Source organism: Erythrobacter fulvus, from assembly GCF_028595285.1.
Classification (GTDB): domain Bacteria; phylum Pseudomonadota; class Alphaproteobacteria; order Sphingomonadales; family Sphingomonadaceae; genus Erythrobacter; species Erythrobacter fulvus.
Genome location: NZ_JAQQXQ010000002.1, coordinates 1 through 112,353, shown reverse-complemented (window position 1 = coordinate 112,353; position 112,353 = coordinate 1). Strand labels below are relative to the sequence as shown.

At 62.6% G+C, this 112,353-nt stretch carries 110 protein-coding genes and 5 pseudogenes (1 of these 115 only partly in view); 57 read left to right on the top strand and 58 right to left on the bottom strand.

Features of this window, described 5'->3' with window-relative positions; all coding sequences use genetic code 11:
• Positions 1-368, bottom strand: partial view of a CBS domain-containing protein gene (locus OIK40_RS03450; RefSeq protein WP_273676249.1) — the 5' portion only. The gene continues 64 nt to the left of window position 1, outside the view; only the first 368 of its 432 coding nucleotides appear in the window; its start codon is at positions 366-368; its stop codon lies off the left edge, out of view.
• Positions 369-517: 149 nt separating this feature from the next.
• On the opposite strand from OIK40_RS03450, the gene OIK40_RS03445 reads away from it, so the two are divergent.
• On the top strand, positions 518-829 hold the full coding sequence (locus OIK40_RS03445) for a hypothetical protein (RefSeq protein ID WP_273676247.1): 312 nt from the start codon (positions 518-520) through the stop codon (positions 827-829).
• Here the strand turns inward: OIK40_RS03445 and OIK40_RS03440 are convergent.
• From OIK40_RS03440 to OIK40_RS03420, 5 genes are read right to left on the bottom strand one after another with little or no spacing between them, the layout of a single operon-like run.
• A complete protein-coding gene (locus OIK40_RS03440; protein WP_273676245.1) occupies positions 826-1,239 on the bottom strand; it encodes a (2Fe-2S) ferredoxin domain-containing protein in 414 nt (137 codons plus the stop codon). The two genes, OIK40_RS03445 and OIK40_RS03440, sit on opposite strands and share 4 nt — an antisense overlap.
• Positions 1,236-3,422 carry a dipeptidyl-peptidase 5 gene (locus OIK40_RS03435; protein WP_273676243.1) on the bottom strand — a complete coding sequence of 729 codons (2,187 nt, stop codon included), beginning with the start codon at positions 3,420-3,422 and terminating at the stop codon, positions 1,236-1,238. Before OIK40_RS03435 ends, OIK40_RS03440 begins: the two co-directional genes overlap by 4 nt.
• Before the next feature lie 52 nt (positions 3,423-3,474).
• Complete coding sequence (locus tag OIK40_RS03430; RefSeq protein WP_273676242.1) at positions 3,475-3,978, bottom strand: DUF2497 domain-containing protein; 504 nt, start codon at positions 3,976-3,978, stop codon at positions 3,475-3,477.
• Positions 3,979-4,020: 42 nt separating this feature from the next.
• Positions 4,021-5,496 (bottom strand): TolC family outer membrane protein, encoded by a 1,476-nt coding sequence (locus OIK40_RS03425; RefSeq protein WP_273676614.1) that lies wholly within the window; start codon positions 5,494-5,496, stop codon positions 4,021-4,023.
• Positions 5,496-6,107 carry a protein-L-isoaspartate O-methyltransferase family protein gene (locus OIK40_RS03420; protein ID WP_273676241.1) on the bottom strand — a complete coding sequence of 204 codons (612 nt, stop codon included), beginning with the start codon at positions 6,105-6,107 and terminating at the stop codon, positions 5,496-5,498. Before OIK40_RS03420 ends, OIK40_RS03425 begins: the two co-directional genes overlap by 1 nt.
• Before the next feature lie 215 nt (positions 6,108-6,322).
• Here OIK40_RS03420 and fumC point away from each other — a divergent pair, with 215 nt between their 5' ends.
• From fumC to OIK40_RS03405, 3 genes are all read left to right on the top strand, one after another.
• On the top strand, positions 6,323-7,729 hold the full coding sequence (gene fumC, locus OIK40_RS03415) for a class II fumarate hydratase (protein WP_273676613.1): 1,407 nt from the start codon (positions 6,323-6,325) through the stop codon (positions 7,727-7,729).
• Positions 7,730-7,875: 146 nt separating this feature from the next.
• Positions 7,876-9,096 carry a histidine kinase gene (locus OIK40_RS03410; RefSeq protein WP_374211776.1) on the top strand — a complete coding sequence of 407 codons (1,221 nt, stop codon included), beginning with the start codon at positions 7,876-7,878 and terminating at the stop codon, positions 9,094-9,096.
• The gene (locus tag OIK40_RS03405) at positions 9,089-9,844 is read left to right on the top strand and encodes a LytR/AlgR family response regulator transcription factor (RefSeq protein ID WP_273676239.1); all 756 of its coding nucleotides are present in this window, start codon (positions 9,089-9,091) and stop codon (positions 9,842-9,844) included. Before OIK40_RS03410 ends, OIK40_RS03405 begins: the two co-directional genes overlap by 8 nt.
• Before the next feature lie 132 nt (positions 9,845-9,976).
• On the opposite strand, the gene OIK40_RS03400 is transcribed toward OIK40_RS03405, so the two are convergent.
• Positions 9,977-10,285 (bottom strand): UrcA family protein, encoded by a 309-nt coding sequence (locus OIK40_RS03400; RefSeq protein WP_273676237.1) that lies wholly within the window; start codon positions 10,283-10,285, stop codon positions 9,977-9,979.
• A gap of 174 nt (positions 10,286-10,459) precedes the next feature.
• Here OIK40_RS03400 and OIK40_RS03395 point away from each other — a divergent pair, with 174 nt between their 5' ends.
• From OIK40_RS03395 to OIK40_RS03385, 3 genes are all read left to right on the top strand, one after another.
• Positions 10,460-10,786, top strand: a complete 327-nt coding sequence (locus OIK40_RS03395; protein ID WP_273676235.1) for a hypothetical protein — start codon at positions 10,460-10,462, stop codon at positions 10,784-10,786.
• A 7-nt stretch (positions 10,787-10,793) separates the two neighbouring features.
• Positions 10,794-11,549 (top strand): metallophosphoesterase family protein, encoded by a 756-nt coding sequence (locus OIK40_RS03390; RefSeq protein ID WP_273676233.1) that lies wholly within the window; start codon positions 10,794-10,796, stop codon positions 11,547-11,549.
• Between the two features lie 143 nt (positions 11,550-11,692).
• The gene (locus OIK40_RS03385) at positions 11,693-11,890 is read left to right on the top strand and encodes a hypothetical protein (RefSeq protein WP_273676231.1); all 198 of its coding nucleotides are present in this window, start codon (positions 11,693-11,695) and stop codon (positions 11,888-11,890) included.
• An 81-nt stretch (positions 11,891-11,971) separates the two neighbouring features.
• Here OIK40_RS03385 and rpsI read toward each other — a convergent pair whose 3' ends face one another.
• The 5 genes from rpsI to OIK40_RS03360 all read right to left on the bottom strand — a co-directional run bounded on the left by rpsI (position 11,972) and on the right by OIK40_RS03360 (position 15,380).
• Positions 11,972-12,487, bottom strand: a complete 516-nt coding sequence (rpsI, locus tag OIK40_RS03380) for a 30S ribosomal protein S9 (protein WP_273676229.1) — start codon at positions 12,485-12,487, stop codon at positions 11,972-11,974.
• Positions 12,487-12,966, bottom strand: coding sequence for a 50S ribosomal protein L13 (gene rplM / locus OIK40_RS03375; protein WP_273676227.1), 480 nt, complete (start codon positions 12,964-12,966; stop codon positions 12,487-12,489). Before rplM ends, rpsI begins: the two co-directional genes overlap by 1 nt.
• Before the next feature lie 200 nt (positions 12,967-13,166).
• Entirely contained in the window at positions 13,167-13,901 is a 735-nt protein-coding gene (locus OIK40_RS03370) for a hypothetical protein (protein WP_273676225.1), read from the bottom strand.
• 70 nt (positions 13,902-13,971) lie between these two features.
• Entirely contained in the window at positions 13,972-14,301 is a 330-nt protein-coding gene (gene cutA / locus OIK40_RS03365; RefSeq protein WP_273676224.1) for a divalent-cation tolerance protein CutA, read from the bottom strand.
• Positions 14,298-15,380, bottom strand: coding sequence for a COX15/CtaA family protein (locus tag OIK40_RS03360; RefSeq protein WP_273676222.1), 1,083 nt, complete (start codon positions 15,378-15,380; stop codon positions 14,298-14,300). Before OIK40_RS03360 ends, cutA begins: the two co-directional genes overlap by 4 nt.
• Before the next feature lie 133 nt (positions 15,381-15,513).
• On the opposite strand from OIK40_RS03360, the gene OIK40_RS03355 reads away from it, so the two are divergent.
• The 4 genes from OIK40_RS03355 (at position 15,514) to OIK40_RS03340 (ending at position 17,837) form a co-directional block, all read left to right on the top strand.
• Positions 15,514-15,903: a MerC domain-containing protein gene (locus tag OIK40_RS03355; RefSeq protein WP_273676220.1), complete on the top strand. Its 390-nt coding sequence runs from the start codon at positions 15,514-15,516 to the stop codon at positions 15,901-15,903.
• Positions 15,904-15,964: 61 nt separating this feature from the next.
• Entirely contained in the window at positions 15,965-16,951 is a 987-nt protein-coding gene (thiS, locus tag OIK40_RS03350; protein WP_273676218.1) for a sulfur carrier protein ThiS, read from the top strand.
• A gap of 2 nt (positions 16,952-16,953) precedes the next feature.
• Positions 16,954-17,253 (top strand): GNAT family N-acetyltransferase, encoded by a 300-nt coding sequence (locus tag OIK40_RS03345; protein WP_273676217.1) that lies wholly within the window; start codon positions 16,954-16,956, stop codon positions 17,251-17,253.
• A 71-nt stretch (positions 17,254-17,324) separates the two neighbouring features.
• Positions 17,325-17,837: a hypothetical protein gene (locus OIK40_RS03340; protein ID WP_273676215.1), complete on the top strand. Its 513-nt coding sequence runs from the start codon at positions 17,325-17,327 to the stop codon at positions 17,835-17,837.
• Here OIK40_RS03340 and OIK40_RS03335 read toward each other — a convergent pair.
• From OIK40_RS03335 to OIK40_RS03320, 4 genes are all read right to left on the bottom strand, one after another.
• Positions 17,834-18,220, bottom strand: a complete 387-nt coding sequence (locus OIK40_RS03335; protein WP_273676213.1) for a cupin domain-containing protein — start codon at positions 18,218-18,220, stop codon at positions 17,834-17,836. The two genes, OIK40_RS03340 and OIK40_RS03335, sit on opposite strands and share 4 nt — an antisense overlap.
• On the bottom strand, positions 18,217-20,061 hold the full coding sequence (locus OIK40_RS03330; protein WP_374211781.1) for an AMP-dependent synthetase/ligase: 1,845 nt from the start codon (positions 20,059-20,061) through the stop codon (positions 18,217-18,219). Before OIK40_RS03330 ends, OIK40_RS03335 begins: the two co-directional genes overlap by 4 nt.
• 180 nt (positions 20,062-20,241) lie before the next feature.
• Positions 20,242-21,963 carry a gamma-glutamyltransferase gene (gene ggt, locus OIK40_RS03325; protein ID WP_273676211.1) on the bottom strand — a complete coding sequence of 574 codons (1,722 nt, stop codon included), beginning with the start codon at positions 21,961-21,963 and terminating at the stop codon, positions 20,242-20,244.
• 11 nt (positions 21,964-21,974) lie between these two features.
• Positions 21,975-23,018, bottom strand: coding sequence for a quinone-dependent dihydroorotate dehydrogenase (locus tag OIK40_RS03320; RefSeq protein WP_273676209.1), 1,044 nt, complete (start codon positions 23,016-23,018; stop codon positions 21,975-21,977).
• Between the two features lie 318 nt (positions 23,019-23,336).
• Here OIK40_RS03320 and OIK40_RS03315 point away from each other — a divergent pair, with 318 nt between their 5' ends.
• The 14 genes from OIK40_RS03315 to OIK40_RS03250 all read left to right on the top strand — a co-directional run bounded on the left by OIK40_RS03315 (position 23,337) and on the right by OIK40_RS03250 (position 34,608).
• Positions 23,337-24,263, top strand: coding sequence for a helix-turn-helix domain-containing protein (locus OIK40_RS03315; protein ID WP_273676207.1), 927 nt, complete (start codon positions 23,337-23,339; stop codon positions 24,261-24,263).
• Positions 24,264-24,366: 103 nt separating this feature from the next.
• Positions 24,367-26,187: a DUF885 domain-containing protein gene (locus tag OIK40_RS03310; RefSeq protein WP_273676204.1), complete on the top strand. Its 1,821-nt coding sequence runs from the start codon at positions 24,367-24,369 to the stop codon at positions 26,185-26,187.
• Positions 26,188-26,234: 47 nt separating this feature from the next.
• Positions 26,235-27,098, top strand: a complete 864-nt coding sequence (locus tag OIK40_RS03305) for an AraC family transcriptional regulator (RefSeq protein WP_273676203.1) — start codon at positions 26,235-26,237, stop codon at positions 27,096-27,098.
• A gap of 96 nt (positions 27,099-27,194) precedes the next feature.
• On the top strand, positions 27,195-27,629 hold the full coding sequence (locus OIK40_RS03300) for an SUF system Fe-S cluster assembly regulator (RefSeq protein WP_273676201.1): 435 nt from the start codon (positions 27,195-27,197) through the stop codon (positions 27,627-27,629).
• On the top strand, positions 27,626-29,107 hold the full coding sequence (gene sufB, locus OIK40_RS03295) for a Fe-S cluster assembly protein SufB (protein WP_273676199.1): 1,482 nt from the start codon (positions 27,626-27,628) through the stop codon (positions 29,105-29,107). Before OIK40_RS03300 ends, sufB begins: the two co-directional genes overlap by 4 nt.
• The gene (locus tag OIK40_RS03290; RefSeq protein ID WP_273676197.1) at positions 29,104-29,658 is read left to right on the top strand and encodes a DUF559 domain-containing protein; all 555 of its coding nucleotides are present in this window, start codon (positions 29,104-29,106) and stop codon (positions 29,656-29,658) included. Before sufB ends, OIK40_RS03290 begins: the two co-directional genes overlap by 4 nt.
• Positions 29,655-30,179 carry a hypothetical protein gene (locus OIK40_RS03285; protein ID WP_273676195.1) on the top strand — a complete coding sequence of 175 codons (525 nt, stop codon included), beginning with the start codon at positions 29,655-29,657 and terminating at the stop codon, positions 30,177-30,179. The genes OIK40_RS03290 and OIK40_RS03285 overlap by 4 nt, the downstream gene beginning before the upstream one ends.
• The gene (gene sufC, locus OIK40_RS03280) at positions 30,179-30,922 is read left to right on the top strand and encodes a Fe-S cluster assembly ATPase SufC (RefSeq protein ID WP_273676192.1); all 744 of its coding nucleotides are present in this window, start codon (positions 30,179-30,181) and stop codon (positions 30,920-30,922) included. The genes OIK40_RS03285 and sufC overlap by 1 nt, the downstream gene beginning before the upstream one ends.
• Positions 30,919-31,674 carry a SufD family Fe-S cluster assembly protein gene (locus OIK40_RS03275; protein ID WP_273676190.1) on the top strand — a complete coding sequence of 252 codons (756 nt, stop codon included), beginning with the start codon at positions 30,919-30,921 and terminating at the stop codon, positions 31,672-31,674. Before sufC ends, OIK40_RS03275 begins: the two co-directional genes overlap by 4 nt.
• Positions 31,675-31,721: 47 nt before the next feature.
• The gene (locus tag OIK40_RS03270) at positions 31,722-32,897 is read left to right on the top strand and encodes a cysteine desulfurase (protein WP_374211780.1); all 1,176 of its coding nucleotides are present in this window, start codon (positions 31,722-31,724) and stop codon (positions 32,895-32,897) included.
• Positions 32,898-32,902: 5 nt separating this feature from the next.
• Positions 32,903-33,367, top strand: coding sequence for an SUF system Fe-S cluster assembly protein (locus OIK40_RS03265; RefSeq protein WP_273676188.1), 465 nt, complete (start codon positions 32,903-32,905; stop codon positions 33,365-33,367).
• A gap of 5 nt (positions 33,368-33,372) precedes the next feature.
• A complete protein-coding gene (locus OIK40_RS03260) occupies positions 33,373-33,870 on the top strand; it encodes a GNAT family N-acetyltransferase (RefSeq protein ID WP_273676186.1) in 498 nt (165 codons plus the stop codon).
• The gene (locus OIK40_RS03255) at positions 33,867-34,232 is read left to right on the top strand and encodes a HesB/IscA family protein (RefSeq protein WP_273676184.1); all 366 of its coding nucleotides are present in this window, start codon (positions 33,867-33,869) and stop codon (positions 34,230-34,232) included. The genes OIK40_RS03260 and OIK40_RS03255 overlap by 4 nt, the downstream gene beginning before the upstream one ends.
• Before the next feature lie 43 nt (positions 34,233-34,275).
• Positions 34,276-34,608 (top strand): hypothetical protein, encoded by a 333-nt coding sequence (locus OIK40_RS03250; protein WP_273676183.1) that lies wholly within the window; start codon positions 34,276-34,278, stop codon positions 34,606-34,608.
• 4 nt (positions 34,609-34,612) lie between these two features.
• On the opposite strand, the gene OIK40_RS03245 is transcribed toward OIK40_RS03250, so the two are convergent.
• The 3 genes from OIK40_RS03245 to OIK40_RS03235 all read right to left on the bottom strand — a co-directional run bounded on the left by OIK40_RS03245 (position 34,613) and on the right by OIK40_RS03235 (position 36,744).
• Complete coding sequence (locus tag OIK40_RS03245; RefSeq protein WP_273676182.1) at positions 34,613-35,554, bottom strand: hypothetical protein; 942 nt, start codon at positions 35,552-35,554, stop codon at positions 34,613-34,615.
• A 117-nt stretch (positions 35,555-35,671) separates the two neighbouring features.
• Positions 35,672-36,058, bottom strand: a complete 387-nt coding sequence (locus OIK40_RS03240) for a hypothetical protein (RefSeq protein ID WP_273676180.1) — start codon at positions 36,056-36,058, stop codon at positions 35,672-35,674.
• Entirely contained in the window at positions 36,055-36,744 is a 690-nt protein-coding gene (locus OIK40_RS03235) for an EI24 domain-containing protein (RefSeq protein WP_273676178.1), read from the bottom strand. The genes OIK40_RS03240 and OIK40_RS03235 overlap by 4 nt, the downstream gene beginning before the upstream one ends.
• Before the next feature lie 127 nt (positions 36,745-36,871).
• Here OIK40_RS03235 and OIK40_RS03230 point away from each other — a divergent pair, with 127 nt between their 5' ends.
• Positions 36,872-37,873 carry an adenosine kinase gene (locus tag OIK40_RS03230; protein ID WP_273676176.1) on the top strand — a complete coding sequence of 334 codons (1,002 nt, stop codon included), beginning with the start codon at positions 36,872-36,874 and terminating at the stop codon, positions 37,871-37,873.
• Positions 37,874-37,889: 16 nt separating this feature from the next.
• On the opposite strand, the gene OIK40_RS03225 is transcribed toward OIK40_RS03230, so the two are convergent.
• The 3 genes from OIK40_RS03225 to purD all read right to left on the bottom strand — a co-directional run bounded on the left by OIK40_RS03225 (position 37,890) and on the right by purD (position 40,498).
• A complete protein-coding gene (locus OIK40_RS03225) occupies positions 37,890-38,708 on the bottom strand; it encodes a hypothetical protein (protein ID WP_273676174.1) in 819 nt (272 codons plus the stop codon).
• A gap of 81 nt (positions 38,709-38,789) precedes the next feature.
• The gene (locus OIK40_RS03220; RefSeq protein WP_273676172.1) at positions 38,790-39,173 is read right to left on the bottom strand and encodes a cytochrome c family protein; all 384 of its coding nucleotides are present in this window, start codon (positions 39,171-39,173) and stop codon (positions 38,790-38,792) included.
• Positions 39,174-39,217: 44 nt separating this feature from the next.
• Positions 39,218-40,498, bottom strand: a complete 1,281-nt coding sequence (gene purD / locus OIK40_RS03215) for a phosphoribosylamine--glycine ligase (RefSeq protein WP_273676170.1) — start codon at positions 40,496-40,498, stop codon at positions 39,218-39,220.
• Here purD and xseA point away from each other — a divergent pair.
• From xseA to OIK40_RS03200, 3 genes are read left to right on the top strand one after another with little or no spacing between them, the layout of a single operon-like run.
• A complete protein-coding gene (xseA, locus tag OIK40_RS03210) occupies positions 40,497-41,984 on the top strand; it encodes an exodeoxyribonuclease VII large subunit (RefSeq protein WP_273676168.1) in 1,488 nt (495 codons plus the stop codon). The two genes, purD and xseA, sit on opposite strands and share 2 nt — an antisense overlap.
• 24 nt (positions 41,985-42,008) lie before the next feature.
• On the top strand, positions 42,009-42,218 hold the full coding sequence (locus tag OIK40_RS03205; RefSeq protein WP_273676166.1) for a DUF2093 domain-containing protein: 210 nt from the start codon (positions 42,009-42,011) through the stop codon (positions 42,216-42,218).
• A 22-nt stretch (positions 42,219-42,240) separates the two neighbouring features.
• Positions 42,241-43,278 (top strand): esterase-like activity of phytase family protein, encoded by a 1,038-nt coding sequence (locus OIK40_RS03200; RefSeq protein ID WP_273676164.1) that lies wholly within the window; start codon positions 42,241-42,243, stop codon positions 43,276-43,278.
• Between the two features lie 36 nt (positions 43,279-43,314).
• Here the strand turns inward: OIK40_RS03200 and rpmB are convergent, their stop codons facing one another.
• Positions 43,315-43,602 (bottom strand): 50S ribosomal protein L28, encoded by a 288-nt coding sequence (gene rpmB / locus OIK40_RS03195; RefSeq protein ID WP_273676162.1) that lies wholly within the window; start codon positions 43,600-43,602, stop codon positions 43,315-43,317.
• 117 nt (positions 43,603-43,719) lie between these two features.
• On the opposite strand from rpmB, the gene tadA reads away from it, so the two are divergent.
• The gene (gene tadA / locus OIK40_RS03190; protein ID WP_273676161.1) at positions 43,720-44,178 is read left to right on the top strand and encodes a tRNA adenosine(34) deaminase TadA; all 459 of its coding nucleotides are present in this window, start codon (positions 43,720-43,722) and stop codon (positions 44,176-44,178) included.
• A gap of 3 nt (positions 44,179-44,181) precedes the next feature.
• Here the strand turns inward: tadA and OIK40_RS03185 are convergent, their stop codons facing one another.
• The 3 genes from OIK40_RS03185 to ung form a co-directional block, all read right to left on the bottom strand.
• Positions 44,182-44,928, bottom strand: coding sequence for a SpoIIAA family protein (locus OIK40_RS03185; protein ID WP_273676160.1), 747 nt, complete (start codon positions 44,926-44,928; stop codon positions 44,182-44,184).
• Positions 44,929-44,993: 65 nt separating this feature from the next.
• On the bottom strand, positions 44,994-45,779 hold the full coding sequence (locus tag OIK40_RS03180; RefSeq protein WP_273676159.1) for an enoyl-CoA hydratase: 786 nt from the start codon (positions 45,777-45,779) through the stop codon (positions 44,994-44,996).
• Positions 45,779-46,462 (bottom strand): uracil-DNA glycosylase, encoded by a 684-nt coding sequence (gene ung, locus OIK40_RS03175; RefSeq protein ID WP_273676158.1) that lies wholly within the window; start codon positions 46,460-46,462, stop codon positions 45,779-45,781. The genes OIK40_RS03180 and ung overlap by 1 nt, the downstream gene beginning before the upstream one ends.
• A gap of 145 nt (positions 46,463-46,607) precedes the next feature.
• On the opposite strand from ung, the gene OIK40_RS03170 reads away from it, so the two are divergent.
• Genes OIK40_RS03170 through OIK40_RS03160 form a run of 3 tightly spaced genes read left to right on the top strand, consistent with a single transcriptional unit; the run spans position 46,608 to position 48,481 of the window.
• On the top strand, positions 46,608-47,228 hold the full coding sequence (locus tag OIK40_RS03170) for a ribonuclease D (RefSeq protein ID WP_273676156.1): 621 nt from the start codon (positions 46,608-46,610) through the stop codon (positions 47,226-47,228).
• A gap of 15 nt (positions 47,229-47,243) precedes the next feature.
• Entirely contained in the window at positions 47,244-47,912 is a 669-nt protein-coding gene (lptC, locus tag OIK40_RS03165; RefSeq protein ID WP_273676154.1) for an LPS export ABC transporter periplasmic protein LptC, read from the top strand.
• Complete coding sequence (locus OIK40_RS03160; RefSeq protein WP_273676152.1) at positions 47,912-48,481, top strand: LptA/OstA family protein; 570 nt, start codon at positions 47,912-47,914, stop codon at positions 48,479-48,481. Before lptC ends, OIK40_RS03160 begins: the two co-directional genes overlap by 1 nt.
• Before the next feature lie 10 nt (positions 48,482-48,491).
• On the opposite strand, the gene OIK40_RS03155 is transcribed toward OIK40_RS03160, so the two are convergent.
• The 5 genes from OIK40_RS03155 to OIK40_RS03135 all read right to left on the bottom strand — a co-directional run bounded on the left by OIK40_RS03155 (position 48,492) and on the right by OIK40_RS03135 (position 54,551).
• Entirely contained in the window at positions 48,492-49,895 is a 1,404-nt protein-coding gene (locus OIK40_RS03155; RefSeq protein ID WP_273676150.1) for a sugar transferase, read from the bottom strand.
• A 124-nt stretch (positions 49,896-50,019) separates the two neighbouring features.
• Positions 50,020-51,084, bottom strand: a complete 1,065-nt coding sequence (gene holA, locus OIK40_RS03150; protein WP_273676148.1) for a DNA polymerase III subunit delta — start codon at positions 51,082-51,084, stop codon at positions 50,020-50,022.
• Positions 51,081-51,581, bottom strand: a complete 501-nt coding sequence (lptE, locus tag OIK40_RS03145; protein ID WP_273676146.1) for an LPS assembly lipoprotein LptE — start codon at positions 51,579-51,581, stop codon at positions 51,081-51,083. Before lptE ends, holA begins: the two co-directional genes overlap by 4 nt.
• Positions 51,581-54,103 carry a leucine--tRNA ligase gene (gene leuS, locus OIK40_RS03140; protein ID WP_273676144.1) on the bottom strand — a complete coding sequence of 841 codons (2,523 nt, stop codon included), beginning with the start codon at positions 54,101-54,103 and terminating at the stop codon, positions 51,581-51,583. The genes lptE and leuS overlap by 1 nt, the downstream gene beginning before the upstream one ends.
• 25 nt (positions 54,104-54,128) lie before the next feature.
• The gene (locus OIK40_RS03135; RefSeq protein ID WP_273676609.1) at positions 54,129-54,551 is read right to left on the bottom strand and encodes a DUF3576 domain-containing protein; all 423 of its coding nucleotides are present in this window, start codon (positions 54,549-54,551) and stop codon (positions 54,129-54,131) included.
• A gap of 405 nt (positions 54,552-54,956) precedes the next feature.
• Between OIK40_RS03135 and OIK40_RS03130 the strand changes: the two genes are divergently transcribed.
• Both OIK40_RS03130 and phbB read left to right on the top strand, forming a co-directional pair.
• On the top strand, positions 54,957-55,712 hold the full coding sequence (locus tag OIK40_RS03130) for a hypothetical protein (protein ID WP_273676142.1): 756 nt from the start codon (positions 54,957-54,959) through the stop codon (positions 55,710-55,712).
• A gap of 109 nt (positions 55,713-55,821) precedes the next feature.
• Positions 55,822-56,544, top strand: coding sequence for an acetoacetyl-CoA reductase (phbB, locus tag OIK40_RS03125; RefSeq protein ID WP_273676140.1), 723 nt, complete (start codon positions 55,822-55,824; stop codon positions 56,542-56,544).
• Between the two features lie 131 nt (positions 56,545-56,675).
• Here the strand turns inward: phbB and OIK40_RS03120 are convergent, their stop codons facing one another.
• The 4 genes from OIK40_RS03120 to OIK40_RS03105 form a co-directional block, all read right to left on the bottom strand.
• Entirely contained in the window at positions 56,676-57,857 is a 1,182-nt protein-coding gene (locus OIK40_RS03120) for an acetyl-CoA C-acyltransferase (RefSeq protein WP_273676138.1), read from the bottom strand.
• A 90-nt stretch (positions 57,858-57,947) separates the two neighbouring features.
• Entirely contained in the window at positions 57,948-58,397 is a 450-nt protein-coding gene (locus OIK40_RS03115) for a MaoC family dehydratase (protein ID WP_273676136.1), read from the bottom strand.
• Positions 58,398-58,498: 101 nt separating this feature from the next.
• On the bottom strand, positions 58,499-59,881 hold the full coding sequence (locus tag OIK40_RS03110) for a DUF5935 domain-containing protein (RefSeq protein WP_273676134.1): 1,383 nt from the start codon (positions 59,879-59,881) through the stop codon (positions 58,499-58,501).
• A 3-nt stretch (positions 59,882-59,884) separates the two neighbouring features.
• Positions 59,885-60,100, bottom strand: a complete 216-nt coding sequence (locus tag OIK40_RS03105; protein ID WP_273676133.1) for a hypothetical protein — start codon at positions 60,098-60,100, stop codon at positions 59,885-59,887.
• Between the two features lie 89 nt (positions 60,101-60,189).
• On the opposite strand from OIK40_RS03105, the gene OIK40_RS03100 reads away from it, so the two are divergent.
• The 5 genes from OIK40_RS03100 to OIK40_RS03080 all read left to right on the top strand — a co-directional run bounded on the left by OIK40_RS03100 (position 60,190) and on the right by OIK40_RS03080 (position 69,443).
• A complete protein-coding gene (locus OIK40_RS03100; protein WP_273676131.1) occupies positions 60,190-61,425 on the top strand; it encodes a TIGR04063 family PEP-CTERM/XrtA system glycosyltransferase in 1,236 nt (411 codons plus the stop codon).
• A 6-nt stretch (positions 61,426-61,431) separates the two neighbouring features.
• Entirely contained in the window at positions 61,432-62,325 is an 894-nt protein-coding gene (locus OIK40_RS03095) for a hypothetical protein (protein WP_273676130.1), read from the top strand.
• Positions 62,326-62,613: 288 nt separating this feature from the next.
• Entirely contained in the window at positions 62,614-67,254 is a 4,641-nt protein-coding gene (gene gltB, locus OIK40_RS03090; RefSeq protein ID WP_273676129.1) for a glutamate synthase large subunit, read from the top strand.
• A 23-nt stretch (positions 67,255-67,277) separates the two neighbouring features.
• The gene (locus OIK40_RS03085) at positions 67,278-68,714 is read left to right on the top strand and encodes a glutamate synthase subunit beta (protein ID WP_273676128.1); all 1,437 of its coding nucleotides are present in this window, start codon (positions 67,278-67,280) and stop codon (positions 68,712-68,714) included.
• Between the two features lie 3 nt (positions 68,715-68,717).
• Positions 68,718-69,443, top strand: coding sequence for a haloacid dehalogenase type II (locus OIK40_RS03080; RefSeq protein WP_273676126.1), 726 nt, complete (start codon positions 68,718-68,720; stop codon positions 69,441-69,443).
• A 14-nt stretch (positions 69,444-69,457) separates the two neighbouring features.
• Here OIK40_RS03080 and murA read toward each other — a convergent pair whose 3' ends face one another.
• Complete coding sequence (murA, locus tag OIK40_RS03075) at positions 69,458-70,738, bottom strand: UDP-N-acetylglucosamine 1-carboxyvinyltransferase (protein WP_273676124.1); 1,281 nt, start codon at positions 70,736-70,738, stop codon at positions 69,458-69,460.
• Between the two features lie 139 nt (positions 70,739-70,877).
• Between murA and OIK40_RS03070 the strand changes: the two genes are divergently transcribed.
• From OIK40_RS03070 to OIK40_RS15025, 4 genes are all read left to right on the top strand, one after another.
• Positions 70,878-71,756, top strand: coding sequence for a UTP--glucose-1-phosphate uridylyltransferase (locus tag OIK40_RS03070; RefSeq protein WP_273676122.1), 879 nt, complete (start codon positions 70,878-70,880; stop codon positions 71,754-71,756).
• 1,374 nt (positions 71,757-73,130) lie between these two features.
• A complete protein-coding gene (locus OIK40_RS15085; RefSeq protein ID WP_374211775.1) occupies positions 73,131-73,292 on the top strand; it encodes a PEP-CTERM sorting domain-containing protein in 162 nt (53 codons plus the stop codon).
• A 182-nt stretch (positions 73,293-73,474) separates the two neighbouring features.
• A complete protein-coding gene (locus tag OIK40_RS03065; protein WP_273676120.1) occupies positions 73,475-74,119 on the top strand; it encodes a PEPxxWA-CTERM sorting domain-containing protein in 645 nt (214 codons plus the stop codon).
• A 146-nt stretch (positions 74,120-74,265) separates the two neighbouring features.
• Positions 74,266-75,219, top strand: coding sequence for a cell wall hydrolase (locus OIK40_RS15025; RefSeq protein WP_309557479.1), 954 nt, complete (start codon positions 74,266-74,268; stop codon positions 75,217-75,219).
• A 278-nt stretch (positions 75,220-75,497) separates the two neighbouring features.
• On the opposite strand, the gene OIK40_RS03055 is transcribed toward OIK40_RS15025, so the two are convergent.
• The 6 genes and pseudogenes from OIK40_RS03055 to OIK40_RS03030 all read right to left on the bottom strand — a co-directional run bounded on the left by OIK40_RS03055 (position 75,498) and on the right by OIK40_RS03030 (position 83,173).
• Positions 75,498-76,196 carry a PEPxxWA-CTERM sorting domain-containing protein gene (locus tag OIK40_RS03055; RefSeq protein WP_273676118.1) on the bottom strand — a complete coding sequence of 233 codons (699 nt, stop codon included), beginning with the start codon at positions 76,194-76,196 and terminating at the stop codon, positions 75,498-75,500.
• A 124-nt stretch (positions 76,197-76,320) separates the two neighbouring features.
• A pseudogene (locus OIK40_RS03050) lies at positions 76,321-77,137 on the bottom strand (IS5 family transposase).
• Between the two features lie 422 nt (positions 77,138-77,559).
• Complete coding sequence (locus OIK40_RS03045) at positions 77,560-78,261, bottom strand: CpsD/CapB family tyrosine-protein kinase (RefSeq protein ID WP_273676115.1); 702 nt, start codon at positions 78,259-78,261, stop codon at positions 77,560-77,562.
• A 96-nt stretch (positions 78,262-78,357) separates the two neighbouring features.
• A complete protein-coding gene (locus OIK40_RS03040) occupies positions 78,358-79,815 on the bottom strand; it encodes a GumC family protein (RefSeq protein ID WP_273676113.1) in 1,458 nt (485 codons plus the stop codon).
• Positions 79,812-82,166: a hypothetical protein gene (locus OIK40_RS03035; RefSeq protein ID WP_273676112.1), complete on the bottom strand. Its 2,355-nt coding sequence runs from the start codon at positions 82,164-82,166 to the stop codon at positions 79,812-79,814. Before OIK40_RS03035 ends, OIK40_RS03040 begins: the two co-directional genes overlap by 4 nt.
• 428 nt (positions 82,167-82,594) lie before the next feature.
• Positions 82,595-83,173: a polysaccharide biosynthesis/export family protein gene (locus OIK40_RS03030; RefSeq protein ID WP_273676111.1), complete on the bottom strand. Its 579-nt coding sequence runs from the start codon at positions 83,171-83,173 to the stop codon at positions 82,595-82,597.
• Positions 83,174-83,426: 253 nt separating this feature from the next.
• Between OIK40_RS03030 and OIK40_RS03025 the strand changes: the two genes are divergently transcribed.
• The 3 genes from OIK40_RS03025 to OIK40_RS03015 are packed head-to-tail and all read left to right on the top strand — an operon-like array spanning position 83,427 to position 87,194.
• Entirely contained in the window at positions 83,427-85,010 is a 1,584-nt protein-coding gene (locus OIK40_RS03025) for a tetratricopeptide repeat protein (RefSeq protein ID WP_273676109.1), read from the top strand.
• Positions 84,995-86,446, top strand: coding sequence for an undecaprenyl-phosphate glucose phosphotransferase (locus OIK40_RS03020; protein ID WP_273676107.1), 1,452 nt, complete (start codon positions 84,995-84,997; stop codon positions 86,444-86,446). Before OIK40_RS03025 ends, OIK40_RS03020 begins: the two co-directional genes overlap by 16 nt.
• Positions 86,436-87,194, top strand: a complete 759-nt coding sequence (locus OIK40_RS03015; RefSeq protein ID WP_273676106.1) for a WecB/TagA/CpsF family glycosyltransferase — start codon at positions 86,436-86,438, stop codon at positions 87,192-87,194. The genes OIK40_RS03020 and OIK40_RS03015 overlap by 11 nt, the downstream gene beginning before the upstream one ends.
• Before the next feature lie 306 nt (positions 87,195-87,500).
• On the opposite strand, the gene OIK40_RS03010 is transcribed toward OIK40_RS03015, so the two are convergent.
• The 8 genes and pseudogenes from OIK40_RS03010 to OIK40_RS02975 form a co-directional block, all read right to left on the bottom strand.
• A complete protein-coding gene (locus tag OIK40_RS03010) occupies positions 87,501-88,763 on the bottom strand; it encodes an IS5 family transposase (protein WP_374211774.1) in 1,263 nt (420 codons plus the stop codon).
• Between the two features lie 194 nt (positions 88,764-88,957).
• Positions 88,958-89,095 (bottom strand): annotated as a pseudogene (locus tag OIK40_RS03005) (IS5/IS1182 family transposase); the annotation flags it as partial.
• Between the two features lie 94 nt (positions 89,096-89,189).
• Positions 89,190-90,212 (bottom strand): glycosyltransferase, encoded by a 1,023-nt coding sequence (locus OIK40_RS03000; RefSeq protein ID WP_273676104.1) that lies wholly within the window; start codon positions 90,210-90,212, stop codon positions 89,190-89,192.
• Positions 90,213-90,426: 214 nt separating this feature from the next.
• Complete coding sequence (locus OIK40_RS02995) at positions 90,427-90,597, bottom strand: transposase (RefSeq protein WP_273676103.1); 171 nt, start codon at positions 90,595-90,597, stop codon at positions 90,427-90,429.
• Positions 90,598-90,692: 95 nt separating this feature from the next.
• Positions 90,693-91,014: pseudogene (locus OIK40_RS02990) on the bottom strand (transposase); the annotation flags it as partial.
• 74 nt (positions 91,015-91,088) lie between these two features.
• Positions 91,089-92,117: a glycosyltransferase family 2 protein gene (locus OIK40_RS02985; protein WP_273676101.1), complete on the bottom strand. Its 1,029-nt coding sequence runs from the start codon at positions 92,115-92,117 to the stop codon at positions 91,089-91,091.
• A 79-nt stretch (positions 92,118-92,196) separates the two neighbouring features.
• A complete protein-coding gene (locus OIK40_RS02980) occupies positions 92,197-93,372 on the bottom strand; it encodes a glycosyltransferase family 2 protein (RefSeq protein WP_273676099.1) in 1,176 nt (391 codons plus the stop codon).
• Positions 93,365-94,582, bottom strand: coding sequence for a glycosyltransferase family 4 protein (locus tag OIK40_RS02975; protein ID WP_273676097.1), 1,218 nt, complete (start codon positions 94,580-94,582; stop codon positions 93,365-93,367). The genes OIK40_RS02980 and OIK40_RS02975 overlap by 8 nt, the downstream gene beginning before the upstream one ends.
• Before the next feature lie 142 nt (positions 94,583-94,724).
• Here OIK40_RS02975 and OIK40_RS02970 point away from each other — a divergent pair, with 142 nt between their 5' ends.
• Together OIK40_RS02970 and OIK40_RS02965 are read left to right on the top strand one after the other, a co-directional pair.
• Complete coding sequence (locus tag OIK40_RS02970; RefSeq protein ID WP_273676095.1) at positions 94,725-95,426, top strand: exosortase C-terminal domain/associated protein EpsI; 702 nt, start codon at positions 94,725-94,727, stop codon at positions 95,424-95,426.
• Positions 95,427-95,704: 278 nt separating this feature from the next.
• The gene (locus OIK40_RS02965; protein ID WP_273676093.1) at positions 95,705-97,084 is read left to right on the top strand and encodes an O-antigen ligase family protein; all 1,380 of its coding nucleotides are present in this window, start codon (positions 95,705-95,707) and stop codon (positions 97,082-97,084) included.
• Here OIK40_RS02965 and OIK40_RS02960 read toward each other — a convergent pair.
• The 5 genes from OIK40_RS02960 to OIK40_RS02940 form a co-directional block, all read right to left on the bottom strand.
• Entirely contained in the window at positions 97,072-99,945 is a 2,874-nt protein-coding gene (locus OIK40_RS02960) for a carbohydrate binding domain-containing protein (protein WP_273676091.1), read from the bottom strand. The two genes, OIK40_RS02965 and OIK40_RS02960, sit on opposite strands and share 13 nt — an antisense overlap.
• A gap of 262 nt (positions 99,946-100,207) precedes the next feature.
• Positions 100,208-101,128, bottom strand: a complete 921-nt coding sequence (locus OIK40_RS02955) for a glycosyltransferase family 2 protein (protein ID WP_273676088.1) — start codon at positions 101,126-101,128, stop codon at positions 100,208-100,210.
• Positions 101,125-101,895, bottom strand: a complete 771-nt coding sequence (locus OIK40_RS02950; RefSeq protein ID WP_273676086.1) for a methyltransferase domain-containing protein — start codon at positions 101,893-101,895, stop codon at positions 101,125-101,127. Before OIK40_RS02950 ends, OIK40_RS02955 begins: the two co-directional genes overlap by 4 nt.
• 121 nt (positions 101,896-102,016) lie before the next feature.
• The gene (locus OIK40_RS02945) at positions 102,017-103,372 is read right to left on the bottom strand and encodes an oligosaccharide flippase family protein (RefSeq protein WP_273676085.1); all 1,356 of its coding nucleotides are present in this window, start codon (positions 103,370-103,372) and stop codon (positions 102,017-102,019) included.
• A 75-nt stretch (positions 103,373-103,447) separates the two neighbouring features.
• The gene (locus OIK40_RS02940) at positions 103,448-104,113 is read right to left on the bottom strand and encodes a glycosyltransferase family 4 protein (protein ID WP_273676083.1); all 666 of its coding nucleotides are present in this window, start codon (positions 104,111-104,113) and stop codon (positions 103,448-103,450) included.
• A gap of 824 nt (positions 104,114-104,937) precedes the next feature.
• On the opposite strand from OIK40_RS02940, the gene OIK40_RS02935 reads away from it, so the two are divergent.
• The 3 genes from OIK40_RS02935 (at position 104,938) to xrtV (ending at position 108,031) form a co-directional block, all read left to right on the top strand.
• On the top strand, positions 104,938-106,008 hold the full coding sequence (locus OIK40_RS02935) for a glycosyltransferase family 2 protein (protein WP_273676082.1): 1,071 nt from the start codon (positions 104,938-104,940) through the stop codon (positions 106,006-106,008).
• Positions 106,008-106,958, top strand: a complete 951-nt coding sequence (locus tag OIK40_RS02930) for a sulfotransferase family protein (RefSeq protein ID WP_273676080.1) — start codon at positions 106,008-106,010, stop codon at positions 106,956-106,958. The genes OIK40_RS02935 and OIK40_RS02930 overlap by 1 nt, the downstream gene beginning before the upstream one ends.
• 233 nt (positions 106,959-107,191) lie before the next feature.
• Positions 107,192-108,031 carry an exosortase V gene (xrtV, locus tag OIK40_RS02925; protein WP_273676078.1) on the top strand — a complete coding sequence of 280 codons (840 nt, stop codon included), beginning with the start codon at positions 107,192-107,194 and terminating at the stop codon, positions 108,029-108,031.
• Here xrtV and OIK40_RS02920 read toward each other — a convergent pair.
• Entirely contained in the window at positions 108,028-108,282 is a 255-nt protein-coding gene (locus tag OIK40_RS02920) for an XrtV sorting system accessory protein (protein WP_273676077.1), read from the bottom strand. The genes xrtV and OIK40_RS02920 overlap by 4 nt on opposite strands.
• A gap of 95 nt (positions 108,283-108,377) precedes the next feature.
• On the opposite strand from OIK40_RS02920, the gene OIK40_RS02915 reads away from it, so the two are divergent.
• From OIK40_RS02915 to OIK40_RS02900, 5 genes and pseudogenes are all read left to right on the top strand, one after another.
• A complete protein-coding gene (locus OIK40_RS02915; protein ID WP_273676075.1) occupies positions 108,378-109,235 on the top strand; it encodes an EpsD family peptidyl-prolyl cis-trans isomerase in 858 nt (285 codons plus the stop codon).
• A gap of 558 nt (positions 109,236-109,793) precedes the next feature.
• Complete coding sequence (locus OIK40_RS02910; RefSeq protein ID WP_273676073.1) at positions 109,794-109,934, top strand: hypothetical protein; 141 nt, start codon at positions 109,794-109,796, stop codon at positions 109,932-109,934.
• Positions 109,935-109,945: 11 nt separating this feature from the next.
• Positions 109,946-110,059, top strand: a pseudogene (locus tag OIK40_RS15080) (PEPxxWA-CTERM sorting domain-containing protein); the annotation flags it as partial.
• Positions 110,060-110,079: 20 nt separating this feature from the next.
• Positions 110,080-110,961 carry a hypothetical protein gene (locus tag OIK40_RS02905; RefSeq protein ID WP_273676071.1) on the top strand — a complete coding sequence of 294 codons (882 nt, stop codon included), beginning with the start codon at positions 110,080-110,082 and terminating at the stop codon, positions 110,959-110,961.
• A 324-nt stretch (positions 110,962-111,285) separates the two neighbouring features.
• On the top strand, positions 111,286-111,633 hold the full coding sequence (locus OIK40_RS02900) for a retropepsin-like aspartic protease family protein (RefSeq protein ID WP_273676069.1): 348 nt from the start codon (positions 111,286-111,288) through the stop codon (positions 111,631-111,633).
• Positions 111,634-111,737: 104 nt separating this feature from the next.
• On the opposite strand, the pseudogene OIK40_RS02895 reads toward OIK40_RS02900, so the two are convergent.
• Both OIK40_RS02895 and OIK40_RS02890 read right to left on the bottom strand, forming a co-directional pair.
• Positions 111,738-112,066: pseudogene (locus tag OIK40_RS02895) on the bottom strand (integrase core domain-containing protein); the annotation flags it as partial.
• A 39-nt stretch (positions 112,067-112,105) separates the two neighbouring features.
• Positions 112,106-112,353 (bottom strand): integrase core domain-containing protein (locus tag OIK40_RS02890; RefSeq protein ID WP_273676067.1); only part of this gene is annotated, 248 nt, incomplete at its 5' end.

The following is a 112,353-nucleotide window of genomic DNA, read 5'->3' as shown; positions in this document are numbered from 1 at the left end:
TTCACCAGATCGCCGATCGAGATGAAGGCCACCAGCGTGCCGTCCGCGACCACCGGGAAGTGGCGGAAGCGGCGGCGGGTCATCATGGCCAGCGCCTCGTCGACGGTGGTGGAAGGTTCTACCGTGACGGCGGGCGACGTCATGATCTGTTCGACCGGCAAGTCGAGGCAGGCCCCGCCGCGATCGGCCAGCCGGTAGACGATGTCGCGTTCCGAAACGATGCCGACCACCCGCCCGTCGCGCAGCACCGGCAGGGCGCCGATACGCTTTCCGGCGAGGATCTGCACTGCCTCGGCCACCGGAGTCGTCACGTCGCAGCCGATGATGTCGGACGGATCGCGCTTGGCGATGATGCTGGCAATGTTCATGGCCGTCTTCCTCTCTCTCGTCAGGGAAGGAAAATGCCATGCCTGCGGTGAAAAAGCGAATCCGCTCGTAGCGATCTATGCATGGCGCGAACCAAAGGTTGCGTGCTTTGCGCGTTGCAAAGCGCCCGCGCGGGGGCCATGTCGCGCCAATGGCTCGCAAATCCCCGCTCGACGATCCTGTGAATGCCGCCCACGCCTGGGCGCGTTATCGCCGGATCATGAAATTACTGCTGGCGGTCACCGCGTTGGTGGTGGCGCTGGCCATGGGGCTGCTGTTTGCCTCCAACGGTATGATTTCGGTGCATTTCTACATCGCTGTGGCACTGGGCATCAGCCTCACCATGCTGCTCGGCGGCGGGTTAATGGGGCTGGCTTTTCTGTCCAACGGGACGGGGCACGACGAATCGGTCGATAATCGCATGCCCGGCCGCGACGAGCTGTGGAGCCCGCCCGAGGATTAGGCCGGAGGCGTGAGTCGGTAATCTGTGACCGGTACGCCGCCCACCAGATGTTCCTGAATGATCCGCTCAAGCACCTTGGGCGAGCACGAATGATACCAGACCCCGTCCGGCCACACGACCGCGACGGGCCCTGCCGCGCAGATCTGCAGGCAATCGGCCTTGCTGCGTTGCACGCCGCCACCCGGCCCGCGCTTGCTGTCCTCGCCGCGTCGCGGGCCGACCAGCCCTAGTTCCTTCAGCCGCGATTTGAGGAAGGCCCAGCTTTCCTCCCCCGCCTCGCGCGAACAGCATTTCTGCTTGTCCGAAACCGCGCACAGCATGATGTGCCGCGCGATCGCGGTGCCCTTCGCCGGATCGCCGTAATGCTTGGCGAGCGAGGTTTGCGCGGACAGAAGCTCCTGCCGGCTCATTCCGGCTGCTCGGCCTTCAGCCAGCGATCGAGCCACGCGAACACGGTATTATGCCATTGCAGCGAGTTCTTCGCGCCCAGCACCCAGTGGTTTTCATCCGGAAACACCAGCAATTGCGACGGGATGCCCCGTTCCTGCAGCGCGGTGAAGCTTTGCAGGCCCTGCGTGTAGGGCACGCGGAAATCGAGCTCGCCCGTCACCACCAGCATCGGCGTCTGCCACTTGTCGACGTGGTTCGCCGGGTTCCATTTTTCGTAAGTCTCGCGCGCCTCGCTGTAGGAGCCGCCGAAATCCCAGCGCGGGAACCACAATTCCTCGGTCGAATAATACATGCTGCGCATGTCGAAAATGCCGTCGTGCTGCACGATGCAATCGAACCGCTCCGGCCATTGTCCGGCGATCCAGTTGACCATGTAGCCGCCATAACTCGCACCCATGGCGCAGGCGCGCTCGCCGTCGATCTGGCTGTCGAGCGCAAGCGCGGCGGCAAGGCCTTTCTGCAGGTCTTCCAGCGGTTTACCGCCCCAGTCGCGGTTGATCGCGTCGGTGAAGGCCTGTCCGTATCCGGTGCTGCCGTGGAAATCGACCGAGATCACCGCATAGCCCTGACTGGCGACGACGCGCGGGTTCCAGCGGCTTGACCAGCTGTCGTTGAAGCTCCCTTGCGGCCCGCCGTGGATATAAAGGATCGCAGGGATCGGCCCGGTCTGGTCGGCCAGCCGGGTAATCTGGCCCCACACGGTGTCGCCATTGGCGCCGGCAAAGCTGAAACGGCGGGTGACGATGTTCGCCAGTCCGCCCATGCGGGTGGTGGCGACATCGGTAAGCGGGCGGGCCTGCCGCATGTTGTCCGACAGGTAGAGCTCGGACGGCGCGCCGACCGAATCCCGCGTGAACAGCAGCCGCCCGCCGGGCAGGGCGGCGAGATTGCCGATATGCGCCTCGTTCCCCGCCATCAGATCCAGCCGGGTGACCTTGCCGCTCACCGGATCGATCCGGAAAGCCGGGGTATCGAGCACTTCCTGCGCGGTGGCGATCAGGCTCTTGCCGTTGGCTTCCCAAGTCAGGCTGCCGAAGCTGAGATCGGTGTCCTTCGTCAGGTTGCGGACCTTGCCCGTGGCGAGATCGAGCAGGCGGACCGATAGCCGGTCGGCCTCGTAAGTCGGCCGCTCCATCGCCAACCACGCGAGATAGCGCCCGTCGGGCGAAGGCGTGGGGGCGGTATCGGTGGCGGCGTTGCCGGCGGTGACAAGGATCGGTGCCGCACCCGAAAGATCGGACACGTAGATATCGAGATTGGTCGAGGTCGGCTCGGTCCCGTCGGCTTTGCGCGCTACGAAATAGACCTGCTCTCCATCGGCGGACCAGGCGATATCCTCGCCCCCGCCGAAGGGCATGGTGGGGGTGTCGCCGATCAGGCCGGTTTCGGGGTCGGTCCCGTCAACCGGCACGCCGTCACCGACCGCCTCGCCGTTTTCCATCCCGAACACGAACACGCGGTTGGGGATGCCGGGTGTCGCCCAGCGGTCCCAGTGGCGGTAAAATCCGTCGGCGCCGTCATACAGCCGGCCGTTACCCGGCCCCGGCAAATGCTTGGGCGTGGTGTCCGGGCAGCCGAAGCGCGGGCAATCGCGCGGTATCGCAGCCCAGAGCGCGATCGCCCTGCCCGTGGGTGCGAGCTTGAACCCGGCAATGTCGGTGCCGGCAATGTCCGCCACCGCCTGCGGCGCACTGCTGCGACCATCCTTGCCGAGGGTGACGCGCCACACACGGCTGCGTGCTTCGGCGCCGTCGTCAGGGTGTTCGCTGCTGAGGAAATAGAGCGCGCCGTCGGGTCCGAAGGCGGGTGCCGAGGCTTTCAACCCGAGTTCTAGCTTCACCGGCGTCGCACCCGGCTGCGTCAGATCGAGCAGGTAAAAGGCTGTGCTGCGGGTCAGGGTCGCGGCATCGGTGGTGGTGACGCCATAGACCGCCAGCGTGCCTGCCGCATTGATTGTGGGTGCACCAAGCCGCGGCATGGTGACCAGATCGCGCGCGCTCATCGGCGGGGCGGCGAGACCGGGGATTGCCGTGGTTGCGGAAGAAGTCGTTCCGGCCGCGTCCTGGGCGGCGAGCGGAGCGGCGATCAGGGCGGCGATCAGGGCGGCGGCGATCAGGGCGCCGGAAGCAGTCGGATAACGCATGCGGCAGGATTAGCCTGCCGGAAGGCGCTGCGCCAGTGGCGAGACGCGCGGCTCAGGACTTCTTGCCGACGATCCGCGCGATTTCGGCCTGCACCAGCTTTTCGACCATGCCCGGCAGGTTGGCTTCGAGCCATTGTGCCAGCATCGGGCGCAGCAATTCGCGGGTCAGCCCCTCAAGCGAGGTTTCGCCCGAACGCACGATCTGCGGCTTGGCGCCCGGTTCGGCCAGCATCGCCAGGGCGGCGAGATTTTCCTGCATCGCATTGCGCACCGTGTCGGCGATCAGCGGGGTTTCATCCGCCATCCCCTGCACATTGTTCAGCGGCAGCGCTGCAGCTTCACTTTCGGTTTCGGGCGGACATTCCATGTCGGCCAGATCGAGCACTTCGTCCTCGTCGCGGACCTTGTGCTGCGCCGGGGCCGGAACATCGGCTTCATCGGCGGCCACTTCGCGCCGGCGGCGCGCTTCAAGCGCAACGGCGCGATTGTCGCGCGCGATCACTTTCTTGATCGATTCGAGAATTTCCTCGACCGAAGCTTCGCCTTCGTGCCCCATTTCAAACCCCTGAACGTGCCGGACGCTGTCCCGAATCGGGACTCACTTCTCGCCGGGCAGCAATTGCGGGCCGATTGTTGCGTCGGGGGCGGGAATGTCAACGGTGCTGGTCGATTTCGCCTGCGGCCCGGGATCGCGGTCCCAGTCCCAGATCTTGTCGTGGACACGCTCGTAATTGACTGCGGGATCGTAGATCACCACGCCGTCATCAAGGTTGAGATCGCGCGCTTCGGCGCGGCCCATCAGCGCCAGCAGGTTGAACCCGGCAACATAGGCATTGCGCCGTGCGGTCACCAGCTGGGCGCGGGCATTGACCAGTTCCTGTTCGGCATTGAGCACGTCGAGGATGGTGCGGTTGCCGATCGAGTTTTCGGCCCGTACCCCTTCGAGGCTGAGCTCTGCCGCTTCCACGGCGGCCTGCGAGCTTTTGATCACGGCATTGGCCGCCTGCCAGTTGGACCAGGTCGAACGGGTTTCGGCGATGACGCTGCGTTCGGCGGCGATCACGTCTTCCAGCGCGGCGCTTTCGCGCGCACCGGCCTGACGCTGACGCGCGGCGGGAAGCCCCCCTTGAAACAACGGAACCGTGACGCGCACACCGGCATTGGCAGTGGTTTCGCGCTGCACGAATTGCGCTGCGACCGGCCCGCCGAGCGTGCCGAAAAAGTCGCTGTACTGGCCGTTGACGAACAGCCCCACGGTGGGCAGGCGGCCCGCGCCTGCGACCTTGGTGTCATAACCCGCAGCCTCGGCCCGTTCCTTGGCCGCGACGAGGTTCGGATTGTTCTCCAGCGCGCTGACGATGGCTTCGCCCACGGTGTCGGGCAGGCCGGGCAGCGGCGGCGGCGCCTCAAGTTCGCCGGGCGCGCGGCCGACGAGGCGGATATAGGCTTCGCGCGCGGCGATCAGGTTCGCCTCGGCCTGTTGCAGATCGCCCTCCGCCACCGCGAGGCGCGAGCGCGACTGGGCAACGTCGGTGATGGTCAGATCGCCGATCTGGAAACGGTCGCTGGTAGCTTCGAGATTGGTGCGCAGCACTGCGACATTGTTGTTCGCCAGTGCGGCCAGCGCCTCGGTCCGCAGCACGTCCATATAGGCGGCGACGACTTGGCTGAACACGGTGCTTTCGGTGTTGCGCAGATCGGCGGCGCCCGCATCGACGCGGTTCTTGGCCGCCTGCACCCCGTTGCGGATCGCGCCGCCCGAATAAACCGGCACCAGCATCTGCGCCGTCACCCCGAGATTGCGTTCGGGCGCGGTGAAGGAGTTGGCCGATTGCCGGATGAATTCGGTATGCGTGGCGGTGATGTTGGACGAAGGCAGGCCTTGTGCCCGCTGGATCGTCACGCCTTCATCGGTGGCGCGCTGGTTGGCACGCGCCGCTTCGAGCGTGGGATTGGTGTTGTAGGCACTCGCCAGTGCCTCGCGCAGGTTGTCGGCGAGCGCCGGCGATGCGCCGAGCGCGAGCGCCAGAATGCTTGCCGAAGCGACCCGGCGCAGCGAGGCCGACGAGTGCATCACGCGAAGGTCCAGCCCTTCGGCGCGTCGAAGGCGTGCAGCACCGGAATGCCGAGATCCTCGACCGGAGTCAGCGCGACCTTGGCGCCGACCTTGCGGCCCGAGGCGAGGCGGGTGACCTGCCGCAGCAGCAGCCCGGAAACGATCCGGCCGCCTTCGGCCAGCCGCGCGGCGAGCGCTTCGGGCAGGGTTTCGACCGCGCCGTCGATCACGATCAGCGAATATTCGCCCTTGCCCTTGCCTTTTGCGGCATCGGTAGCGTCGAGCGTGGCAAGTTCGGCCACCAGCGGGCGCAGAAGTTCGGCCAGATAGCCCGTGCCACCTTCCACCACCAGCACCCGGTCTTCCGGCATCGGTGCGGCTTCGAGCAGCAGCTTGCCATAGAACAGCGGCGAGCCGAGGTGCCCGCTTGCCCCGAGCGAAACCGAACGGTCGATATAGGCCTGCACCGCCTTGTCCGCGGGCAGGAAGTCCTCGCGCGGGACGGCCAGCATGCGGGCCAGTACATATTCCTCGTTCACGCCGCTGGTGCGCAGCTGGCTGTCGATCATTGCCCTGCGTGCGGTGCGGGTGTCATTCTGGGTTTCACGGGTCATGGTAAGTTCGGTCATGCTTGCTCCGGAAGCTGTATTAGACACATAACACAGCTGGTCAACTCTTCCTTAGACGCGCCCGCGCCTTGTTCCAAGGTCTTTGCGCCTTGCCGACCGCGAGGTTGCGACCGGTTCATTTCGGGCTTTGACCTTGCCGCCCGCCGGTGCTTAGGGGAGCGCGCAATCAAGCGGGATTGTATTCGACTTACGTGAAGGTGGCTTCGATGAGTGACATGACGACTGGTGGCGGGGACGTGCGGATCGAGACCGATTCGCTGGGCGAAGTGGCGGTTCCGGCGCACGTGCACTGGGGCGCGCAGACGCAGCGCAGCATCGTCAATTTCCCGATCGGCGGCGAGAAAATGCCGCCTGCGCTGGTGCGCGCGCTCGGTATCCAGAAGCTGGCGGCGGCCAAGGCCAACATGAAGCTCGGCGTGCTCGATGCCAAGCTGGGCGAGGCGATCGTGCAGGCCGCGCGCGAAGTGATCGACGGCACGCTGGCCGACCAGTTCCCGCTGGTGGTGTGGCAGACCGGATCGGGCACCCAGTCGAACATGAACGCCAACGAGGTGATCGCGAGCCGTGCCAACGAGATCCTGACCGGCAAGAAGGGCGGCAAGGATCCGGTTCACCCCAATGATCACTGCAACATGGGCCAGTCGTCGAACGACACCTTCCCCACCGCGATGCACATCGCTGCGGCGGGCGAGGCGATCGAGCATCTGGTTCCGGCGCTGAAGAAACTCCACGGTGCGCTCGACGCCAAGGCAACCGAGTTTGCCGGAATCGTCAAGATCGGCCGCACCCACCTGCAGGATGCGACTCCGATGACGCTGGGGCAGGAATTCTCCGGCTACGCCAAGCAGATCGAATATGGCATCGCCCGCGTCGAAGCCGCGCTGCCGCGCGTGCTCGAACTGGCGCAGGGCGGCACCGCCGTTGGCACGGGCATCAATTCCAAGATCGGTTTCGCCGAGGAATTCGCGAGCCAGGTCGCGGCCGAGACCGGCCATGCCTTCGTCACCGCGCCCAACAAGTTCGAGGCACTGGCCGCGCATGACGCGATGGTCGAGATATCGGGGGCGCTCAACACGCTCGCTGTCAGCCTGATGAAGATCGCCAACGACATCCGCCTGCTCGGCTCCGGTCCGCGCTCCGGCCTCGGCGAGCTGTCGCTCCCCGCCAATGAGCCGGGCTCCTCGATCATGCCGGGCAAGGTCAACCCGACCCAGTGCGAGGCGATGACGATGGTCTGCGCGCAGGTGATGGGCAACAACGTGGCCGTCACTGTCGCCGGATCGCATGGCCACCTCGAACTCAACGTGTTCAAGCCGGTGATCATCTACAACGTCTTGCAGTCGATGAAGCTGCTGGGCGATGCCAGCCACGCCTTCACCGATAATTGCGTGGTCGGGATTGAGGCCAACCAGACCCGCATCACACAGCTGCTGAATGAAAGCCTGATGCTGGTGACCGCGCTCAACCCGCATATCGGTTACGACAATGCGGCCAAGATCGCCAAGAAGGCCCATGCCGAAGGGACGACGCTCAAGGAGGCCGCGCTGGCGCTGCGCCTGCTGACCGAAGAACAGTTCGCGCAATGGGTGGTGCCGGCTGACATGATCAAGCCGCGGGGATGACCGGATCGTTCTGCGTTTCGACCAAGGCCTGACCCTGCCCGACGACAAGCGCCCGCCCCGGTAGCATTCGTGCTGCCGGGGCGTTATCGCTGTCCGCCATAATGGCGACCATGATTTCCCGCGACCCAGCCCCGCAAGGCTCCGGTGTGACCGTGCCTTTCCGCACTGTGCTGGTATCCATGCTGGTGCTGTGGGCGACCTATTTCGCGCTCACGACCCTGCGCAGCCTGGTGATGGATTTCGGGCTGCAATTCGAAATGGCCTGGCGCCGCCTGCTGGTGACGGCCGTCGGTGTGGGGCTGACCATGGTGCTGTGGCTGTTGCTGCGGCTGTTCGATTCGCGCCCGCTCTGGACCAAGATCGCCGCAGCGATCGCCTTTGCCATGCCGGTTGCGCTGGCGATCGGGCAGGTCAACCAGTGGACCTTCGAGGATATCCAGCAGGCGCAGGAAAAGGCCTATGCCGAGAAGTATAATCTCAACCTGCGGCGCGACGAATCCGGCAATCTTCTGGTCGATGTCCCCGTGCGGCGGTTCAGCCCCTCGGGCGGGAATACCGAAACACTCGATGACGAAGTGGTCGAATCCGAAAGCGTGATCATCGCGCCGGCGGAAACCTATGCCGATTTCTGGCGCAAGCTGCTCGACGTGGCGCTCGGGCGGTACTTCCTGCTGCTGGCATGGGCCTCGACCTATTTCGCGCTGCTGGCAGGCTATCAGGCGCGTGCGGCGGAACGGCGCGAACAGCAGTTCCGCTCTGCCGCCAAGGCCGCCGAGCTGCGCAGCTTGCGTTACCAGGTGAACCCGCATTTCCTGTTCAACACGCTCAATTCGCTGTCCGCGCTGGTGATGACCGGCAAGGCCGACCGGGCCGAGCGGATGATCCAGACGATCAGCCGCTTCTATCGCCACAGCCTCGCCAACGAGCCGACCGCCGACGTCGCGCTGAGGGACGAGTTCGATCTGCAGAAGCTCTATCTCGATATCGAGGCGGTGCGCTTTCCCAAGCGGCTGGTCTGCGTGTTCGATCTACCCGCCGATCTCGAAGAGGCGCGGGTGCCGGGCATGATCCTGCAACCGCTGGTGGAAAATTCGGTCAAATACGCGATCTCTGCGGTGGCGCGCACGGTCACCGTGACGCTCGCCGCGCGCGAGGAGTTCGATCGGCTGGTGATCACCGTAAGCGATAATGGCCCCGGGGTGCCGCAGGGCGCGCATCATGGTTTCGGCATCGGCCTTGCCAATGTGCGTGATCGGCTGGAGGCGCGCTTCGGCCCCGATATCGGCTTCACCTCGGCCCCGGTGCCGGGCGGATACCGCACCGAAATCCGCATTCCCCTTACCCGATCAGCGACCCGCCATGACTGAGACCCAGACCGAATCCACCGCCCTTCGCACCCTGATCGTCGATGACGAACCGCTCGCGGTCGAACGCGTGCAGGTGATCTGCGCCGAGATCCCCAGCGTTCGGGTGGTCGGCACCGCCAGCGACGGCGCCGCCGCCTTGCGGCTCGCGGAAAAGCTCGAACCCGATCTGGTGTTGCTCGACATGACCATGCCCGAGCTCGACGGGCTGGGCGTGGCGCGCAAGCTGGCGGAACAGGAACAGGCGCCGGTGGTGATCTTCGTCACAGCGCATGATCATTTTGCGGTCGAGGCCTTCGATTGCGAGGCGGTCGACTATGTCCTCAAGCCCGTCGCCGCCGACCGGCTGGAACGCGCGATCGAACGCGCGCTGGCACGCCGTGGGCAGCGCCGTCAGACGTCGAGCCGCTATCTCGACGAATTGTGGGTGCCGCACCGGTCCGAACTGCTGCGCATCGCGGTGAGCGAAGTGCACCAGATTGATGCCGAGCGCGATTACGTGCGCCTGCATGTCGGCGGCGAGGATGCCGCGCGATCCTACCTGCTGTTGCAGACCATCGCAGGGCTTGAGGCGCGGCTTGATCCGGAAGAATTCATCCGCATCCACCGTTCCACCATTCTGCGGCGCGACAATATCCGCGGGCTGCGGCACGACGGGCTTGGCGTCTGGTCGGTGGAGCTTCAGAACGGCGAGGCGCTGCGCATCGGCCGCACCTATCTCGCCCGTGTGAAGGCGATGGCCGGACGCTGATCCGAGGGCCCTTGCGCCGCCGCTTATCCTGTACCTTCAAACACAAAAAAACGGCCCGAACCCAAGGGACTGAGAGGGTTCGGGCCGCATCCGCTGCACCGCGGGGACGGGCGCAGGGTAAAGCTGCGTGGTTCAGCCGCCGCGCTGCTTGTCTCCGGTGAGCGCCGCGACTTGCTCGCGCGCATCGGCACGGGCTTTGGCGAGGCAGGCGCGGGCATCCCTGTTTATGATCCGGGTGCCGGTCTTCACGTCGGTCACGCGGCAAACGGTGCGCACCGCACGCTCGATCCGCTGGTCGAGCAGCTTCTGGCCCGATGCGGTGCCAAGGTTGATGTCGCTGAGTTCGACTTCCAGCGACATCTTCTCGCGCTCGCCGGCAAAGGCGGGGGTGGTGGTGCAGGCCAGGCCGAGCACGGCGGCTGCGATTGCAAAAGTCTTCATGGTCATCCTCCATCGGCAGGCTGCCTGTGATCGGGCGGGGGTGCCGATCCGGGGGTTGCCAGGCGTTCTGCCGAATTAAGGAATAGGGGGATTCGCGAGCGGCTTCAGCCGGATGTCGATCAACCCCTGCTGCCCGCTCGACCGGCGCGGCAGCATCCGGACGGATGCATCGCAATGGCCGACAAATGGCGGTTTCCAATCGACCGGCGCATCGCCATAGTGGCGGCAATGGGATGGTCGACAATCGTGATCTTTGTTGCAGGCGTGGTGAATTTCGCGCTCAACCGGGCTGTGTTCGATAGCGGCCACCCCTTGCTGGCGCGGCTTCCGCGGGCGAGCCGCAAGCTTGGGCAGCGGGCTTCGCTGGTGACCGAATTTGCGGTGCTGTTCTTCGCCCTGCTGCTGTCGGTCAACGGCTGGCCGGGGTTTGTGTGGGCCTATCTTGCCTATAGCCTGTTCAACGGGGTAGCGGCTTGGCTCATCCTCGGGGGAAAGATCTGATCCGGCCATGACGACCCGTCTGTTCCATATCAGCGACGTGCATTTCGGTGTGGAGGATCGCACCGCGCTCGACGCCGTGGCCCGCGCCGTGGCCGAAGAGCGTCCCGATGCAGTGATCTGCACCGGCGATCTCACGCAGCGGGCCAAGCATTCCGAATATGCGCGCGCGCGTGAATGGTTCGCCTCGCTCGGCGTGCCGGTGGTGCTGGAACCGGGCAATCACGACATGCCCTATTACAATCCGTGGGAACGCTTCACCGATCCGTTCCGGCGTTACAACCGGCTGAGCGCAGCGGTGGGCAATGGCTTCGAATCGCCCGACGTGGTGTTTGTGCCCCTGCGCACCACGGTGCCGATCCAGCGCCGGATTCCGTGGTCAGACGGCGTGATCCGCCCCCCCGCGCTGGCCGAGACGCTGGCCCGGCTGGAGGCGCTGAAGGGCGATCCGCGGACGATTGTGGTGCTTGCCCACCACCCGCTGTTGGGGCCCCGCGATGATGGCGAGAACCCGACCATCGGCGGGGACGCAGCCTTTGAAGCGATTGCTGCTGCCGGTGCGCACGCGGTGCTTTCCGGCCATGTCCATGTGCCCTTCGACGAGGTGCGATCCCGCGGCGGACATGCGATGCGGATGATTGGCGCGGGGACATTGTCCACCCGCCTGCGCCACGGCGCGCCGGCATCGTGGCGGACCATCACCTGCGCGCCGGGCGGTGTGATCGAAAGCACGCTGCGACTGGTTGGCGCGGGCGTGGCAGCGTAACTTTACCCGCCCCGGCCTTAACCTTTTCCAGAATATCGATCTTAAGACTTTATTGGTGGAATTGCGGCGCAAGGACGGCGGTTCCGGCCTTGCCTGTTTCGCCACCCCTTTTCGCTACACTCTCTTGGTCCGGAGGTACGAGGATGGATTTGTTGAAGGCAATCACGCTCGGCGCGATACTGTCGGCGACGATCGGCATTGTGATCGGATCGCAGGGTACCAGCGCCGGTCCGCTCGCCATTCAGCTGCTCGCGATTGCCGATGCCAAGATCTACTGGTCTTGGCCGGTATTCCTTTCGGGCACCGGTCTTGCCTGGGGGCTGATGCTGCTCAATCGCTGACGATTGCCGGCGCTGCCGACAAACAAAAAAGGGCGGCTCCCTTCCGGGGGCCGCCCTTGATGTATTGGGTGGCGAAACGTCTTAGCGCTTCGAGAACTGGAAGCTGCGGCGGGCCTTGGCCTTGCCGTACTTCTTACGCTCGACCACGCGGCTGTCGCGGGTGAGGAAGCCGGCCGCCTTGACGGTGCTGCGCAGCTCGGGCTCGTACTTGGTCAGCGCCTGCGCGATGCCGTGCTTAACCGCACCGGCCTGACCCGACAGACCGCCGCCGCGCACAGTTGCGACCACGTCGTACTGGCCCGAACGATCGGTGATGCCGAACGGCTGGTTGATGATCAGACGCAGGGTCGGACGCGCGAAATAGGTTTCCTGATCGCGACCATTGATCGTGATCTTGCCGGTGCCGGGCTTGACCCATACGCGGGCAACGGCGTCCTTGCGGCGGCCGGTGGCGTAGGCGCGGCCCTGCTTGTCCAGCTCCTGCTGGCGCAGCGGCGCGGAAACGCGGGCGATTTCGGCAGCGTCACCCTGCGGGGCGTCGCCGGCGATGTCCTTGAGATCGGCGAGATCGGACACGGTGGTGGTTTCGTCAGCCATTATGCGGTGACCTTGTTCTTGCGATTCATGGAAGCGACGTCGAGCACCTGCGGCTGCTGGCCGTCATGCGGGTGCTCGGTGCCGGCATAGAGGTGCAGCGCCTTCATCTGCTGACGGCCGAGGGGGCCGCGCGGAATCATGCGTTCAACGGCCTTTTCCATCACACGCTCGGGGAAACGGCCGCCCAGCACCTTCGCCGGGGTGGTTTCCTTGATGCCGCCGGGGTGGCCGGTGTGCTTGTAATAGACCTTGTCGCCCATCTTCTTGCCGGTGAACTGCACCTTGTCGACGTTGATGACGATCACGTGATCGCCGCAATCAACGTGCGGGGTGTAGCTCGGCTTGTGCTTGCCGCGCAGGATGTTGGCGACGATCGCGGCGAGACGGCCGACGACGAGGCCATCGGCATCGATGATGTGCCACTTCTTTTCGACCTCGGCCGGCTTGATCGACCGGGTCTGCTTGCTGAGCGCCTTCATGGCTGTGGTGTCCTTGGTTCGAAACGGGTGTCCGGCCCACCGCATCGTTGTGAATGCAACGCTGCCGCTGCCGGAGAATCGCCTGCCGATCAGCCGACCGGACGGGCAAGTGGGCGCGCAAATGTCGTTTCACCCCGCGAAAGTCAAGCAAAAGCGCCGTTTCCGCATACGGTAAAATAATACCGTATGGCCTGTGGCGTTCATGCGGAGCGCAGGCGCCACACTTCTTGCGAGCGGCGTTCGAGCCCTTCGATGCGCGTGGTGATCGCGCGTTCGCCTTCGGCCAGCCAGCCTGCATCCGGCACCGCCCGCGCGCGCCAGCTGAGGGCGAATTCGCCGGTGAGGCCATCGGGCAGCGCGACGCTTTCGACCTCCTCCACCGCCTCGCCGGAAGGATAGAACAGATCGGCGGGCAGGGTTTCGAACAGGCCCGAACCGGTGCGGTGCAGTTCGGCAAGATAGCGGCGAATGTCGTTGCGACGGGCTTCGGACTGGGGTCTCGCGGCGATCATGCGTTCTGCCGCACGCATGGCTGCGGCGAGATCGTCAGCCGGAGCCTCGCCTTTGCCGCCAGCCAGAATCCGGCCGCTGTCGGACAGCATGATCGGGAACATCGCCGCGGTGTCACGCTGCTCCTCGATCCGGGCGAGCGCGGCGAGGTTCTCCGGTGCATCGACGGCGACCGCAACCTGGGCTCCCGACACCACGATCCCGCGCGCCTGCTGTGCGAAGCCGATGTCCCAGCTGCGCCGCACGGTCACTGCCTGCCCGCCGCCAAGCGAGCGCACCAGTTCGCGCTCGAGCCGCATCGCGCCTTTGGGCAGACGCAGCGCGGGCAAGGCTGCCAGCAGGGCTGCCGGACGCGCGATCAACCCGCTTGCGAAGCCCGCTCCGATCAGACCGGCCAAAAGGGTCCGGCGGGTGCTCCCGACCATGCAATCTCCCCCCAATATGCGGCCCTGCGGCCCGCCTTGCCTGTCCCGCCTCACCCGTATTGCGGGACCGTCAAAGCGTCGCCATCAGCCATGCGATGGTTGATGGATGGCCCGCATCGCAGCGCCATCCGATAATTGCCGGTGTATCATAGGGGTGAAGTTCCCCCAACCGCGCGATGGTGCGATCGAGCAGCGCGGCGCGAGTCTTGAACAGCACACCGGTTTCGGTTTCGCTGTTCCGCGCGCCCTCCCAGAAAAACACGGATTCCATGTCGCCGAGAATATTGGCGCAGGCGATGAGGCCTTCGCCGAGCAACTCTCCGGCGACTGCGCGCGCGATGTCACGATCGGGAAAGGGGCACCACACCAGTGCCGCGCTGTCCGCTTCGCCGCCGGTCATCCGTCCGCTTTCGCCGCGCGCCGCGCCAGCCCGTCGCTGTGCATTGCCCACGCCGTCGCAGCGACTGTCAGCGCGCCAACCAGCTGGTGCGCGGCGGCGATCCACAGCGAGACCTCGCTCATGACGGTCGCGATGCCGAGCAGCACCATCGTGCCGAAGGCGGTGTGCACTGCGACCGAGGCGAAGCGGTCGGTCTTGCGCACCCGCCGCGCCAGCCAGACGAGCGCTGCGACCGCGACCCACGCCCACCAGCGGTGGAGGAATTGCAGCAGGAACGGATCATGCGTCAGCGTCCAGACAATCCCGCCCGACCAGTCGATCTCCGGCACCAGCCGCCCGTTCATCAGCGGCCAGTCATAGGCGGCGTGGCCGGCATTGAGCCCCGCGACCCACGCGCCGAGCAGCAATTGCACGAACAGCACGCCCGCCACCAGCGCGCTGCCTGCGGTCAACGGCGCCGGCCGTGCCGACGGTTCGCGTGCCACCAACCGCATGTCGCGGGCTGTCCATACCAGACCGGCAAGCAGCGTCAGCGCGGTCAGCAGGTGGAGCGAAAGGCGGAAATGGCTCACATCGGTCATGTCGCCGACCAGCCCCGACTGCACCATCAGCCAGCCGAACAGCCCTTGCAGCCCGCCGAGCGCGAGTAGCGCCAGCAACCGCCCCTTGAACCCCTGCGGGATTGCGCCGCGCCACCAGAACCAGGCCAGCGGCAGGGCGTAGACCAGCCCGATCACCCGCGCGATCAGCCGGTGGACCCATTCCCAGAAGAAGATGAACTTGAAATCCGACAGGGTCATGCCCGTCAGCGCCGCTTCCAGCCGGTATTCGGGCGTCGCCTGATACTTGGCAAACTCGGCCTGCCACGCGGCCTCGGACAGCGGTGGAAGGATGCCGGAAACCACATTCCATTCGGTAATCGATAGCCCGCTTTCAGTGAGGCGGGTGATGCCGCCGACCACCACGATCATCACCACCATCGCGGCCACGATCTCGAGCCAGCGGGCAATCGCGAGCGGTCGCGCCTTGCCGCGCGGGGCGGCAGCGAACAGGTTCGATACGGAGGCGGAAGTGGCCATGGCGTCGCGCTCTTTGTGCCTGCGCGCGCCGATGCGCAAGACTGTTCGGCGCAAGTCCCGGTGCGGCAAGCGCAAATCGCGGGGCGCTTCGGGGTTGCAGAATGTAACAACATCACATATCTGAGGCGACAGCATGTCGACGATCCTTCCATCTGCCGCGAGTCGGCCCAGTCTGCGCCGCCGGCTCGATCAGGTCGGGATCGGCCTTGCCGGGCTGTGCGCCCTGCACTGCATTGCCACGCTGGTGGTGGTTTCGGCGCTGGGGCTGGGCGGACACTTCCTGCTTGACGAGAATATCCACCGCGTCGGCCTGTTGCTGGCGCTGCTGGTGGCGGCCATCGCGATCGGCTGGGGTGCGCTGCGCCATCGCCGGGTCGTGCCTTTCGGTGTCGCAGCGGCGGGACTGGGCTTCATGACCCTGGCGCTGGTGGTGCCGCATGGCATGAACGAATTCAGCCTGACGCTGGTCGGTGTGGGGCTGGTCTCGGTTGCCCACTTGCTCAACCTGCGCGCCGCGCACTGAGCGCGCGTTCCCCCTCAAACTCGTGGTTGCACCCTGTGGGCGAGCGCCTATGTCTCGCGCCATGACCAAGAGCATCACTCTCAACGGCGATCCCCGCCGCACCACTGCCGCCACGATTGCCGATCTCGTGCGCGAGCTTGACCTCGTGCCCGAAAAGGTCGCGGTGGAGCGCAATGGCGAAATCGTTCCGCGCTCGACGCTGGGTGATGCACCCTTGGCCGAGGGCGACAAGCTGGAGATCGTCCATTTCGTCGGCGGCGGCGATCATCAGGGCGCGGCGGCGGACACGTGGACAGTCGCGGGCCGCACTTTCACCTCGCGGCTGATCGTTGGCACCGGCAAGTACAAGAACTTCGAACAGAACGCCGCTGCGGTCGAGGCTTCGGGTGCGGAGATCGTCACCGTCGCGGTGCGCCGCGTGAACGTCAGCGATCCCAAGGCACCGATGCTGACCGACTATATCGATCCCAAGAAGATCACCTACCTGCCCAACACCGCCGGGTGCTTCACCGCCGAGGATGCGATCCGCACCCTGCGGCTGGCGCGCGAGGCGGGGGGTTGGGATCTCGTGAAGCTGGAAGTGCTGGGCGAGGCGCGCACGCTTTATCCCAACATGGTCGAAACCATCCGCGCGACCGAGGTGCTGGCCAAGGAGGGCTTTCATCCGATGGTCTATTGCGCCGACGATCCGATCGCGGCGAAGCAGCTGGAAGATGCGGGCGCGGTGGCGATCATGCCGCTGGGCGCGCCGATCGGCTCGGGGCTGGGCATCCAGAACCGCGTGACGATCCGCCTCATCGTGGAGGGTGCCAAGGTGCCCGTGCTGGTCGATGCGGGCGTGGGCACGGCGTCGGATGCCGCGGTCGGCATGGAACTGGGCTGCGACGGCATCCTGATGAACACCGCCATCGCCGAGGCGAAAGACCCGATCCGCATGGCCCGCGCGATGAAGCTCGCGGTCGAGGCCGGACGCGAAGCTTACCTCGCGGGCCGCATGGCGCGGCGGATGTATGCCGATCCCAGCAGCCCGCTCGCGGGATTGATCTGACCGTGGCCGATACACCGATGATCGAACTCGAGGAAACCGGCAGCAAAGGCCGCTATGTGCTGCGCCCCGAGGGCGAGAGCGAGATAGCAGAACTGACCTTTTCGCGTGCCTCGGACACCCTTGTAATCGTCGATCACACCGGCGTGCCCGATGTGTTTCGCGGGCGCGGCTACGGCCGGATGCTGGCTGAACGCGTGGTCGCCGATGCGCGCGAGAAGGGCTTTCGGATCGTGCCGCTGTGCCCCTTCTTCAAGGCGCAGGCGCAGCGCCACCCGGACTGGGCCGACGTGATCGCTGGCTGAAGCCCCTTTTCACCTAACCCTAAATTAACCATGGCGTGCGACGTTCTCCTTGTCCGAAGGAGACGCATGCCATGATGATGCCGATTGCCGAGATGCGCGAATTTGCGGGGTTTGCCCCGTGCGAGCAGCGATACATCAAGCGCAGTCTCGACATCGGCCTTGCCCGCACCGACGCCTTTCGCCGCTGGGGACGCAGCGAGGCGGAGAACACCGCGATCCGCCGCCAATATGTCGCCTATCAGGATCTGAAGGCTCTGCGCGCGCTGATCCCGGTGGAGGGCACCCCGAACGAGATCGAACGCTTCCTCGGCAAGCTGGTGCGCATCGCCGCCTTCGATCTGGAGCAGGAACGGCTGGCGAGCTTTTCCGCCTTCCGCTTCCTCTACGAACGCCTGCTGGGCGCCAAGGTGCGGCCCTACCTTCCGGCCGCCTTTTGCGCCGCCAGCGCGCTGCCGGCGATCCGCCCGGAACGCCGCAAGATGCTACTGCAATCCCTGAGCGAAGCCGCCGCCACCGCCCCCGGCTGGTCGGAGCGCGAACCGGGCTTCTACCCCGAATATGTCGACGATTTCGAGGCGGCCTAAAGCTCTTCGATCATCAGATAAGCGACAGTCGTTTCGCCTATATTGACCGCTTCGTGCCAGTCCACGCCGGTGCTCGAAAAACTCGAGCCGGCCTCGACCTCTGCCTCTCGGATGCCGGCTTCGCTGGTCAACCGCATTGTGCCCCCGCTCAGGGCATAACCGAAATGGGCAGGATGATAGTGCCGCTCATGCCCGACGCCCGGGGGAAACGTACACAGCAGGACGCGGTGTGTAGCGGCCTGATGCTGCAATTCGCACACCGGCTCACCTTGCCACCCTGCCGCCAAGGCATCAGGCAGCCCGGCGCTTTGCGATTGGCCCGCAGTGGTGGCAAATATCGCAACGACGACTGCGAGGCCGGTGGCAACGGCAAGCTTCTTCACGAGCGATAAAGCCCGTCGATGCGCTCCTGATACCGCTCGCGGATCTTGTGGCGGCGGATCTTCATGCTCGGGGTCATTTCCTCGTTCTCGATGGTGAATGCCTCGTCCGCGAAGGCGAACTGGCGGACCTTCTCGATCACCGAGAGATCGGCATTGGTGCGATCGACCGCCGCGCGCACCGCGTTCTTGAACGCAGGAAGCTGCTGGAGCGCGGCCAGATCGAACTTCTCGCCATTGGCCCGCGCCCATTCCAATGCCCATTCGGCGTCGGGCACGATCAGGCCCACGACATAGGGCCGCTTGTCCCCGCTCACCATCGCCTGCGCGATTTCGGGCTGGAGCGTCAGCATGCCTTCAACCTTCTGGGGCGCGATGTTGTCGCCCTTGTCGTTGACGATCATGTCCTTCTTGCGGTCGGTGATGACGATCCGGCCCTTGTGATCAAGGTGCCCGATATCGCCGGTGTGGAGCCACGGCGCGCCAGTCGGATCGGCTGGATCATGCTGCAGCGTGCGCGCAGTCTCGGCCTCGTTGCGCCAGTAGCCGTGCATCACCAGCTCGCCCCGCACGAGGATTTCGCCGTCCTCGGCGATTTTCACTTCGACGCCGCGCATCGGCGGGCCGACGGTGTCCATCTTCAGGCCGACCTTGGGGCGGTTGCAGCTGATCACCGGCCCGGCCTCGGTCTGGCCATAGCCTTGCAGCATCGTGAGGCCCATCGCGTCGAAGAAATTGCCGACTTCGGGGTTGAGCGGCGCGCCGCCCGACACCATTGCCTTGATCCGCCCGCCGAACTTGGCGCGGATCTTGGGGCGCAGGGTCTTTTCGACGAGCAGGTCCAGCGGCCTGTCGCGCAGGCGCTTCCTGCCTTCTTTGGTATGCTCGGCGATCTTGAGCGCGCTATCCATCATGAAATTGGCGACTTTGCCCTGCTTTTCCACCTGCTTCATAATGCGGGTGCGCAGCACTTCGAACAGGCGCGGGACGACGACCATGATGGTCGGGCGCGTTTCCTCGATATTGCTCGCGAGCTTCTCCAGCCCTTCGGAATAGAAAATCTCCGCGCCGACCCCGATGGGGAGATATTGCCCGCCGCTGTGTTCATAGGCGTGGGAAAGCGGCAGGAACGAGAGGAAGCGTTCGTCCTGGATGCCGAAATCCTCGATCAACACTTCGGCCGCGCCCGCAACATTGCACAGGATCGCGCCGTGGTGCTGCATCACGCCGCGCGGTGCGCCGCCAGTGCCGCTGGTATAGATCAGGCACGCGGTTACCGAACGCTCGATACGGGAAATGCGCTCGTCCACTGCAGCCCGCGCGGCGGCGGCATCGCCGGTCACCAGCGCGGCCCAGTCGTGATATTCGAAGCTGCCCGACTGCTGGCGCTTCAAGTTGTCGATCCCGATTACATGTTCGACCATGCCGGTCTGCCCGATCGCGCCGACCACGGGGGCCAGCAGCTTCTCGGTCGAGACAAACACCGCGCGTGCGCCCGAATTGTCGAGGATATGTGCGTGATCGCGGCGGGTGTTGGTGGTGTAGGTCGGCACGGTGATGCAGCCCGCCGCCATGATCGCAAGGTCGGCGATGCACCATTCGGGGCGGTTTTCGCTGACCAGAGCGACGCGGTCGCCATCTTCCAGTCCCATGCCCCGCAGCGCCTCTGCGAGCAGGCACACCTGCTCCGCCGCCGAGCGCCACGACTGCGTCACCCATTGCCCGCCTGTCTTGTGGCCGAGAAAAGGTGCATCGCCCTTGGCATCGGCGCGCTTCAAAAACAGTTCGACGAGGTTCTGCGCGCCGTCGATATCCTGCAGCAGCGGATCATCCGCCGGGTTGATCGTGACGCGGGCGGCCCTTCCCGATTCTTGGGCAGGCAAGGTGGGGGAATGCACTGGCAAAGGCTCCTGATCCCTTCGAGCATGTTGCCGGGGCTCTGGATCGGCCCCGTAAGCAGCCAGATTAGAACCTGAACGCCGTAGCGGCAAGCGCCCGCATGGCGCTGGCCCCTGCCGGATGTGTCAGGGCGTAACCACGCCTGCGAAGCGCGGTTCGGTCGCCACTTCCCAGCTGCCGTCGGCCCGCAGGCCCAGCGCATTGGCCTTGATCGGCGCGGGCGAGATGCGGAAGCCCTTGTGGCCGAGCGCGGCGAGATCATCCTGCATCGCCACCAGTGCGCTGCCTTCCTCGATCAGCAGGGTGTCTCCGAAAGCCATGGCGAAGGGCAGGGCGAGTGCGTCCTGCGCGCCCAGCCCGAAGTCCAGCACGCCGATGATTGCGCGGGTTACGGTGACCGGGATGGTCGGGCCTCCGGCAGCGCCGATCACCAGCACGATCCTGCCGGTATCGTCATAGACGATGGTGGGCGACATCGAGGAACGCGGGCGCTTGCCCCCTTCCACCCGGTTGGCGACCGGCTTGCCGCCCGCTTCGGGGGTGAGGGTGAAATCGGTCAGCTCGTTATTGAGGTAGAACCCCTGGTGGAACAGCCCCGATCCGAAGGCGCCTTCGATGGTGGAGGTGTAGCTGACCGCATTGCCGCCTGCGTCCACGACCGAGAAATGGGTGGTGCCGTGCTCCGGTTCTTCCGGCCCGTCGCCGCGGGCAAGCGGCGCACCGGGCGGCACGCCGGCTTCGGCCTTGGCAATCGTGCTGTCGGCTGAAATCAGCGCCGCGCGGCTGCGCATATAGCCTGCATCCACCAGCCCTTCGACCGGCACTTCGATGAAGTCGCTATCGGCCACGTAAAGCTCGCGGTCGGCATAGGCGAGGCGCTGGCTTTCGATGAACAGGTGCCAGAACGTCGGGCTGTCCGGGCCCATCGCGGCGAGATCGAAACCTTCGAGCTGGCCGAGCATCTGCGCCACGGCCACCCCGCCCGATGACGGCGGGCCCATGCCGCACACCCTATAGACGCGGTAGCGGATGCACACCGGCGGCCGCTCCTTGGCGGTATAGGCGGCGATATCCTGTGCGGTCATCCTGCCGTCCTGCGGGGTGTCGGCCGCAACATGGGCGGCGAGCGCGGCGGCGGATTCGGGGCCGTAGAATGCTTCCGGCCCGCCCTTTGCGAGCGCTTCGAAGGTCGCGGCGAGCGCGGGCACTTTCACCGTCGAACCCACCGGCAGCGGTTCGCCGTCGGCACCGAAATAGATGGCGCGTGCCGCATCGGTCCGGTCGGCGCGACCCTTGTTGCCGGCGAGCGATTCGTACAGCCGCCGGTTCATGACGAACCCGTCGCGGGCGAGCACGATGGCGGGTTCGAACAGCTTCGCCCAGGGCAGCTTGCCATATTGCGAATGGGCCTTGGCTGCGAGCGCGAGATTGCCGGGCACCCCGACGCTGAGGCCCGAAAACACGCGGGTTTCACGCGGGAGGATCTTGCCGTCGGCGCCAAGAAAGCGGTTGGGCGTGGCAGCGGCCGGAGCGGTCTCGCGCCCGTCGATGGTGACCAGCGTGCCGTTACCAGCATCCGCACGCAGCATGAAACCGCCGCCGCCGATGCCGGAGCTTTGCGGTTCCACCACGGTCAGCGCCAGCATCACCGCAATCGCCGCGTCGGTGGCCGATCCGCCTGCGGCAAGGATCGCCTCGCCCGCCTCTGCCGCGCGGGGATCGGCAGCGCTCACGGCGCCGGTTGCGGCAGCAGGTGCCGGAGCGGCGACCGCTGCCGGGGGCGGGGTGGCGGCGCAACCCGAAAGGGCCAGCGCCAGCGGAGCGAGGAAAGCAGGAAGATAACGCATCGCGATGCGTGCTATTCGCTTCCGACCGCTTCGGCAATGCTGGCAAAGCCGTCGCGCCGCATCAGCCTGTCGAGCCCCCGGACAATCCGCGCGCCCAGACCGGGGCCCTCATAGACCATCGCCGAATAGAGTTGCACCAGGCTCGCCCCCGCGCGGATGCGCTCCCACGCATGCTCGGCGGTGGCGATGCCGCCCACGCCCACCAGCGGGATCGCACCGCCGGTCGCCTTGCGGAAATCGCGCAGGCGCTCAAGCGCGAGCTCCCGCAGGGGGGCACCCGACAGCCCACCGGTCTCGCCCGCATGGTGCGATCGCAGCGCGGGGCGCGAGATCGTGGTGTTGGAAACCACCAGCGCGCCGAGTCGCTTGTCCAGCGCGATGCGGGCGATGGCGTCGATATCGGCCGGTTCGAGATCGGGCGCGACCTTGAGAAACACCGGCGGCGGCGAATCGGGCGCGGATTCGTCGCGCGCGGCGATCACGGCATCGATCAGCGCGCTCAATGCCGCTTCATCCTGCAAGGCGCGCAGGCCCGGCGTGTTGGGCGAGGACACGTTGACGCAGAGATAGCTCGAAAATGGAGCCATCTTTGCGGCCATCACCGCATAGTCGGCGATGCGGTCGGCAGAATCCTTGTTCGCGCCGATATTGACGCCCACGATCCCCGGCCGTCCGACCCGCGCCCGCAAGCGCTCCAGCGCAGCTTCGGCGCCCGCATTGTTGAACCCCATGCGGTTGATAACCGCTTGATCTTCCACCAGCCGGAACAGCCGCGGCTGCGGGTTGCCTGCCTGTGGCAAAGGCGTGATCGAGCCGACTTCGGTGAAGCCGAAGCCGAGGCCGAGCAGCGCGTCGGGCACCTCGGCATCCTTGTCGAATCCGGCGGCCACGCCGACGGGATTGGGGAAAGACAGGCCTGCCACGGTGATCCCCAACCCGCCCGGAACAGGCATCGGGCCGCGCAGCGGCAGTGCCTTGAGGCCGCGGATAGCCAGACGGTGGCCGGTTTCGGAATCGAGGGCGAACAGGGCGGGTTTCAGCAAGCGGAACAGCATGGCCACAGCGCCTATGTCAGCCAGCCACCGCTGTCGAGCGTCGAAGAAATTCTGTCGATCGGGAGGCCGATTCGGCACTATCCGTCAGGATGTTAACGTTGCCATGCCCGATCGGGCGCGGTTTCCTGTCGCTTGCATACAATCGGCGGAACGATTCGCCCGCTATACGCTGCCCTGCGACCCGAAGGGCTCGGAGCAGCAATGCAATGAGTTCCTCAACTCAGATGGGCGGTGTTCCTTGCGGAGCGCCGCCCCTTTTTTCGGGCACGCGCGGTTTTGACAGGGAAACAGATGGCTTGGTAGTCGTTGCGGCCTTGTATGGACGTCACACTGCCCCCGCCTGCAACCGACTCACGACATGAACCTGTCGCGCCTGAAGCGGCGCTGACGCCGCCGGGCCTTATCAGCATCGATTATATCGAACCGCCCGCGGCGATCGCGCCGCTGGTTACCACGCTGTACCATTTCCGCTGCGACGAGCCGGTGATCCGCGATATCCAGCCCGCCGCGATCGGGCAGGTCTGCCTGTTTCCCCACGGCAAGGGCGAGTTGCATTTCGCCGACGGGCGGCGCGATCCCAATCACGAAGTGGGCGTGCTGACCCCGCTCTCCCGGGCCACGCCGATGGTGGTCGAGGGGCCGTTTCATGCTTTCGGTGCGGCACTGACCCCGCTCGGCTGGGCGGCGCTGACAGGTCTGCATGCAGGCGAGCATCGCGACCGGCTGCTGCCTGCCGCCAGCGTGCTGGGCGATGCCTTTGCGGAGACCGGTATGACGCTGCTGAACGCCTATCGCAGCGGCACGATGACCGGGCCGGACTGCGCGCGGGCGGTGGGAGACTTCATCGGCCGCAATGCGCGTCCGATCAATCCGCGCCATCTCGATCTGGTGGTGGCGGTGGGCCGCTGGCTGGCGGCATCCTTCAATCCCGACACCAATGATCTGGCCGGAACCGCAGGCTATTCCGCGCGGCAGGTGCAGCGTCTGGTGGAGCGTTATTTCGGTCTGCCGCCGCGCGCGCTGGCGCGCAAATACCGCGCCTTGCGGGCCGCCGCGCTGCTTTCCGCGCCTGACCTTGCGCCCGAGGCCGAGGCCGAACTGGCCGAAGCCTTTTTCGATCAGCCGCACATGATCCGCGAGATCACGCATTTCGTCGGGCGCACGCCGACGCGGCTGACCGACCCTTCCAACCCCTATCTTGCCGAAATGATCGGTTCGCGGAACCTGCGCGAACTGAACACCTGAACGGCCCGCAGTCGCGGACATCGCGGCGCGGTTGTCAGGTTGGCCCGAGCAAGGCTAGATCGCGCCCCGGTTGTCGCAAACAAGACAGAATCAAGGAACTGCCATGACGCTTCGTCGCCTGCTCGCCGCCCCGGTTTCCGCACTTGCCCTGGCCTTTGCGCTCCCGGCCTCGCTGATCGCGCAGGATGCGGCTGCCGACCCTGCGGCGATGATCGCCGATCTGCCGGCCGAGGCGTCGATCGACGAACTCTTCGCCGCCTATGAAGCGGCGACTCTCGCGCTTTCGCCCCAGACCAAGGCCTATCGCGGCATTCGGGATGCGGATTACGGCAAGTGGAACGATCCGTCCGATGAAGCCGAAGCGCGCGCCGACGCGCTGCTCGATGCGACGCTGGCGACGATGCGGGTGCGCTTCGATCCGGCCTCGCTGGATCCGCAGCAGGCGCTGTCGTACCGCCTGTTCGAGGCCATGGCCGCGCGCCGCGCATCGCTGCGGCCCTATCGCGACTACGGCTATATCTTCGACCAGATGAACGGCGCGCAGAGCGATCTGCCGGCCTTCCTAATCAATATCCACCGCGTTTCGACCGTGACCGATGCCGAGGCATACAGGGCGCGCATCGCCGGCCTCGGCCCGCTGATCGACGCGCTCACCGCACAATCGCGTGAGCGCGCCGACAAGGGCGTGATGCCGCCGCGCTGGGTCTATGCCTATGTCATTTCCGACATCCAGAATCTGCTCGATGCGGGCAACAACAACGCGGTGCTGGAGGACTTTGCCAAAAAGGTCGCCGCTCTCGACATCGCCGGGGAGCAAAAAGCTGCGCTGGATGCCGGAGCTGTTGCTGCGTGGGAGGCATCGGCCGCCCCCGCCTACGGGCGCCTGCTTGCCGAGATGCAGCGCCAGCAGGCGATTGCGCCGACGGACGACGGCGTGTGGCGCTTTGCCGAGGGCGACAAGTATTACGCCGCGCTGCTGAAGAACTACACCACCACCGGTCTCACCGCCGATGAAATCCACGCCATCGGCCTGCGCGAAGTTGACCGCATCCACGGCGAAATGCGCGCGATCATGGCCAAGGTCGGGTTTGACGGCACCTTGCAGGAATTTTTCGCCTTCACCCGCGATGATCCGCGCTTCTTCCATACCAGCCGCGAGGACTATCTGGCCGATGCCGAAGCGCATCTGGCGCAGATGACCGCCAGGCTGCCCGAATTCTTCGCCACGCTTCCCAAGGACCCGCTGGTGATCAAGCCGGTCGAGGCGTTCCGCGAAAAGAGCGCCGGCAAAGCCTTCTACCAGAGCCCGGCCCCGGACGGTTCGCGCCCCGGCACCTATTACGTCAATCTCTACAACCTGCGCGACATGTCGAAGAACGAGCTTGAGGCGCTGGCCTATCACGAAGGCTTGCCCGGACATCACCTGCAACGCTCGATCCAGACCGGGCTTGGCGATCTGCCTGCTTTCCGCCGTTTCGGCGGGGTCACCGCCTATTCGGAAGGCTGGGGCCTTTATTCGGAAGAACTCGGCAAGGACATGGGCTTCTACACCGATCCTTATTCCGATTTCGGACGGCTCGGAATGGAGCTGTGGCGCGCCGGGCGGCTGGTGGTCGACACCGGGCTGCACCACAAGCGCTGGAGCCGCGAGGAGGCGATCGGCTGGCTGACCGAAAATACGCCCAACCCGCCGGGCGATATCGAAAAGGCGATTGAACGCTACATCGTCTATCCGGGTCAGGCGACCGCCTACATGATCGGCAAGCTCAAGATCATGGAGCTGCGTTCAAAAGCACAGGCCGAGTTGGGAACAAAATTCGATATCCGGGAATTTCATGACACGATCCTGACAAGCGGTCCGGTGCCGCTGTCGATCATGGAGGAGAATGTCGCGCACTGGATCGCGTCGCGCCGCGCACAATAGGGTCGCGCCTATTGGTAAAGGGGGCTGCACAAGCGGACAAGGCATAGGTGCAATTCAAGCTCGAGCTCGTCCCCCCGCCGCTCGGTCTGGCGGGGCGGATCAACACATTTTACGTGATCGAAACGCACGAGGCCCGGATCGAGGAAGTCCTTCCGGCCTATTCCGCGCAATTGACCGTGATGATCCGCGGCCGTCTGGTCATCGACCGGCCCGGCGACCCGCCACTTGAGGCGGGCAGCGTGGCGATCAACGCTCCGCAGCTGCGCGCGTCGTCCTGCGTGCTCGAAGGCCCGGCGATGGTGGTGGGGGCCTCGTTTACCCAGATCGGCTGGCAGGAGCTCGCCCACCTGCCAGCGGACGCGGTGCATGACCGGCTGCTGCTGCCCGGGACGATTTTCTCGCCCGAACAATGCGCCGCGCTCGAGACGGCGGCGACACAATGCGCTGGGGGAGAGCTTCCGGCAGCCGCGCTGTGCGCCCAGATCGGAGAGATGCTTGCCACCCCGCGCTTCGATCTGCGGCCCGATCATGTCGCCACGGTTGAAGCGATCATGCGCTGGCTCGGCAGCGGGCTCGATCCGGTGCTGGACGATCTATACGCCATGGTCGACCTTTCGCCGCGCCAGCTGCAACGCCTCTCGCGGCGCTATTTCGGGGTGCCGCCCGCGCAGGTGCTCAAGCGCTTTCGCGCGATCCGCGCAGCGATGGTGCTGGCGAACCCGACACTGCCCGATTCCCTGCGCGACCGGATGCTTGCGAGCTTCTTCGATCAGGCGCACCTGATCCGCGACATTCGCCGCTACACCGGGCGCACACCCACCCAGCTGCGCGCCAAGACGCTGTCTGCCGGCCTGCTCGATCCGAGCGGCCATGGCGATACGGCGGGCCCGATACGTGACCAGATCGGCTGAATGGCTACACACGGGCGCCTTTGCGGTTGAAATCCGAGCAGATCGGTCGTAATTGGAAATCGGAACGATTTTGTCCGATTTGAGAACCGCTCGCAAATGCGCCTGTCCAACCTCGCCGATTACGCCGTGATCACCATGTGCCAGGCCGCCGCCCATTGCGGTGACGGGCGGGTGAGCGCGGCCGAACTGGCGAGCGAGACCGGCCTTCCGGTGCCGACGGTGCAGAAGCTCGTTTCAAGGCTGACTGCCGCAGGCCTGCTGCGTTCGGTGCGCGGGGCGCATGGCGGGTTGCAGCTTGGGCGCCCGGCGGCGGCGATTACCGTGGCGGATATCGTGGAGGCTGTCGAAGGGCCGATCGCGCTCACTGCATGTGTCGATCACACCCCGTGCGATTTCGAGGCCGGGTGCAGCATGAAGCCGCACTGGCCGATCATCAACAACGCGCTGCGCGGCGCGCTGGCGGGGATCACCCTCGCCCAGTTGCGCGCCCCCGCCCCGCGTCCCATCACTTTCGAGGAACATCCGGCATGAGCGACGAAACCGATCTGCAAGATCGCGAAGCCCGCGAGGCGGCGGCCAAGGTCGCCGATTACGAGCATGGCTGGTCGGCCGAAATCGACACCGAATTCGCGCCCAAGGGCCTGAACGAGGACACCGTCCGCTTCATCAGCGCCAAGAAGAACGAGCCCGAATGGATGCTCGAATGGCGGCTGAAGGCCTTCCGCTTGTGGCAGACCATGGAAGAGCCCGACTGGGCCAAGGTCGGCTATCCCAAGATCGATTATCAGGACGCCTATTACTACGCCGCGCCCAAGAAGAAGGCGACGATCGCGTCGCTCGACGAGCTCGATCCCGAGATCAAGGCGGTCTACGACAAGCTCGGCATCCCCGTGGCGGAGCAGGAAGTGCTCGCCGGCGTCGAAGGCGCGCGCAAGGTCGCGGTGGACGCGGTGTTCGATAGCGTAAGCGTTGCGACCACCTTCCGCGAGGAATTGAAGCGCGCAGGCGTGATCTTCCTCTCGATTTCAGAAGCGATCCGCGAATATCCGGAACTGGTGCAGAAGTGGCTCGGGAAGGTCGTGCCGGTGCGCGACAACTACTTCGCGGCGCTGAACTGCGCGGTCTTCTCCGACGGCACCTTCGTCTATGTGCCCGAAGGCGTGCGCTGCCCGATGGAGCTTTCGACCTATTTCCGCATCAATGCCGAGAATACCGGCCAGTTCGAACGCACGCTGATCATCGCCGACAAGGGCGCCTATGTCAGCTACCTCGAAGGCTGCACCGCGCCGATGCGCGACGAGAACCAGCTCCACGCTGCGGTGGTGGAACTGGTCGCGCTCGACGATGCCGAGATCAAGTATTCGACCGTGCAGAACTGGTATCCCGGCAATGCCGAGGGCAAGGGCGGCATCTACAACTTCGTCACCAAGCGCGCGCTGTGCCAGGGGGACCGTTCCAAGGTCAGCTGGACGCAGGTCGAAACCGGCTCGGCGGTGACGTGGAAATACCCCTCCTGCGTCCTCAACGGCGAGGATAGCGTGGGCGAGTTCTACTCTGTCGCGGTCACCAATAATTACCAGCAGGCCGACACCGGCACCAAGATGATCCACAACGGCAAGAACAGCCGCTCGACGATCATCTCCAAGGGGATTTCGGCGGGCAAATCGAACAACACCTACCGCGGCCTCGTCCGCGTCGGCCCGACCGCCAGCGGCGTGCGCAACTTCACCCAGTGCGACAGCCTGCTGCTCGGCGATCAATGCGGCGCGCACACCGTGCCCTATATCGAGGTGAAGAACCCCAGCGCGCAGATCGAGCACGAGGCGACCACCTCCAAGATCAGCGACGAACAGCTGTTCTACGCGATGCAGCGCGGGCTGGGCGAAGAGGAAGCCGTGGCGCTGATCGTCAACGGCTTTGCCAAGGACGTGCTGAAAGAGCTGCCGATGGAGTTCGCGGTCGAAGCGCAGAAGCTGCTGGCGATTTCACTGGAAGGCTCGGTTGGATGACCACGCGCAAAACCCTCGCCCTCAACCCCGAGGCTGCCACCGCCGAAACCCCCGCGCTCAAGAAGAAGGGCCGCGGGTGGGAGATTTCGGAGAAGCGGCTCGATGCGCTGCACGAACAGGCGCGCGAGCTGCGGCGCCATTCGTCCGAGGCGCACAAGGCGCTCGCCGCGAAGTTCGCCGCCGCCGACATGGGCCGCTACACCTTCAAGCGCTTTGCCGTGGTCGGCAGCGCGATTGTCGATTTCAACTGCCACAACCTCGGCCTCGCGCTGGCGATCGACGAGGAGGGGCAGAACGATGCCCTCGCCAAGCGTCGCGACAAGAGCCTCGAAGCGGTCGGCATTAAGGTGATGCGCATCGCTGCCGCCGATATCCTCAATGACATGGACGAAGTGCTCAAGCGCCTCACCATCACAATGCGCGAACGTATCGCCGAGCGGAAGGAAGCTGCCCGCGCGCACAAGGCGGCGAACCCCAAGCAGACCTATTCGCGCCCCAAGCCGCGCGGGCAGGATCGCGACGACAACCCCAAGCCCCGGAGCCGGACGTGACCCTCGCCACTCTCCTCCTTCCGCTGCTCGCCGTGCAATCGGTCGGTGAAGCGCTGGTGGCCGTGAAGAACGACAATCCGGAGACCTGGACGGTCGAATATCCGCGCCTGATCCAGCCCTATGTGCAGGATTATCGCCGTTGTCTCGCGGTCACCAATCGCAACGTCACCGGCACAGCCAATTTCGAGGCGCAACACGCCGCCGATCTGCCCCGCTGCGCTGACCGCCGCGCCAAGGCGGTCGCGGATTCCAACGCTGCTCTGGCAGGGGCGAAAACCGGCATGACGGCAGAAGAGATCGAACAGCTCTTCACCAATATCGGCCGCATCCACATCGCGCGTGGCGCGGATCTCGACAAGCAGTTCCGCCAGCGCATGGCGGGTGCCGAGGCGGCCAGCGCCAATTACGAAGCCACCCGGCCCAAGGGGCTGGTGATCGAACTGCGCGACGCAAGCGTGGTCAAGGCGCGCACCGACGCGACCGCCGCTGCCGCCTCGCAAAAAGACAAGGACGCACAATAATGCTCACCATCACCGATCTTCACGCCAGCGTCGGCGACAAGCCGATCCTCAAGGGGCTGACTCTGCATGTCCCTGCGGGCGAGATTCACGCGATCATGGGCCCCAACGGCGCGGGCAAATCGACGCTCGCCCACGTGCTGGGCGGCAAGCCGGGCTATGAAGTGACTGGCGGCAACGTGGAGTTCCGCGGGCAGGACCTGCTGGCGCTGGAACCGCACGAACGCGCGGCGGCCGGCCTGTTCCTCGGTTTCCAGTATCCGGTCGAAATCCCCGGCGTCTCCAACGTCCAGTTCCTGCGCGAGGCACTGAACGCCCAGCGCAAGGCGCGCGGGGAAGAGCCGCTGTCGGGCGGCGAGTTCCTGAAGCTTGCCAAGGACAAGGCCGCGTTGCTCAAGATGGACATGGAAATGCTCAAGCGGCAGGTCAATGTCGGCTTTTCGGGCGGCGAGAAGAAGCGCGCCGAGATGGTGCAGATGGGCATTCTCGACCCCGCCTTCGCGGTGCTGGACGAGACCGATTCCGGGCTCGATATCGACGCGCTGCGGATCGTCGGCGCAGGGATCAACGCTATCATGCGCGCACCCGACAAAGGCGTGCTGCTGATCACCCACTACCAGCGCCTGCTCGACGTGGTGAAGCCCGACAAGGTCAGCATCCTTGCGGGTGGCCGGATCGTCGAGACCGGCGGGCCGGAACTCGCGCTGCGGCTTGAGGCCGAAGGCTATGATTCGGTGATGGCGTGACCACAGCCACTCTCCCTACCCGCCGCGACGAAGCGTGGCGTTATGCCGATATGGACGCGCTGGCGCGGCTTGGTGCGGACGCGCTTGATGCGTGGCAGGACATCGCCGTGCCTGCGGGCGAAAGCCTGACGCGCTGCATGGTGGTCGGCTCCGACGCGCCCGAACTGCACCGGCTGCGCGTGACATTGGGCGAGGGCGCGAATGCGGCCTTCTTCGTCACCAATGCCGGCGGGGATTACACCCGTGTCGAGATGGAAGTGCGGCTCGCACGCGGCGCCCATTTCGAATTCGGCGGAGTGACGATTGGCGGAGCGGGCGTGACCCGTGAATTCGTGACTCAGGTCGTCCATGCCGAGCCCGAGGCGACCTCCAACCAGACCGTCCGCGCCGTCCATTGGGCGGGCGCCACCGGCAATTTCCTTGGCGAGATCAAGGTCGCGCGCCACGCGCAAAAGACCGACGCGGCGCAGGATTTCAAAGGCCTGCTGCTCGAAGCGGGTGCCAGCGCCAATGCCGTTCCGCAGCTCGAAATCTTCGCCGACGACGTGAAGTGCGCGCATGGCGCAACCGTGGGCGAACTCGACGAAGCCGCGCGTTTCTACATGATGGCGCGCGGGGTCGATCCGGCCACGGCGCAACGTCTGCTGGTGCAGGCCTTTGTTGGCGATGCCTTCGTTGCGCTGGAGGACGACGCGGAGCGCGAAACGCTGCTCGATGCGGCGCTGGCGGCATTGGAGGGTGCAAGGCTGTGAATGCCCCCGCCACCTTCGACCGTGATTTGCGCGCCGACTTCCCCGGCATGGTCACCCATGACGGCCAGCCGTGGCATTACCTCGATACGGCTGCCACCGCGCAGAAGCCGCGCGCCGTGATCGACGCCATGGCCCGCGCGCTGGGCGAGGATTACGCCACCGTGCACCGCGGGGTCTATGCCCGTTCAGCCGAGATGACGCTCGCTTACGAGGCGGCGCGGCGCAAGGTCGCAGGCTTCATCGGCGGGCACGAGGACGAGCTGGTCTTCACGCGCGGCGCGACCGAGGCAATCAACCTTGTCGCGCAGACCTGGGGCCGGGCGAACCTGAAGGCAGGCGACCGCATCCTGCTCTCTCAGGCCGAGCACCATTCCAATATCGTGCCCTGGCAGATGGTGGCGGCAGAAGTTGGCGCGGTGATCGACGTCTGCCCGTTGACCGATGACCACTGCATCGACTTGGGCGCTGCCGAAGCGATGCTGACCGAGCGGCACAAGCTGGTTGCGCTCGGCCATGTCTCCAACGTCACCGGCGCGCTGCTCGATGCCCCCCGCGCCGCCGCCATGGCGCACAAGGTCGGCGCCAAGCTGCTGCTCGACGGGTGCCAGAGCGCGCCGCACATGGGTGTCGATGTTGCCGCGCTCGATTGCGATTTCTACGTCTTTTCAGCGCACAAACTCTACGGTCCGACCGGTATTGGTGCGCTATGGGCGAAGGCGGAGATCCTCGCGGACATGCCCCCCTATCAGGGTGGCGGTGCGATGATCGACCGGGTGACTTTCGAACGCACCACCTATGCTCCGCCCCCGCAGCGTTTCGAAGCAGGGACACCTGCAATCACCGAAGCCATCGCCTTCGCCGCGGCCGTCGATTACGTCGAGGGCATCGGGCTTGATCGCATCCACGCGCATGAGCAGGCGCTGGTCGCCCGCCTGCGCCGTGAACTGGCGGCGATGAACGACGTGCGCCTGTTCGGCCCTGCCGACAGCGCCGGGATCGTCAGCTTCGCGGTGGGCGACATCCACCCGCATGATCTCGGCACGATCCTGGATGAAAGCAATGTCGCGATCCGCGCGGGCCACCACTGCGCCCAGCCGCTGATGGACTATCTCGGCATTCCCGCCACCGCACGCGCCAGCTTCGGCATCTATTCGACCGAAGCCGATATCGACGCGCTGATGGCCGGGATTGCCCGCACCCGCCGCATTTTTGGAAGAGGATGAGAGCCATGGACAGCTCTGCCGATCATTCGGACACTGCCCCCGCAAAGCCGCCCCGCGCCCGGGTCGAGGACGCGGTCGATGCCGAGATCGAAGCCCCGCGCACCCGCGACTATCTCGACGGCTTTCTTGCCGCCAAGCCCGCTCCCGATGCTGTCGGCGGCGATGGCAGCCCGTTGCAGGAAGCGGTGATCGAGGCGCTGCGCGAGATCTATGACCCGGAAATCCCGGTCAATATCTATGATCTGGGCCTGATCTACGGGGTCGAGGTGGACGACAATGCCGATGCCACCGTCACCATGACGCTCACCACGCCGCATTGTCCGGTGGCCGAGACCATGCCGGGCGAAGTCGAAATGCGCGTCACTTCTGTGCCCGGCATCCGCGACGCTGAAGTGGTGCTGGTGTGGGATCCGCCGTGGGGCCCGCACAAGATGAGCGACGAGGCGCGGCTCGAACTGGGGATGCTTTGACGCCCATGCTCTCGAGCGCGCCCGCCCTTACCATCGGTCTCGCCGATTACACCGACCCGCGCGATGGGGCGGATGTGGTGGCGCTGCTCGATGCCTATGCCCGCGATCCGATGGGTGGGGGTGAGCCGCTGGCAGAGAATGTGAAGGCGCGGCTGGCGGGCGATCTGGCGGCCAATCCCCACGCCTTTTCTTTGATAGCGCGGCTTGACGGGGAAGCGGTCGGCCTTGCCAACTGCTTCATGGGATATTCGACCTTCGCCGCCGCGCCGCTCGTCAATATCCATGATCTCGCGGTGCTTCCGGACGCGCGCGGCGGAGGGATCGGCAAGGCGCTGCTCGCCGCAATCGAGGCCGAGGCCTTGAAGCGCGGGGCCTGCAAGATCACATTGGAGGTGCTGAGCGGCAATCCGGCGCGCCATCTTTATGCCCGCGAAGGCTATGGCGATTACCAGCTCGATCCCGCCACCGGGCACGCGCTGTTCTGGCAGAAGAGGCTGACATGACCGAGACCACCACGACTTCTCGCCCCGCCCCCAAGGCTGCCGTCACTCTGACGCCCTCGGCCGAGGCGCGCATTGCCGAACTGATGGGCAAGGCCCCCGAAGACGCGATCGGCGTCAAGCTGTCGACCCCGCGGCGCGGCTGTTCGGGCCTCGCCTATTCGGTCGATTACGTCACCGAGGAAGCCAAGTTCGACGAGAAGATCGTCACCCCCGGCGGGGTATTCTATATCGACGGGGCGAGCGTACTCTACCTGATCGGCAGTGTGATGGACTGGCGCGAGGATGATTTCACCGCCGGTTTCGTGTTCGAAAACCCCAACGCCAAGGGCGCCTGCGGCTGCGGCGAGAGCTTCATGGTCTGAGGCGGGACTCGCCAGTGCTGTGTTGGTGTGATATAACACCTATGTGGCAAAGCGCAGTGAAAACAATCCGCTTCAAAGGGTCGAGGAACTCAAGGCCCAGCGTGCGCGCGAGTTGCAGGCGATTGTCGACCGGCTGACCGGCGAGGTTGCGGCGCTCGAAGCGCGGCTCGCCGCGACCGATGACCAGAGCGAGCGGATCATGCTCAAGGCCGAAATCGTGCATTTCAACGCCGCGCTCGATCGTTTGCAGGGCGGGGCTTATCGCACCAAACGCCGCAAGCCGCCCGAAAGCGGCCTTCCCGTCCCGGCCGTTCCGCCAGGCGGCCCGCTGCCCAAACAGGGCGGTGCCGCCGCCCCGCTCGATTTCGAAAGCTAGGCGATCAACCTTCCGCCGCGATCCGCGCGAGCAGACGGCTTTCCAGTTCGTCGATCTCGCCATCGGCGCCGATCATCTTTTCCAGCCATTCGCTTTCGTGATCGGTCACGGCCTCGCCCTTCGCGGCGAGTGCGGCGTAATCGGGGGCACCCTGACGCTTGCCGAACACCTTGCCGAAATGGTTGCCGATCTGTGGTGCCTCGCGCGCGACCTTGCCCATGAAGCGCGCGACATTGGGCGTGTTGTCGGCAGCGAAGGCTTCCAGCTCCAGCTTGCGTTCGTGGCTGACTTGCGCATTTTCCAGCGCGAAGCCCTTGAGGTAATTGGCCACCCCGTCGACGAACAGATCGTCCCACTCGGCGGCGTTTTCCTCGGCGAGGGTCTCGTCCTTCAGGCGGAACAGCATCTCGGCATCGAAGCGGGTCACCGCCGCCGGGCCGTGACCACCGCTGGCGAAGATCACCCGGCGGATAATGCGGCATTCGGCGGCGCTGATGTGGGTCGCCGAAAGCTCGCCGCCGCAGCGGGTCGGGCCGGTGCCGTTCAGCACCTCGCGCTCGACCTGCGCCAGCACGTAGCTCTTGAGCCGGTCGGGGGTGTTTTCGGCGCGCTCGATGATGCGCACCATGCATTCCAGCTCGGCCATGCTTTCGACGATGCCGTCATGATCGATCTGGGCGATCAGCCATTCGGCTTCGGCATCGGAGCATTGCAGACGCGGCGGGGTGCCGTTGAGTACGTGTTCGCCGATTGCTTCAACGAAGAAATCGACCCACGCCTGGCTGCGTTCCTCCAGCGCGTTGTTGAGCGCGAACAGCGCCTCGGCCTCTTCGCGGGTGATGATGCCATCGCCCCAGCCCTGCCGGCGGAGCGCCAGTAGCTCCTCGGCGGTTACCTGTCCGTCTGCGGCGGCGCGCTGGGCGAGCTCGATGAAATGCGTGGTCATGGCGCAGTCAAATCCCCTAGGTTCGGGATCGCTCATGCCACGAACAGGCTTAAGACGGGGTTACCGGAGCGATTTCGAGCGCGGTGGCCAGACCGCGCGGCGCGGAAATCGCCGCGACTAGCGGTTTTCAATCTCGCGGATGCAGGCCCCGCGATCCACCGCTGCACCGCCCTTTCGCAGCCGCGCCTCGACATGCGCGGCGACCGGCGGGATGCCGGGACGCTGCGGATAGAGGTAGATGTCGAGCACGCAGCTGGCGCCGCCGAATTGCAGCTTGCGCGCATCGCCTTCTGCCACGTCGAGCCGCGGGACGCCGAAGCGCCGGGTAAGTGTCGCAGCGTCCTGCCCGATCACGCCTTCCAGCCCTTGCGGGGCCATGACCTGCGGCACCCGCACCACGCCGGTGCGCGACGGAGCCGAGGCCGGAGCGGGCTTACCCCCGCCGCCCGCACATCCCGCCAGCACAGCCGCCAGCGCAACGGGGAAAAGGCTGCCTCTCTTCATTGCCCTTGCACTCCCTGCTCCAGCCGCCGCAACACCAGATGCGTTCCTGCCGCCGCTCCCAGCACTGGCGCGACGAGATTGACGAGCGGCACCAGCATCAGCCCGGCAATGGCTGCGCCGAGCAGGAACCGTTCCGGCTGCGGCGCGGGATTGCCCCGAACATCGCCGCCGCAATGACGCAGCCACGTCATCTCGGTCAGCTCGCGGCCCAGCAACACGGCGTTGACGGCAAGGAACACCAGTGCCGGGCCGATTGCGGTAAAGGCCAGCACGCCTGCCACCGGCAGCGCGAGCAGGTTGTAGCCCAGCGCCCGTGCCAGCCCCTTGACCGCGATGCCGAGCTCGCGCCGCAACGGCAGGGTCTGCGCCCCGGCTGCCCGCGCCGGATAGTGCCGCGCTTCGACCGCCGCCACGATCTCGTCGGCAAAGAATTGCAGCACCGCGAGCGCCACAATCCGGAACAACAGCCAGATCGCCACCGGCACCAGCAGCACCGCAAGCACCCCGGCCCAGCCTGCATGGACGCCGACGCGCCCCGCGAGTTCGGCGAGCGCAAGATAGAGCCCCGCACCGAGCAGGCCGAACAGCGCCAGCGTGATGCCGACGCTCTTGGCGATCACGCGCAGCACGGCGCGGTCGGCAAGCTGGCCGAATGCTTTCGCAAGCGCGGCGGGAACGGCGGTCATGGTCTCCGGTCGATGCGGGGATGCCCGCCCGAAGTCAACGCAGCCGCGCTGCACCGCACACAGATGCTTGGCGTGAGCGGAGAAGGCGGCTAGGCGGCGCGCAGACTTTTTCCCGAGGAACCTGCCCGTGCCCGAAACCACCCCGCCCCGTTACGACGTGATCGCCATCGGCAATGCCGTGGTCGACGTGATTGCTTCCTGCGAGGAGGAGCTGATCGAGGAGCTCGATCTCAATCGCGGCGGCATGACCCTGATCGACGAGGCGCGGGCCGAGGAACTTTACGAGGCGATGCCCCCGGCGCGCGAGCTTTCGGGCGGTTCGGCGGCAAACACGTTGGCGGGGCTGGCCACGCTCGGCCTGCAATGCGCTTTCATCGGCCAGGTCGCCGACGACCAGCTCGGCAAGGTGTTCCGCCACGACATGCGTGCCACCGGCATCGATTTCGATACTCCTGCACGCGAAGGCGAGCCGGCGACCGGCCGCGTGCTGATCTTCGTGACGCCCGATGGCGAGCGGACGATGAACACCTTCCTCGGTGCAGGCCAGTTCCTGCCCGCCGCCGCGCTCGATGAAGATCTGATCGCCAGCGGCGCGATTCTCTACCTCGAAGGCTATCTGTGGGATCCCGAAGAGCCCCGCCGCGCAATGCGCCGGGCGATCGAGGTCGCACGCGAGGCCGGACGCAAGGTCGCCTTCACCGCGTCCGAAAGCTTCGTGATCGATCGCCACGGCGACGATTTCCGCGCGATGATCGATGATGGCGTGATCGACATCCTGTTCGTCAACGAAAGCGAGCTGGCGACGCTGACCGGCGAGGACGATTTCGAGGCGGGCCTCGCGGCGGTCGCGGGCAAGGTGCCGGTGCTGGTCGCCACCCGCAGCGAAAAAGGCGCGGTCGCGATTGCCCACGGCGAGCGCGCCGAAGTGGCGGCCGTCCCGGTGGTCAAGGTGGTCGACACCACCGGCGCGGGCGACCAGTTCGCTGCCGGCTTCCTTTCGGGCTATGCCAAGGGCGAACCGCTCACCCGCTGCCTCAAGCGCGGAGCGATCTGCGCGTCGGAAGTGATCGCGCATTACGGCCCGCGGCCCGAAGCGGATATGATCGCGCTGATGGAAGAGCGGCTTTAAAGTCCTCTCAGTCCTCTCAGGCAGGCTGCGGAACGTGTTTGCGCGGCGGCTTTCCGGCCTCCCACCCGAGCCAGACAGTTGCCCCGCCGGCGAAGACTCCTAATGCCATGGTTAGCGCCGGCGGGATCGCAGCATAGGCCCCGAAGGCGCTGCTCAAAAGCGGCATCGACGGCGCAAACCACGTCACCACCGCTTGCAGCGCCATAAAGGCCGAGGCGATGAGCCACGGTGCGCCATGCTTACGGTTCATGAAATACAGCGTCATGGCAAAGATGATCGCGATTGCGTCAGACAATACGATGCCGTCGAGGATGGCATGCGGCCCCTCGCTTCCGATGATGTTCCACGCCGGGAAAAGCGTGTCCATGAACCGGCCGAAGGGCGATTCGAACAGGATCAGCGGCGTCGCCAGCATGTACCCTGCGTGCAGCTTCACGTTTCTCCGGTGCTTGAGCGCCAGATAGAACAGCGTCAGATAGGCAGCGATCGCAATTGCCATCGCGACCCCGAAAGCCGGAGCGATATACAATGCGAAATCGCTCGGCTGCACCGTGAACCTTTCCGCTGTGACGTTGATGATCATCACAAAGCCGAGGATCAGGAACGGGAACAGCGCGAAGCTCGCCAAGCCCATTTGCTTGTGCATTTCATTGGCGCGGCGATGGATCGCCACATGCTGTGCGATAAGCAGGCCAAGCCACGTCATCGATGACACCGCATGAACATGGAATGCAAGCGGCACCCCTCCGGCGATGGAGAAATAGCTGGCCCAGAAGCCAACGACGATTACGAATAGAACAAAGCCAACGAAGTAATGTGCATGGCGATAAGGCATCGAGACCCCCCTTCTCGAACGCGACCGAAGGGAAGGTAACACAGTTCTGCAACCGCGTTAAGCAAGCACCTGCGGCATCCGTCACTCGTCGGGGACGTATCCGGCCTTGCGCAGGCTCACCATGTAATGCGCGATCTGGTCGATCTGCGCGCGGGTGAGCGTGAAATCCATATCCTCGGGATAGTTGTGCGCTTCGGCCAGCCAGTCGGCGAGCGACTTTTCCGACAGGCCGCTGCGGTTGGCGATCGCGGCGAAACTGGGCGAGGCGGGGTTGGGCGAGAGGAACGGCGGTTCGACGGCATGGCAACCGCCGCAGGCCGCCTCGACAAAGGCGGGCGCGCGTGTGTCGGCGGACGGCGCGGTGCGCTTGCCCACCATCGGCGGCGGGTTGTCGGTGCCGGCGGTCTGGCAGGCGGCGAGCGCGAGCAGCGCGAAGGGGGCGACGAAGGTGAGGCGATAGGTCATGTTGTTCTTATCCTCTCTGTCCGCCCCGCTTTCCTTGATCGGGATCAATTTCGCTCCGACGCCTCGCGCGCCACTTCGCGCCAGCCGATGTCGCGGCGGCAGAAGCCGGTGGGGAAGGATATCCTGTCGACCGCCTCGTAGGCAATCCGCTGTGCTTCGGTGACGTTGCGGCCCATCGCGGTGACGTTGAGCACCCGCCCGCCGTTCGCCACCAGCGCGCCGTCTTTCAGCGCGGTGCCCGCGTGGAAGATCTTCGCGCTGTTCGCCTCGGTGTCGTTCAGATCAATCGCGCCGCCCTTTTCGGGCGTGCCGGGGTAGCCCTTGGCGGCCATCACGACGGTCAGCGCAGTCTCGCTGCTAAGGGCGACTTCGACACCCGCGAGCGTGCCCTTGGCGCAGGCCAGCATCAGCGTGACGAGATCGCTCTCCAATCGCATCATCAGCACTTGGCATTCGGGATCGCCGAAGCGGGCGTTGTATTCGATCAGCTTGGGGCCGTCCGCCGTCAGCATCAGCCCGGCGAAGAGCACGCCCTGATAGGGGTTCCCATCCTCGCGCATCGTCCGCACCGTGGGCTCGATGATTTCTGCCATGACGCGGGCCTGCAATTCCGGCGTCAGCACCGGCGCGGGGGAATAGGCGCCCATCCCGCCGGTATTCGGCCCCACATCGCCGTCGCCGACGCGCTTGTGATCCTGTGCCGATCCGAAGGGGACGATGGTGGTGCCGTCGGTCAGCGCGAAGAAGCTGGCTTCCTCGCCTTGCATGAATTCTTCGATCACCACCTGCGCGCCCGCGCCGCCGAAAGCTCCGCCGAACATGTCGGCGAGCGCCGCCTCGGCCTCTTCGAGCGTCGCGGCGATCACCACGCCCTTGCCTGCCGCGAGGCCATCGGCCTTGAGCACGTAAGGGGCGGCAAAGCGCGCAAGCGCGGCGCGGGCTTCCTCCAGCGAGGATGTGCGCACGTATCCTGCGGTCGGGATGCCCGCGCGGGCGCAGAGGTCCTTGGTGAAACCCTTGGAGCCTTCAAGCTGCGCGGCGGCCTGCGACGGACCGAACACCGGCACGCCCGCTTCGCGCAGGGCGTCCGACAGCCCGTCCACCAGCGGCGCTTCCGGCCCGATCACGACGAGGCCGATCTCATGCGCCTCACAAAAGGCGATCACCGCGCCGTGGTCGGTCGCATCGAGCGCCACCAGCTCGGCTTCCTCGGCGATGCCGGGATTTCCGGGGGCAGCGTAAAGCCGGGTGCAGGCGGGGGATTGCGCCAGCTTCCACGCCAGCGCATGTTCGCGGCCTCCCGAACCCAGAAGCAGGATATTCATGGCTCCTCCGCCGACCAGTGATGACCCAAGCGGTCTTAACGATGCCGGGCTGGTAGCGCGTGAGCGGCAGGGCGACAATGCGCAGCCGCTGACCATCAGCGAGATTTCCGCGCTGCTGAAGCGCACGGTGGAAGACCGCTTCGGCTACGTCCGCCTGCGCGGCGAGCTTTCGGGGGTGAAGCGGGCGGCCTCGGGCCATTTCTACTGCGCGCTGAAGGATGAGGGCGCGGTGCTCGACGGGGTGATGTGGAAGGGCAATGCCGCCCGCCTCAATTTCCGCGCGGAAGACGGGCTGGAGGTGATCGCCACCGGCAAGCTGACGACCTATCCGGGCCGCTCGAAATACCAGATCGTGATCGATAGCCTCGAATTGGCGGGCGAAGGCGCCTTGCTGGCGCTGCTGGAGAAGACCCGCGCAAGGCTTGCGGCAGAGGGCCTGTTCGACGAGCGCCGCAAGCGCCGCTTGCCGTTTCTGCCGCAGGTGATCGGTGTGGTGACGTCGCCCACCGGCGCAGTAATCCGCGATATTCTCCACCGGCTGGCGGATCGCTTCCCTTCGCATGTCGTCGTCTGGCCGGTGCTGGTGCAGGGGCAAGGCGCGGCGGAGCAGGTGGCGGCGGCGGTGCGGGGATTCTCGGGCCTCGAACCCGGCGGCACGATCCCACGCCCCGACGTGGTGATCGTTGCCCGCGGGGGCGGCTCGATTGAGGATCTGTGGAGCTTCAACGAGGAGGTGGTGGTGCGCGCCATCGCCGAATGCTCGATCCCGGTGATCTCCGCCGTCGGCCATGAAACCGACACCACGCTGGCCGATTTCGCCGCTGATCGCCGTGCGCCCACGCCCACCGCCGCCGCGGAAATGGCGGTGCCGGTGCGCGCCGATCTCGCCTTCACCCTGTCCGATCTCGGTACCCGCCAGCGGCGCGCGGTGTACCGCCCGGTCGAACTGGGGCGTGAGCGGTTGGAGAGCCGGGCGCGATTGCTCCCCAGGCCGGAAAACCTGTTGCAACCTCAGGCCCAGCGGCTCGACGATCTGGCCGAACGGCTGCGGCGCGGGCTGGGCGAAAGGTCGTCCAAGGGACGCGAGCGGCTCGCCGGAGTCGCCGCGCGGCTCTCTCCGAGCCTGCTGACCCGCAGCGCCGGCGAGGCGCAGCGGCGGCTGGAGCGTGCGCGGCTCGGCCCCGCGCTGGTCGAACGGCCGCTGAAATCAGGGGCCGACCGGCTCGCCGCGCTGACGCGGGTGATGAGCCAGCTTCACCCCGAAAAGCCGCTGGAGCGCGGTTATGCCATCATCCGCGATGCAGCGGGCAAGGCGCTGACCACGCGTGCCGAGGCGGCGGGCGAGGCGGCGCTGGTGCTGCAATTCCGCGACGGCACGCTCGATGCCGTGCTCGCAGGCAGCGCGCCTCCCGCCCCCAAACCCCGTCCGGCTCCGCTGCCAAAGCGTTCCGGCCCCGGCCCGACGCAAGAAGATTTGTTCGGTTAGCGACACGGTGCTATCGGGTTCGCCATGCTGATGTCCTCCGCCGACAAGACCGCCAAGCTGTATTACGGCCCTTCGAGCTTCCGCGTGCTGCGCCCGGGCAACCACGTGTTGTGCGCAGTGACGGGTGAGGCGATCGCGCTCGCCGAACTGCGCTACTGGAGCGCCGAGCGGCAGGAGGCCTATGCCTCGTGCGAGATCGCGACACGCCGCCTGCTCGGCCTCGACCGCGCCTGACCTACTGCGCCCGCGGTTCCCGGTGCGCGCGCGGACGTTTCGCTGGCTGATTTTCGTCATTGTCGTTGCCGGGTTGGCCCCCGGCACCTTTGTCCGTACCCGCACCGGACTGCGCAGCGATGTCGCGGTCGTGACGATCACGCCGGTGGCCGAGCGGGAGGGGGTCTCGGGTGATCTGACCCTCACCGGCGCATGGGAACTGACATCGGCGCATGGCTGGTTCGGCGGCTTTTCAGCCCTGGTGAAAGGCGAGGGGCAGAGGCTGATTGTCGGCAGCGACCGCGGCTGGCTGCTCGACCTTGATCTTGACGGAGGTGCGCCCCGTGCCGCGCCGGGCAGCTTCCGCTTCATCGGCCGCGAAATGGCCCCGCGCAAGGAGCTGGTCGATCTCGAAGCCCTCACCCGCGATCCTGCCAGCGGCACCGTCTGGGCCGCTTTCGAGAACTTCAATCTGATCGAACGGTTCGGGCCGGATGGTTCGCGCCTTTCGCGCCGCCCGCCCGAAATGGCGCGGTGGAGCAGCAATAGCGGGCCGGAGACCATGGAGCGCCTTGCCGACGGGCGGTTTCTGGTGCTGGCCGAAGGCGCGCAGCGCGGCAGCAATGCTGAACATCGCGGATTGCTGTTCGCAGGCGATCCGGTCGAAGCGCAGACGCCCGAGGCGTTCCGTTTCGCCTCATGGCCCGGTTATGATCCGGTCGATGCGACGCAATTGCCTGATGGACGGGTGCTGATCCTGCTGCGGCGGGTCGAATTTGCGATCCCGGCCCGGTTCGACACGGCCATCGCGATTGCTGATCCGAGCAAGATCAAAACGGACGAGCCCTGGCCTGCGCGAATCATCCAGCGCCTCAGCGGCGGGGTGTTTGCCGACAATTTCGAGGGAATCGCCTTTGTTCCTGCGGCGGAAGATCCTTCGCGCGGCGCAGTGTGGCTGGTGTCGGACGACAATTTCTCGATCTTCCAGCGCAGCCTGCTGGTGCGATTCGACTGGGGCGCGCGGCCTGCGCAACCCGAGGCGAGAAAAAACGAAAAAGCGCCCGGAAACCCGGACGCTTGATCGAATCGCTGCCGTCCCGCGGGGGACAGGCGCGGCTTAGGCGGCGGCCTGTGCCTTGATCAGCTCGCGCTTCACCTTCAGCGCGTTGGCCGAAAGCTTGTCGTCGCTGGTCTTGAGCAGCCAGTTGTCAAGCCCGCCATTGTGTTCCACCGAGCGCAGACCGTGGGTCGACACGCGGAACTTGAAGCTGCGATCGAGCTTCTCGCTCATCAGCGTGACGTTCTGCAGGTTGGGCAGGAACACGCGCTTGGTCTTGTTGTTGGCGTGGCTCACGTTGTGGCCGACCTGGCGGCCCTTGCCGGTCAGTTCGCAGATGCGCGACATGGTGTGTCTCTTCTCGTAAAGTTCGGATGTGGTCCGGGAAAGCGGCGCGCATAACGGGGCAAGGCCGAATCGTCAAGCAAGTTGCGCCCCTCGCTCGCCCCGGCTAGCCCGGCAGGGATGACCAACTGGCCGCTTCCCTTGCCGATGCAACGCGCGCTCGCGGCCGCGCGGGCGGCGGCTGACGCTGGCGAAGTGCCGATCGGCGCGGTGATCGTCAAGGACGGACGCGTGATCGCCGAGGCGCATAATTCCCCCCGGACGGACCACGATCCCACCGCCCATGCCGAAATCCTCGCGATTCGCCGCGCGGCGCAGGCGCTGGGCGATGAACGTCTGACGGATTGCGAGCTGTGGGTGACGCTGGAGCCCTGCGCCATGTGCGCGGGCGCGATTGCCCATGCGCGGATCGCGCGGCTCTATTACGCTGCCAGCGACCCCAAGGGCGGTGCGGTGGAGCACGGTGCGCGGGTGTTCGAGCAGGAGCAATGCCTGCACCGGCCCGAAGTCTATTCCGGCATCGGCGAGGCCGAGGCGGCAGAGTTGCTGCGCGGGTTTTTCCGCGAGCGGCGGCAGTAGCGATCAGCCCCGCAGCCACGCCAGCGCGGCGGCGTCCTCACCATCCGCAAAGCTGCGCACTTCGGGTTTGACCAGTGGGCCGAACGTGTCCGCCATCTGCCGCAGCCAGCCCGGGCCGCCGACCAGAGCATAGCGATCGAGCCTTGCGAGCAGTTCGATCTTGCCCTGCATCACATGGGTGCTGAGCGCGGCATCGGGATCGAAGCCGTGCCACTTGCGCACCACCACCATCAGTTTGCGCGCGCCGCTCATGTCGAGCCGCGCACGCACCAGATCGAGCCCGTTTTCGGCTTCAGTGCGATCCAGTCGGCCGGTCAGCTCGATCACGACGACGTCCGTGCCTTTGTCACGCGCCTGCACTGCGCCGCTGTGGGGCCGGTTGCTTTCCTCTAGCACCCAGGCGCGCGCGGCTTCGGCCTCGTCGGCGTCGTAGACCGCGTAGACCACCCCGGGCAGCAATGCGCTTTCAAGCCGTGCCATGCTGCGGATCCAGCCCTCGTCCGCGACCAGCGCGATCCGGTCGAGCCGGTAGAGCCACTGCATCAGCGCGGGAACATGGGCCAGTTCCTCGGCCACGGCAGCCCATGAAAAGCCGGCCATGGAGACCATGTCGATCAGGATATTGCCGCCTTCGCCCGCTTCGTTCTGCGCCTTGGCAAAGGCGACGAACTTGGCCGTGTCGTCGGGCGTGATCTCGCCATAGACGGCCATGCGGTGGGCCTTGGGCGAAATGCGTTCGATATCAATCATGGCGTATCCTTCTGCCGCGGGGCAAAACAAGTTTACGCCTTTGGCACCAGCGGCGCCACCTTGGGTTATCCCTGTGTCCGCCCGCGTTCCTGTACCGCGGCACGGCGGGCTTCGACCTCTTCAGGCGCAACGGCACTGTTCGCGGCGCTGGATCGTTCGGCCTCCAGCGCAAGCCCCTCGCCGAAGCTCTTGGCATAGCCGTCGTCGATCAGGCGCTTGTAGTTCGCCAGAAAGGCGGGATCGATCCCCGCCATGTCGGCGGCGAGCCTGCGTGCCAGCGGGAGCATTTCGTCGGGTGCGACCACGTGGTTCACCAGCCCCCAACTGTGCGCGGTGGCGGCGTCGAGGAAGTTGCCGGTGAAGGCCAGTTCCTTGGCGCGGGAAATGCCGATCATGCGGCTGAGTTTCTGCGACAGCCCCCAGCCCGGCACGATCCCGACCCGCGCGTGGGTATCGGCAAAGCGGGCATTGGTGCTGGCGATCAGGACATCGCAGGCGAGCGCGACTTCGAAACCGCCGGTGATCGCGACACCGTTGATCGCGCCGATCACCGGCTTGCGGCACAGCTCGATCGCCTTAACCGGATTGTCCGCCGGATCGGTGGCGTTGGCGCTGCCCAGCGCGCCTTCCTCGCTGCCGAGTTCCTTCAAGTCGAGGCCGGCAGTGAAGGCGCGCTCTCCCGCGCCGGTCAGGATCACCGCGCGAACGGCCTCGTCGGCATCGACGGCCCGCATCACTTCGGCAAGCCGCTTCCTCAGCGCGCGGTTGAGTGCATTCATCGCCTGCGGACGGTTGAGGGTGACGGTAGCAATACCATCGGCCACCTCGAGCAGGACTACATCATCGGACATTACAAACTCCAGTCGATTGCGCCGCGACCATGGCTTTCGAGAAAGGCGTTCGCCTTGCTGAACGGGCGCGAGCCGAAAAAGCCGTTATGCGCCGATAGCGGGCTGGGGTGGGCCGAGCTCAGCACCAGATGCGCCTCGCTCCGCCCGAGTGCGGGGATGCGACCCGCTTTCTTCTTCGCATGGCTGCCCCACAGGATGAACACGGTCGGCACGTCGCATTCCGCCACCGCGGCGACGGCGGCATCGGTAATCGCGTCCCAGCCCCGGCCCGCATGGCTACCCGCCTGCCCTGCCTCGACCGTGAGCGTGTTGTTGAGCAGCAGCACGCCTTGCTTCGCCCATTTCGACAGGTCGCCGGTTGCCGGGCGCGCCAGGCCAAGGTCGCTTTCCAGCTCCTTGTAGATGTTCACGAGGCTGGGCGGCGGGCGCACCCCGCCCTGCACCGAAAACGCCAGCCCGTGCGCCTGTCCGGGGCCGTGATAGGGATCCTGCCCCAGAATCACGCAGCGCACGTCCTCCAGCGAAGTCAGCGCGAGCGCGGCGAGGCGGGTTCCGCGCGGCGGATAGATCTGCTTGCCCGCGGCCTCCTCAGCCTTCAGCCAGCCGCCCAGCCGCCGCGCCTCGGGTGTGGCAAGTGCTGGTTCGAGCGCGGGGCGCCAGCTTTCGGGAATGCTTTCCGACACACCAGACTCCCTTCGCCTCGAGCGCAGTCGAGGGGCCCGATCAAAGGCGTCTCGGCAGCGCTCGACACGAACGGGTTAGGCCAGGTTCGCAGTCCGCGCCACAGAGCCCTTTCCCTCTTTCCCCAATCGGCGTAGGGCGTGCCCCATGGCTGTGCATTTTCACGAAGAAGACCTGCCCGAAGGCGTGCTCGCCGGCGCGGGGGCGATTGCAGTGGATACCGAGACCATGGGCCTTATCACCCCGCGCGACAGGCTGTGCGTGGTGCAATTGTCCGACGGTTCGGGTGACGAGCATCTGGTGCGCTTCAATCCCGGCAGCAGCTATGACGCGCCCAATCTGAAGGCGGTGCTGGCCGATACGTCGCGGGTGAAGCTCTATCATTTCGCGCGCTTCGATCTGGCCGCGTTGCAGCACTATCTCGGCATCATGGCCGCGCCGGTATTCTGCACCAAGATCGCCAGCCGCCTGACCCGCACCTACACCGACCGTCATGGGCTCAAGAACCTCGTCGAGGAACTGCTCGGAGAAAGCCTGTCGAAGCAGCAGCAGTCGAGCGACTGGGGCGGGCCGGTGCTGTCCGATGCACAGCGCGATTACGCCGCGAGCGACGTGCGCTATCTCCACCGGCTGCGTGACGAACTGGTTGTCCGGCTGGAACGCGAAGGGCGCACCCATCTGGCGCAGGCGTGCTTCGACTTCCTGCCTGCGCGCGCCCTGCTTGATCTTGCCGGGTGGCCCGAAGCCGACATCTTCGCTCACGCATAAGGCTGCGCGCGGGCCATGATCAGCAGTCACACCCAGATCGAGACCAACGAAGCCCGGATGCTGCGCAGCCGCCGCCAGCACTTCGCCGCGCCCGGTGGTTCGCATGATCGTCTGGTGGGCTTTCTGGCGCGGGCCTTGCCGATGCTGGTCGGGATCGTCGCCGCGCTGATGATCATCACCCCGCTTTCGCCCCGCGGCGAAGTCAGCTTTCTGCTCGATCGCAACAAGGTGGCGCTGATCGACGAGCGGCTGTCGGTCGACAATGCGATGTATCGCGGGCGCGACGACAAGGGGCGCCCCTTCTCGCTGATGGCGGGCGAAGCGGTGCAGCGTTCGAGTATCGAAGGGCTGGTGCGGATGCGCGATCTGGTCGCGCAGATGGTGCTCGCCGACGGCCCCGCCCGGCTGAGTGCGCAAGGCGGAACCTATGATATCGAGGCCGAAACCGTGGCGGTGGATGGACCGGTGCGGCTGACCGCGAACGACGGTTACAGCATGGTTGCGCAAGGGGTCTCGGTCGATCTCAAGGCGCGGCTGATGCGCGGTGACGAAGGCGTGTCGGGCGAAGTTCCGGCCGGCACATTTTCCGCCCGGTCGATCCGTGCCGATCTTTCCGCGCGCACCATCACCCTTGAAGGCGATGCGCGGCTGACCATGATCCCGGGCAAGTTGAGGATGCCGTGATGACGAATCATTCCACCCCCCGCGCGTCGCGCCGCCGCCTCGCCGCAAGCTGGGCGACCGGCGGTTTCGTCCTGACACTGGCCCTGGCCGGCGGGATGGCCTTGCGCGCCCAGTCCATCGCCAGCCACGATTCACGCGCGCCGGTGGATTACCAGGCAGGCCGGATCGAATTGCAGGACCGCGCCAACCGGGTGGTGTTCAGTAACGGGGTGACGGTAACCCAGGCCGATCTCACCATCCGTTCGGACCGCATGCTGGTCAACTACACCGACGGCGACGGGCTGGAGATACAGCGCATCACCGCCACCGGCGGCGTGGTGGTGACCCGCGGCGACGAGCGCGCCAGCGGCGACAATGCAATCTACGATTTCAACCGCCGGATCATCACCATGGCTGGCGATGTGCGCCTGCGCCGCGGCAGCGACACGCTCAATGGCGGACGGCTGGTGATCGACCTTGAAAGCGGCATTTCCAGCGTTGACGGCAGCCCCTCGGGCGGTGCGGCTGGGGCTCCGGCGCGCGTGACCGGCACCTTTACCGTTCCGCAGCGCGACAAGGACAAGCCCTGAGGCAGCTGCGTCAGTAGGCGTTTTCGTGCTTGAGCACCATCAGGGTCCTGAGCACGATTTCCAGATCGCGCAGCAGTGACCAGTCGGCGATATATTCCAGATCGGACTGGAGCCGGTCGGTCAGGTCCTTCTCCAGCTCGGTCGCGCCGCGATGGCCGCGCACCTGCGCCAGCCCGGTCAGGCCCGGCTTGAGGCTGTGGCGCTGCCAGTATTTGCGATCGACTTCCCAGAAGAACTTGTTGTTGGCCTGACTGCCGAGTGCGTGCGGGCGCGGGCCGACGATCGACATGTCACCCTTCAGCACATTGAGCAGCTGCGGCAGCTCGTCGATGCTGGTGCGGCGGATAAAAGCCCCGATGCGGGTGATGCGATCGTCGTCGCGCGCGGCCGAGCGGCTTCCGTCGTGATCGAGCTTCTCGACCCGCATCGAACGGAACTTGTACATATCGAAGAACTGGTTGCCGCGGCCAAGGCGGCGCTGGACGAACAGCACCGGGCCGCCGTCCTCAAGCTTGATCGCCACGGCCACCGCAATCAGGATCGGCGACAGCACCAGCAGTCCGCCCGCCGCCGCCAGCGTATCGAAGGCGCGCTTCGTGATCCGCGCACGCAGGCCGAGCGGGCCGGTGGAGACCACCAGCGTGGTTCGGTCGAGCGCGTCGTAGTGATGCACGCCGACCGCGCCGAGGCTCTGCGCAGGTTCGCTCACGATCTCGCCATAGACCCCGGCCGATTTCAGCAGGAAGGCCCATTGTTCGCGCCGCTCGCGCGGGCAGCTGATGACGACGTGATCTTGGTTGCGCAGCAGCTTGCCCAGCCGATCAAGCATGAAGGGATCGTGGCTGGCGGGATCGAGCCTGTATTCAGCGGCCGAAATCACCACGGCATCGGGGCTGGGAAAGCCCGATCCGCCGTCGTCGATCACCAGCCGATTGATAATCCTGCCCTTCCAGCGCCGCCGGATCAGCAGGGCCATCGCGCGGCGCAGGGTGATGACGAAGATCGCCGTGAATAGCAGGGCGAGCGTGACCGACGCGCGCGAGAAATCGTCGTTGGACTTCGCGTAGAAGGCGATGAGATTGATCAGTCCCGCCGAGATCGCCAGCCCGACCATCGCCTTGCGCACCGCGAACAGCCAGTCCGATAGGGCTGTGAGGCCATAGGAGCCATTATACAGCGCGATGGTGTAATAGACGGGCAGCAACGCATTCGCGGCAAGCATCGTGCGCGGATGTGCCCAGACTGCTTCCCACACCCACCCGGCCAGAGCGAAAGCGAAAAAGATCAGCAGCCCGTCTGCCAGCATCATCAGCGCATAGGCACGCAGCCTCCGCCGCTCGAGCGAGGGAGCAAGGTTACGCTCGACATTCTCATTCCGGACCGAGCCCGGGAGTTTCGGCGTAACGCGATTCATTCTGACCTTTCCCCCAAAGGTGCGACCCCCCATGAGGCATTACCGTTGGGGGTTCCTTAGATACGTAATGTTACAGAGGGAAGGGGTGTTTGTGCGGTTGCGAAATGTGGCTTGTCACGTTTTGCTACCGCTTTGCGGCAAAACGGGCAATTTCGGCGAGCTCCTGCGCCAGCAAAAGCTCGGCCGCCTGACTATTGGCCAATAGCGTGCGGTGCAATTCCGCAAGCCGCGGGATCAGCCGGTCAAGCCGCGTTTCGCGCGAACCGCGTGTGGCGGGCTGGCGCCAGCGGTCAAGTTGCTGGCGGATGTCGCGCGCTTCCTTGAAGAAGATGCCGAGCCGGGCCTGTTCGCCCTTGTCGAGCCGGTCGAACGCGCCGCGCGGGCCGAGATAGGCGGTGATCTGGGCCAGTTGTGCCGCGCGCCGCTCCAGCGCCAGCGCCAGCCCGACCGGGTTGAGGCCGAGTTCGCGCATCCGCCGCACCTCGCCGCTCACGCGGTTGAGTTCTCCGCCTAGCACTGCATTGACCAGCGGGGCGAAGCCATCCTCCTCGGTCGCCGCGCCGATCGCGGCGTGGTCTTCGGGTGTGGCAGGCTTGGGCGACCGCGGGTCGGCATCGCAATAGAGCGCCAGCTTGGACACTTCGGACTGCGCCAGACGCACGTCGAGCCCGGCGGCGCGGGCGATGCGTTCGGCCAGATCGCCCCCCAGCCTCAGGCCCGCGGCGTCAGCCATGCCCCGCACCGCGCTCGCCACCGCCGATAGGTCTGGCGGATGGAACATCGCCACCAGCGCATCCTTGCGCTTTTCCAGCAGCTTGGCCGTGCGCGACTTGTCGGTGGCGGAGGTGGCCACCACCAGCACCGGTGCGGCTTCGCCCGCGCCCGCCTCGCCGGTTTCGATCAGGGTCTGGAGCGCGTCATGCGCCTCGTCTCCGGTTGCGCGCACCCAGATATGGCGCTTGCCGCCGAATAGCGAGGTCGAGCGCGCTTCGTCGCCCAGCAGCGCGGGATCACGCTTGATGTCCGCCCCGGCGAGCTCGATCCGCTCACCCGCATCGGGCAGTGCGGCAGCGACGCGGTTGGCGGCGGCGCTGGCTCCGGCTTCGTCGGGGCCGCAGAAGAAAAAGATCGAACAGCTTTCGGTCCCGCTCGGGAGACCGCGCAGAAAATCGCGTTGGGTTGCTTTCATGGCGCCGTGTTGGCGCGCGCCCGCAAAGCCAGCGAGACCTGCGTCGCCATTTGTTCGGCCACTTCGCGGGCGAGGTTTTCCAGCGCCTTCTGTTCGGCCGCGATGGTCGCATATTCAGAAGAAACCACGTCGATCCCGGCATCCGAACCGGCGGTTGCATCGAGCAGGATTTCGCCGCTCGCGGCATCGACCAGCTGGTACCGCGCGCGCAGGATCCGGCGCTCGCGGCTGATGGTGTCGTCGTTAAGCACGCCCAGCGCTTCGAGCGAATCGTCGAGCCGCACATCGAGCCGGTAGGCAGCCCCCGCCTCGCCTGCGATGCCGAGACGGTTCTGCAACGCGTTTCTCACCAGCCAGCCGCCCTGCCCGGGAATCGCCGGCACCTCCACCGCTGCCAGCCCCTGCGCCACCGCCGCCGATCCGCCACCCGCATACATCGGCGAAAGGCCGCAGGCGGGAAGGGCGAACAGAGCCAGCAGGGCGAGGGCGTTGCGCATCAGGTGACGATATTCACCAATCGGTCGGGCACGACAATGACCTTGCGGATCGCCGCGCCATCGACCGAGCGTTGCAGGTTGGCCGAAGCCAGCGCCAGCGCTTCGAGATCTTCCTTCGAAGAACCCTTGGGCGCGGTGACGGTGTCGCGCAGCTTGCCCATGTGCTGGATCGCGATGGTAACCTCGTCATCCACCAGCAGCGCGGGATCGATTTCGGGCCAGGGGGCGTCGGCAATAAGGCCCGTCCCGCCCATGTTCGTCCATGCTTCCTCGGCGAGGTGCGGCATCATCGGCGCGGCGAGATGGACAAGCGCGCGGATCGCGGCGGAGCGGCTGGCGGAAGGCGCGGCTTTCTCGGTCGCGCCGGTCAGTTCGTAAATGCGCGCCACCGCCTTGTTGAAGCCCAGCGCCTCGATGTCCGAGGCGACCGCAGCGATGGTCTGATGGGTCTTGCGGTCCAGAGCCTTGTCCTCGCCCGTCGCGCCCGCATCATGGGCGCTGAACAACCGCCACAGGCGCTGGACGAAGCGCGCGCAGCCTTCGATCCCCGCATCGGACCACGGCAGGTCGCGTTCGGGCGGAGAATCCGACAGCATGAACCAGCGCACCGCGTCTGCCCCGTGGCGGGCGATGATTGCATCGGGGTCGACGACGTTCTTCTTCGACTTCGACATCTTGATGACGCGGCCGACTTCGACCGGAGCGCCATCGGCGAGCAACAACGCACCCTCAGAAGTCCGGTCGACTTCCTCGGGGCCGAAGAACACCGGCACGCCGCGCGCTTCGTCGATGCGGCTATAGGTCTCGTGCGTCACCATCCCTTGCGTGAACAGCGCCGCAAACGGCTCCTGCACCGCGATCTTGCCGGTGTGGGCCAGCGCGCGGGTCCAGAAACGGGCGTAGAGCAGGTGCAGGATCGCGTGCTCGATGCCGCCGATGTAGTGCTGCACCGGCATCCACTTGGCGACCTCTTCCGGGTCGAACGGGCGGTCGGCGGGCTGGCTGGCGAAGCGCAGGAAATACCACGAGCTGTCGACGAAAGTGTCGAGCGTATCAGTCTCGCGCCGCGCCGCTTTGCCGCATTTGGGGCAGTCCACATGCTTCCACGTCGGGTGGCGTTCGAGCGGGTTGCCGGGAATGTCGAAGCTGACATCCTCGGGCAGAGTGACGGGCAGCTGCTCTTTCGGCACCGGCACCACGCCGCAGGTATCGCAATGGATGAAGGGGATCGGCGTCCCCCAGTAACGCTGGCGGGAAACGCCCCAGTCGCGCAGGCGCCATACGGTACGGCCTTCACCCCAGCCGCCTTCTTCGGCGCGGGTGATGACGGCGTGCTTGGCGTCCTCGACACTCATGCCGTTGAGGAAGTCGGAATTGACGATAATCCCGTCGCCCGCCTCGGCTTCGCCCTTGAAGGGTTCATCGGCCTTGGCCGGATCGGACGCGACGACGCGCGCGATCGGCAATCCGTATTTGGTCGCGAATTCGAAGTCGCGCTGGTCGTGGCCCGGCACGCCCATCACCGCGCCGGTGCCGTATTCCATCAGCACGAAGTTGGCGATGAAAACCGGCAGCGCCGCCCCCGTGAAGGGATGCTTCGCAGTGATCGGCGTGCGATAGCCCAGCTTTTCCGCCGTTTCGAGCGCTGCGGCCGTGGCCGCGCCCTTCTTGCACTGATCGATGAACGCGGCGACCTCCGGATCGCTCGCCAGCGCTTGCGCGATCGGGTGGTCCGCGGCGATGGCGCAGAAGCTCGCGCCGAAGATGGTGTCGGGGCGGGTCGAATAGACCGCCAGCTTGCCGCCGTCCGATAGATCGAACGAGAATTCCAGACCGGAAGACTTCCCGATCCAGTTCTCCTGCATCAACCGGACCTTTTCCGGCCAGTCCTCGAGGCTATCGAGCCCCTCGAGCAGATCGTCCGCAAAGTCGGTGATCTTCAGGAACCACTGGTTCAGCTTGCGCTTTTCGACCTCGGCACCCGAACGCCAGCCCTTGCCGTCGATCACCTGCTCATTGGCGAGCACGGTCATGTCGACCGGGTCCCAGTTGACGGTCGATTCCTTGCGGTAGACCAGCCCCGCCTCATACAGATCGAGGAACAGCGCCTGTTCGTGGCCGTAATATTCGGGATCGCAGGTGGCGAATTCGCGCGTCCAGTCGAGCGCGAAGCCGATGCGCTGCAATTGCGCCTTCATCTGCGCGATGTTCTGGCGCGTCCAGCCGCCGGGGTGCACGCCCTTTTCCATCGCGGCGTTTTCGGCCGGCATCCCGAAGGCGTCCCAGCCCATCGGGTGCAGCACCTCGAACCCGCGCATCTTCTGATAACGCGCCAGCACGTCGCCCATGGTGTAGTTGCGCACGTGGCCCATGTGGATGCGCCCCGAAGGATAGGGGAACATCTCGAGGATGTAACTTTTCGGCTTCGCGCTGTCGGAATCGGCGGTGAAGGTGCCGGCTTCAGCCCATGCGCGCTGCCAGCGTCCGTCGGCGACAGACGGATCGAAGCGGGTGTCGGTCATGCGGAATGGCCTTGCGGAATGGGTCTCAGGACGAAGCGAGCGCCTGACGGCGCAGGTCGCGCGCCTTGGTGAGGATGATGTCCTCCAGCTTCTGCACCGTCGCCGCCTGCACCGGGGCTTCGACCCAGTTGCCGCTTTCCGAAACCTGACGGCTTGCCGCGACACGCAGCGCATCGGCGCGCAGATCCTGGTCAAGGATGGTCACGGTCAGCTTTACGCGTTCACCGGGGTTGGCGGGATTGGCGTACCAGTCGGTCACGATCACGCCGCCATTGCTGTCGGCCTGAAGCAGCGGGGCGAAGCTCACCGTCTCCAGCGCGGCGCGCCACAGATAGGCGTTGACCCCGATGGTGTTCAGCTGCGCCGCCTGCAATTCGGTGCGCGGACGCGCGCTGCCGCCGCAGGCCGAAAGCGCGAGCAGCGCGCCGCCGGTCAGTGCGGCGGTCATGACCTTTGTCAGGGTCGGGCGAAAAGTGGCGGTTTTGGCGCGTGTCACTGCCGGGAATTCCTCATCATCTCTGTCGCCCCCGCTCTATAGCCCCCACACCGGGTGCGGCAAGCGCCGATGCAAGCTTTGCACCCCGACGGGATGGCGGCTGTGGCCCGTCAAGGGTCGCCGCGCACACTCCGGCAGGCGGGCTTTACCCCTGCTGAACCGGCTGCCGCGGAGATTCTGTGTGCCTGAAGCCACAGGTGCCGCGCGAATCCCGCCGCCGTAGGGGCAAGGCCATTGCAAGCGGGACTCGTGCCCCTATCACATGGTAATGTTCACAAGGCGACTCACCTCGGGTTAAGGTTGCCTATGGTCAGACAAAAGCCTGATCGGAACAGATGAACGGAGAAGATTGGCGCAATGGCACAAGGGCCGGACAGCACAGCAAAGGCACAGCGCAAGCTGCCGCTGCTGGCGTGCGGCGTGCTGGCGCTTGCCTTGCCGAGCGCCGGTCTGGCGCTGGCTGGCAAGAGCATACCGTCCGCGTCCGCTTCGATTGAGGCGATGGGCCTCAATGTTTTCACTCCGGCTTCCGTCGATCCCGAACTGGCTGCGCGCGTGGCCGACAAGGCACGGGCGCGCGGCATCCGCTTCACCCCTGCCGGGGCGAACCCGGTTTCGCGGGAGCGCACGGTGACGGTCGCGGTGCGGATCGACAATCAGGAAGCCCGCGCGATTACGGTGCGCAAGTCGATCGACGCGGGCCTCGGCCGCGGGATCGGTCTGGGCGGGCCGGAAGCCAGCCGGTTCCAGCTGGGCACGGCGCGCGGTTACAAGAGCTTTGCGCGTCCGGTCGAGCTGCCTTCGGAAGTCCGCCGCATGGCACTGCCCGATCTGGCGCAGTTCGAACCGTCCCGGCCCAAATCCGAAGACAAGCCTTCGCGCTTGCAGCCGCGGATCGAACTGGAAGATCGCGAAATCGCCGGTCGTTCGCCCAACACGCTCGATTCGATCGGTGCGCAGACGGTGGGCGTGGGTGGCAGCTTCCGGCTTTCGCCCAATCTCAACGTGACCGCGGGTGTGCGCTATTCGCAGGAACGCGAACGGCTCGATCCGCTCACCAATTCGGTGCAGGACAGCCAGGCCGTTTACGTCGGTACGCAGATCAAGTTCTGATCTCCCGTCCGCGCGGCCGGCTTTACGCATAGCTATTCCCCGCTTTCCCTGACGTTACGGCACGGCTAGATTGCCGCGCATCTGCTGCTGCATGAGGGGAGGGAGTGCCATGGGCCGGGTTGCTATCGTTACCGGAGGAACGCGCGGGATCGGGGAGGCGATCTGCAAGCGACTCCAGCGCCAGGGCCACACCGTCATCGCCAATTACGCCGGGAATGAGGAAAAGGCGCAGGCCTTCACCGCCGAAACCGGTATCCCCGCGAGGCGGTGGGACGTGGGCGATCACGAAGCCTGCCTTGCCGGATGCGCTGCGGTGGAGGCCGAGTTCGGCCCGATCGACATCGTCATCAACAATGCAGGGATTACCCGCGACGGGGTGCTCCACAAGATGAGCTTTGATGACTGGAACGAGGTTATGCGCATCAACCTTGGCGGGTGCTTCAACATGGCCAAGGCGACCTTTCCCGGCATGCGCGAGCGTGGCTGGGGCCGGATCGTCAATATTGGTTCGATCAACGGGCAGGCGGGCCAGTACGGGCAGGTCAACTATGCTGCTGCCAAGTCCGGCATCCACGGCTTTACCAAGGCACTGGCGCAGGAGGGCGCGAAGTTCGGGGTGACGGTCAACGCCATCGCGCCGGGCTATATCGACACCGACATGGTTGCCGCCGTGCCCGCGCCAGTGCTGGAAAAGATCGTCGCCAAGATCCCTGTCGGGCGGCTCGGCATGGCCGAGGAAATCGCCCGCGGCGTGGCCTTCCTCACCAGCGAGAACGGCGGCTTCATGACCGGTTCGACCATGAGCATCAATGGCGGCCAGCACATGTATTGAGGCGTGCCGAGCGCGGGTTCGCGCGGCGGCCCGCTCGCACCATTCGAAGTCGGCGCTCTGGTTGCGCTCCAAAACAAACGGCGCGGGAGTTGCCTCCCGCGCCGTTGTTGTTCGTGCCGCGAAGGTTCTGCTCAGAACACTTCGAACAGGCCGGCCGCGCCCATGCCGCCGCCGACACACATGGTGACGACGACGTACTTGGCACCGCGGCGCTTGCCTTCGATCAGCGCGTGGCCGGTGCAACGCGCGCCGGTCATGCCATAGGGGTGACCGATCGAGATCGAGCCGCCGTTGACGTTGAGGATGTCGTTATCGATGCCCAGCTTGTCGCGGCAGTAAAGCACCTGCACCGCGAACGCCTCGTTCAGTTCCCACAGCCCGATGTCGTCCATCTTGAGGCCGGTCTGCTTGAGCAGCTTGGGGATCGCGAAAACGGGGCCGATGCCCATTTCGTCGGGCTCGGTGCCAGCCACCGCCATACCGACATAGCGGCCGAGCGGTTCAAGGCCCTTCTGCTCGGCCAGCTTGGCTTCCATCAGCACGCTGGCCGACGAACCGTCCGACAACTGCGAAGCGTTGCCGGCGGTGATGCACATGCCCGGGCCCATCACCGGCTGAAGGCTCTGGAGACCTTCGAGCGTGGTCGAGGGGCGGTTGCCCTCGTCCTTGGCTAGGTTGACTTCGACATGGCTGATTTCGCCGGTTTCCTTGTCCTTCACTGCCATGGTCGCGGTGACAGGAACGATTTCGGCGTCGAACTTGCCCGCTTCCTGTGCGGCGGCGGTGCGCATCTGCGATTGCAGAGCATATTCGTCCTGCACTTCGCGGCTGATGTTGTAACGCTTGGCCACGGTCTCGGCAGTGCCGAGCATCGGCATGTAGACGTCCTTGTGCATCGCGATCAGCGAACGATCGGGCGACACGCGCATTTCCGGCGTCTGCACCATCGAGATCGAATCCTGACCGCCGCCGACCACGATATCCATGTTGTCGACGATGATCTGCTTGGCAGCGGTGGCGATCGCCATCAGGCCCGAGGAGCACTGGCGGTCGATGGTCTGGGCGGCGACGGTGACCGGGCAGCCGGCGCGCAGCGCGACCTGACGGCCGATATTGCCGGCCTGGGTGCCCTGGGTGAGCACTGCGCCCCACACCACGTCGTCGATTTCGCCCGCATCGATCTTCGCGCGTTCGATCGCGGGGGTCAGCGACAGCGCGCCCAGCGTCGCGCCGGGCGTGGCATTGAAGGCGCCCTTGTAAGCGCGCCCGATCGGCGTGCGGGCGGTGGAAACGATTACGGCGTCACGTGCCATGGGGGTATTCCTTTTCGAGAGGTTGGCCCCCGCGCGGGGGCGGGGGCATGATCGGAAGGTGTGTCGGCGCGGGGCAACCCGCCGGCCGGATCACACGAAGTAGAGCGTCATCCACTCGCAGATCAGGGCAGGCTTGTCCTCGCCTTCGATCTCGATCGTGATTTCGACGGTCTGCTGCCACTGGCCGGGCCGCTTTTCGGCCATTTCCAGCAGCTTCCAGTGGCCGCGGATGCGCTTGCCCGAACGGACAGGGGCGATGAAGCGGGTCTTGTTGCCGCCGTAGTTGACCGCCATCTTGATCCCGTCGACGCGCGGCATGTCGCTGTTGGCGGAAAGATAGGGGATCATCGACAGCGTCAGGAAGCCATGCGCGATGGTCCCGCCGAATGGGGTCATCTTGGCGGCTTCTTCATTGATGTGGATGAACTGGTGATCGCCGGTGGCATCGGCAAACTGGTTGATGCGCTCCTGGCTCATTTCCACCCATTCGCTGGTGGCGAAATGTTCACCGACCTTGGCGGCTATTTCCTGCGGGGTCATCGGCTCCTCCTCTTGGCTGGCGCTGACGGAATCCCGTGCCCGTCGCGCTGGTTTTGCGCGGGCTTCATGGCGCAACAACAGGGGCAGCGCAACTCGCAGTGCTATGCCGCTACGGCACTGCCGATCTTGCCGCCGATCGCATCGCGCCGCCTTGCACTGCGATCGCGCAGAGCGCGCGCCGAATCGATCCGCGCGCAATAGGAATTGAGCCCGATCTGCAGGCCCACCAGCATCAGCATCACCGGCTGATACCCGATCCCCTGAAAGGTCGCGCCGACAAGGTAGACCAGCGTGCCTATCTGCAACGCGGCGGCAAAGGGCGCGATCCACACTTCTTCCTCGGCGGTTTTGCCTTTCCAGCGGCGATAGATGCGCTCCATCTGCCACAGTCCCAGCCCATGCAGCGCCAGCCAGATCAGCAGCCCGGGCCAGCCCTGTTCACCCAGCAGCTCGAAGATCGAGGAATGGAATGCGCGGCCTTCGTCGACCACTTCCTGATACTGCACCGTGGTGGTGTTTCCATCGACCTGCTTGACCGGCATGACATAAGAAAAGCGGTTCGAGCGATAGGCATCGAACCCGCCGCCCAGCGGCTTTTCGGCGACGTAGTCCAATGTCCATTGCCACACCGCCATCCGGGTCGAAGCGCTTTCGTCGCCGCCCGGTTCGGCAAGCGTCGCCATCCGGTTGTAATAGCTTTGCGGCAGGAACGGCAGCGCGGCGAGGCCGAGCATCCCGGCGCCCGCAATGAACAGCAGCCGCCGCTTGGTATAGCGCAGCAACAGCACGCCAAGCGCGGCGATGCACAGCAGGCCGGTTCGCGCCTCGGTGCCGATCGGCACCAGCAGGCAGGCGAAGGTGAGCGCCACCGCGAACCCGGTCACCATCCAGTGCCGGGGGAAAACGGTGCCATGGCGGGTGAACCACCAGATCAGCGGGATCAGCCCGATCGCCACTGTCGCCAGGGTCGAGCTTTCGTAGACTCCGCTATTGTCGTTCACGAAGAACTTCAGGTTGTCGTATCCGCCCCCGCCCAGAAGCGTCTTCATGCCCGTCCCGATCACGATGGTGGCAATGGCCAGAACCAGCATCAGCCCCAGCGCCTCGATCCGGGCGCGGGTCGTCAGCGTGAAGGGCAGAAAGATCGCAAAGAGCAGCGCCTTCCACACCCAGTCCCACTTGGTCGCGGCGGCTTCGGGGAAATCGGCGTGGCCTGTCGTCCACCAGCAATAGACGAGCAGCGCCAGCATCAGCCCTTGCCGGACCGAGAAACGCGCGCCCTCCTTCCGGTCGAACACCAGCCAACCGCCGAAGGCTGCGGCAAAGGCGATCAATGAAACCGGCAGGCTGGCGATCAGCGAATAGCCGATCCGCTGCGGCGCGAGGATGTCGATATAGACATATAGCAGCACCCACAGGAACGGCCGCTTCAGCCCGAGCAGCAGGATGTAGCCAATGAAGGCGAGGAAAACGAGATCGAGCACGGGCTAGGCACCCGCATCCTTGCCCGCCGGATCGTTGCCCGACTTTGCACGGCGGGCGGCATTGCGACCGGCAGTGCTCGCCGCCATGCGGTTTTCCGCCGTATCCTTCTTCAGCCGCCCGATCAGCGGATCGGCGTCGAGATCGGCGCGCAGCACCAGCCGCAGCAGCGCGATGGCCATGAGGCCATGGCCGAGGGCAAGCGCGAAATAGTCGATCATCGGATGCGGCTCCAAAGCGGCGCGGACAGGCAGCCTTACCGCCACCCGGTTGACGCCGCGTTAAGCACAGCTGCGCTAGGGCACGGCGCATGACCCGCGTGCTCCACGTCCTCGACCATTCACTGCCGCTCCATTCCGGCTACACCTTTCGCACCCGCGCGATCCTCAAGGCGCAGCAGGGGCACGGGCTGGAGGTGCGCGGCATCACCGGCCAGCGGCATAATTGCGAGGCACCGGACAATGGCTCGCCGGAGGAGGCTGACGGGCTGATCTTTCATCGCACGCCGGGGCGACCCGAAGGCCCGCCTGCCTTGCGCGAGATGGGCGAGATAGAGGCGCTGACCACGGCCATTCACAAACTCGCGCAGGACTGGCGGCCCGACATCATCCATGCTCACAGCCCGGCCTTGTGTGGCGCGGCGGCAGAGCGTGCGGCACGCGCGCTTGGCATTCCCTTCGTCTACGAAATCCGCGCCTTCTGGGAAGATGCCGCCGTCGGCAACCTCACCGGCACCGAGGGGAGCCTGAAATACCGCCTCACCCGCGCGCTGGAAACGCGGGTGGCGCGCGCGGCGGATGCATTGTTCACCATCTGCCACGGGTTGAAGGATGATTTGGCGGCACGCGGGATTGCCGTGGATCGCATTCATGTCATGCCCAACGGCGTCGATCTGGACCTGTTCGGCGAGCCGGTGGCGCGCGACGATGCACTGGCAGCACAGCTCGGTATCGCAAGGCAAGCACCGGTGATCGGCTATATCGGCAGCTTCTACGCCTATGAGGGGGTGGACGATCTGATCGCCGCGATGCCGATCCTGCGGCAATCGCACCCCGATGCCCGCCTGCTGCTCGTCGGCGCGGGGCCGATGGACGCCGCCTGGCGCGCCGCCGCTGCCGCCCTGCCGGACCCGCAAGCGGTGATCTTCACCGGCCGCGTGCCGCATACCGAGGTGGAGCGCTATTACTCGCTGGTCGACGTGCTGGCCTATCCGCGCAAGAGCCAGCGCCTGACCGATCTGGTCACGCCCATGAAGCCGCTGGAGGCGATGGCGCAGCGCCGGCTGGTCGCGGCATCGGCCGTCGGCGGGCACCGCGAACTGATCACCGACGGCGAGACCGGCACGCTTTTCGCGCCCGACGATCCGGCCGCCTGCGCCGCGGCGCTTGCCCGGCTGTTCGGCGCGCGCGAAAGCTGGGAGGCGATCAAGGAGCGCGCCGTTGCCCATGTCCGCAACCGCCACGACTGGGCCGCCAATGCGCGTGATTATCTGTCTGTTTACCATCTCTTGCTAGCCCGGGACAACGAACAGCGAAAGGCGGGATAAAGGCGCATGACACGGGGGCAGAAGGACAAGCCGGGCAAGCGCAAGCACGCGCGCAAGCAGCGTCGGCCGCTGGCCACCCATCCGCTGTTCGCGCCGGTACTGGGCCTGTGGGGCGCGGCGCTGGGTGGTCTGGTGGTGCTGGTTCTGCCGCCGGCAACGGCATTTGCCGCCGCGGTGGCGATCGGGCTGGGGGTGCTGGGCGGTATGGCCCAGTTTGTGCTCGCCGCGCTGGCCGCGACGGTGCTTGGCACAGCGCTCTTCGTGATGGGCCGGAAGGCCGGACGCAATTCGCCGCGCCCGGCCAGTGACCCTTCGCTCGCCATGATGGCGCTGCGCCGGGTGCAGACGATCGACCCGGCAAGCGAACTGGGCAGCGCGAGCCTTGATGAACCGATCGAGACCATGCCTTTTGCCGCTCGCGAGCCGGAGGCCGAAGCCGCCGCACCGCAAGTAACACCGCCCCCGCCGCGCATGCTCGACCTGTCCGAATTTGCCGAATTGCCCGGTCGTAATGCGGTGTGGGTTGAAGAGACCGATGTGGCACCCGCTGCCGTTTCGGAACCCGATCACGTGCCCGATCCGCTTCCGGAAAGCGCACCTGTCGCCGCCGCCGTTGCTGCCTCGCCCGCGAATCCCGGTGTGATCGCACAATTGCGCGCGGTGCCGCCGAGCGAACTCAGTCTTGTGCAGATGGTCGAACGCTTTGCCGCCGCGCTTCACGAACGCCAGGCCGGCCCCGGGCCTTCCGGCCATCGTGCCGATCCCGCCGCGCGCGAAGCCGTGCTGGCCGAGGCACTGCGGGCGCTGGCGGCGTTGAGCGATGCGGACGATTCCGGTGCCGGGAGCGAGCCCTTGCGCGACGCATTGACCCGTCTGCAGGAATTGCGCGGGGCAGCCTGACCGCCAGAGATTCTAGCGGCGATTCCGCGCGAATCATGCAACCTGCGGGTCGCATTGATGCGAGACGCGCAATCTAACGATAGTCTGAATAGGCCTGCGGGAAATAAAGCTTCGCGCAAAGCCATTGCCAAAAGTGCTTCCTGTCGGCATGAGGGGGCCGAAACCGGGCAAGAGCGGCCGCCCGTGGCCCAACGCGCCCTATGGACCTGCCGGTGAGCGCGCAATCCCCTGCGAGCAGTCATGCTCGCAAAGCGCGTCTGCCGGCATCTGACAGATCGGACTTTTGCCATGGGATACCCCGTCTCCCAGGGTCTTTACGACCCCCGTAACGAACATGATGCCTGCGGCGTCGGCATGGTTGCGCATATCAAGGGCGATAAAAGCCACGCGATCATCGCGCAGGCGCTGGAGATTCTGGAAAAGCTCGATCACCGCGGCGCGGTGGGTGCCGATCCCCTGCTGGGCGACGGGGCGGGCATCCTGATCCAGATTCCCGATCCGCTGATCCGTCGCTGGGCCACGGAAAACGGCCATGATCTGCCGGCACCCGGCGATTACGCGGTCGCGATGTGCTTCCTGCCGCAGGACGATGCGGCGCGCGATTTCGTCAAGGCGCGCATGGAAACCTTCACCGCCAAGGAAGGCCAGCGCTTCGTCGGCTGGCGCGCGGTGCCCACCACGCAGGACGGCCTTGGCATGGCGGTGATCGCCTCGATGCCGGTGATCGAAATGGCGGTGATCGCGCGCGGGGCCAATTGCGCCGATCAGGACGCTTTCGAGCGCAAGCTGCTGGTGATCCGCAAGCAGGTGCAGAACCCGCTTGCCCAGCTGGCCGAACGCCACGGGCTGCCGGGGCTGGTAGACACCTACCTGCCCAGCTTCTCCAGCCGCACCATCGTTTACAAGGGGCTGCTGTTGGCGACCCAGGTGGGCAGTTTCTACGATGACTTGCGCGATCCCGAATGCGTGTCCGCGCTCGGCCTCGTCCACCAGCGTTTCAGCACCAACACCTTCCCCAGCTGGCGACTGGCCCACCCGTTCCGGCTGATCGCGCATAATGGCGAGATCAACACCGTGCGCGGCAACGTCAACTGGATGAACGCGCGCCGCCGCACGATGGAAAGCGAGCTGCTCGGCCCCGATCTCGACAAGATGTGGCCGATCATCCCGCACGGGCAATCGGACACCGCCTGTCTCGACAACGCGCTCGAACTGCTGATCGCGGGCGGATACTCGCTTGCCCATGCGATGATGGTGCTGATTCCGGAAGCCTGGGCGGGCAATCCGCAGATGGATCCCGATCGCCGCGCTTTCTACGAATATCACGCCGCGCTGATGGAGCCGTGGGACGGCCCGGCGGCGGTGTGCTTCACCGACGGTCGCCAGATCGGCGCGACGCTTGATCGCAACGGCCTGCGTCCCGCGCGCTATTGCGTGACGAAGGACGACATTGTCTGCCTCGCCTCGGAAAGCGGCGTGCTGCCGTTTGCCGAGGAAGACATCGTGCGCAAGTGGCGGCTTCAGCCGGGCAAGATGCTGCTGATCGATCTGGAGCAGGGCCGCATCATCGAGGATGACGAGCTGAAGGCCGATCTCGCCGGTGCCGAGCCCTATGCCAAGTGGCTCGAACAGGCGCAGTACAAGCTCGAGGACATCACCGATATCATCCCCGAGCTGGCCGCGGTTCCGCCCGAGGAAACCACGCTGCTCGAACGCCAGCAGGCCTTCGGCTACACGCAGGAAGACATCAGCCGCTTCCTCGAACCGATGGCTGTGGCGGGCGATGATCCGGTTGGCTCGATGGGTACCGACACGCCGCTCGCCGTGCTGTCGAACCGGCCGCGCCTGCTTTACGACTATTTCAAGCAGAACTTCGCGCAGGTCACGAACCCGCCGATCGATCCGATCCGCGAAGAGCTGGTGATGAGCCTCACCAGCATGATCGGCCCGCGCCCCAATCTGCTGGGCCATGATGCGGGCACGCACAAGCGTCTGGAAGTCGACCAGCCGATTCTCACCAACGAGGATCTGGCCAAGATCCGTTCGGTCGAGGAGGCGCTGGACGGCGCCTTCCGCTGCGCCACCATCGACATCACCTGGGACGCATCGACCGGCGCCGAGGGCATCGAGCTGGCGATCAAGGAAATGTGCTGGGCCGCGACCGAGGCGGTGCTGCAGGACCACAACATCCTGATCCTGTCCGACCGCACCCAGAGCGACACGCGCGTGCCGATGCCCGCGCTGCTCGCCACGGCGGCGGTGCATCATCACCTCGTGCGTCAGGGCCTGCGCATGCAGACCGGTCTCGTGGTCGAAACGGGCGAAGCGCGCGAGGTGCACCACTTCTGCGTGCTGGCGGGCTATGGCGCGGAAGCGATCAATCCCTATCTCGCCTTCGAGACGCTGGAGGCCCTGCGGGCCAAGCGGCACCCCGATCTGAGCCCCGAAAAGGTGCAGCAGAATTATATCAAGGGCGTGGGCAAGGGCATCCGCAAGGTGATGTCCAAGATGGGCATCTCCACCTACCAGTCCTATTGCGGCGCGCAGATTTTCGACGCGGTCGGGCTGTCGTCGGCCTTCGTCGAGAAGTTCTTCACCGGCACCGCCACCACCATCGAAGGCATCGGCATTACCGAGGTCGCCGAGGAAGCGCTGCGCCGCCACGGGCAGGCCTATGGCGACAACCCGATCTATGACGGGATGCTCGATGTCGGCGGGATCTACCAGTATCGCCTGCGCGGGGAGGAGCACGCCTGGACGCCGCAGAACGTCGCCCAGTTGCAGCACGCCGTGCGCGGCAATGATCCGAAGAATTACGAGGAATTCGCCAAGTCGATCAACGAGCAGTCGGAACGCCTGCTAACGATCCGCGGCCTCTTGGAGTTCAAGAAGGCCGACCAGCCGATCCCGCTCGACGAGGTCGAACCCGCCTCCGAGATCGTGAAGCGCTTCTCCACCGGCGCGATGAGCCTCGGCTCGATCAGCCACGAAGCGCACTCGACCATGGCGATTGCGATGAACCGCATCGGCGGGCGCTCGAATACCGGCGAGGGTGGAGAGGAGCCGTTCCGCTTCAAGCCGCTCGACAACGGCGATTCGATGCGTAGCCGGATCAAGCAGGTGGCAAGCGGCCGTTTCGGCGTGACCACCGAATATCTCGTCAATTCGGACGATATCCAGATCAAGATGGCACAGGGCGCGAAGCCCGGCGAGGGCGGCCAGCTGCCGGGGCACAAGGTCGACAAGCGTATCGGCGCGGTGCGTCACTCGACTCCGGGCGTGGGCCTGATCTCGCCCCCGCCGCACCACGACATCTATTCGATCGAGGATCTCGCCCAGCTGATCCACGATCTCAAGAACGTGAACCCCGTTGCCCGCATCTCGGTGAAGCTGGTGTCCGAAGTGGGCGTCGGCACGGTCGCTGCGGGCGTGTCCAAGGCGCGCGCCGATCACGTCACCATCGCCGGCTATGACGGCGGGACGGGTGCCTCGCCGCTGACCTCGCTGACGCACGCCGGCTCTCCGTGGGAAATCGGCCTCGCCGAAACCCAGCAGACCCTGCTCCTGAACGATCTGCGCAGCCGCATCGCGGTGCAGGTCGACGGAGGTTTGCGCACGGGCCGCGATGTCGCCATTGGCGCGCTGCTGGGCGCGGACGAGTTCGGCTTCGCCACCGCCCCGTTGATCGCGGCCGGGTGCATCATGATGCGCAAGTGCCACCTCAACACCTGCCCCGTCGGCGTCGCCACGCAGGATCCGGTGTTGCGCGCGCGTTTCACCGGCCAGCCGGAACACGTCGTCAACTACATGTTCTTCGTCGCCGAGGAACTCCGCCAGATCATGGCCGAGATGGGCTTCCGCACCGTCGAGGAAATGGTCGGCCGGGTCGACCGCCTCGACACCCGCCGGATGGAGCGCCACTGGAAGGCGCGCGGGATCGACCTTTCGCGCATCCTCCACCGGGTCGAGCTCAAGGACGGCGCTCCGCTCCACAATACCGAAACGCAGGATCACGGGCTGGAAGGCGCGCTGGACAATGCGCTGATCGCCGATTGCCGGAGCGCGATCGAGACCAGGCAGCCGGTGCAGCTGGCCTACGACATCCGCAACGTCCACCGCACTGTGGGCGCGATGCTGTCGGGCGAGATTGCCAAGGCGCACGGGCATGAAGGTCTGCCTACCGACACCATCCGCATCAACCTGACGGGCGTGGCCGGGCAGAGCTTCGGTGCGTGGCTCGCGCATGGCGTCACGCTCGATCTGGTCGGCGATGCCAACGACTATGTCGGCAAGGGGCTTTCCGGCGGCCGCATCATCGTGCGCCAGCCGGAAGGCGCGCCGCGTGCCTCGAACGAGAACATCATCGTCGGCAACACCGTGCTCTACGGCGCGATCGCGGGCGAGGCCTATTTCAACGGCGTCGCGGGCGAGCGCTTCGCGGTGCGCAATTCGGGCGCGATCGCGATTGTGGAAGGCACCGGCGATCACGGCTGCGAATACATGACCGGCGGCGTGGTGGTCGTGCTCGGCAAGACCGGGCGCAACTTCGCCGCGGGCATGAGCGGCGGGGTCGCCTATGTCTATGACCCGGACGGCGCCTTCACGAACCTCGTCAATCACGCGCAGGTCGATCTGCTACCCGTATCGGGCGAACCGGACGCCGAGGAAGGCACCGGACGGCCGTCGCAGCGCCCGCGCTCGGTCAACGACTTCGGCATGGGCGACATGCTGCGCCACGATGCCGAGCGGCTGCGTATCCTTGTCGAGCGCCACCAGCTCCACACTGGCAGCGCGCTGGCGGGAGAACTGCTGGCCGACTGGGACGTGGCGCTAACCCGCTTCGTCAAGGTGATGCCGCGCGATTACGCTGCCGCGCTGAAACGGCTCGAGGCGGAACGGATCGAAGCGGCAAGCGTCGCAGCGGAATAAGACTTCAGGAACGAGACCAAGACATGGGCAAGGAAACCGGATTTCTCGAGCTGGATCGCCGCGATCGCGATTATCTCGATCCGAAGGAGCGGCTGAAGAACTACCGCGAATTCGTCATCCAGCCGGATGATGCGACGCTGGGCGCACAGGCCTCGCGCTGCATGAATTGCGGCATTCCCTATTGTCACAACGGCTGTCCGGTGAACAACCTGATCCCGGACTGGAACCACCTCGTCTACGAGGCGGACTGGAAGCGGGCGCTGACCATGCTCCATTCCACCAACAACTTCCCCGAATTCACCGGCCGCATCTGTCCTGCCCCGTGCGAGGCGGCGTGCACGCTCAACATCATCGATCAGCCGGTGACCATCAAGTCGATCGAATGCGCGATCGTCGATCGCGGGTGGAAGGAAGGCTGGATCACGCCGCAGGTGCCGGAAAAGAAGACCGGCAAATCGGTCGCCGTGGTCGGTTCCGGCCCTGCCGGGCTCGCCTGCGCCCAGCAACTCGCGCGCGCAGGCCATTCGGTGACCGTGTTCGAGAAGTCCGACCGCGTCGGCGGTTTGCTGCGTTACGGCATCCCCGACTTCAAGATGGAAAAGCACCTCATCAATCGGCGCTGCCAGCAGATGGAAGCCGAAGGGGTGACCTTCAAAACCTCCAAGGAAGTCGGCGTCGATATCTCGTTCAAGAGCTTGCAGGAAAACTTCGATGCCGTGGTGCTGGCAGGCGGCGCGGAAGATGCGCGCCCGCTGTCGATCCCCGGTGCGGAGATGCCCGGCGTGCGGCTGGCGATGGAATTCCTCACCCAGCAGAACAAGCGTGTCGCGGGTGACGACGAATTGCGCGCCGCGCCGCGCGGCAGCCTTACCGCGACTGGCAAGCATGTGGTGGTGATCGGGGGCGGCGATACGGGCAGCGACTGTGTCGGCACCTCGAACAGGCAGGGTGCCAAAAGTGTCACCCAGCTCGAAATCATGCCCAAGCCGCCGGAGAAAGAGGACAAGGCGCTGACCTGGCCCGACTGGCCGATGAAGCTGCGCACCTCGTCGAGCCACCAGGAAGGCGTGGAGCGCGACTGGGCGGTGCTGGCCAAGCGCGTGCTGGGCGACGGCGAGACCGTGACCGGCCTCGAATGTGTGCGCGTCGAATGGGTCGGCGGCCAGATGCAGGAAGTCGCCGGCAGCGAATTCACCATTGCCGCCGATCTGATCCTGCTCGCCATGGGCTTTGTCGGGCCGAAGAAGGCGGGCCTGCTCGAACAGGCGGGCGTGGCGCTGAGCCCTCGCGGCAATGTCGATGCCGACACCGAAAGCTATGCCACCAGCGTGCCGGGCGTCTTCGCCTGCGGCGACATGCGGCGCGGGCAGAGCCTCGTCGTCTGGGCGATCCGCGAAGGCCGCCAGGCCGCGCGCGCGGTCGACGAGGCGCTGATGGGGGCTTCCGAACTGCCGCGCTGAGGCATGTCCGCTCCGCCCCTTCCCAAGGCGCTTGCCTTCGACGTATTCGGCACGGTCGTCGACTGGCGCACCAGCGTCACGCGCGAATCCGCAGCATTTCTTGCGGCCATCGGACGTAGCGATATCGATGCCGCGGCCTTCGCCGATGCATGGCGCGGGCAATATATCGCGGCGATGATCGGGATGCGAAAATCGGGTCGCGATTTCGTCCCGCTCGACGTCCTCCATCGCGAGATGCTCGAAGCCGCGCTGCGCGAGCGCGCAATCGACCCGGCAAGCCTCGACGAAGAGCTGCTGGCCGACTGGAACCGCGCCTGGCACCGGCTCGACCCGTGGCCGGACACGGTTGCGGGACTGACCCGGCTGAAGGAACGCCTGCCGATAGTCACGCTCTCGAACGGGAATGTCGCGCTGCTGCTCGCCATGGCGCGGCGTGCCGGCTTGCCGTGGGACGCGATCCTCGGCGCGGACGTCAGCGGGGCCTACAAGCCCGACCCTCGGGCCTATCTGCGGACCGCCGAATTGCTGGGTATTGCACCGGGCGAGTTATGTCTGGTGGCCGCACATCATGGCGATCTGACGGCGGCGCGCGCCTGCGGGCTACAGACTGCCTATGTCGATCGCCCGGACGAATATGGCGGCGCGCCGGCGCCTGACGCGCATTACGAACAGACGTGGGAATGGTCCGCGTCCAGCCTTACCGAGCTTGCCGACATGCTGGGCTGCTGAAGCCGCGCGCAGCCCTAGTCGTCCACCCGCTCGATATCCGCACCCACCAGCTGGAGCTTCTCCTCCAGCCGCTCGTAACCGCGATCGAGGTGATAGAGGCGGCGCACGGTGGTCTCACCCTCGGCGGCGAGTGCGGCGATGACGAGGCTCATCGAGGCGCGCAGGTCGGTCGCCATCACTTCCGCGCCGGTCAGGTGCTCGACACCCTTGACGATCGCGGTGCGGCCTTCGGTGGTGATGTCCGCACCCATGCGCGCGAGTTCTGGCACGTGCATGAAGCGGTTTTCGAAGATCGTTTCTTTCAGCACGCTGGTGCCCTCGGCCTTGCAAAGCAGCGCCATCAGCTGCGCCTGCATGTCGGTGGCAAGGCCGGGATAGGGCGCGGTGGTGAGGTTGGTGGCCTTAAGAGTGCCGTTAGCGCCGACAGTCACGCTCTTGGCATCCCACGTCACCTCGCAGCCGATTGCCTGAAGCGCGTGGATCGTCGCCATCATCTCGTCCGCGCGCGCGCCTTCAAGCCGCACCTCGCCGCCGGTGATCGCCGCAGCACAAGCGTAGGAGCCGGCCTCGATCCGGTCGGGCATGACGCGGTAGGTCGCGCCGTGCAGGCGCTTCACGCCGTGGATAACGAGGTTGGAAGTGCCGATGCCTTCGATCTCTGCACCCATCGCCACGAGCATGTTGCACAAGTCGACAATTTCCGGCTCGCGCGCGGCGTTGAACAACCGGCTGGTGCCGTTCGCCAGCACGGCGGCCATCAGCGCGTTCTCGGTCGCGCCGACCGAAACCACCGGGAAGTCGAAATCCCCGCCCGGCATCCCGCCGTCGGGCTGATAGGCCTTCACGTAGCCTTGCGCGAGTTCGATATGCGCGCCGAATGCCTCCAATGCCTTCAGGTGCAGGTCGATCGGACGGTTGCCGATCGCGCAGCCGCCGGGCATCGACACCGTCGCCTCACCCGCGCGGGCCAGCATGGGACCGAGCACAAGGATCGACGCGCGCATCTTGCGCACCAGATCATAGGGCGCGACGGTAGAAGTTATGCGGGTCGCCTCCATGCTCATCACCCGCCCGAAATCTTCAGGGCGCGTGCCCTGAATCACGGTGGTGACGCCGAACTGGTTCATCAGGTGCTGGAACCCGTCGATATCCGCCAGCCGCGGCAGGTTGCGCAGCGTCAGCGGCTCCTCGGTCAGCAGCGCGCAGGGGATCAGCGTGAGCGCGGCGTTCTTCGCACCGGAAATCGGGATTGTGCCGGAAAGGCGGTTGCCGCCGCGGATGATGAGTTTGTCCATGTTTTCCGCCTTAGCGAAATGTGTTTTTCGCGCAACTCGCAGGCGCGTGGTGGCGATCAATCATTGACCTCGCGGGACGCGCACGGCACGGGTTGCGCGGGGCGCACGACTTTCCGATCATAACCAGCGAGGGTGCCGAATGTCTCCCAAACCGATCCGTAAAGCCGTGTTTCCCGTTGCCGGTCTCGGCACCCGCTTCCTTCCGGCGACCAAGGTTGTGCCGAAGGAATTGCTCCCCGTGGTTGACCGTCCGCTGATCCAGTATGCGGTGGACGAAGCGCGCGAGGCGGGGATCGAACAGATGATCTTCGTCACCGGACGCGGCAAGACGGGCATCGTCGAGCATTTCGACATCGCCTTCGAGCTCGAACAGACCATGTCCGAACGCGGCAAGGATCTGTCGGTGCTCGAATGCACCCGCGCGACGCCGGGCGATGTCATTGCGGTGCGCCAGCAGGTGCCGTTGGGCCTTGGTCATGCGATCTGGTGCGCGCGGGCGATCGTGGGTGACGAGCCCTTCGCGATCTTCCTGCCCGACGAGTTGATGGTGGCGCGCGAAGGCGGCACCGGCTGCATGAAGCAGATGGTCGAAGCCTATAACGACGTGGGCGGCAACCTGATCTCGGTGCTGGAAGTCCCGATGGAACAGGTTTCCAGCTACGGCGTGATCGATCCCGGCAAGACCGACGGCGCGCTGACCGAAGTGCTCGGGCTGGTGGAAAAGCCCCCTGTTGACGAAGCGCCCTCTAACAAGATCGTCTCGGGCCGCTACATCCTCCAGCCCGAAGTGATGCGGGTGCTGGAAAACCAGGGCAAGGGCGCGGGCGGTGAAATCCAGCTGACCGACGCAATGGCCAAGATGATCGGCCAGCAGCCGTTCCACGCAGTCACTTTTGACGGCGCACGCTATGACTGCGGCAGCAAGGTCGGCTTTGTCGAAGCGACGCTGGCGATTGCCCTGTCGCGGCCCGACATGGGCGCGGATGTGCGGGCGATTGCGCTCGATCTGCTGAAATAGGCTGGCGGGGCAGCGTTGCTGGTATGGAAAAGCAGATGTCGCTTCATGCCTAAATCGCATCACACGAAACAGTCATCAAAAATTCTGCCAGCGACGATAGGCCGAAACGACTGGTGCAAGGCTGGCGAGCGTGGACGAGGAACATCGGGTCGGGTAGTACCAATAGTGATGAATTTTCCGCGACTGATTCATTGGCTCAGAAGCAGCATTGCAAGCCTGTTTGGGGTGAGAAGCAGTGAAGCAGCTGATGGTCGATGGTGGGAAATTGATCTACTCATTGTACTTATAGCTGGGTCGCTTGCTCTTGGGGCAATGGCTTGGATTGTATTATGATTTGTTTGCACTGACGTCATTGCCGCTGGCCCTCAAGCGAATAGTGCATTTGAGGTCTCTCCCAATCGCAAGTACTTGAAGTGCTTGAGTCGAAAAGGTTTTCCTGCTCCGGCGAGTCCAACCGGCTCGTTGGGTCAGTTCAGTGTCTTCTGCTGCGGCCAAGTGCAAAGGAAAGCTCAATGCAATCCTAGGCCAGCACTCTTGATGGGCTGCCTCGGGCTTGGGAACGGCGCGTCACCAGAATTGTCGAGTTAAGTCTCTCGGCTAACGCCGGCACGCTAAGATGTACACACATCGCGCGCACTCTATGCCAAATTGCCTCGACGGCTTGAGCATAACCCGCCAGGGCAATTTGGCCGAGGTCTGAGAAATTATTCCATACGCTCTGGTTTGATGGCCGCGCCAACCTGAGCAAACAGGAGCCGCTCCGGCAATTCAGCTGAATAGCCAAACCAAAGCTGGGGCCAGCAGGCCATGGAGACCGTCGGAACAGATAGAGACATGCCTCGGCCTCGCCACCAAAGCTGCGCGAACCCTCTGAGGTTATCCTACCGTTAAGAACTCTATTTCAGACGACGGCGACTACGGAATTGCGACGACAACAAGTATTTACCTTTTACGAATGCTGTAGAGCAGACGATGAACAAGCTCATGATCGGACTTACAGTCGCGGCCTCGCTAGTTGGCTCTGCCGCGAATGCCGCAACCTTTGTCTGCGACAGGTTCGAGGCAAGCTATCGCTCGCCAACCTAACAGAATGCCTCGATCGACAGCGGCGAGGCAGCCGTTTCCCCAGTCGCGCAATTCTTGATTCCGACAGGGAGCATCAATCCCACGGCAAGGATTTCGGCCTCGAGCATCGCGATAACCTTTGCCGCAAGCGCAATTTTCAGGCCGGCGGATTTCAATGGCATTAACCTCAAGAACCTCTCCCGCAGCAATATTGCCAGTGGCCTGCTGGATCCTGGCAGTACCCTTAGCGGGTTCGGCTAAGGCCGCTTAAGCTTCACATCAGACCCCGTCTTCTTCAATTTCGAAGGGTTGTCCGTTCGGGCCTCTGACCGCATCACGGCGAATGTCGAATTTATCGATACCGCGGTTCCCGAACCGACCGCCTGTATGCTGATACTGTTCGGCATTGGCCTTATCGGTAGTGCGATGCGCGCGGGCTCCATCAGTCGAATGCGCAGATCGTCTGCGTGACGCACCGCACGAACACCTAAAGTGCAGACACGAAGTCGGAGTTAAATACCGGGCTCGAAGTGTCCCGAAATGATACACCCGTAGCAACGCACGACTTACCCGTTGAAAGCGGTTAGCAAATCGTTAATAATCGGCCTACCTTGAATAATGTGGCCGATTCGATTGGGGAAGGGATCACTGACGTGCCCAAAATTGCATCTTGTTTGCTCCCGCTCGTCGCTGCGAGCCTAATTGCTGCAACGCCTGCTGGGGCAGTGACCTTTGCTGTGGGCGCCGAAGGCGCTGCGAGCGGTCAGGACATCGTCTGCGATTTCGACGGCAAGAACTGCGAGAGCAGAATTTCCGGAGATGCCGTTCGGCTTACGTCGAGTGTTGGCAGCGTAGGCCGAACGGTGAATGGAACAGGTTACTTGGCTATTCCCGGCATACGAGGGACCGGTGATTTCGTCGGATCGATCAATCTTGCTGACCTGCGGTCGACGGTTTTGAGTTTCGATTGGGGTTCGATTGACCGGTATAATTCGGTTCGTATTTTCACCAGCGATAATCCGACCGGCGTTGTGGTCCTTGCGAGCCAACTCGGCGTTGCACTTGGCGCCAATTTGGACCGCAACTTTAGTGCCAGCACAGGTAATGCCAGTGTGTTTTTCACCCGCGTTGATTTCCTTTCGACTCAAGCAGCGTTTGAGATCGATAACGTCGCCGTGAAGATTAACAGCGCTGTGCCTGAGCCCGGCACATGGCTGCTCATGATCCTCGGTCTGGGTGCCGTTGGCTTTGCAATGAGGCGCCGGCCGACAACTTCGGTACGCTTCCAGTTCGCTTAGGCCGTCCACACCAAACTGTGATAAGATAAAGGATCGGCCGACAAGCCGGTCCTTTATCTTTTGGGGGTACGACCTTGCATAAGCGCCATCATCTCAGCTCGAGGTGGCGATCAAATCCGCGCTTACCTTGGCGAGCCGCAGCACTGGTGCTTTTGCTTCTTTCCTTGTTCGCGCTTGCGCCCGCGCCGCATGCTGAACGAACTGAGAACCGACCCGGCGAGGAGCTATGGTACTATAACTCCCAATCGTCGCTTTCGGCACCGGCATCGAAAGTGGATGCCGCGACACTGAATGATGCAGTCCGCAGCTCGCCTCAATCCATTGTTCCTGCAAATCCTTGGCGATTGGGGAGCGCGGGCGTAGACGAGGCATCAAGGCTCCTGGCGATCGACTGCCTAACAGCTGCGATCTATTATGAAGCAGCCCATGAGCCTTTGATCGGCCAGCGTGCCGTCGCTCAGGTCGTGCTCAACCGATTGCGCCACCCTGCGTTTCCCAGCACTGTTTGCGGCGTCGTATTTCAGGGATCCGAAAGAGACACTGGCTGTCAGTTCACCTTCACTTGCGACGGAGCTCTTGAACGACGACCGGCACCGGCCGGCTGGCTAAGGGCCCAAGGTGTAGCCGCGGCCGCACTTGGCGGGTTTGTTGAACTCAGCGTCGGTCACGCGACGCACTATCACGCCGTCTATGTGCACCCGCGATGGACAACAAAGCTGATGAAGCTCAAGACCATAGGATCACATATCTTCTATCAGTGGCCCGGCCGATCGAGCTCTCCCGAAGCATTTTCCGACCGATATGGAGGTAGCGAGACCGTCCCGGCCTGGGCCAGCAATCTCCTGCGCAACAAGTGGCAAAGGAGCCTTGATACTACACTAAAATCGGCCATCGATGAGACTGAGGCAAGCTTGGTAAGTGTTCAGGAGCGGCCGAATGCAGATCCGGCGTCAAGTGGCCCTGCAGGCTATCCATCTGAGACGCTCAGCGGTCGCCAAACTGTTGAAAGCACCCCACGTCTGAATGTTGCCTCGGGGAAGTTGAAAGAGCCCACAACTCAGGCGACGCTGATCGAAAGCCGCAGGGAACTAAAGGATTAGATATTTGGCACCGGTCCTGGTGGTCCAAAATTCAAGTCAAAGAGTGGGTTTTCGTGATACAATCAACAATGGGACAAACCTCCAGCGGTTCGGAGCAGGACACACAACACTCTCGGTAGTCGACAGTAACTGCGAAGACGTGAACCACAAAGAACCGCCGCCCCTCCTGCTGCGCGCAGACCTTGCTTCCCAACACAAGCATCAACCAAGTTGCTGCGGAACCGAAAAGGGGGCGCAGACTGCGCCCCCTCTGTACAAGCTCAATGTGTTTTGCCGGATTAGGCAAATTGCAGACGAACCTGAGCCTTCTGACTGCGGCGCATCGCGAAACCTACAGCTCCTAGGCCGAGGATCATGAGCATCCATGTCCCTGGCTCCGGCACCGACAAAGTCCCGTCAAAGGCGAACGCCATCGGCGAGGCAACGTTTCGGGTGTTTTCAACCCGGAATTCGATGGTGCTTACCTGACGGTTGATGTTAATCGAACCGATGCTACGGCCATCAGCCGCTCTGAATTGTTCATCAAAGGGGTCAGCAGTAAACAACGTGCCTAATGAGACGCCGTTGATAAGAATGTCGAGCAAACGGTTATCTGCCCAGTAGATGCCGGAGAGGCTATTGTACCAACCCGGCTCATCGAGTTTGTAGATAAAGCTGTAAGTGCCGGGCGGAACCGAAGTACGACCACCGGTAACGCTCGAGATCCACTTCAAACCCGCAGGAAGTGTAACCCAGTTGGGGTTTGGGCTAACTACGACAACCGCATCCTGAAGCGGCGTGGTAGGCCCCGACACCTTCCAGTTCGTAGCCGTTTCGGTGTCCACATCCACCGTTGTAGCAGCAGCTGCCGGTGCGGCAAATAACATCGCGCCAGCGACAAAAGCCGCCCCAAGTTGAGATTTCCACATTTTTCTGATCTCCGTCAAAGTACCATAGCGCACGGCCAAACAAGCGTCAGCCAGGTCCCAACCCGCCATGCAACCCTCTAGTCAGGATTTATACTTACCCCTGTACCTCTTCACCATTAACGATATCCGCAAACTAGTCAACGACGTGAGCCAACAAATATCGACTGAATGCCTGTGAGCCTGACTTAAAAACTCATCCGACCTCGCAATGGCATGCGAAGAAGTGGGTGAGGAGGCGGATCTGGATAATGGTGGTCCAAGCGGTGAAACTCTCGATAGTCCGTTCCCAGTCTTTTACGAGGCGTCGCCATCTGCCGAGCCAGACGAAGGTGCGCTCGACCATCCAGCATCGCGGGAGCAGAACGAAGCCCCTGGCCGTGTCGCAGCGGCGACAAATCTCAAGCGTCCGTCCCGCGCGCCCATGCGGCGCGCCGATGAGCTTGTCCCCGACATAACCTCCATCGGCGAACAGCTGGCCCAGCCACGGAAGCGGTAGCGAGCCGTCCAATCACGATCCTGAATGCTGGGAGCGTGGATGGTGACGAACAACATCAGTCCGAGCGCATCGGTGATGATGTGACGCTTGTGGCCCATGATCTGCTTGCCCGCGTCGCAGCCCCTTGGCCCGCCGCTCTCGGTAGTCTTGACGTTCTGACTATCGATCACCCCGGCGCTTCCGCTGGCCTCACGCCCTTCGATTTGGCACGAAGCCATCACCAATAGGCGGCTCACCGTCTGCCACATGCCGCTGTCGCGTCAAGCATAGAAATAGCGCAGAACCGTCGAGAGCGGAGGGAAGTCCTTAGACAGCACCAGTAATTGGCAACCACGGGTCGCCAGATAGAGGATCACGTTGATCACCTCGCCCTGGCTGGTGCTGGCGGCCTGGCGCCGAGCGTTGCCAAGGGAAGCAACGGCTCGGTCAACGCCCACTCTGCATCGCGCAAATCGCTTGGATAACGCAGCCCCTTACGGCTATGCCGCAGTCGGGAGGCATCGGCCCACATCACTCGAGCCTCGGTCGTTTCTGGCGAAATTTCGGGGAGCGAAGCTGTGCAAAGCAAATTCTGCAGTGCGCCAGTGCATTAAGCACAATTTACTGGTATATAAAACTTATTTTTTGAAGACAAGCTCTGAAACAGTCGGCGTTTTTCCGCCGCGGTAAGTTTGGCTGGCGATCACGCCAAGGGTTTGCTTGAAATCCGCTGGCATAAAGATCGCGCTCACCTTCACTCAGACCGCTGTCCCAAAACATGAGGTTGCGGGAGCGTGGCGGGGCGCAGCCGACCCGAGCATGCCGGCAATCAGGGAAGCGCACTGACCTTACCGAGCCTAAGTTGGTCGACAATACACCTATACGGACAGGTGAATTGGTAGGCGCTCACTCACCAAATATAGGAGGCAGAAAAGAGGTAGGCAGAGAAAAATGCTATTACTTGTAATATGATCCATAGTCGTCAGTATAACCGTATAGATCACCATATCCGCCCCAGTACCTATTGAAGACTGTACCGATCAACTTCTTTGAACCAAGAAGTTGCAGCGAAGTCTCGAGCTGTCTCTTTGTTGTCACACCTTGCTCAACGACCAAGACGATGCCATCGAGATGCTGCGCCACTATCAATGCGTCGTCGCTGACGAAGAGTGGTGGAAGGTCACATATTACGAGCCCATCATCTGCAAAAGTTCGCAGGCCGGAGATAAGCTCGGCGAGACGTTCTCCGGACAGCAACTCAGCAGAATTACCGCCCCCCACAAAGGAGGGCGCAATGACCAGGTTCGTCTCCTCGACCCCCCGCACAAGTGAGGGCAGCCCATCCACTTCGCCTAGAAGATACTCAGTGATGCCTGGCGGATCCACTATACCGAACAGCTCGGCGATGGTTGCGCGTTGAAGATCGAAGTCGGCAAGGACGATCTTGTCGCTCGCAACCCTGCTCATGGCGGCCGCAAGATTGGATGCCAGGAAAGACTTGCCCGCATGGGGCGAAGGTGAGGTCACGCCGATGATTTTGTAGCCCTCGCTAGCCAATTTCCTGCCCAGCAAGGTCCGCAGCAGCTTGAAAGGCCGGGCCCGAATGTCGCGCTCGGAAAAGCCGATGAGCGAGGGGCTTGCTTCCGGCATCGGGATCATCGTTAGGGGTGGTTGTGGCTGCAAGAAAGGGGACTCCGGCGAAGAGTGTGGCGCGCTTGGGGTTCTGCCGCTTCGAGATATGGTTTGGCTAGCTGACTAACTGGAGTCTTCCAAATTCCCTCTGCGGCGGGGGAGCAGAGATCTGGTGCGCTTCCAAACCCCCTCCCGAGGTTCACCGATGGTCGGGATCGCGACGAGAGGCATCGTGCCGGTCACGGCTTGGATGTCAGCCATGTCGCGAATGGGCCTGAAGAACAATTCGGCAGCAAGCGCAAGCAGAAGGCCTGCGCCCAACCCTGCAGCAATGCCGCCTGCAATCAGCAGCGGTCGGTTGGGCGAGATGGGCTCGTCCGCCACGACCGGAGGATCGATCACCGACAAGCGCTCGCCTTTCTGCTCGCTTTCTGCGCGGGCGCTTCCCTGCGCTTGCATCAACCGGGTCGACACGCTTTCATATTGCTGGTTAAGCAGATCAAGCTTCTGCTGTTCCTGTGCGATCTGCTGTTCGACAAGCGGGGCCTGCGCCATCGCTCTTTGCGCCGTCGAAAGCCGCGCAAGTTCCTGTGCCTTCATCGCGCGTATAGCTTCAATCTGTGCGCTGTTGGCAGCGATCTGCTGATCGACAGTGTCGGGCGGAAGCTTGGCCTGATTGCTGGCAGCGAGGCGCTCGGCCTCCCGCAGGCGCCGCTTGGCAATCGCAATATCCGGGTGGTCTTCGGAATAGCGTGCCTGCGCCGCAGCAAGGTCGGCTTCCGCCGCAGCAACGATCGGGTCACGCTCGGCGGCGGTCTGCCGGGCGGCGCGCTGCGCCTGAAGGAGCGCATTGTCGCGCTGCAAGGCGATGATCTGGACGTCGAAACTGCCGCTATTGCCTCCCATCGCCATCATGCCCGGATTGGAGAGGGCGAGGCCGTTCTGGGCCTTGATCTGCTCGATAAGCTTTTCCGCATCGGCAATCTGGGTTTGCAGAGACGCAGCCTGATCGGTCAGAAACTGAACCGTGCTTTCGGCTTGCTCAGAGCTTTTGGTGGCGTCGAGCAGAAGAACCTGCTCGGTCATGTCCTGGGCCACCGCCTGAGCGAGGGATGCCGTTTCGTAGTCGAAGCTCAGAGAAAAGGCGATCGTCGTCGACCGGCCTGCGCCGCGCTCGAACTGCGCGGACACCGGCTCGATCCTGGTCGCGCCCCGCATGTCCTCGATGATTTCCGAGAGCGACTTGGCTGCCCGTTCATCGGTGTAGAGACGATGCTTCTGGATCAGTTCGATCAGTCGGGGCCGGCTCAGTACCTGCTGACGGAACTTAGCAATCCGCTGATCGATGATATCGACGCCTTGATCGCCAAGCACGTCTTCCGGCAATTGCGGCGATTCAACCAGCAGCGTTGCCGTGGAACGATAGACAGTCGGCAAGATAAAGGCTGCAGCGATGCCCGCAATCGAGAGCAGAAGCGCCGGGATCACAACGAGGAGGTAGCGCTCGCGCAGTACAGCGGGCAAATGCATGAGCAGATTGCCACCCTCGGCCCCAGCGGCCTCATATTCGTCGTCTCTCATCGGGACCGCCCCAGATTAAACGTTATACCGACCAGACCCTGCACATTGGTTGCGCCGCCTGGAAGATTGCCGGTCGTGTTTAAATAGCCTCCGCTGACAAAGAGACGAAGGCGCTCATCGAGTTGCCGCTCATAACGCACAAAACCGTTAATGCTCTCAAAATCGTTCGGTCCGACGACATTCGTCACAGGTTGTGAGGCCGTCGCATAATTGCCGCTGAACTGCAGCGTGTCGCGCTCTGACACCTGTAGCGAATAGGAAAAACCTGCCGTGGTCTGGAGCAGAGCGCCGCCGATAGCGGCAGGAAGCACCTGACGCGATCCATTGACGCACAGATTGCTCCGTTCGCCGCGGTTGCACAGGGACAGATTGCCGGCAACCGCAGTGGTTGTATCTTCCAGATCGCCGAATTCGAGGCGCGTGATCGCAGCCCCTACACTCCCCGTTACCTCGAGCCGAGGCGAAAGATCGGCCCGCACCTGCAGCTGCGGGGTGATCGTCCGAGCGCTGCCGCCTGATGCGCCGATGAAGTCAATCAGGCTGGCATCGACGATAGCACCGATCGAGAGCCCCTCGTCGAGCTGGCGCGAATACTGGAGCTGCTGTGCAAGAAAATTGGATTCGATGAGGCCGTCCCCTTCAAACCGGTCTGCTCGTCCGGTCAAAGACCAACGGAGCTGATCCCGCTCGCTCATTGTATAGGTCAGCCCCGCATCGGCACCGAATTGCGTGCGCCGCTGCCCCTGCCCAAGCACTGTTATGTCGTTGCCGGTCGGCGGAAGGGGAACATCGGGCGCGAGGTCATCGACGAAGAAGGGGTTGGCGAGGTTGGTCGCAAGCACATTGCTGCTGAGCAGCAGGCCTCCGTCGATCTCGAGCCTTTCTGTTGCCCGATGCGAGGCAGCGAGGTCAGCTCCAAAATTCTGGAGCGATTCGTAGCGCCCGAGATATTCGATGTGCTCTACGCGGCCCGAAAGGCGGAAGGTGTTGCGCTCGCTCGAGCGTGACAAACTCGGTGCGAGCTGGAAGCGGATCGACGCGGCCGAGGTGTCATCGAACCCACCGAGGAAGGGATTGCTGTCAAAACCGGCGGATGCTGTCGCGACAAGGCTCTGGTTCAGACCCAGAAAGCCATTGGTCCCTCCCCCCTCGCCACCTCGCGCAAGGCCCGCGCTGCCTGTCGGGGACGACTGCATGCCAGCAAGGTTGATGGCCACAGTATCACTCACAGGGTTGGAAGCGACAAGGATCCCTGCCTGCTCAAGCAAGCTGACCGGAATGTTGGCCTCGAATGCCGGTGATCTTCTGAACCGTTCCAGCTCGACTGGATCGAACCGTTCGCTCAGAAGTTCAACGAGTGCCCCAAGCCGGATCTGCTCCGGCATGTTCATCGCAGTCTTGTCCGTCCGCGGCGCTGCTTCATCCGCCAACGGTGCAGATGCCATCTGCAGAGAAGCTTGCCCTTCCCACCCCTCAAGAGGCCCGATATCTTGATCTAACGTGGCCTTGGCCGGAGCGTTATCGGAACCAAATGGGAGGTTGAGGCTCGGCAATTCACCGGTTTGAGCAAGGTTGGCTGACGCCAATTCGAAAGAAACAGCTGGTGCCATGGAAGACGCCTGGGCGTCGGCATCCTCACCATCGGAGGTAAAGCCAGTGGGATCTTGAGACGTGATCCTTACTTCTAAAAGTTCGGATTGCTCGAGCCTCCGGGGATGCGCATTAGGAAGGCGGATAGACAGAGGTGGAGCGGGCCAACCGTGACCACGCGGTGCAACGAAATCACGCGCGGCAGCCGGTTCGAGGGCAATAGAGACGGGGAGAGGCTCTCCTGCGCGAAGGTCAATAGGAGAGATGGCAGCATGGAGGGCATGCACTGCGGTGCCATACGTCACCTCAATCTCGCCGGGCATGGCGTCGAGCGGAAGCGGTGCATAAGCGATCTTGGGCTCGGCCCAAATGGCCCCGGCACCCCCTTCACCCGAGGTCTTTGCACGAATGCCCCGGGACAACGACGCCGTCGCCTGCTTAACTTCGACGTTCTCCAATGGGTTGAGGGGTGCATGAGATTGCTGGGGCGCCCCCAACTTGCCTGCCGTCGGCCGCGATTTCAAATGAGGTTCAGCAGATTTCCCATCCCATCCAAAGTCCGCCTGGATTTGCGGAGCGATGAGCTCAACAACAGTTGGGAAAGCATCTCGCGCTTCGAAAGTCGCCAGAGCGTCCCTTGGGCTTTCGTCTGGCTGGGAGAACAGCCGGGTCCCAAGTGTGACGCTTCCCGGGGTGAGGTCCCTAAGCAATCCGTGATCTTCAAGAAGGAAGTCGGGCTGCTTCCCGGTATGGGTGAGCAAGATAGCGGGCCGTGAAGACGAGGCAGGCTCTACTGGCCCAGCATCCCTCGCAAGGACAACGCGTATGTGGGGGACCCCTTCTCTGCCATCCCTGGCCTCTAACTGGTTTTCGGGAATGGCAACCAGAACGCAGCCAGCCAAAAGACAAGGAAGCACCCGCAATCCGAGCGAGCGCCCGAGCGCGAGGCTGCTCACGCCGCGGCCCACGGATACATGCGGACCCAACACACTGCGCGCAGGCCGGCTGGCCGCTCTTCGCATTGCTGAAGTCTCATGCATCATGTGCCCCTTACCCACGCGCTCGTTCTGGTTCGTCTGCTGTCAGGCCAGCGCAGCGATTACGACAGATCTGCTCGCCAGCCAATGCATTCACTCGTCCCCCGCTCGAGAACTTTCACGCTCATCCGAAAAAAAACATCCGGTTAGGCTCAAGGGACAATGACCGTATCCCCACTGCGGATGAGCGGCAAGGCATTCACAGCCGCAGCGCTCACGGACCGACTGCGGAGGATATCCGAGAGCTTCGCCGGGATTACCACAAGACTATCCCCCGACTTGCGCACAACCACGACATTGTCGAGGCTCGCAAACTCGTCGACGCCGCCTGCGAGGCTGAGCGCTTCGAGCAAGGTAAGATAACGTCCCGGCGTGAAAGTCCCCGGCGAGCGCACCTTGCCTATGACGGAGAACTGCAAGCCACTCGTCTCCGCGACAGCAACCGTTACGTCAGGGACGTTACCGTCGACATACTTGCTCGCCAAACCCGTAGAGATCGCCGCTTCAATCTCTCGCGTAGTCCGCCCTGCCCCCTCGATCCTGCCGACAAGCGGGAAGCTGAGCGTCCCATCGGGCAGCACCCGAACAGTGCGCTGGAGTTGGTCCTCGCGCCATACGCTGATCTGGAGTTCGTCGCCAGGATTGACCCGGTATTCCGGAAGCGCCACAGCGGGAAGGGCTTCGCCGGCAGGGGCAGGAACGGCCTCCTGAGCCAAAAGGATGCTGGACACATTAAGCCCCGCAAAGATAACGAGCGCTGCTCCAAGCATACGGACCGCTGACGGCTTGCTCACACTTTACCTCATATCCTGCGTGATGATCCAGAAATGTTTTCCTGTTGCCCTACCCGCGAGATAAGCCAACCATTTCTCAACGCGCACTCGCTAACAACCTCATGACGAAAGACCAAGCAAAAAGCTTTGGGTGCTGAAGCCTCACAAGGATGCAACTTTGATCCGATCATCCTGTTACCTGCGCAAACGCATGTCGGGCCTCGCGATGGCGTGTTCGCTGCTCTTTGCGGGCTGCAGCGACAAGGTCAGCGAGGCCGCCGAGTATGCCGCAATAGCGCAGGTCCAACTTGAAGCGGGCAACCTTGATGAAGCCCGTCAGAATGTGCAGCAGGCGATCATCGCCCGAGATGATGTCGCTGACTACTTCGTGCTTCTCGGGCGGATCGAGCTCCAATCCGGAAAGCTCCCCAGCGCCTTCAATGCCTATTCCCGTGCCCTCGACCTACAAGCAGACAATCTCGAAATCCTGCAAGCGATTGCAGAGCTGGGGCTGCAAACCGATCGATTGAGCGAAGCCGAGGAAGCCGCCGACCGCATGCTGTTGCTGTTCCCGGGGGCCTCGCGGGCCATGCTGGTAAAGGGCTTCCTCGCAATCGAAGCCGGGCGCCTTGAAGAGGCAGAGCGCTTTTCCGATGAGATTCTGGAGTTGAACCCGAATGACGAGGGCGGCGCCATTCTTGCTGCCCGCCTGCTGGCTCTGAAGGGACAATTCGAAGACGCGGTTGCAGCCGTGTTAGAGACGCGGGAGGCCATCGGTGAAACCGAAGCGCTAAACGCAACACTGCTTGAAATTTACCGGGCGCAGGGCAACGCCAAAGGCATGCGCGAGGCATTCCCGAAGGTGATCGCACAAACTGGCGAAGATTCGAACTACCAGATCGACTTCGTCAATTTCCTCTACAAAACCGGCAATATACGGGCGGCGCGCGCGGAGGCGGCAAAGGCGATTGCGGCGCAGCCCAATGATCGCACGCGCCTCGCATTGCTCAATCGTCTCTTCCTCGAATACGACCGGGCGCCAATCAGCCCTGCGCAGCTATCGACGATGGCGGTGTCGGCAACGCTGGCAACACGCCTGGCTCTTGCCCGCTTTTATTTCGACAGCGCGCAATACAAGGAAGCGAGGAGCCTGCTTGCGCAACCGCTTGCCGAAGGCGTCGTCGAAGCACAGGCGCACGCGGCGCGGATCGCACTTTCCGAGGGACGTGTCCAGGAATCGGACAGACTCATAAATGCCGTCCTTGCCCGTGACCCCCGCAACCCGGATGCGCTCGTCGCGCGCGCCGAGAGACGGCTTGCATCCGGCAAGATTGACGGAGCAATCGAGGATGCAAATATCGTTGTGTCTGATGCGCCGCAGGAATATGCAGGCTATGCTGCACTTGCTAACGCGCATCTTGCTAAGGGAAGCGAGGTCAGAGCCAGGCAGGTGTTCGAGCGGGGGGTAGATTTCTTGTCGCAGTCCGGAATTCTTGCTGCACGCTATGAGGCTTTCTTGAGGAAGGTCGGCGACAGCGCACGGATCGTCTCGCTTTATGGCGATCTTGCGATGGCCAAGCCCTCGTCCGAAAAGGCATGGCAGGAATTCGCACGGGTGTGCGAAGAATTCGGCAACCGGGTCTGCAAGGCCAAGATCGAGCGCGGCCTGGCAGCTGCCAAACAGAGCTTCGTGATCGATGACCCGCCCGGCACACCGCGTGCGCGCGGGCTGTTCGCAAGGATCACGCCCGAGCAGATCTGCCGGTCTTCAGGGGGCGTATGCACGGGCACGTAAAGCCCTCTCCCCGGCGCAGCAGCGGCCATCTGCGCTTCACCTCGAACGTCTTGCGCACGCTCGGGGTGGTGAATGATGCTGCCTGCTTCCTTGGTGCCTACTTGTTGGCAGCAGGCGCCTATGCGGCTTCGATCGGCTATTATTACGACAGTCGCCTTCATCACAGCGGCGCCATCATCCTTTGCATCAATTTCCTGCTGATCCGGATCTCTCGTGACGGCTATGTCGCCTTCCGCGGACAGGGCAAGGACGTTGGCGGCAGTGCCATCGCGGACTTCGTCCTTGCGGCGGCGCTGACGGGCCTAGTGGTCGTCCAGCTTGATATGCTCGACGAGTTTTCTCGAGGCTTGGCGCTCTATTTCATGGGATTCACCATTGTCCTTCTGTTCCTGAGCCGCATCGGCTTTCGCATGCTGGTATCGCGGTTGATGAACGAAGGGCTGATCGGCCAGAGAGTTGCGGTTTACGCCGAGAGCGCGAAAGTCGCTCAAAGAGTGTCACAGTTACTCGAGCTCGAGCGGCTCCCGCACTTGCGGCTTGCGGGTTATGCCGATGAGCGGACACGTGGCGAGAGGAGCGAGATCGACCTTGCCTATCTCGGCGATCTCGATGACTTGCTCGAACTTGCCCGCACCGGACGCCTCGACCAGGTCATTATGGCGGTTCCAAGAATTTCCCAAGCGCGCCTTGACCAGATCTCCGAGACACTGAGCGCGGCTTCCATTGACCTATGCGTGTTACCGCGCGAGACACTTGAATTGACGACCAGCTACCGGGTGAATTTTCTCGGTTCGCTTCCGGTCTTTGCCATCTGGCAGCAGCCGATCCGGGATATTGACGGGATTCTCAAAGAAATGATCGACTACACGGTGGCAATCATTGCCATCGTGCTGCTGGCTCCGCTCCTTATCCTGACTGCACTTGCCATTCGCCTCGAAAGCAAGGGGCCCATCCTGTTCCGTCAGGCTCGCTTCGGGTTCAACAATAACGAAATCTCGGTGCTCAAGTTTCGGTCGATGTATGTCGATCGGCAGGATCAGAGCGGTGCGCAGCGAACCCAGAAGAACGATCCACGGGTCACGCGTGTCGGTCGCTTCATAAGGCGGACCAGCATTGACGAGTTGCCGCAGCTCTTCAACGTCCTAAAGGGTGAGATGTCGATTGTCGGGCCCCGCCCCCATGCCACCATGATGCGGGTGGGCGACAAATACTACTTTGACGCCGTGAGCGGCTACTCCGCACGTCACCGGGTCAAGCCGGGGATCACCGGCTTAGCCCAGGTGCGAGGCCTGAGGGGCGAAATCGACACGGCCGAACGTGCGCGCAAGCGCGTTGAATATGATATCTACTATATCGAGAACTGGTCTCCCCTGCTCGACATCCGGATCATCCTCGAAACCGTCTTCAAGGTGTTCTGGGATAAGCATGCTTACTAAGCGCGCCACGACCGAATTCCTGGGGGTCGAGTTCGCCAACCTGACCTATGAGGAGGTGGCGCTCGAACTTGACAGGCTGTCGCGGTCCGAGAGCTTTTCCTACGTTGTGACGCCTAACGTCGACCACGTTGTGATGCTTCACGAGCATAAGGACGAAGACATCAGAAAACGTTTCAGCGACGCTTACAACGATGCTGCTTTCCGACTTTGCGATAGTCGTATCTTGCAGCTTCTCGCAAAGTTCCGCGGAACCGAGCTCGAGGTTGTCACCGGCAGCGATCTGACAGCGATCCTTTTCGAGAAAGGTCATCTGAATGGAAAGAAGGTCGCGATCATCGGCGGAGATGATGCAATGCTTCCCGAACTCCGCGTTCGTTTTCCCCAAATCAATCTAGTTCAACACATACCGCCTATGGGCGTATTAAGACGGCCCGACGCAGCTAGAGAGATTGAAGCTTTCCTAGCCTCTGCGTCGAGCGACTATGCACTTTTGGTTTTCGGTGCCCCGCAAAGTGAGATTATCGCAAACCAGTGCCTCAACGCCGGCCGAGCTAGGGGCGTAGGTCTCTGTGTAGGCGCGTCCATTGAGTTCGTACTCGGAAGGAAAGCGAGAGCACCTACATGGGTACGGAAATTCCGCCTTGAATGGGCTTTCAGAATGGTGATCGAGCCAAGAAGGCTATGGAGGCGTTACCTGATAACGGGGCCGAGAATTTTTCGGCTTACGTTGCTCGAAGCTCGCCCTTGAATATGCAGATGCGTAACCAAACAGGGTGATAGATACCTTCGCCGCATCATCGTCGTCAGCGCATTGCCTCCCTTTACGCCATCAAGGACGAGATCCGCGGCCTATCCGCTGACAAGCGTATCCATCCGGCGCATCGCAAGAACATGAAATTACCACGAATAGTTAGTCGTCTGTGAAGAATGCGATTTGCGTTTCGGATTGGGGTAGATTGCACAGGAGAGCTGGGCTGGTTTTTCAGGCAGCGGCCATTTCACGGGGCGCTACGGGAAGCCAAGCCGTGAGCAAGGCGCGCAAAAGCGCGTTCAGTCATGCGACGAGCAACCTCAGATTGTGACCTGCGGCGACCAGGATCGCGTTGATGGCATCGCCGGTGGCGCCGGCGAGGTGATTGCGTTCCAGCAGACCGTCGGATTTGGTGTGGCCGATGATCGGCTCGATGGCATTTCGGCGTCTGAGCTCGCGCCTGATCGTAGGTGAGGCGATGCCGCGGGTGTGGGCGATGTAGACCTTGGCCTCTCCGTCATGCTTGTGCCCTTTGTAGCCGCGGTCCACATAGGCCCGCTCGACGGTGATGCCGGTCAGGCGCTCGACCTGCTCGATCTGCCCGGACAGGGTGTGACCATCGTAGGGAGTACCGGGCAGGGCCTGCATGCCGACGATGAACTGGCCGCCCGCGGTGCGCGCGTTGGTGACCGCGATGGAGGTCTTTACCCCGAACTCGTAGCGCGTCCTCGCCTTGCCCTTGGCGATGCATTCCACCTCAGGCGCGTGCAGCGCGTAGAGCTTGTCGGTGCTGTCCGCCTTCTGGGTCAGGATCCTGGCCACCCGCTCACGCGCGACGGCAAAGGCAGCCTCGAGTTCTTCATTGCCGGCGATCTTACGGCCGATGTCGCGGTCGAGCCTGCCCAGCCAGGTGCGCAGTTTGCGAACCCAGCGCATCGCCTGCTTGTGTCCACGGCCATGGATTAGCCGTGAGACATCACGCCGAGCCTGACGTCCGACGCGCAGGAATGACTGCCTCAGCTTGAGCCCGTGTTTCCTGGCCAAACGGTTCAGCCACTCGATACCACGCATCAGCAGATGACTGTCGGTGGGATGGGCAACCGCCTTGGTCTGGACCGTCGTATCCACCGTTACGCGCTCGCAAGCCTGCGGCGGCATCGCCCGGGTCTCCATCGCAAGGCGCAGTGTCTCGGCCAGCAGCAGTTCGAGCTTGTCAGCGCCGATCCGCCCGCGCCAGCGCGTCATCGATGACCGGTCCAGCGGCAGCTTGTGGCGGAAGTACTGCTCGCCGCAGAAATACTGGTAATACGGGTTCTCAACCCACCGGGCGCAGACTGCGTCGTCGGACAGACCCTCCATGTGCTTGAGCAGGTGCAGTCCCGCCATCAGCCGCGTCGAGAGCCCTGGCCGCCCCTTCTCGTGATAGAACCGGCCAAACGCTTCATCGAACCGCGACCAGTCGATCAGCTGCGCCAACTTCACCAGCGCGTGCCCCATGTCGATCATGTTGTCGAGCTGGCTGCGGAACAGCTCGTCACTGCGCGGGGCGGGTTTCTTCGGCGGCATCGGCAAACCTCATCGTTTCGGCCAGCGCACTGAATCACGGCCCGATCTGCCAGAAAAGCCCCTACGTGCGCGGGCGCACAAAATCACAAGCTTTTTGCCCAACCCGGCACCAAACCTTGCAAATCCGATTACTTCAATCCCACCAAAAACAACGCGTTTCCAACGCTTTCAGCGTTTTTCACGGACGACTCGCTACGCCCGAGCGCCACGATCAGCGGCCCGCGGAACACTTCAAAATCCACCACCGCCGCCAAACGCTCCAGCGGATCGCCCGCCGCGCTCAACGCCGCATAACGGTCCGACAGATCAAAGAAACCAGGCTGCCCCACCATCTTCGCCTCCGATCATCGCAGGGGCATTGAATCAGGCCGCAGCCTCAAAGGCGAGAGGTTTTTCGAGGCATCCATCTGACGAATGAACCAGAGATCACGTCGTCTGGGAGCCCCAATTATTAGCATGTGAACTAAGCTCAACAAGCTCCTTTGCCAAAATTGGCGGAACATCAATGCCCATACTATTTAGGAGTTCTCGCAGTCGCCAACGCCAATCTAGTTTTGCAAGAGCGTTTCTATAGTTTAATGATGCGACTTCCGGCCGCCATGCTGCCCGTGCTTCTTTAAGGGCAGCTATATTGTATTTCAGATCAATGCGATCAAAGTCAAGAAATGCTCCTGACCAAAGCAAGCGATCGAAACTTCTATCGCTCCGAGGCTGCACACCAGCGACGACCGCTCCGCACGCAAGAGCATCTGTCCACCGAGCCGTAATATACTCTTCGCGTCGGTGCGTGTAAGGAGCGGGGGCTGCGAGGTTCGAGTGCGCTATAAGATAACGCGATTTCGCCAGCACCCTCATGACAGACTTCTGGTTTTCTGATGGATCATCCAACAAAGGGGGGCGTCCTTCAAAGCTCAACCCGGCTTGTCGACATAAAGACGCCGTTATTATATCATCATTCCATTCTCCTGGTTGGCGGCCAAGCCGTAAGATATCTACCGACTTATCGCCGGTTCCGCTGCCAAAACCAAGTACATCGCTGCCCCAACCTAGAACGATCACTCTTCGGGGGGCAATTTTTTCAAAATTTGCCTCATCGTTCGGCCGCATAACAGCGACGATATCAATATCCCTGAGACTAACAGCTGGAGGAGTCCACTGATGATTGAAACTATCGATAATCCATACGGCGATATTTTCGTATCTACTCTTGAATTGAGCCATCGCCCGAAGCTGAGAGATATCTTGAGGATTTCGAATTATCCCCACCAAATGATCATTTGAGCGCCTGATGCTTCTACGGCGTAGATTTATCACCTTATGCCATTTGCTAGGAACAGGAGGAAGAAAAAGAAGCTCACCCCCCAAAAGCCTCGCCGCAAGATGTGCCAGGTGCGTAATTGGTGCCCATCCCGGGCTCCTATCAAAAAAGAAGGCAACATCCACAGCCATAGTTTCGTTTCTGACAGGCGTATCTTTATGTCAAGGATCTGGACACCCGCAAAAAACGTATGCGGCAGACCTCAGCGACCGGCGTTCCCTCCTAGCCCTGCTCGATGACGAACGCCTTCTGCGCGTCCGTGAACTTCGATGCCTTCACGCCAAACCTCCTCGCCCAGCCAAGGATGTTTACAGCGAAAAACTCTAGCCGCGAATGGTCCAGTTTTCAGGTGGCAGAGGAGCAGGTGTAGATCAACGCTGAAGAAATATCGTGATGGCGGCACACCTCGGCAACGCACGCGCCCGGTGCGAACGCCTCGGACAAGATCCGCAGCCGTTCCTCATCAGTCCACCGTCGGCGCCGCTCCGGCCCCGAAAACACCGTCACCTGACCCATCGACCACTCCCCCGCGCGCTCAAAAGAGCACGCTTAAGAGCGATCACTCCCTACCCATGCAAGGCGGCCCACGCCGGATGGGTACTATGAGCTCGGGGTAACCGAGCACCATCATGGGCGTTGGCAGCACTCGCGTCCAACGTGCGGATCAGCCCGTGAGCCCGGTCGATGCCGATGTGATTTTTGCAGCCGAACAACGGGATGGCAAGATCCACTGGCTTGAACGCCTTCGGATCGCACGGCATCGGGCACTCGGCCATCGAGCCCCAAGCCAAGGAACCGCTGGTACGAAAGCCGGTCCTTGATCTGGAACTCGGTCGCTTCGTCCGAGAGCGAATAAAGCGCCTGCAGCACCAGGACCTTGAACATCATCACCGGATCGAACGGTGGCCGACCACCTTTTGCTCCGATCGATCTCAAAAATGCGCTTCTGCCAAAGTAGTGCTAGATCTCTACAAGTCTCCGTGATCGTCGAAATCAGCAAAACTTCTCTACTTATACTCAATTAGGCTTTGTCGGCGGCGGAAAAGTCGCTCTGACCAATGCCTCAGAACCCCCGAAACCTGAGCAAATTTCCCAATTAGAAGTAATCCTCCGTATGTTACTGAAAAACCCCATGGTTGGCCGGAGCAGCGCTTTCGCCAAGTAATGCGAGCGGCTTGAATTAGGTAGAGCACCGTCAGCGCTGCCATCAAGATGCCGGCTACGTCTGACGCCAAAGGTGCACTTGCTGCCGCTACGACCAGGATGCTGGATGGCAACGCCAACCCCCAGAACACGATGCTCATGAGCGCACGACGCCAATTCGGAAGAGACTGTGCGCCATGATGCGAGACATGGGCGGCATAGGCGAACCCTGCGCGCTTGGCTCTTTTCCACCAATTTGAAAATTGGAGAATATTCGCATCATGCAACGTCATCTCGGCATCTATGCGCCGGACGTGCCAGCCGAACCGCGAAAGCCGAAGGCATAGGTCGGGCTCCTCACCAGCAATCAAATCGTCGCTGTAACCGTCTGCATCACGCAAGGCCGTGGCCCGGATCAGAGCATCGCCGCCGCATTCACTGACAATGCCGACGGGCACGTCCCATTCATCGTCACAAAGCTTGTTGTAGATACTTCTTTCGGGAAAACGCTCGCGCCGCCGGCCGAACACAATCGCAAGGTGGTCATCTGACCTGATGGCAGACAGCGCCTTGCAAAACCATCCGGCTGCGACCTCGCAATCACCATCTATGAATTGGACAAACGACGTGTCCGGATCTTGATCGAGCAGCCTTCGCCAGCCAGCGTTACGCGCCCTGGCGGCCGTGAAACCCAGACGATCGTCTAGCTCGACGACAATCGCTCCGGTCGAATGCGCGAACTCGACACTGTCATCAATGGATCCGGAATCGACATACACCACCTGATATTTGGAGGGTATCGATCGGAGGCACCGCTTGAGCCGCTCACCCTCATTCCGGCCTATTACGACGACCCCAATGCGGTCTAAGCTCATGTGACGGTCGTCCTCCATGCTAACCCCACAAAATAGCACTGCCGTCTGAACGTCAGTCGAAGAAGATCGATAGCGTTTCCGCGTTTTCCAGCCATGCTTAGTCGCGCTTGGTTCTAACCCAGCCAACGCGCTTGCCTGCAAGGAGTCGACTATACATCGGAAGTTTCCACAGAAGATAGAGCGGCAAGGCCGCCAACGCTCTTGGCGTTAACCAGAGATGTCCTTCCAGAGCCCAATTGAGCAGAACGCCTGAAAGCGCCGCGACTAGTGATGCCACCAGCACAGCAAAGGGGAGCCAGTCGCCAGTGAAAATTGTCACGCCACCAAGGATGGCTGCGATTAGACCGCAAATTGCCATTAGGAGCGTCATAGGAGGGACAAGTAGGTGGAGGCCGAGCAAAATCGCTTTCCGATCCAAGCTTATCAATCCGTACCCAAACAGCGGTAATGCATGAGACAAGGAGACCGTCAGAAAGCCCTGCTCCCAACGAGATCGTTGGCCGATGGTTGCCTCTTCACTGGCTGGGGCACTATAGACAGTGGCCTGTTCCAGGTAACAGGGGGACTCGCCGGATCGAATAAGGTCGACTGACAATGAGAGGTCTTCCACAATGCTCCCTGTTGCCAAAGGAATCCGATCAAACACCTCCCAAGGAAATGCCATCCCAGTACCGGTGAGAATGGCGCCTCCGCCAGCTCGATAAGTCCCTCTTTGCCGCACGACATTCTTGATCCAGAAAGCAAAACTTGAGACCTGCACCTTAGCCGATCCGGCCTGCGTAGGTTCAAGCACATTGCGAGCCTGAACAGCTGATCGGGCATGGCAGGCGCAGCGCGCGAGGTCAGCGACCGAGCGCGCATCCGAATAGCAATCCGCGTCGATCACAATAACACATTGGGGTGGGGCAGCTCGCAGGTAGTCTCGGCCGAATGCCAGCGCGAACCCTTTGCCGCGGTCTTTTGCGTTGAAGCGTTCGACGACCTCGAAGCCTTGCTCTCGGACTAGCGCCGTGGTTTCATCAGTGCAATTGTCTGCGACGACCAAAACTCTAATTGTCTCAGAAATGGCGGGCCGAAGACGCTCAAGAGTCTGGACAATGCCCCTCGCCTCATCATGCGCAGGGATCAAAATGCAAGTCTCAGGTACTTGCCCAGTGTATTCGACCGATTTCGTCCGCCCGATGCCGAGCCACACCTCTAGACTGAAAATGAGCACCAGCAGTGCAAGCGGCATGACGATCAGCCACAGCAAGGCGGTCAACAGCTCAATCATGTATGCCGACAGCCTCGCGAAAGAGTGCGTTCAGTTGCCGTCCGTTAGTCGCGGCATCGTGCATTGCCGCCACCCGGGCGCGGCCGATCCTTCCCATGGCCTCGAGATCCTTTGACGAGCTATCGAGAGCCGCACGCATGGCTTCTACGAGTTTCTCGACCGATCCCGCCGGGACCAGCCAACCACATTCCTCGTCTACGAGCTCGGGTGTTCCAGCAATCGTCGATACGACAACAGGTCTCGAAAGAGCTAGCGCCTCCATTATCACGACCGGCAGTCCCTCGGCAAAGCTCGGCAGGACCATGGCGCGCGCATCGAGAATATGTTCAATCACTTCGTCGGAGGAGGCTAAGCCAGCGAGCTTAACGCTATCATGAAGGCCATGGCTTTCAATGAGATCGCCCACCTCTTCGCGCATTTCGCCATCGCCGACAATCGTTAGGCCAAATGTCTTGCCTTCTTGTTTGAGACAGGCGGCGGCTTCTATCAGTAGCGGTATGCCCTTCTGAGCGCTGAGGCGTGCAATGGTGCAGAGCCGTGGCACATGCGTTATACTTAATACAGGTGAACGGTGGAAAAAACTCTCGTCGACGCCGCAGCGCACGACCTTGATTTTCGACCAATCATGAAAAGCGCTCCAGCGCATGAGTTGGCTGCGACCGTAGCTGCTTATGGCAACGCAGAAGGCACAGTCGGCAATCTTGCCCTTCAGGTCGAGTTGAACGGGCGCATCAAACTCGTCTGGCCCATGTACAGTGAAACTGTAAGGAATGCCGGAGAGAGCGCTTGCCAGACGAGCTACCATAGCTGGGTTGGTGCCAAAATGCGCATGTAGATGATCTATCGACTGCTCCGCCAGTCGCCTCGCTAAGGCAGCGCCTTCTATAAGGTATGCAGCGCGCCTGATGACATTGCTAAGCCGCCAGTCGCAACCTGCCGAGGCGATTTTCAAGGCACGGAGACCGCGAAGTGGGTGGGTGGCTAGGGTTTTGGCCGCTTCAACGAGAAGGCGCACCGCCCCTATCCGAAGCAGAACTACTGTTTGAGCGCGCTCCGCCTGATCTCTCGGGTCTGGAAGCTCAGATTCCTCAACAGCACGGATCGAGAAGCGAGCGACGTGTGTCCCGCTCGCCTCGACGGCGTGGATCTCACGGCGGATGAAGCTGTGGCTTGCGGCGGGGTATCGGTTCACCAGATAAGCTACGCGCATGTTATGCCCTAACCCTTGCCAGGCAGACGCCTAAGGCCTTTTTTCGTCATTGCAACCGTCCACGTCGCTACAGATGCGATCAGAGTGGTCAAATCACCCGGAACCTCGTAAGCTTGCCGAAACGTTGAATTTGGATGGATCAATGAGCAACCAGCCGGGCCGATCTGCGCTGACAGCGCCGGGTTTGAAGATGGATAGGCGCAGCCTCATAGTCGGTGCGGGGCTCGCAGCTGCAGGAGGCATTTACTATGCGCGAGCCCCTGTGCGGCTGGCGATGCCGGTTAAACAGGAAAACTTCACCGCTGCGATCCCGGAGAAGGTTGGCCAATGGACTTCCCGGAAGAGCCAAGAGGTTGTGCTGCCGCCGCAAGATGACAGCAACGCGCTCTATGAGAACTTGGAAACCCGTATTTATGAAGGCGCGGGTCTGCCTACGATAATGCTGCTGATCGCCTTCAGCAGCAAACAGCAGAATGACATCCACGTCCATAGACCGGAAGTCTGTTACCCTGCCGCAGGCTTTCCGATCCTTTGGTCCCGCCCCGCGGAAATTAGTCTCGCTTCGAAATCGCTAACAGGACGAGAACTCCTCGCCGACCGCGGCGGCCTGCGGGAGAGGATTTTTTACTGGGTGCGCGTTGGCCATGCATTTCCGATAAGCTGGTTTCAGCAACGTCTGACAATGGCCGTGCAGAACCTTCAGGGCACAGTTCCAGATGGCGCCCTTTTCCGGGTTTCAGCCATCGAAGAGCCGGACAACCCAACTTCAGGGGCGATCATGGATTTCATCGAGGCGTTTCTTGCGGAAGTTCCTCCGGCTTTTCGAGACGCGATCCTGCTGTGATGCGAACGCCCTCACATCATGCCCGAAGCGGGATGCATGAAGGTCCCGAACGTACGCGAAAGACACACTCCGACCTTTGCACCCAAATGCTGTTTTCACTGGAACAGTCGCCTTCCATCAGAGACCGGAGCGCGCCAATGACTTGCCCTAGTGCCACCGGAAATCTCGCCAGCTTGGAATGTCCCGCCGTTTCGAAATGCTGTTGGTTCGCTTGAGCGAAAGCTCAGCTCGCCTATTACGCGAGGCAACGGGCCCAATCATGGAAACGGCGCTGATCAATGCCTAATACCGTAGCTTACATCGCCTTGCTGCTTTGGCCAGCTGTGACGCTGGCATTGTTCGCATCGATGCGGCCAGCGCCAGCGCTCATCTGGTCCCTGCTTGGCGGCTACCTCTTGCTGCCAGTCAATACCGCTTTCGACTTTCCCGGCGTGCCGGCGCTCGACAAGACGTCCATCCCGAGCATCTCAGCGTTGGTCGGCGCGCTGATCTTCGCAAAGGGGCCCGTCGTGCGGCCTCCTCGCGAATGGTGGCTGGTGGCGCTTTTGGCGCTCTACATCATATCGCCGATGTTCACCGTGCTCACCAACCGCGATAGCTTGATGTTCGGCAGTTTTATGCTTCCCGGACTGAAGCCCTACGATGCATTCTCGGTAGCTGCTTACAAATGCATTGACCTCATTCCATTCGTGCTTGGCTACAGCGTGTTGAGAACAACCCGCGCCCAGGATTATTTCCTGCGCGCGCTGGTTGTCGCAGTTCTCGGTTACAGTCTTCTTATGCTGATCGAGGTTCGCCTGAGCCCCCAGTTACACACGTGGATTTATGGCTTCTTCCCCCATAGTTTTGGACAACAGGTGCGGGATGGAGGCTACCGTCCGGTGGTTTTTCTTGGCCACGGACTGCTTGTTGCCATCCTCACTGCAATGGCGATTGTTGCTACCGCCTACCTGGCCCGGCGCCGGGCAACGATATTCGGCGTTTCTGCCTGGGCATGGCTAGCCTATCTGGTGGTCGTCATGATCCTGTGCCGATCGCTCGGTGCATTAGTTCTTTCCGCTGCAGCGCTGTTTGCGATGATCGTCATTCCGCGAAAAGGAGTGCGTCTTATCTGCGCCCTAGTGGCAATCATGGTCCTTTTGTATCCGATCCTGCGCGGCGTCGATGTCGTGCCGGTTCAGGCGTTTGCCGATCAAATCGCCGCGGTGAACGAGGAGCGATCCGGCTCGCTCCAGACCCGGATCGACAATGAAAACCAACTTCTTGAGCGCGCTAACCAACGGCCGTGGTTCGGTTGGGGCGGCTATGGTCGCAATCGCGTATACGACGAATACACAGGAAGGGATCTTAGTATCACCGATGGGACGTGGATCATCATAATCGGATCCAACGGATGGGCCGGTTACATCGCGGCCTTCAGCCTTTTTTGTCTGCCCATGGTTGCCGCGTGGCGAAGAGGTGCCCGGCTGAGCCCAGCGAGCGCCGCTTTGTCGCTTATCCTGGCTGTCAACTTGCTCGATCTGTTGCCAAACTCATCGCTGACACCGTTGACCTGGCTCATGGCGGGGACTTTGGCGAGGATGCTGCAACGATCCCTTCGAACGACCAGTGACACCACCTATTATCGGGAACAGCCGGATAACTCTCACTTGGCCTGACCAGTGCCTTCGAACACAAATATCATGATTTCGCCCGGGGGCAGGGACGGAACAATCAAAATGGGCAAGGTTTCCGGTACCGGCACGCTCTCTGAGACAAGGCGAGTGCCTTCAGAGTCAACGTTATGGCTCGTCCAATTGCCACTTTGGCTGATGCGCGTCACGCTCTTCGCTCTGGTTATGGGAAGATCCACCGTGACGGTGGTCGAGCCATCATGGTCCATGTTCGGATAGCCCGGAACTCGGCGAGATATGATGAAAAGGACCAATCTGTCATCTGAACGAGTGGCGTAAACAGCAACTAATGGGCCGTTCGAGACGGCTTCGCGGCGGCGGGCAGCCGGAAGATCGATGGTCGGCACGCGCAAAGTCTCAACCTCGAGCATATCGCCGAGGGCTTCGTTGTTGAAAAAGGCCAGCAAATCCCAGGCCGGATAGGTCTGACCGCCCTTCTGCCAGGGCGCATGGGAGGTCCAGCGCTCGCCGCTACCGTAGGTGAAGTAGTTCTGCAGTTTCTGACCGTGCGCCGCCCGCATGAGGAAGGCATCCAATGTGGCGGTGCCGGCGGCTACGGTCTTCATCGCGACCTCCTGGTCAGCCGCCTGTTCAGGCGTCACTTTAGCTCCATTGAGGCCGTTCATCGCGTAGCCCGGTCCCGCTTCATAGGTGCCTGTGAAAAGGGGGACACCGCGCTCAGCGCCGATCCGAACCGCTGCCTTGCGGTGGCGCTCCGCACGAATGAGACCGGTTTGCAAAACATGGGTCAAAACGCTGGAAAGTCCTGCATCATCTGGCCGCACGGGACCTTCATTCTCATCCCAGCCACCATTGTAGGCTGCGTGGGTCATGAACGGCGTGTTCGGCGAGGCAAGCGAGGCGTCAAACCCGTAATCGAAGCCCGACCAGCCTCCAATCACCGGCGTCAGCTTGGGAGCCAGTTCCGGCCAGTGCGGACTGTCCCGGAAGATTGAGAGGACATATTCTTGGTAGAGGCCATAGACCGCCCCGGAACTATAGCGTTTTCCAGTCGCCGCATCCGTCATTGGCGGGAAAGTCCACGGGGCGAAGAGGCGATTCCATGTCTCGTTACCGATTTCGAAGAGAATTCGATCGAAGCGGCCAACCCAGGGCTGGTGCCCTTGGGCCGAACGCTTGGCAGCCCATGGCCGCGATGAGGGATCATCTTTTTCTGGATCGAAAGTACCGGCGAGATACTCCGCAAGGCCTAGCCATTCGTCTCGCGAAAGGTGCGGTTCGATCTGAAGCCAAGGGTCCATTTTCAGCCGGGCGATCTCCGCAAGGGTCTGCTCGAGCGTATTGCCGCCATCCGTATTGCTCACTCCGCCGGGGTTCGTGATCTCGTTGAGATCGTAGGTAGCAAAACCGGTCTTGATGAAGCCGTGCGTGCGCAGGGCCCCCATGCCGGATGCCTCGAGACGAGCGACATCCTCAGGTAGAAAAGAGAGGAAGTCAGCGTCATCTCGGTAGATACGGAAATTGTCGATGTCGACCTCACCGGGCCCCTCGATGCGCAGCTGCATCTGACCGACCTGCTTCGATGGGTGAACTTTGGAGACCTCGAATGTGCCCGAGTACCTCTTCCATTCCGATGTTATCGAAAAGCGGATCGGATCGACGCGAGCTTCGTTGCTGCCGTAAAATCCGGCCAACGAGAAGGTCACGGGACGCGCGGATCGTCCGCGCATCCACACTTCGAACCGGTAGGAGCGGCCGGGTTCCAAGACTTCATACCAACTCTGCTCAAGTCCAGAGTGATTGTAGCTGCCGAGAACGACCTTTTCCCGTTCGGCTAGCGACAAGCGCAGAAACGTCTCGCCCGGCTCGCTCACCGGCGTTTGCGTGTCGTGGGAAACGAGCGTCCAGTTTCCATTGCCCGGCTCATCGGACCAACCGATAAGCTTGTTCTTGAACGGCCGCGCGTCCACATTCGCATTCCAAACCCTATTGGTCAAACGCTTGCCCCGTTCGGCACGAAAGAAGCGAGTTCGGATGATTGCGAGGTCGCCCGCTTTGATGGCCGGTCCTTTCCCCTCCAGTTCAAGAAAGTGGCCTCGATGTTCGCTAGGCGGCACATCCGAGCGAAAGATCACATACCCTTCGGCATCGTGCACAGCATCCCAAGCGAACCGGACCGTACCTTTATCGGTCAGCACTGCAGAAAATCCCGTAGGCGCCTCAAGCCTGCCACCGGTGTCTGACCACTTCATTTCTCTGAGCGAATTCTGCGCTTCAGGTCTTTGCCTAGGTAACGCCTTTGGCGCATTTACAACAACGAACTTTGCCGCCGGAGACAGATGCCCGCTTCCATCAACAGCACGTACGGTAAAGTAATAAGGAGCATCGGGCCGGTTCCAGGGCTCCCAAGTGAATTCAAAACTTGGCGTGGCGTGCGCGATAATCTTGTCGCGCTGCGTCACCGGAAGCCATCCAGAAGCCTGGTGACCACCAACCGCGACACGATCCGTGCGGACGGACCGGAAGGCCCCGTCCACAATGCGCAGTATTTCCACCTCCGCGCCATCGAGCGCGCCAGTACGCCATGAATCGTAGTGCGAAATGACATTTGCCGGCGCGATTATCCGGTTCGCCGAAGGCGCCGTTGTTTGTATCATTGTCCGGAAGACTAGAGGCTCAAAACCGCTGTCCACGCTCAGGCGATGCCCGTTGCCTATCGCCCCGATCGTAGCGGTGAAAGGCTGCACATCAGCGCTCAAGATGGTGTTCGTTACGACGAAGTGAGCATCATCCGAGGCGGCGGACTGAGAGCAACCGGAGCCTGCGACGCAAATGCTGAGAAAAGCGCTGAAAAATATCCCCGATTTTCTGAAAAACGCAATCATTAGCGCCGCCTAAATAAAAAGACCTATAATAGTAAAGTCGACAAGTTACATGAGAGCATCGGCCCACTTTTACCTCTAGATTTTTGCTACGTTTCCAACGAGCGGTCGCATACTAGCACGGAACCGCATGGATCGGATGGCCGCATCGATATTAACTCGTCTGGAGCTGGTGCAATCAGCCCATCAAATCGCTTTTGATCAACTAAACACCTCGAGCCAAGCGCCGGAATTTATCGTAAAAAAGCTTAAATATCAGAGGCCTTCAGCCGGGCTCAACAAAGTTGCTTTTGATACCTGCGTAAAGAAGGCGTAGCGTCTGTTGGGAAAAGGGCTTTGCGAAGACAAACCTCCTAGCGTAGTGCCAGAATGTTGTCATGTTGCCCTCCGAGTGCGCCCACCAAGCCCATTTGAGGAAGATATCAGACAACTGCACTTCCGCTTCTGTTTGCCTAGGTTCTGGCAGAGTGAATATCTGCCCACGCCTGGCGGCCGCATCGCGAGCAGCTCGCCACCCCGAATGGCGCTGCTCGAAGCGCTTTTTGTATCCAATACTTTCCGTGTGCTGGCGGTAGCGAAGGACGACCTCCTCGAGGTTAACGAGCGAACCGACCTCAGCCAACCGAAGGAAAAGGTCGACATCTTCAGCAGACGTATACGTATCTCGATAGCCTCCGATGTCACGGATCGCCGAAGTCCTAATAATCGCCGTAGGATGGCAAACGGCAGAAACGCATGCCTCCATATGGAATCTATCGATGGCAGCATGGTCACACGGTACAGGCAAGCGGCAGAGTGCCCGGTCATCCTGGTCCATTAAAATGACCTGACCGCCCACCGCGACACAGGTCGGGTGAGCCATGAGATACGCTACCTGCCTTTCAAAACGGTCTGGCAGCGCGATATCGTCCGCGTCCATGCGGGCAATGAATGTACCCCGCGCCACCTGCAAACCGGCATTCAGGGCCTTCGTCACCCCACCGTTCTGCTGTCTGCGAACAACTACACGCGGATCTCTGCCTGCAGCCTCTGCAAGGATGTCGGATGAGCCATCAGTCGATCCGTCATCCACTGCAATCAACTCAAAATCGATAAATGTCTGGGCGAGAATACTGTCGAGCGCAGCGCCGAGAAACCTACCTGCGTTGTAGACTGGCATTACGACGGAAACCAATGGCGATTTCACGCGCCTCGCACTCCCGTAATACGATCTTTTAAACGTCGCCCTATCACGGTAAATGCAAATCGAACATACGATAGTGCTTCCTTGATAGATGAAGGTGGGGCGATTTTCTTTTCCAACATTTCCATTCGGCGACGCCAAATTTCGGGATGAATAATGTCAGTAATAAAGAAATCTTCGCGGAGCCCAAAATTTTGAAGACTGTCACGATGCATGAAAAGAAGTAAATTTTGTCTGTACCAGTAAGGAATTTCTGTAATTCCCCAAATCCGAGGGCGCACCACATCAACCGGAACGTAATTATGGTTTGCAAATATGGCGCACCAGTCCGACAACCAGCGTTCGTTGACGTGATCAACGCCACCTTGATAGGGTACGGCTGCGGAAAAGAGCACCACCGGAGCGGCACGACACAGGCTAGCTACGAACTGCTCCGAGGCGCCCGGCGGGAGATGCTCAGCCACCTCAAGGGAACAGGCGAGGTCGAAGTGCCCAACATTGATTGGCTGCCTAAAATCTGCAGCCCGAAAGCACGACTGGTCAATCCGCAGCTTTGACTTGGGCACCTGACCACCCTCAAGCCCGAGAATATCGACTGCCCCACAACTCTTAAATTGCGCTAACCAGCCGCCCACCCCACACCCGAAATCCACAACACGCTCCGGCTTAACAATTTCATAAATTATAGGTACAATTACACTAGCCGAATAAATCGACAGGTCGGCCTGCTCTTCATAAAAGTCAGCGTCATATGAGCTCAGTGCATCCATTTCTTAACTTTCTTAATAGCTAGAAATGCGCGGCGCATCTCGCTTCGCAAGACAATTAGCAGCGCCGAGTCCGCAGATTTTTGTAACACAAACGCCTTGTCCACAAGCTTCCCTAAAGGCCTTAATGTGCCAGTTCAAGGTATCTGAAGTTATAGAAGTATGACGCAACAATGACGGCGCATCCGACACTCAGAAACAACACATCGTGCTTGATATCCCATGCCCCGAGACGTCTCGCATAAGCAAGATTGAGAGGGGCCGCCGCAAGCGTCCCAGCAATCGGAGCTAGGCAGGCCCCAATAATCCCGAAAGCATAGACCCCATAAAAAAGAGCAATAAGTTGCGCTACGGCCGTAACAGCAACGACAATGAAAAACTTCCTCGATTCCCCAGCCGCCAACAGGCACCCGCCATAGCTGCCCCAGAGCAACGTCGGCATTGTTGCGTAGGAAACGAGCAAGAGCAACGCGCCAGCTCGATGATATCTGTCATCGTAAACAAGCTGAATGAACTGACTTCCAAATATTGCAAGCACCGCCCAGGCTGAAAATCCAATCGCCGACAGACCGTGCCGAGCTTTCGAGATATCAGCGAAGTTCTTTTCACTTTGCCATGGGGGGTGCTTACAGTAGAGAGGAAACAGTACGGAGTCTATAAGCGCACGATAGAGCAACGTGGAAGCTGTAGCGAGGAAGAAGGCAATGTTGTAGATGCCGAGCACTTCTAGGTTTAGCAACCGCCCGATGACCAGCTTGTCTGCATGCGAAATGACGAAGCCCGCGATAGTTCCCAATGTGATCCATTGGCCGAACGATAATAATTTCTGGACATCTTCCGTATCCCACCTGAGCCTGTTGGTAGGCCCTGGCAGCACCAGATAGTAAAGCGAGAGCTTGATAGCCTCCCCAACCAATGTGCCGATGACCAGTGCTAGCGGACCCCGCAACACAACGGCAAGCAGGACCATCGTGCCAAGCCCGGTGATCTGGGCAAAAAGGTCAATGAGAACCACGCGCTTTAGGCTAAGATTCTTCTGCGCCACATAGAGCTTGGTCGGGTACAATCCGGCCAAGATGGCGGTCGCCGCCGCGAGTGGGATAAGCGACGCCATCTCTTCTGAAGCATAAAAGTCCGCAATCTGCCCAGCGGCCGCAGTCAGAACGACCCAGATCATAAGGCCGCGCAGAACCTGTATCGTCCAGGCGGTATCGAGGAACGCTTGATCATTCTCGCTTTGGCTGCGAATAATTGAGGGCTTGATGCCGACGTCGGACATCATCGCTATGCCGGTGATGACCGTTTGAATCACCGCCATAACGCCGAATGCCTCGGGATAAAGCAACCGCGCCAAGATGAGATTGCCTGCGAAGCGAAGCGCCTGCGAGCCCCCCAGTTGCGCGATCGTCCAACCCATGCTCGCTAGGGCACGGCGCCGAAGCCCCCAAGAAGCTTTTTCGTTGGTCGCAACCGCACTCATATTAACCAGCCTTAACTGCGATAGCTAAAGTAGCCACGTTCCTGCAGCGGTCCGTCACACCGTCGCCGAGCCCCCTCATGCCTTCCGAACGCCATCCAGCAGCGCCCTCTCGAACAGCTTAGCCGATTGTTCCCAGGTAAACTCAAGGCTCCGCTTGTGCGCTGCTTCCGACATCCTTTGCCACGATGAGGCATCCAGCGTAAGGACCTTGGTTAGCCGGTCAGCGAGGGCATTAGGATCTTCTGGGTCAACGACGTAGCCACTATGCGCCTCTTCAATAACATCTGCCGCACACCCTGTGCGCGTCGCGACTACTGGAGTACGACAAGCCATCGCCTCTAGAATAGGAAGGCCAAACCCCTCCGATCGGCTTGCAACTAAAAAGACATCACACGCCGCATAGATATTGCGAAGCTCGTGTTGTGGTGGATCAAAAAAGAATTGCGTTTGGGCAGGCAAAGGCAGCCCCTTGGATGGGCGCTCTGCGCCAAATGCGACAAGCCTGAGGAATGGTTGCGATTGGCGGACCAAATCGATTGCCTCTAGAGCAACATCAACGCCTTTAAACTCCTTGAGGGAGTACATCAATCCGATGGTAGGCTGGTAATTCTTTCTGCGCTTACTTGCGAAAAATAGGTTATGATCGACAGCATTTGGAACGAGTTTTACATCACCATCTCCATATACATTAGACATAACGTCTATGATCCAAGAGGAAATGGCAATCTTTTTTAGAGGCATGAAATAACTACCCCCAGAGATGTGCTTGGAAGATGATTGTGAATCTCATGATGCTGCACGAAGTAGAATTTACGACCTTTGGACTCAGGAAGGCGCACGACTTCGAATGCCGTTTCCCACCAAGTAGCAATAATAGCGTCAGCGTCAGGAACATCTTCTATTGTAATGGGTCCCGAATGGGAAGGTATAATCAGCTTCGTCTTCATTCGATCGAAGTGGGTTTCACGAAAAGATACAAGGGATTTTTCGCCACGCACAAAATTTAGAACTTTCCTTCGGGTAGATTGCAAGGGAGGGCGGCGAGCAACTACAGCCACGTCATGTCCAAGCGCTGCCAGTTGGTCTGCATAGATCGCTATGACCCTCTGACCGCCCGAGATATTCGGCGGAGGACTTAGGAAAGTAATCTTCATCTTCTGCTCGGCATGAATATGGTGCACCTATCTTCTCAACGAACGCAACGAACCCCAAAGTGGCTTGCGCGTGACATGCTGATGGAGCGGCTCCCCTGCCAACTGAACGGCCCAACCATCCAGTCTGCCAGACGATAACGCACTTATCTCGAACCACTAATCAAGGCCAATGTGATGCAGCCCACAGGCGTTGCGTTCGTGTATTCAAAACAAAAGCTTTACGCTCGATGTATGAAGAGACGGTTTTCAAGATTCGGGCAAGGAGTGGATACACCATTCCGAAAATTCAGCGAGTCTCCCTCCATTTTTGGGTTTGATCTCAGCGCAATTGTCATGTTCAATGCAGCTGACTAAACCGTTTTAACGTTTGTCCGCACAGCTCCACAAAATCACGGTAAAGGACTGAATTACTTGGATAAGTCTGGGCATCAACGGAGAGGCCACGATATCCTGATTTCCATCGTTAACTTCCGGACTGCCAAGCATTGCATTAGCTGCCTTGCGTCACTGGTAACTGAGCGGGCAGCAGCCCCTGGCTTTCGCGTGATCGTTGCTGATGGGCATTCAGACGACGGATCGGTTGAGACGCTTGCGAAGTGGATTAGCGAAAGCGGACATGCGCATTGGATCAGGGTGCTACCTCTTGGCATGAACGGCGGCTTTGGCTGGGCCCACAATCAGGTAATGCTGCGCGCACTGCAGTCCGATAATCCGCCAGCTTTCATATATTTCCTGAACCCCGACACGGTTCTCGAGACCGGCGCGATAGCGGCTTTGCGGCGAGCATTTGACCAAGATCCAGAAGTCGGCTGTGTCGGAAGCCAAATGATCAACGGTGAAGGGGGGTTACAACCAGCCGGTTTTCGATTGGCTACCGTTCGCACCGAATTCGCTCGAGGGGCGCATACTGATATGTTGGTACGCATGCTATTGGCAAAGCACCCCCTCGTCGCGGCCGATGGGGATAAGCGCGATATAGAGGCAGTGTCAGGGGCAAGCTTCATGGTTCGCGTCGATGCGCTCCATAGGGTAGGCTTGTTCGACACGGGTTTTTTTCTCTATTTTGAAGAATTTGAGTGGATGAGACGCTTTAGGGCTCATAGCTGGAAAATCGCACATGAACCAATGTCTCGCGTTCATCACATCGGCGGTGTGGCCACCAAGCTCAGCCGAGATCGCAAGATCCTCGCGCAGTCGCCCCGCCCCTTTTTCTGGTATCAGTCGCAGCGGCGCTATCTCTACAGAACCTTGGGCGGCACACGCGCCAAGCTGGCAGGAATGGCATGGTTTCTTGGCTACCTTCTCATCGCTTGGCCGCGGGCGCTCTTGTCGCGGGGAGTGCGTAGCCGTCTGGTAAAAAATGAAGGCCGCGATATGCTGCGAACTTGGCTAGCAAGCGATCGCTTTGATCGGCAAGCTTTCATACCCTTCCCTACTGATCCGATCGATGAACCACCAGCCTGGATGAAGAGACAGAAATAATGCCAACCCTCGACTGCTCAACACAAAGCCAAGCTGTGGCTAACACCATGCCTCACTTCATCATCATCGGAGCGATGAAGTCGGCTACGTCGACGCTACATGTCCAGCTAAGCCGTCAGCTTGGCTTCTGGATGTCCGAGCCCAAAGAACCGAACTTCTTCAGCGATGACGACGTGTGGACGAAAGGGCTCGGATGGTACTCCGCCCTCTTCGAAGGCGCCGCCCCCTCAGACCTGCGTGGAGAGTCCAGCACACATTACACAAAGCTCCCGGACTACCCCGAAGCGCTCGCAAGGATGCGTGAGCACGTTCCGGATGCCAAACTCATCTACATTATGCGTCATCCGATCGATCGGCTTGTTTCGCACTATATGCATGCATGGCTTGAGGCATCCATGGAGGGAGACATCAATCAGGCAGTCGAACGATATCCGGCGCTGGTGAACTATGGACGCTATACCATGCAGCTTCAGCCATTTCTGGAGACCTATGGCCCGGACAATGTGTTGCCGGTCTTCTTCGAGAGGCTAACCAAGCATCCACAGGAGGAACTCGAGCGGGTTTGCGCGTTCCTGGGATACGAGGGCGTCCCGATCTGGAGCGAAGAGGAAAGTCGGCAGAACGTCTCGACCGAGAGGCTACGTGTCGATCCGCTCCGAGATCGCATTGTCAACTATCCGCCCATCAAGTTCGTTCGCCAGAAGATGATCCCTCGCAGTGTCCGCAACCGGGTCAAGCAAGCGTGGCAGATTACCGAGAAGCCCGAGCTCTCGCTGCCTGTACGCAGGGCTCTGATGGCAACGTTCGACCAGGATCTGCAGACTCTGGGCGAATGGCTTGGAGCCGACTTGGACTGCCTGACATTTAAGGAAGCAGTACGAGCAAAGCCACTCAATTGGACCAAGGCTGCTCCTTTTCAAGATCAGTGGACCTTATCCCCCGCCACCTAAATAGTGACTTGTGGCAACCTGATCTGCTTCCGCGCAAATCCCAAAAGATCGGCTGAAAAACCGTTACGGTGAGCGAAAACGCACTCAGGGCTGTCCTGAACCTATCTTGCATGGGGGTCGATCGAACGGTAGTTCAACGGCTCATTCCGGCGGCTTCACCGCTGAAACATCGAAAGCGGACTTTGGAACACAGGGCCATAACAGCGAGGCGGGACAGGTTCTCATGGTCGTGGATGTCGGTTGCCTGGCCCGCGCTTTTAGGACTTCTGATCATCGCATTCCCGACACTGCGTTACATCGCGGTGGAAAGCTGGGCAACCGAGCAAGGATCGCACAGCCCACTGGTGCTCGCATCAGGATTGTGGCTGTTGGTCAATCTTCAACATGAAATCCGTCCGCTGCAGGAGCGCCCACCGGTTGCGCTGACATCTGCAGCGATCATCGCGATGGCCGCAGCGCTTCTGGTCTTTCGTGCTGCGGCGGTCATAGAGCTAGAGGTCTACGCGCTTTACGGTCTGTTTGTTGCCGTGCTCTATGCCTTCATCGGTTGGCCGGCACTCAAAGGCTTGTGGTTCCCCCTCCTCTACCTCGGCTTCGCGGTGCCGCTGCCCGATAGCCTGATTGCTGCGATCACCAATCCGCTCAAACTCTGGATCAGCGAGACGGCGGTGGATCTGCTCTATCTTGCGGGATACCCGATAGCGAGTTCCGGCGTCACCATCCAGATCGGCCAATATCAGCTGCTTGTCGCTCAAGCCTGCGCAGGCCTTAATTCGCTCATCACCCTGAGCGCACTTACGCTGTTCTATGTCTATCTTACCCACCGTGCGGAGTGGCGCTACATGCTCGGCCTCACGCTCGCAGCCGTACCCGTCGCCATCTTCTCGAACCTTGTGCGCGTTATCATTCTTGTGCTGCTCACCTATTATGCGGGGGAGGCGGCGGCGCAGGGCTTCCTCCACTACTTCGCCGGAATGACGACTTTCGCGGTTGCGTTGGTGTCGATCTACCTGATCGACAAGCTGGCGCAGCAAACCCTTGGCCGTTCCCGCCAGCAGCGCAGCCAAGACTAGTCGCCCTCCTCGCTCGCGCGGTCGAACGGCTTCAGAACGAAATATATGTAGGCCATCGTGGCTACGGTCATGCCGACAGCAGGAAGCATGTAGCCTTCGTTGCCAAGGTAATTGGAAACCGCGCATCCGAGCGCCGGCGGCAGATAATGCACGATCTTGTCGCGCGGCCTATCTTCTGACGAGCGCTGCAGAAACAGCACGGCCAGACCTGCAAACACCGCCACGGTGACCCAATCGTAGACAGTTTCCAAATTTGCTTCCCTGCCCGTGCTAGGGTCGTCATGCGAACACTTGCAACCCCACCCTGAAACCCTCATTGGACGTCAGAATTGATTGGGAGGACTAGGTGAAATACATCCGGACTGCAAGACTGGCCATGCTGGGCCCCGCGCTGCTTTGCCTGCAGGCCTGCAATGGCGAGCCCACGGGTCAGGTCGTCGCTATCGTGAATGGCGAGGAGATCACTCAGGCTGAACTCAACGCCGAGATTGCCGAACTGCCGGCCACGATCGGCGGTGACAAAGAAGCGATCCGGCGCCAGATGTTGCAGCAGATCGTTGACCGCCGCCTCATGGCGCAGGTCGCCAAGGAAGACGGTTTCGACCGGGACCCGCTGTTCCTTACCCGCGAGCGTCGCCTCAGGGAGGAACTGCTAGTCCAGATGTATGGTCAGAAGCAGGCTGAAACCGTGCGCGTCCCTGACGCTGCAGCCGTCAAGAAATACCTTGCTGACAATCCCGGAAAGTTCAGCGAGCGCGCCGCATATCTGGTGGATCAGATCGTCTTTGCTTTCCCTTCCGACCCGCAGGTGCTGAAGGCTCTCGAGGCTGACAAAACCCTCGAGGAGGTCGAGCAGACCCTCAAGCGGTTCAACGTCGAATATGGTCGCGGTAACAACAGTCTCGATTCAAGCACCGTACCCACGCCGGTTCTCAAACAGATCCTCGCCCTCCCGGCAGGTGAGCCTTTCGTGATTCCCGCGCAGGGACGCGTAACGGTCAGTGTCATCACCGGCCGTCAACCGGTTCCCACAACGGAACAGGAAGCTGCCCCGATCGCCGCGCAGCAAATGCGGGCAGAAAGCCTCACCGACCTGCTTCGCACCCGACTGAATGAGGCGCGCGCGAAGGCCGATATTTCCTATCAGGACGGGTTCGCGCCAGAGAAACCAATCGGACCGAGCGAGGTCGATAAGACCGGATAAGGATTAAATTATGCGGCTCCACCCACCCTGCCGAGAAGTTGATAGTTGAAAATTAAACGTCTTGGGGGCACGGCTAGGTGAAGTTACTGGGGACAGAAGTGAGCGACAGGGAAGCAAATGTTGTCCGTGCGGGCTATCGCAAGGTGAGCATTCTGCTCATGCTCGGCCTCGCAGCGATCGGTTTCACCCGGCTTGAAGATCGCGCCATTATTGGCGCACCCGGCTCGCCTGCTAACGCAATGGCAGCGCTCGCACTGTCAGATGAAAGCGATCCTGCCGAATCCTATTCCGGGCCTCCCGATGATTCGGTTTCGCTCGGAACGGCATCCCGGACACCCACTAACCGAATTCGCAGGGTCTTGCGCGAAAGAGACGTGCCAGTCGTAGCATCAAGGCAGATCCTTGCGCGTGACGGACTTCGGAATCCGAACCCAGGCGAACAGCAGAGCGCCCCCGGAACGGATGCGTCTGCCATTCAGGCATTCTCGGCCATTGAGCCCTCGGGTCCTTCTTTCGCATCTCTCGCACCACCGCTTGCAGGTCAGGGCTCACCAGTCTTTGCTGCCGCCATTCCCGCTTCCGGGGGTGGTAATGGCGGTGGCCAAGGTGGTGGTGGCGGTGCCGGCGGAGGCCAAGGCGGTGATAGCGGCGACGACGAGGGTGGTGGCCAAGGTGGCGCTGGCGAAGGAGGCGAGGTAGTTGTCACTCCGGTTCCCGAGCCTGGAACGTGGCTGATGCTGATACTCGGCCTGTTTGCCATCGGCAGTGCCATGCGGCACCGGGGCGCAAGCCGGGCCGAACGCTTCAAGCTTCCGACCGTGTAACGCGAACGGGCGGAACTTTGATGAGATCACAGTCACTTGCGCGGCTTGTGTCGCTGGCTATTCAGGCATGGACACTCATCTGCGGGCTATACTTCCTTTGGGAGGCGCTTGCATATCGGGGCTTGTTCGGCCGTCTCGCCGAATTTCAAATTGCACGATTCGGCAGTTATGTTCCGCTCCTCACGTACCTTGTGCTCTTCACGCTCGCCCTCATCCCTGCATGGATCATAGCCTGGTTTTTTGCGAGGCGCCGCGAGGAGGACCTTGACCTCGCCGCTTTGCTTGAACTGCGAATTTCGCAGGCGCGCAAGCTGCGTCTCCTGATTGTTGCTCTTGCTACCGCGAGCGTTTCGGTTGCGGCAGGATTCGCCATTTATGCGTTCTGGTTTCTTCCTGGACAGGACGGCGAATTGCGTACCATTGCCGCAAGCGAGTTCGGCGCTGTTCCAATCAATGAGGGCCCGACCCGCATCGTGGGCGGCGAACTCGGAACGGTCATTTTCTTCGGACAGGACTGGTTTATCGGCGATGACAGGATGGCGTTTTCGCCCTATCGGCCCGTTGCAGATGGCGACGGCCTATCTCGTGTCTTCGTCCAATTGGAAACAACCGGCACGAGGGGGCGCGAGGCGATTGTGCAACGCCCCGCCTGGTCCGGTATCATTGTCGAAGGCGGCCTGCCAGGTACAGTCCGTGTGCTTTTCAACTATATCGGTGTCGGCATTTCCGATCCCTATTACACCCTCTACCAGAACGAGTATGCGCTCAAGGTCAGGTTCTGGCTCCAGGCGATGCAGTGGGCTTTCCTCACGCTGTTCCTCACTCTCCTGATTGTGTCGCAGACAAGAACGATCAAGAAGCTCGAGCGGCAAAAAGATGCCGCCGCCCCGCCGGCTTACTGAGCCTCTCCATGAGTTCAGATGGCGTGTACCGAAGTTCGCCCCAAGTCACTATATTTTCAACAAAAACAGTCGATAGCCCAAGCTAAATCTGCGGAGTGGGCGCGGCAATCCTACTTCGCTGTTAACCGTGTTCTAAGGACGATACGGAAAGAACTTGCCGGCTAGAGAGGGGCGATGTGGCAGCCACCTCTTTCATACCTATGCCTTGCGACAGCGATCATTGCTTTAACGGCGTCTCGCGTCGACGGGGACGGCGCCGCGTCAGCAATGGCAGCACGCGCGGTCACAGCGCAGCCATCTCAGAATTCCGCAACTAATGGGATAATGCGGGCCTCGAACGGGCTCTTTTATGTCACTGCAAACGTCGGTTCCGGCGAGGCCCGCTTTCTTGTCGATACAGGAGCAAGTCACGTCATTCTCAGCCATTCTGACGCGAAGAAGTCGATAAGCCGATCGAACCGACAAAAGACCCAAGATCTCGTTACGGCGGGCGGGGCAATTGCGGTTGACTGGGTGGTGCTCGATACAATCGTCATCGAAGGACAGGTGCTGCGGCAGGTCGAAGCGGCCGTCCCTCGCCGCGATGTCGGCATTTCCTTGCTCGGGCAAAGCGCGCTTGCCCAGTTTAGCAGCGTCCGGATCGAAGGAGATCAGCTATCGCTCACCAAATGACAGGTCGTCTCCGTCACTTTGGTGAAAATTCGGGCAGCGCCAACGGGAAACATGTTTAAGCGGTCTCAACCGCCCCGGGATTGCCGGAGGCCAGTTTTATCAAGTTATGCAGCCATGGGCGTGTCCTCCAGCATGGCGTAGTAGCGCTTTCGGCCTCGGCAGGCGGGATGTTACCGATGGGCTCGAGCAGCGGGCGGTTGTTGAACCAGTCCACTCATTCGAGCGTGGCGTATTCCACCGCTTCAAATGAGCGCCATGGGCCTCGCCGATGCATGACCTCGGCCTTGTAAAGGCCGTTGATCGTCTCAGCCAAGGCGTTGTCATAGCTGTCGCCAACGCTGCCGACCGATGGCTCGATCCCGGCCTCGGCAAGGCGCTCGGTATACTTGATCGACACGTATTGGCTGCCGCGATCGCTATGATGGATGAGACCGGCGCTGACCGGCCCCCACTGAGTGGTCCGTGTTGATTGTTAGTGCAAGATTGTCTCCGGCGCCATGGCTGTCCGGAGGTGAAGCGGAGCGGAACCGGAGGACAGCCATGGCGGCGTGGCCGTTTCCGGAGCCGGAGGCCGATAGCCCAGGGAGCTGTGCGGCCTTACGGTGTTGTAATGCCGCCGCCAGGCTTCGATCAGGATCTGAGCCTCGGCCAGAGTGTAGAAGATCTCTCCGTTCAAGAGCTCGTCGCGCAACGAGCCGTTGAAGCTCTCGCAGTAGCCGT

Excerpts from the sequence above, each read along its gene's own strand:
- OIK40_RS03260 (WP_273676186.1), top strand. The coding sequence starts at position 33,373 with ATGCTCTCGAGCGCGCCCGCCCTTACCATCGGTCTCGCCGATTACACC.
- cutA (WP_273676224.1), bottom strand. The coding sequence starts at position 14,301 with ATGACCGGCGGCGAAGCGGACAGCGCGGCACTGGTGTGGTGCCCCTTT.
- OIK40_RS03100 (WP_273676131.1), top strand. The coding sequence starts at position 60,190 with ATGACCCGCGTGCTCCACGTCCTCGACCATTCACTGCCGCTCCATTCC.
- OIK40_RS03000 (WP_273676104.1), bottom strand. The coding sequence starts at position 90,212 with ATGGCTGTGGATGTTGCCTTCTTTTTTGATAGGAGCCCGGGATGGGCA.
- OIK40_RS03255 (WP_273676184.1), top strand. The coding sequence starts at position 33,867 with ATGACCGAGACCACCACGACTTCTCGCCCCGCCCCCAAGGCTGCCGTC.
- OIK40_RS03095 (WP_273676130.1), top strand. The coding sequence starts at position 61,432 with ATGACACGGGGGCAGAAGGACAAGCCGGGCAAGCGCAAGCACGCGCGC.
- OIK40_RS02900 (WP_273676069.1), top strand. The coding sequence starts at position 111,286 with ATGCGGGCCTCGAACGGGCTCTTTTATGTCACTGCAAACGTCGGTTCC.
- OIK40_RS03205 (WP_273676166.1), top strand. The coding sequence starts at position 42,009 with ATGCTGATGTCCTCCGCCGACAAGACCGCCAAGCTGTATTACGGCCCT.
- lptC (WP_273676154.1), top strand. The coding sequence starts at position 47,244 with ATGATCAGCAGTCACACCCAGATCGAGACCAACGAAGCCCGGATGCTG.
- OIK40_RS03360 (WP_273676222.1), bottom strand. The coding sequence starts at position 15,380 with ATGGCCACTTCCGCCTCCGTATCGAACCTGTTCGCTGCCGCCCCGCGC.
- OIK40_RS03055 (WP_273676118.1), bottom strand. The coding sequence starts at position 76,196 with ATGGCGGGTTGGGACCTGGCTGACGCTTGTTTGGCCGTGCGCTATGGT.
- OIK40_RS03290 (WP_273676197.1), top strand. The coding sequence starts at position 29,104 with ATGACCACGCGCAAAACCCTCGCCCTCAACCCCGAGGCTGCCACCGCC.
- OIK40_RS03120 (WP_273676138.1), bottom strand. The coding sequence starts at position 57,857 with ATGGCACGTGACGCCGTAATCGTTTCCACCGCCCGCACGCCGATCGGG.
- tadA (WP_273676161.1), top strand. The coding sequence starts at position 43,720 with ATGACCAACTGGCCGCTTCCCTTGCCGATGCAACGCGCGCTCGCGGCC.
- OIK40_RS02985 (WP_273676101.1), bottom strand. The coding sequence starts at position 92,117 with ATGGAGGACGACCGTCACATGAGCTTAGACCGCATTGGGGTCGTCGTA.
- OIK40_RS03300 (WP_273676201.1), top strand. The coding sequence starts at position 27,195 with ATGCGCCTGTCCAACCTCGCCGATTACGCCGTGATCACCATGTGCCAG.
- OIK40_RS02975 (WP_273676097.1), bottom strand. The coding sequence starts at position 94,582 with ATGCGCGTAGCTTATCTGGTGAACCGATACCCCGCCGCAAGCCACAGC.
- leuS (WP_273676144.1), bottom strand. The coding sequence starts at position 54,103 with ATGACCGACACCCGCTTCGATCCGTCTGTCGCCGACGGACGCTGGCAG.
- xseA (WP_273676168.1), top strand. The coding sequence starts at position 40,497 with ATGGCTCCTCCGCCGACCAGTGATGACCCAAGCGGTCTTAACGATGCC.
- OIK40_RS03340 (WP_273676215.1), top strand. The coding sequence starts at position 17,325 with ATGATGATGCCGATTGCCGAGATGCGCGAATTTGCGGGGTTTGCCCCG.
- OIK40_RS03185 (WP_273676160.1), bottom strand. The coding sequence starts at position 44,928 with ATGATTGATATCGAACGCATTTCGCCCAAGGCCCACCGCATGGCCGTC.
- OIK40_RS03395 (WP_273676235.1), top strand. The coding sequence starts at position 10,460 with ATGGCCGACAAATGGCGGTTTCCAATCGACCGGCGCATCGCCATAGTG.
- holA (WP_273676148.1), bottom strand. The coding sequence starts at position 51,084 with ATGAAAGCAACCCAACGCGATTTTCTGCGCGGTCTCCCGAGCGGGACC.
- OIK40_RS03235 (WP_273676178.1), bottom strand. The coding sequence starts at position 36,744 with ATGACCGCCGTTCCCGCCGCGCTTGCGAAAGCATTCGGCCAGCTTGCC.
- rpsI (WP_273676229.1), bottom strand. The coding sequence starts at position 12,487 with ATGGCTGACGAAACCACCACCGTGTCCGATCTCGCCGATCTCAAGGAC.
- phbB (WP_273676140.1), top strand. The coding sequence starts at position 55,822 with ATGGGCCGGGTTGCTATCGTTACCGGAGGAACGCGCGGGATCGGGGAG.
- OIK40_RS03155 (WP_273676150.1), bottom strand. The coding sequence starts at position 49,895 with ATGAATCGCGTTACGCCGAAACTCCCGGGCTCGGTCCGGAATGAGAAT.
- OIK40_RS03440 (WP_273676245.1), bottom strand. The coding sequence starts at position 1,239 with ATGAGCCGGCAGGAGCTTCTGTCCGCGCAAACCTCGCTCGCCAAGCAT.
- OIK40_RS03240 (WP_273676180.1), bottom strand. The coding sequence starts at position 36,058 with ATGAAGAGAGGCAGCCTTTTCCCCGTTGCGCTGGCGGCTGTGCTGGCG.
- OIK40_RS03390 (WP_273676233.1), top strand. The coding sequence starts at position 10,794 with ATGACGACCCGTCTGTTCCATATCAGCGACGTGCATTTCGGTGTGGAG.
- OIK40_RS03160 (WP_273676152.1), top strand. The coding sequence starts at position 47,912 with ATGACGAATCATTCCACCCCCCGCGCGTCGCGCCGCCGCCTCGCCGCA.
- OIK40_RS03045 (WP_273676115.1), bottom strand. The coding sequence starts at position 78,261 with ATGATCCCGATGCCGGAAGCAAGCCCCTCGCTCATCGGCTTTTCCGAG.
- OIK40_RS03220 (WP_273676172.1), bottom strand. The coding sequence starts at position 39,173 with ATGACCTATCGCCTCACCTTCGTCGCCCCCTTCGCGCTGCTCGCGCTC.
- thiS (WP_273676218.1), top strand. The coding sequence starts at position 15,965 with ATGACCAAGAGCATCACTCTCAACGGCGATCCCCGCCGCACCACTGCC.
- OIK40_RS03135 (WP_273676609.1), bottom strand. The coding sequence starts at position 54,551 with ATGACCGCCGCACTGACCGGCGGCGCGCTGCTCGCGCTTTCGGCCTGC.
- OIK40_RS03370 (WP_273676225.1), bottom strand. The coding sequence starts at position 13,901 with ATGGTCGGGAGCACCCGCCGGACCCTTTTGGCCGGTCTGATCGGAGCG.
- OIK40_RS02970 (WP_273676095.1), top strand. The coding sequence starts at position 94,725 with ATGAGCAACCAGCCGGGCCGATCTGCGCTGACAGCGCCGGGTTTGAAG.
- OIK40_RS03010 (WP_374211774.1), bottom strand. The coding sequence starts at position 88,763 with ATGCCGCCGAAGAAACCCGCCCCGCGCAGTGACGAGCTGTTCCGCAGC.
- OIK40_RS03080 (WP_273676126.1), top strand. The coding sequence starts at position 68,718 with ATGTCCGCTCCGCCCCTTCCCAAGGCGCTTGCCTTCGACGTATTCGGC.
- xrtV (WP_273676078.1), top strand. The coding sequence starts at position 107,192 with ATGTCGGTTGCCTGGCCCGCGCTTTTAGGACTTCTGATCATCGCATTC.
- OIK40_RS02950 (WP_273676086.1), bottom strand. The coding sequence starts at position 101,895 with ATGGATGCACTGAGCTCATATGACGCTGACTTTTATGAAGAGCAGGCC.
- OIK40_RS03385 (WP_273676231.1), top strand. The coding sequence starts at position 11,693 with ATGGATTTGTTGAAGGCAATCACGCTCGGCGCGATACTGTCGGCGACG.
- OIK40_RS03425 (WP_273676614.1), bottom strand. The coding sequence starts at position 5,496 with ATGCACTCGTCGGCCTCGCTGCGCCGGGTCGCTTCGGCAAGCATTCTG.
- lptE (WP_273676146.1), bottom strand. The coding sequence starts at position 51,581 with ATGCGCAACGCCCTCGCCCTGCTGGCTCTGTTCGCCCTTCCCGCCTGC.
- OIK40_RS03420 (WP_273676241.1), bottom strand. The coding sequence starts at position 6,107 with ATGACCGAACTTACCATGACCCGTGAAACCCAGAATGACACCCGCACC.
- OIK40_RS03085 (WP_273676128.1), top strand. The coding sequence starts at position 67,278 with ATGGGCAAGGAAACCGGATTTCTCGAGCTGGATCGCCGCGATCGCGAT.
- OIK40_RS02965 (WP_273676093.1), top strand. The coding sequence starts at position 95,705 with ATGCCTAATACCGTAGCTTACATCGCCTTGCTGCTTTGGCCAGCTGTG.
- OIK40_RS03040 (WP_273676113.1), bottom strand. The coding sequence starts at position 79,815 with ATGAGAGACGACGAATATGAGGCCGCTGGGGCCGAGGGTGGCAATCTG.
- OIK40_RS03225 (WP_273676174.1), bottom strand. The coding sequence starts at position 38,708 with ATGCCTTATCGCCATGCACATTACTTCGTTGGCTTTGTTCTATTCGTA.
- OIK40_RS03180 (WP_273676159.1), bottom strand. The coding sequence starts at position 45,779 with ATGTCCGATGATGTAGTCCTGCTCGAGGTGGCCGATGGTATTGCTACC.
- purD (WP_273676170.1), bottom strand. The coding sequence starts at position 40,498 with ATGAATATCCTGCTTCTGGGTTCGGGAGGCCGCGAACATGCGCTGGCG.
- sufB (WP_273676199.1), top strand. The coding sequence starts at position 27,626 with ATGAGCGACGAAACCGATCTGCAAGATCGCGAAGCCCGCGAGGCGGCG.
- ggt (WP_273676211.1), bottom strand. The coding sequence starts at position 21,963 with ATGCGTTATCTTCCTGCTTTCCTCGCTCCGCTGGCGCTGGCCCTTTCG.
- OIK40_RS03405 (WP_273676239.1), top strand. The coding sequence starts at position 9,089 with ATGACTGAGACCCAGACCGAATCCACCGCCCTTCGCACCCTGATCGTC.
- OIK40_RS02905 (WP_273676071.1), top strand. The coding sequence starts at position 110,080 with ATGAGATCACAGTCACTTGCGCGGCTTGTGTCGCTGGCTATTCAGGCA.
- OIK40_RS03015 (WP_273676106.1), top strand. The coding sequence starts at position 86,436 with ATGCTTACTAAGCGCGCCACGACCGAATTCCTGGGGGTCGAGTTCGCC.
- OIK40_RS02940 (WP_273676083.1), bottom strand. The coding sequence starts at position 104,113 with ATGCCTCTAAAAAAGATTGCCATTTCCTCTTGGATCATAGACGTTATG.
- OIK40_RS03310 (WP_273676204.1), top strand. The coding sequence starts at position 24,367 with ATGACGCTTCGTCGCCTGCTCGCCGCCCCGGTTTCCGCACTTGCCCTG.
- OIK40_RS03265 (WP_273676188.1), top strand. The coding sequence starts at position 32,903 with ATGGACAGCTCTGCCGATCATTCGGACACTGCCCCCGCAAAGCCGCCC.
- OIK40_RS03070 (WP_273676122.1), top strand. The coding sequence starts at position 70,878 with ATGTCTCCCAAACCGATCCGTAAAGCCGTGTTTCCCGTTGCCGGTCTC.
- gltB (WP_273676129.1), top strand. The coding sequence starts at position 62,614 with ATGGGATACCCCGTCTCCCAGGGTCTTTACGACCCCCGTAACGAACAT.
- OIK40_RS03115 (WP_273676136.1), bottom strand. The coding sequence starts at position 58,397 with ATGACCCCGCAGGAAATAGCCGCCAAGGTCGGTGAACATTTCGCCACC.
- OIK40_RS02945 (WP_273676085.1), bottom strand. The coding sequence starts at position 103,372 with ATGAGTGCGGTTGCGACCAACGAAAAAGCTTCTTGGGGGCTTCGGCGC.
- OIK40_RS03315 (WP_273676207.1), top strand. The coding sequence starts at position 23,337 with ATGGACGTCACACTGCCCCCGCCTGCAACCGACTCACGACATGAACCT.
- OIK40_RS03400 (WP_273676237.1), bottom strand. The coding sequence starts at position 10,285 with ATGAAGACTTTTGCAATCGCAGCCGCCGTGCTCGGCCTGGCCTGCACC.
- rplM (WP_273676227.1), bottom strand. The coding sequence starts at position 12,966 with ATGAAGGCGCTCAGCAAGCAGACCCGGTCGATCAAGCCGGCCGAGGTC.
- fumC (WP_273676613.1), top strand. The coding sequence starts at position 6,323 with ATGACGACTGGTGGCGGGGACGTGCGGATCGAGACCGATTCGCTGGGC.
- OIK40_RS02995 (WP_273676103.1), bottom strand. The coding sequence starts at position 90,597 with ATGGGTCAGGTGACGGTGTTTTCGGGGCCGGAGCGGCGCCGACGGTGG.
- rpmB (WP_273676162.1), bottom strand. The coding sequence starts at position 43,602 with ATGTCGCGCATCTGCGAACTGACCGGCAAGGGCCGCCAGGTCGGCCAC.
- OIK40_RS03025 (WP_273676109.1), top strand. The coding sequence starts at position 83,427 with ATGTCGGGCCTCGCGATGGCGTGTTCGCTGCTCTTTGCGGGCTGCAGC.
- OIK40_RS03130 (WP_273676142.1), top strand. The coding sequence starts at position 54,957 with ATGGCACAAGGGCCGGACAGCACAGCAAAGGCACAGCGCAAGCTGCCG.
- OIK40_RS03245 (WP_273676182.1), bottom strand. The coding sequence starts at position 35,554 with ATGACCACGCATTTCATCGAGCTCGCCCAGCGCGCCGCCGCAGACGGA.
- OIK40_RS02930 (WP_273676080.1), top strand. The coding sequence starts at position 106,008 with ATGCCAACCCTCGACTGCTCAACACAAAGCCAAGCTGTGGCTAACACC.
- OIK40_RS03445 (WP_273676247.1), top strand. The coding sequence starts at position 518 with ATGGCTCGCAAATCCCCGCTCGACGATCCTGTGAATGCCGCCCACGCC.
- OIK40_RS03355 (WP_273676220.1), top strand. The coding sequence starts at position 15,514 with ATGTCGACGATCCTTCCATCTGCCGCGAGTCGGCCCAGTCTGCGCCGC.
- OIK40_RS02960 (WP_273676091.1), bottom strand. The coding sequence starts at position 99,945 with ATGATTGCGTTTTTCAGAAAATCGGGGATATTTTTCAGCGCTTTTCTC.
- murA (WP_273676124.1), bottom strand. The coding sequence starts at position 70,738 with ATGGACAAACTCATCATCCGCGGCGGCAACCGCCTTTCCGGCACAATC.
- OIK40_RS03320 (WP_273676209.1), bottom strand. The coding sequence starts at position 23,018 with ATGCTGTTCCGCTTGCTGAAACCCGCCCTGTTCGCCCTCGATTCCGAA.
- OIK40_RS03270 (WP_374211780.1), top strand. The coding sequence starts at position 31,722 with ATGGTCACCCATGACGGCCAGCCGTGGCATTACCTCGATACGGCTGCC.
- OIK40_RS03435 (WP_273676243.1), bottom strand. The coding sequence starts at position 3,422 with ATGCGTTATCCGACTGCTTCCGGCGCCCTGATCGCCGCCGCCCTGATC.
- OIK40_RS02980 (WP_273676099.1), bottom strand. The coding sequence starts at position 93,372 with ATGATTGAGCTGTTGACCGCCTTGCTGTGGCTGATCGTCATGCCGCTT.
- OIK40_RS03020 (WP_273676107.1), top strand. The coding sequence starts at position 84,995 with ATGCACGGGCACGTAAAGCCCTCTCCCCGGCGCAGCAGCGGCCATCTG.
- OIK40_RS03170 (WP_273676156.1), top strand. The coding sequence starts at position 46,608 with ATGGCTGTGCATTTTCACGAAGAAGACCTGCCCGAAGGCGTGCTCGCC.
- OIK40_RS03430 (WP_273676242.1), bottom strand. The coding sequence starts at position 3,978 with ATGGGGCACGAAGGCGAAGCTTCGGTCGAGGAAATTCTCGAATCGATC.
- OIK40_RS03105 (WP_273676133.1), bottom strand. The coding sequence starts at position 60,100 with ATGATCGACTATTTCGCGCTTGCCCTCGGCCATGGCCTCATGGCCATC.
- sufC (WP_273676192.1), top strand. The coding sequence starts at position 30,179 with ATGCTCACCATCACCGATCTTCACGCCAGCGTCGGCGACAAGCCGATC.